General features: G+C 32.7%; 99 protein-coding genes, 2 pseudogenes, 1 riboswitch and 1 other annotated feature (2 of these 103 running past the window's edge). Of the genes and pseudogenes, 28 read left to right on the forward strand and 73 right to left on the reverse strand.

Annotation, left to right across the window (positions count from 1 at the left end):
* From dnaI to L987_RS08255, 11 genes are all read right to left on the reverse strand, one after another.
* Window positions 1–393, reverse strand: partial view of a primosomal protein DnaI gene (dnaI, locus tag L987_RS08205; protein WP_047504015.1) — the beginning only. Its footprint begins 531 nt before the window's first position; only the first 393 of its 924 coding nucleotides appear in the window; it begins with the start codon at window positions 391–393; its stop codon lies off the left edge, out of view.
* Window positions 390–1,763, reverse strand: coding sequence for a replication initiation and membrane attachment family protein (locus tag L987_RS08210; protein ID WP_047504018.1), 1,374 nt, complete (start codon window positions 1,761–1,763; stop codon window positions 390–392). The genes dnaI and L987_RS08210 overlap by 4 nt, the downstream gene beginning before the upstream one ends.
* Window positions 1,763–2,233: a transcriptional regulator NrdR gene (gene nrdR, locus L987_RS08215; protein ID WP_011302921.1), complete on the reverse strand. Its 471-nt coding sequence runs from the start codon at window positions 2,231–2,233 to the stop codon at window positions 1,763–1,765. The genes L987_RS08210 and nrdR overlap by 1 nt, the downstream gene beginning before the upstream one ends.
* Before the next feature lie 269 nt (window positions 2,234–2,502).
* The gene (gene gap, locus L987_RS08220; protein WP_047504022.1) at window positions 2,503–3,528 is read right to left on the reverse strand and encodes a type I glyceraldehyde-3-phosphate dehydrogenase; all 1,026 of its coding nucleotides are present in this window, start codon (window positions 3,526–3,528) and stop codon (window positions 2,503–2,505) included.
* A 272-nt stretch (window positions 3,529–3,800) separates the two neighbouring features.
* On the reverse strand, window positions 3,801–4,421 hold the full coding sequence (gene coaE, locus L987_RS08225; RefSeq protein WP_002483056.1) for a dephospho-CoA kinase: 621 nt from the start codon (window positions 4,419–4,421) through the stop codon (window positions 3,801–3,803).
* Between the two features lie 15 nt (window positions 4,422–4,436).
* Window positions 4,437–5,309 carry a bifunctional DNA-formamidopyrimidine glycosylase/DNA-(apurinic or apyrimidinic site) lyase gene (mutM, locus tag L987_RS08230; RefSeq protein WP_047504025.1) on the reverse strand — a complete coding sequence of 291 codons (873 nt, stop codon included), beginning with the start codon at window positions 5,307–5,309 and terminating at the stop codon, window positions 4,437–4,439.
* 15 nt (window positions 5,310–5,324) lie between these two features.
* Window positions 5,325–7,955 (reverse strand): DNA polymerase I, encoded by a 2,631-nt coding sequence (gene polA / locus L987_RS08235; RefSeq protein WP_047504029.1) that lies wholly within the window; start codon window positions 7,953–7,955, stop codon window positions 5,325–5,327.
* Between the two features lie 194 nt (window positions 7,956–8,149).
* Window positions 8,150–9,838 (reverse strand): two-component system histidine kinase PnpS, encoded by a 1,689-nt coding sequence (gene pnpS / locus L987_RS08240; protein ID WP_047504033.1) that lies wholly within the window; start codon window positions 9,836–9,838, stop codon window positions 8,150–8,152.
* Complete coding sequence (locus L987_RS08245; RefSeq protein ID WP_011302915.1) at window positions 9,838–10,548, reverse strand: response regulator transcription factor; 711 nt, start codon at window positions 10,546–10,548, stop codon at window positions 9,838–9,840. Before L987_RS08245 ends, pnpS begins: the two co-directional genes overlap by 1 nt.
* A 422-nt stretch (window positions 10,549–10,970) precedes the next feature.
* Window positions 10,971–12,236 carry an NADP-dependent isocitrate dehydrogenase gene (gene icd, locus L987_RS08250; RefSeq protein WP_011302914.1) on the reverse strand — a complete coding sequence of 422 codons (1,266 nt, stop codon included), beginning with the start codon at window positions 12,234–12,236 and terminating at the stop codon, window positions 10,971–10,973.
* 110 nt (window positions 12,237–12,346) lie between these two features.
* Entirely contained in the window at window positions 12,347–13,465 is a 1,119-nt protein-coding gene (locus tag L987_RS08255) for a citrate synthase (protein WP_011302913.1), read from the reverse strand.
* 354 nt (window positions 13,466–13,819) lie between these two features.
* Here L987_RS08255 and L987_RS08260 point away from each other — a divergent pair, with 354 nt between their 5' ends.
* The gene (locus L987_RS08260) at window positions 13,820–15,181 is read left to right on the forward strand and encodes an amino acid permease (RefSeq protein ID WP_011302912.1); all 1,362 of its coding nucleotides are present in this window, start codon (window positions 13,820–13,822) and stop codon (window positions 15,179–15,181) included.
* Window positions 15,182–15,484: 303 nt separating this feature from the next.
* On the opposite strand, the gene pyk is transcribed toward L987_RS08260, so the two are convergent.
* The 8 genes from pyk to L987_RS08300 form a co-directional block, all read right to left on the reverse strand.
* The gene (gene pyk, locus L987_RS08265; RefSeq protein WP_047504036.1) at window positions 15,485–17,245 is read right to left on the reverse strand and encodes a pyruvate kinase; all 1,761 of its coding nucleotides are present in this window, start codon (window positions 17,243–17,245) and stop codon (window positions 15,485–15,487) included.
* Between the two features lie 20 nt (window positions 17,246–17,265).
* Entirely contained in the window at window positions 17,266–18,234 is a 969-nt protein-coding gene (pfkA, locus tag L987_RS08270) for a 6-phosphofructokinase (protein ID WP_041784897.1), read from the reverse strand.
* A 326-nt stretch (window positions 18,235–18,560) separates the two neighbouring features.
* On the reverse strand, window positions 18,561–19,505 hold the full coding sequence (locus tag L987_RS08275) for an acetyl-CoA carboxylase carboxyltransferase subunit alpha (protein WP_011302909.1): 945 nt from the start codon (window positions 19,503–19,505) through the stop codon (window positions 18,561–18,563).
* A complete protein-coding gene (gene accD, locus L987_RS08280; protein WP_011302908.1) occupies window positions 19,498–20,364 on the reverse strand; it encodes an acetyl-CoA carboxylase, carboxyltransferase subunit beta in 867 nt (288 codons plus the stop codon). Before accD ends, L987_RS08275 begins: the two co-directional genes overlap by 8 nt.
* Window positions 20,365–20,436: 72 nt before the next feature.
* Complete coding sequence (locus L987_RS08285; protein WP_047504039.1) at window positions 20,437–21,669, reverse strand: NAD(P)-dependent malic enzyme; 1,233 nt, start codon at window positions 21,667–21,669, stop codon at window positions 20,437–20,439.
* Window positions 21,670–21,923: 254 nt separating this feature from the next.
* Complete coding sequence (locus L987_RS08290) at window positions 21,924–25,127, reverse strand: DNA polymerase III subunit alpha (RefSeq protein WP_047504042.1); 3,204 nt, start codon at window positions 25,125–25,127, stop codon at window positions 21,924–21,926.
* Between the two features lie 21 nt (window positions 25,128–25,148).
* Entirely contained in the window at window positions 25,149–26,084 is a 936-nt protein-coding gene (locus tag L987_RS08295; protein ID WP_011302905.1) for a DHH family phosphoesterase, read from the reverse strand.
* A 29-nt stretch (window positions 26,085–26,113) separates the two neighbouring features.
* Window positions 26,114–27,406, reverse strand: coding sequence for a DRTGG domain-containing protein (locus L987_RS08300; protein WP_002483041.1), 1,293 nt, complete (start codon window positions 27,404–27,406; stop codon window positions 26,114–26,116).
* Window positions 27,407–27,630: 224 nt separating this feature from the next.
* Between L987_RS08300 and L987_RS08305 the strand changes: the two genes are divergently transcribed.
* Window positions 27,631–28,044, forward strand: a complete 414-nt coding sequence (locus L987_RS08305; RefSeq protein ID WP_002483040.1) for a universal stress protein — start codon at window positions 27,631–27,633, stop codon at window positions 28,042–28,044.
* A 73-nt stretch (window positions 28,045–28,117) separates the two neighbouring features.
* Here L987_RS08305 and L987_RS08310 read toward each other — a convergent pair whose 3' ends face one another.
* Window positions 28,118–28,807, reverse strand: a complete 690-nt coding sequence (locus L987_RS08310) for a metal-dependent hydrolase (protein WP_047504044.1) — start codon at window positions 28,805–28,807, stop codon at window positions 28,118–28,120.
* A 208-nt stretch (window positions 28,808–29,015) separates the two neighbouring features.
* Here L987_RS08310 and L987_RS08315 point away from each other — a divergent pair, with 208 nt between their 5' ends.
* Entirely contained in the window at window positions 29,016–30,068 is a 1,053-nt protein-coding gene (locus L987_RS08315; protein ID WP_011302902.1) for a M24 family metallopeptidase, read from the forward strand.
* The gene (locus L987_RS08320) at window positions 30,065–30,694 is read left to right on the forward strand and encodes a copper homeostasis protein CutC (protein WP_047504049.1); all 630 of its coding nucleotides are present in this window, start codon (window positions 30,065–30,067) and stop codon (window positions 30,692–30,694) included. The genes L987_RS08315 and L987_RS08320 overlap by 4 nt, the downstream gene beginning before the upstream one ends.
* A 124-nt stretch (window positions 30,695–30,818) precedes the next feature.
* Here L987_RS08320 and ald read toward each other — a convergent pair whose 3' ends face one another.
* On the reverse strand, window positions 30,819–31,934 hold the full coding sequence (ald, locus tag L987_RS08325) for an alanine dehydrogenase (RefSeq protein WP_011302900.1): 1,116 nt from the start codon (window positions 31,932–31,934) through the stop codon (window positions 30,819–30,821).
* Between the two features lie 142 nt (window positions 31,935–32,076).
* Between ald and L987_RS08330 the strand changes: the two genes are divergently transcribed.
* Both L987_RS08330 and L987_RS08335 read left to right on the forward strand, forming a co-directional pair.
* Complete coding sequence (locus tag L987_RS08330; protein WP_047504052.1) at window positions 32,077–32,580, forward strand: universal stress protein; 504 nt, start codon at window positions 32,077–32,079, stop codon at window positions 32,578–32,580.
* 249 nt (window positions 32,581–32,829) lie between these two features.
* A pseudogene (locus L987_RS08335) lies at window positions 32,830–33,996 on the forward strand (esterase-like activity of phytase family protein).
* Window positions 33,997–34,049: 53 nt separating this feature from the next.
* On the opposite strand, the gene L987_RS08340 reads toward L987_RS08335, so the two are convergent.
* The 9 genes from L987_RS08340 to ezrA form a co-directional block, all read right to left on the reverse strand.
* On the reverse strand, window positions 34,050–35,249 hold the full coding sequence (locus L987_RS08340; protein WP_011302897.1) for an acetate kinase: 1,200 nt from the start codon (window positions 35,247–35,249) through the stop codon (window positions 34,050–34,052).
* A gap of 85 nt (window positions 35,250–35,334) precedes the next feature.
* Window positions 35,335–36,282 carry a class I SAM-dependent methyltransferase gene (locus L987_RS08345; RefSeq protein ID WP_011302896.1) on the reverse strand — a complete coding sequence of 316 codons (948 nt, stop codon included), beginning with the start codon at window positions 36,280–36,282 and terminating at the stop codon, window positions 35,335–35,337.
* 166 nt (window positions 36,283–36,448) lie between these two features.
* Window positions 36,449–36,943, reverse strand: coding sequence for a thiol peroxidase (tpx, locus tag L987_RS08350; protein ID WP_002483031.1), 495 nt, complete (start codon window positions 36,941–36,943; stop codon window positions 36,449–36,451).
* A 92-nt stretch (window positions 36,944–37,035) separates the two neighbouring features.
* Entirely contained in the window at window positions 37,036–37,572 is a 537-nt protein-coding gene (locus tag L987_RS08355; RefSeq protein ID WP_047504054.1) for an RDD family protein, read from the reverse strand.
* 8 nt (window positions 37,573–37,580) lie between these two features.
* Complete coding sequence (gene sppA / locus L987_RS08360; RefSeq protein ID WP_011302894.1) at window positions 37,581–38,573, reverse strand: signal peptide peptidase SppA; 993 nt, start codon at window positions 38,571–38,573, stop codon at window positions 37,581–37,583.
* A 284-nt stretch (window positions 38,574–38,857) separates the two neighbouring features.
* Window positions 38,858–39,631: a sulfite exporter TauE/SafE family protein gene (locus L987_RS08365; RefSeq protein ID WP_011302893.1), complete on the reverse strand. Its 774-nt coding sequence runs from the start codon at window positions 39,629–39,631 to the stop codon at window positions 38,858–38,860.
* 54 nt (window positions 39,632–39,685) lie between these two features.
* Complete coding sequence (thiI, locus tag L987_RS08370; RefSeq protein ID WP_047504056.1) at window positions 39,686–40,909, reverse strand: tRNA uracil 4-sulfurtransferase ThiI; 1,224 nt, start codon at window positions 40,907–40,909, stop codon at window positions 39,686–39,688.
* The gene (locus tag L987_RS08375) at window positions 40,906–42,042 is read right to left on the reverse strand and encodes a cysteine desulfurase family protein (RefSeq protein ID WP_047504059.1); all 1,137 of its coding nucleotides are present in this window, start codon (window positions 42,040–42,042) and stop codon (window positions 40,906–40,908) included. Before L987_RS08375 ends, thiI begins: the two co-directional genes overlap by 4 nt.
* 541 nt (window positions 42,043–42,583) lie before the next feature.
* Window positions 42,584–44,275 carry a septation ring formation regulator EzrA gene (gene ezrA, locus L987_RS08380; protein WP_011302890.1) on the reverse strand — a complete coding sequence of 564 codons (1,692 nt, stop codon included), beginning with the start codon at window positions 44,273–44,275 and terminating at the stop codon, window positions 42,584–42,586.
* Window positions 44,276–44,500: 225 nt separating this feature from the next.
* On the opposite strand from ezrA, the gene L987_RS08385 reads away from it, so the two are divergent.
* The 3 genes from L987_RS08385 to L987_RS08395 all read left to right on the forward strand — a co-directional run bounded on the left by L987_RS08385 (window position 44,501) and on the right by L987_RS08395 (window position 46,507).
* Window positions 44,501–44,965 (forward strand): GAF domain-containing protein, encoded by a 465-nt coding sequence (locus L987_RS08385; RefSeq protein WP_011302889.1) that lies wholly within the window; start codon window positions 44,501–44,503, stop codon window positions 44,963–44,965.
* A 255-nt stretch (window positions 44,966–45,220) separates the two neighbouring features.
* Window positions 45,221–45,823 carry a 30S ribosomal protein S4 gene (rpsD, locus tag L987_RS08390; RefSeq protein WP_002483023.1) on the forward strand — a complete coding sequence of 201 codons (603 nt, stop codon included), beginning with the start codon at window positions 45,221–45,223 and terminating at the stop codon, window positions 45,821–45,823.
* Window positions 45,824–45,979: 156 nt separating this feature from the next.
* The gene (locus L987_RS08395) at window positions 45,980–46,507 is read left to right on the forward strand and encodes a GNAT family N-acetyltransferase (RefSeq protein WP_047504063.1); all 528 of its coding nucleotides are present in this window, start codon (window positions 45,980–45,982) and stop codon (window positions 46,505–46,507) included.
* A 247-nt stretch (window positions 46,508–46,754) separates the two neighbouring features.
* Here the strand turns inward: L987_RS08395 and L987_RS08400 are convergent, their stop codons facing one another.
* Window positions 46,755–47,501 carry a glycerophosphodiester phosphodiesterase gene (locus tag L987_RS08400; protein ID WP_047504066.1) on the reverse strand — a complete coding sequence of 249 codons (747 nt, stop codon included), beginning with the start codon at window positions 47,499–47,501 and terminating at the stop codon, window positions 46,755–46,757.
* 77 nt (window positions 47,502–47,578) lie between these two features.
* Between L987_RS08400 and L987_RS08405 the strand changes: the two genes are divergently transcribed.
* The 3 genes from L987_RS08405 (at window position 47,579) to serA (ending at window position 50,953) form a co-directional block, all read left to right on the forward strand.
* A complete protein-coding gene (locus L987_RS08405) occupies window positions 47,579–48,019 on the forward strand; it encodes an SACOL1771 family peroxiredoxin (protein ID WP_047504070.1) in 441 nt (146 codons plus the stop codon).
* Between the two features lie 164 nt (window positions 48,020–48,183).
* Window positions 48,184–49,344 (forward strand): pyridoxal-phosphate-dependent aminotransferase family protein, encoded by a 1,161-nt coding sequence (locus tag L987_RS08410; RefSeq protein WP_047504071.1) that lies wholly within the window; start codon window positions 48,184–48,186, stop codon window positions 49,342–49,344.
* Window positions 49,337–50,953: a phosphoglycerate dehydrogenase gene (gene serA / locus L987_RS08415; protein ID WP_047504075.1), complete on the forward strand. Its 1,617-nt coding sequence runs from the start codon at window positions 49,337–49,339 to the stop codon at window positions 50,951–50,953. Before L987_RS08410 ends, serA begins: the two co-directional genes overlap by 8 nt.
* Before the next feature lie 84 nt (window positions 50,954–51,037).
* Here serA and L987_RS08420 read toward each other — a convergent pair whose 3' ends face one another.
* The 3 genes from L987_RS08420 to L987_RS08430 form a co-directional block, all read right to left on the reverse strand.
* Window positions 51,038–52,159, reverse strand: a complete 1,122-nt coding sequence (locus L987_RS08420) for an HAD family hydrolase (protein WP_011302883.1) — start codon at window positions 52,157–52,159, stop codon at window positions 51,038–51,040.
* Window positions 52,160–52,373: 214 nt separating this feature from the next.
* The gene (gene nagE / locus L987_RS08425; protein ID WP_047504080.1) at window positions 52,374–53,858 is read right to left on the reverse strand and encodes an N-acetylglucosamine-specific PTS transporter subunit IIBC; all 1,485 of its coding nucleotides are present in this window, start codon (window positions 53,856–53,858) and stop codon (window positions 52,374–52,376) included.
* A 175-nt stretch (window positions 53,859–54,033) separates the two neighbouring features.
* Entirely contained in the window at window positions 54,034–54,657 is a 624-nt protein-coding gene (locus tag L987_RS08430) for a lysophospholipid acyltransferase family protein (RefSeq protein WP_011302881.1), read from the reverse strand.
* Window positions 54,658–54,823: 166 nt separating this feature from the next.
* On the opposite strand from L987_RS08430, the gene L987_RS08435 reads away from it, so the two are divergent.
* Entirely contained in the window at window positions 54,824–56,098 is a 1,275-nt protein-coding gene (locus L987_RS08435; protein ID WP_011302880.1) for a S1C family serine protease, read from the forward strand.
* Window positions 56,099–56,389: 291 nt separating this feature from the next.
* Here L987_RS08435 and tyrS read toward each other — a convergent pair whose 3' ends face one another.
* Window positions 56,390–57,652: a tyrosine--tRNA ligase gene (tyrS, locus tag L987_RS08440; RefSeq protein ID WP_011302879.1), complete on the reverse strand. Its 1,263-nt coding sequence runs from the start codon at window positions 57,650–57,652 to the stop codon at window positions 56,390–56,392.
* A 405-nt stretch (window positions 57,653–58,057) separates the two neighbouring features.
* On the opposite strand from tyrS, the gene L987_RS08445 reads away from it, so the two are divergent.
* A complete protein-coding gene (locus tag L987_RS08445) occupies window positions 58,058–58,969 on the forward strand; it encodes a biosynthetic peptidoglycan transglycosylase (protein ID WP_047504083.1) in 912 nt (303 codons plus the stop codon).
* A gap of 237 nt (window positions 58,970–59,206) precedes the next feature.
* Here L987_RS08445 and L987_RS08450 read toward each other — a convergent pair whose 3' ends face one another.
* Window positions 59,207–60,874: a formate--tetrahydrofolate ligase gene (locus L987_RS08450; RefSeq protein WP_047504085.1), complete on the reverse strand. Its 1,668-nt coding sequence runs from the start codon at window positions 60,872–60,874 to the stop codon at window positions 59,207–59,209.
* 597 nt (window positions 60,875–61,471) lie between these two features.
* Window positions 61,472–63,181 carry an acetate--CoA ligase gene (gene acsA, locus L987_RS08455; protein ID WP_047504087.1) on the reverse strand — a complete coding sequence of 570 codons (1,710 nt, stop codon included), beginning with the start codon at window positions 63,179–63,181 and terminating at the stop codon, window positions 61,472–61,474.
* Between the two features lie 179 nt (window positions 63,182–63,360).
* On the opposite strand from acsA, the gene L987_RS08460 reads away from it, so the two are divergent.
* Together L987_RS08460 and L987_RS08465 are read left to right on the forward strand one after the other, a co-directional pair.
* Entirely contained in the window at window positions 63,361–63,993 is a 633-nt protein-coding gene (locus L987_RS08460) for a hypothetical protein (protein ID WP_002483009.1), read from the forward strand.
* 13 nt (window positions 63,994–64,006) lie between these two features.
* A complete protein-coding gene (locus L987_RS08465; RefSeq protein ID WP_011302874.1) occupies window positions 64,007–65,164 on the forward strand; it encodes an acetoin utilization protein AcuC in 1,158 nt (385 codons plus the stop codon).
* 296 nt (window positions 65,165–65,460) lie between these two features.
* Here L987_RS08465 and ccpA read toward each other — a convergent pair whose 3' ends face one another.
* The 10 genes from ccpA to L987_RS08515 form a co-directional block, all read right to left on the reverse strand.
* The gene (gene ccpA / locus L987_RS08470; protein WP_002483007.1) at window positions 65,461–66,450 is read right to left on the reverse strand and encodes a catabolite control protein A; all 990 of its coding nucleotides are present in this window, start codon (window positions 66,448–66,450) and stop codon (window positions 65,461–65,463) included.
* 310 nt (window positions 66,451–66,760) lie between these two features.
* The gene (locus L987_RS08475; protein WP_047504090.1) at window positions 66,761–67,852 is read right to left on the reverse strand and encodes a bifunctional 3-deoxy-7-phosphoheptulonate synthase/chorismate mutase; all 1,092 of its coding nucleotides are present in this window, start codon (window positions 67,850–67,852) and stop codon (window positions 66,761–66,763) included.
* Between the two features lie 388 nt (window positions 67,853–68,240).
* Window positions 68,241–69,584 carry a YtxH domain-containing protein gene (locus L987_RS08480; RefSeq protein ID WP_047504093.1) on the reverse strand — a complete coding sequence of 448 codons (1,344 nt, stop codon included), beginning with the start codon at window positions 69,582–69,584 and terminating at the stop codon, window positions 68,241–68,243.
* Between the two features lie 79 nt (window positions 69,585–69,663).
* Entirely contained in the window at window positions 69,664–70,158 is a 495-nt protein-coding gene (locus L987_RS08485; RefSeq protein WP_002483004.1) for a DUF948 domain-containing protein, read from the reverse strand.
* Window positions 70,159–70,228: 70 nt separating this feature from the next.
* Window positions 70,229–71,542, reverse strand: a complete 1,314-nt coding sequence (gene murC / locus L987_RS08490) for a UDP-N-acetylmuramate--L-alanine ligase (protein ID WP_011302870.1) — start codon at window positions 71,540–71,542, stop codon at window positions 70,229–70,231.
* A gap of 23 nt (window positions 71,543–71,565) precedes the next feature.
* Window positions 71,566–75,318, reverse strand: a complete 3,753-nt coding sequence (locus tag L987_RS08495; RefSeq protein WP_047504096.1) for a DNA translocase FtsK — start codon at window positions 75,316–75,318, stop codon at window positions 71,566–71,568.
* A 17-nt stretch (window positions 75,319–75,335) separates the two neighbouring features.
* Entirely contained in the window at window positions 75,336–75,935 is a 600-nt protein-coding gene (gene ytpR / locus L987_RS08500) for a YtpR family tRNA-binding protein (RefSeq protein WP_002483001.1), read from the reverse strand.
* A 14-nt stretch (window positions 75,936–75,949) separates the two neighbouring features.
* Complete coding sequence (locus L987_RS08505) at window positions 75,950–76,813, reverse strand: DUF1444 domain-containing protein (RefSeq protein ID WP_002483000.1); 864 nt, start codon at window positions 76,811–76,813, stop codon at window positions 75,950–75,952.
* Between the two features lie 130 nt (window positions 76,814–76,943).
* The gene (locus tag L987_RS08510; protein WP_002482999.1) at window positions 76,944–77,252 is read right to left on the reverse strand and encodes a thioredoxin family protein; all 309 of its coding nucleotides are present in this window, start codon (window positions 77,250–77,252) and stop codon (window positions 76,944–76,946) included.
* 17 nt (window positions 77,253–77,269) lie between these two features.
* Complete coding sequence (locus L987_RS08515; RefSeq protein ID WP_047504099.1) at window positions 77,270–78,346, reverse strand: M42 family metallopeptidase; 1,077 nt, start codon at window positions 78,344–78,346, stop codon at window positions 77,270–77,272.
* A gap of 82 nt (window positions 78,347–78,428) precedes the next feature.
* Between L987_RS08515 and L987_RS08520 the strand changes: the two genes are divergently transcribed.
* Window positions 78,429–78,746, forward strand: coding sequence for a hypothetical protein (locus L987_RS08520; protein WP_011302866.1), 318 nt, complete (start codon window positions 78,429–78,431; stop codon window positions 78,744–78,746).
* 88 nt (window positions 78,747–78,834) lie between these two features.
* On the opposite strand, the gene L987_RS08525 is transcribed toward L987_RS08520, so the two are convergent.
* The 8 genes from L987_RS08525 to L987_RS08560 form a co-directional block, all read right to left on the reverse strand.
* On the reverse strand, window positions 78,835–79,662 hold the full coding sequence (locus tag L987_RS08525; protein ID WP_002482996.1) for a YtnP family quorum-quenching lactonase: 828 nt from the start codon (window positions 79,660–79,662) through the stop codon (window positions 78,835–78,837).
* A gap of 199 nt (window positions 79,663–79,861) precedes the next feature.
* Window positions 79,862–80,497 carry a tRNA (guanosine(46)-N7)-methyltransferase TrmB gene (gene trmB, locus L987_RS08530; RefSeq protein ID WP_011302865.1) on the reverse strand — a complete coding sequence of 212 codons (636 nt, stop codon included), beginning with the start codon at window positions 80,495–80,497 and terminating at the stop codon, window positions 79,862–79,864.
* A 12-nt stretch (window positions 80,498–80,509) separates the two neighbouring features.
* Window positions 80,510–81,301: a phosphotransferase family protein gene (locus tag L987_RS08535; RefSeq protein ID WP_041784794.1), complete on the reverse strand. Its 792-nt coding sequence runs from the start codon at window positions 81,299–81,301 to the stop codon at window positions 80,510–80,512.
* A gap of 463 nt (window positions 81,302–81,764) precedes the next feature.
* A complete protein-coding gene (dat, locus tag L987_RS08540) occupies window positions 81,765–82,610 on the reverse strand; it encodes a D-amino-acid transaminase (RefSeq protein WP_047504102.1) in 846 nt (281 codons plus the stop codon).
* A 2-nt stretch (window positions 82,611–82,612) separates the two neighbouring features.
* On the reverse strand, window positions 82,613–84,022 hold the full coding sequence (gene pepV, locus L987_RS08545) for a dipeptidase PepV (protein ID WP_047504104.1): 1,410 nt from the start codon (window positions 84,020–84,022) through the stop codon (window positions 82,613–82,615).
* A gap of 219 nt (window positions 84,023–84,241) precedes the next feature.
* Entirely contained in the window at window positions 84,242–84,655 is a 414-nt protein-coding gene (locus L987_RS08550; RefSeq protein ID WP_011302861.1) for a YtxH domain-containing protein, read from the reverse strand.
* A gap of 18 nt (window positions 84,656–84,673) precedes the next feature.
* Window positions 84,674–85,372, reverse strand: a complete 699-nt coding sequence (locus tag L987_RS08555; protein ID WP_011302860.1) for a pseudouridine synthase — start codon at window positions 85,370–85,372, stop codon at window positions 84,674–84,676.
* Window positions 85,369–87,006 carry a putative polysaccharide biosynthesis protein gene (locus L987_RS08560; RefSeq protein WP_047504107.1) on the reverse strand — a complete coding sequence of 546 codons (1,638 nt, stop codon included), beginning with the start codon at window positions 87,004–87,006 and terminating at the stop codon, window positions 85,369–85,371. Before L987_RS08560 ends, L987_RS08555 begins: the two co-directional genes overlap by 4 nt.
* Before the next feature lie 121 nt (window positions 87,007–87,127).
* Here L987_RS08560 and L987_RS08565 point away from each other — a divergent pair, with 121 nt between their 5' ends.
* The gene (locus tag L987_RS08565) at window positions 87,128–88,396 is read left to right on the forward strand and encodes an NAD(P)/FAD-dependent oxidoreductase (RefSeq protein WP_011302858.1); all 1,269 of its coding nucleotides are present in this window, start codon (window positions 87,128–87,130) and stop codon (window positions 88,394–88,396) included.
* Between the two features lie 180 nt (window positions 88,397–88,576).
* Here the strand turns inward: L987_RS08565 and L987_RS08570 are convergent, their stop codons facing one another.
* From L987_RS08570 to L987_RS08580, 3 genes are all read right to left on the reverse strand, one after another.
* Window positions 88,577–88,888 (reverse strand): rhodanese-like domain-containing protein, encoded by a 312-nt coding sequence (locus L987_RS08570; protein ID WP_002482987.1) that lies wholly within the window; start codon window positions 88,886–88,888, stop codon window positions 88,577–88,579.
* 18 nt (window positions 88,889–88,906) lie between these two features.
* The gene (leuS, locus tag L987_RS08575) at window positions 88,907–91,321 is read right to left on the reverse strand and encodes a leucine--tRNA ligase (protein ID WP_011302857.1); all 2,415 of its coding nucleotides are present in this window, start codon (window positions 91,319–91,321) and stop codon (window positions 88,907–88,909) included.
* 50 nt (window positions 91,322–91,371) lie between these two features.
* Window positions 91,372–91,562, reverse strand: a binding site (T-box leader).
* A 287-nt stretch (window positions 91,563–91,849) separates the two neighbouring features.
* Window positions 91,850–93,019 carry an MDR family MFS transporter gene (locus L987_RS08580; protein ID WP_011302856.1) on the reverse strand — a complete coding sequence of 390 codons (1,170 nt, stop codon included), beginning with the start codon at window positions 93,017–93,019 and terminating at the stop codon, window positions 91,850–91,852.
* Between the two features lie 109 nt (window positions 93,020–93,128).
* On the opposite strand from L987_RS08580, the gene L987_RS08585 reads away from it, so the two are divergent.
* Entirely contained in the window at window positions 93,129–94,082 is a 954-nt protein-coding gene (locus tag L987_RS08585; protein ID WP_011302855.1) for a TIGR01212 family radical SAM protein, read from the forward strand.
* On the forward strand, window positions 94,079–94,639 hold the full coding sequence (locus L987_RS08590; RefSeq protein ID WP_047504111.1) for a tRNA (mnm(5)s(2)U34)-methyltransferase: 561 nt from the start codon (window positions 94,079–94,081) through the stop codon (window positions 94,637–94,639). Before L987_RS08585 ends, L987_RS08590 begins: the two co-directional genes overlap by 4 nt.
* Before the next feature lie 118 nt (window positions 94,640–94,757).
* Here L987_RS08590 and L987_RS08595 read toward each other — a convergent pair whose 3' ends face one another.
* The 3 genes from L987_RS08595 to L987_RS08605 all read right to left on the reverse strand — a co-directional run bounded on the left by L987_RS08595 (window position 94,758) and on the right by L987_RS08605 (window position 97,327).
* A complete protein-coding gene (locus tag L987_RS08595; protein WP_002482982.1) occupies window positions 94,758–95,159 on the reverse strand; it encodes a transcriptional regulator, SarA/Rot family in 402 nt (133 codons plus the stop codon).
* A gap of 151 nt (window positions 95,160–95,310) precedes the next feature.
* Window positions 95,311–96,267, reverse strand: coding sequence for an L-lactate dehydrogenase (locus L987_RS08600; RefSeq protein ID WP_047504113.1), 957 nt, complete (start codon window positions 96,265–96,267; stop codon window positions 95,311–95,313).
* A 235-nt stretch (window positions 96,268–96,502) separates the two neighbouring features.
* Entirely contained in the window at window positions 96,503–97,327 is an 825-nt protein-coding gene (locus L987_RS08605) for an alpha/beta fold hydrolase (protein ID WP_011302852.1), read from the reverse strand.
* A 265-nt stretch (window positions 97,328–97,592) separates the two neighbouring features.
* Here L987_RS08605 and L987_RS08610 point away from each other — a divergent pair, with 265 nt between their 5' ends.
* Window positions 97,593–98,594 carry a proline dehydrogenase family protein gene (locus L987_RS08610; RefSeq protein ID WP_047504116.1) on the forward strand — a complete coding sequence of 334 codons (1,002 nt, stop codon included), beginning with the start codon at window positions 97,593–97,595 and terminating at the stop codon, window positions 98,592–98,594.
* A 264-nt stretch (window positions 98,595–98,858) separates the two neighbouring features.
* Here L987_RS08610 and ribH read toward each other — a convergent pair whose 3' ends face one another.
* The 5 genes from ribH to L987_RS08635 all read right to left on the reverse strand — a co-directional run bounded on the left by ribH (window position 98,859) and on the right by L987_RS08635 (window position 104,214).
* Complete coding sequence (gene ribH, locus L987_RS08615) at window positions 98,859–99,317, reverse strand: 6,7-dimethyl-8-ribityllumazine synthase (RefSeq protein WP_002482978.1); 459 nt, start codon at window positions 99,315–99,317, stop codon at window positions 98,859–98,861.
* 13 nt (window positions 99,318–99,330) lie between these two features.
* Window positions 99,331–100,512 carry a 3,4-dihydroxy-2-butanone-4-phosphate synthase gene (gene ribB, locus L987_RS08620; protein WP_011302850.1) on the reverse strand — a complete coding sequence of 394 codons (1,182 nt, stop codon included), beginning with the start codon at window positions 100,510–100,512 and terminating at the stop codon, window positions 99,331–99,333.
* Window positions 100,513–100,523: 11 nt separating this feature from the next.
* Window positions 100,524–101,156 (reverse strand): riboflavin synthase, encoded by a 633-nt coding sequence (gene ribE, locus L987_RS08625; RefSeq protein ID WP_047504120.1) that lies wholly within the window; start codon window positions 101,154–101,156, stop codon window positions 100,524–100,526.
* Between the two features lie 6 nt (window positions 101,157–101,162).
* Window positions 101,163–102,206: a bifunctional diaminohydroxyphosphoribosylaminopyrimidine deaminase/5-amino-6-(5-phosphoribosylamino)uracil reductase RibD gene (gene ribD, locus L987_RS08630; protein ID WP_047504125.1), complete on the reverse strand. Its 1,044-nt coding sequence runs from the start codon at window positions 102,204–102,206 to the stop codon at window positions 101,163–101,165.
* A 160-nt stretch (window positions 102,207–102,366) separates the two neighbouring features.
* Window positions 102,367–102,500: riboswitch (FMN riboswitch) on the reverse strand.
* A 247-nt stretch (window positions 102,501–102,747) separates the two neighbouring features.
* Window positions 102,748–104,214: an FAD/NAD(P)-binding protein gene (locus L987_RS08635; RefSeq protein ID WP_011302847.1), complete on the reverse strand. Its 1,467-nt coding sequence runs from the start codon at window positions 104,212–104,214 to the stop codon at window positions 102,748–102,750.
* A 174-nt stretch (window positions 104,215–104,388) separates the two neighbouring features.
* On the opposite strand from L987_RS08635, the gene L987_RS08640 reads away from it, so the two are divergent.
* The gene (locus L987_RS08640) at window positions 104,389–105,315 is read left to right on the forward strand and encodes an osmoprotectant ABC transporter substrate-binding protein (RefSeq protein ID WP_047504127.1); all 927 of its coding nucleotides are present in this window, start codon (window positions 104,389–104,391) and stop codon (window positions 105,313–105,315) included.
* A gap of 142 nt (window positions 105,316–105,457) precedes the next feature.
* A pseudogene (locus L987_RS13520) lies at window positions 105,458–107,023 on the forward strand (IS3 family transposase).
* Window positions 107,024–107,101: 78 nt separating this feature from the next.
* On the opposite strand, the gene L987_RS08655 reads toward L987_RS13520, so the two are convergent.
* Entirely contained in the window at window positions 107,102–107,953 is an 852-nt protein-coding gene (locus L987_RS08655) for an N-acetylglucosaminidase (RefSeq protein ID WP_002482919.1), read from the reverse strand.
* A 167-nt stretch (window positions 107,954–108,120) separates the two neighbouring features.
* Entirely contained in the window at window positions 108,121–108,345 is a 225-nt protein-coding gene (locus L987_RS08660) for a hypothetical protein (protein ID WP_011302841.1), read from the reverse strand.
* 220 nt (window positions 108,346–108,565) lie between these two features.
* On the opposite strand from L987_RS08660, the gene L987_RS08665 reads away from it, so the two are divergent.
* The gene (locus tag L987_RS08665) at window positions 108,566–109,036 is read left to right on the forward strand and encodes a sigma-70 family RNA polymerase sigma factor (RefSeq protein ID WP_011302840.1); all 471 of its coding nucleotides are present in this window, start codon (window positions 108,566–108,568) and stop codon (window positions 109,034–109,036) included.
* Between the two features lie 13 nt (window positions 109,037–109,049).
* Window positions 109,050–109,475, forward strand: a complete 426-nt coding sequence (locus L987_RS08670) for a competence protein ComK (RefSeq protein ID WP_011302839.1) — start codon at window positions 109,050–109,052, stop codon at window positions 109,473–109,475.
* 7 nt (window positions 109,476–109,482) lie between these two features.
* On the opposite strand, the gene L987_RS08675 is transcribed toward L987_RS08670, so the two are convergent.
* From L987_RS08675 to L987_RS08685, 3 genes are all read right to left on the reverse strand, one after another.
* A complete protein-coding gene (locus tag L987_RS08675) occupies window positions 109,483–109,932 on the reverse strand; it encodes a hypothetical protein (protein ID WP_011302838.1) in 450 nt (149 codons plus the stop codon).
* A 99-nt stretch (window positions 109,933–110,031) separates the two neighbouring features.
* Entirely contained in the window at window positions 110,032–110,559 is a 528-nt protein-coding gene (locus tag L987_RS08680; RefSeq protein WP_011302837.1) for a pentapeptide repeat-containing protein, read from the reverse strand.
* Between the two features lie 489 nt (window positions 110,560–111,048).
* The gene (locus L987_RS08685) at window positions 111,049–111,762 is read right to left on the reverse strand and encodes a transaldolase (protein WP_011302836.1); all 714 of its coding nucleotides are present in this window, start codon (window positions 111,760–111,762) and stop codon (window positions 111,049–111,051) included.
* A gap of 284 nt (window positions 111,763–112,046) precedes the next feature.
* Here L987_RS08685 and L987_RS08690 point away from each other — a divergent pair, with 284 nt between their 5' ends.
* The 3 genes from L987_RS08690 (at window position 112,047) to L987_RS08700 (ending at window position 113,281) form a co-directional block, all read left to right on the forward strand.
* Window positions 112,047–112,352 carry a hypothetical protein gene (locus L987_RS08690; protein ID WP_011302835.1) on the forward strand — a complete coding sequence of 102 codons (306 nt, stop codon included), beginning with the start codon at window positions 112,047–112,049 and terminating at the stop codon, window positions 112,350–112,352.
* Between the two features lie 210 nt (window positions 112,353–112,562).
* Entirely contained in the window at window positions 112,563–112,928 is a 366-nt protein-coding gene (gene crcB, locus L987_RS08695; RefSeq protein WP_011302834.1) for a fluoride efflux transporter CrcB, read from the forward strand.
* The gene (locus L987_RS08700) at window positions 112,925–113,281 is read left to right on the forward strand and encodes a fluoride efflux transporter FluC (RefSeq protein ID WP_047504130.1); all 357 of its coding nucleotides are present in this window, start codon (window positions 112,925–112,927) and stop codon (window positions 113,279–113,281) included. The genes crcB and L987_RS08700 overlap by 4 nt, the downstream gene beginning before the upstream one ends.
* Window positions 113,282–113,551: 270 nt before the next feature.
* On the opposite strand, the gene L987_RS08705 is transcribed toward L987_RS08700, so the two are convergent.
* Window positions 113,552–114,388, reverse strand: coding sequence for an aldo/keto reductase (locus L987_RS08705; RefSeq protein WP_047504132.1), 837 nt, complete (start codon window positions 114,386–114,388; stop codon window positions 113,552–113,554).
* Between the two features lie 169 nt (window positions 114,389–114,557).
* Window positions 114,558–115,343: the 3' portion of a nuclease-related domain-containing protein gene (locus L987_RS08710; protein ID WP_011302831.1), read on the reverse strand. The gene runs 123 nt beyond the window's last position; only the last 786 of its 909 coding nucleotides appear in the window; its start codon lies off the right edge, out of view; it ends in the stop codon at window positions 114,558–114,560.

Here is a 115,343-nt window from a genome sequence, read left to right on the forward strand (position 1 = left end):
ATAAATATCTTCCAACTTAGCATCTAGTGTGTCGCGTTGCATGTGATGGGATGTAATCAAATGTGCATTAAACTTTTCTTCATCATGTTTGATTTTGCAAGGACAAGGTAAATAGCGAATCTTTATATGATTATTTTCAATGTACAATTCAGGTATGTGTCCTTTAACAAAATTGGGACAATCTTTATAAGCATGACCATCATAATGCTTTTCTTGGTCTTTATATTCTTGCAAAATATTTAAATCTTCATCAATCATTGCATTGGTCAATTCGGACTTATGTGTCTCTAAAAATTGTTTGACGTCTGGATCTTTGACGACATCTTTTTTGATTTTTTCGATGCGTTTTGATAAATCATTTGATTCACCCATAATATGGTTGAAAGATTTCATTTATTGTCCTCCTTCCATCTATTTTTTAATTGATTAAGAAATTGTTCTCTATCTTTTTTTAATTTCTCATCATCTTCATCTTTGGATGGTTCATTCGATTGCTTATTATCGCGTTCTTCTAACCATTTTGGTGTCATTTCTCTGGAAGCTAATTGTTTCTGTTTATAATTACGTTTATTAGATTGGTTTTCTTTCTTAGGCTGATTTACTTTCACGGCGTATTGATATGCTTGTTCTGCTGTTTTAATGCCTTTTTTCTTCCAATTAGATGCAATCTCAAATATATAGGATTTAGGCAGCTTCATATCTTCTTTTAACATTACAAACTGCAATAGAATATTAATAACGCCAAATGATAAATGTTCACGTTCAATCAGTTCTTCAATCATATATTTTTGTTGGGTAGTTGGTTCAGACTCTGACCATGATGCAAGCATATCAATAGGACTTGTTTCCTCCAATTGTTTAAGCCAACTATCATTTTCACTTTCAGTTTCCACTGGTTGATTCTCTAGTTTAGTTTCACTATCCGCTTCTGTTTTAACATTTAGTGTAGGCAATTGTTGTTCATGCTCCATTAAATAATACGTTCTTGCATGTTTACGCAATTCTTCAAATGACAATTCTTGTGCACTTGTGATGGATTTTAATATGATGCGTTTCATTGCTTCAGGTGTCAATCCATATAATGTAGCAATTTGTGTGATTAATATTTTAGCATCTTTATCAATTATTTTTGCACTTATAAAATGGCTTTGTAATAAATCGTAAAGTGTCTCAAAATCAAACTGAACTTGACTTAAGTTTAAACCAGTATATGCTGTTTCTTTTATTTCTATACCATCATTTTCCACCGTTTTATTTGGCACTTTAAATACATCAGTGAACGTACGAGTCACATCTTGATATTGACTATAATCAATACGCTGATCACTCTCGAAATGCCGTTTGAGTTGTTGATAACGTTGTTTACTTACCTCACTATATAAATAAACAGATAACATAGGGTCGTTAAAAAATTGTTTCGCAGAAGGTGGTTGAATCAAATCATAAATAAACGATGAATGTTGTGCACTGTGATTAACATATGATTTAACAAGGCCTGTACCTTCTAACAAATCCATTTCTTTTCTGAATTCCAACAAATTTATTTTTAATTCACTCATTATAATATAGTGAGTTAAAACAGTATCAGAACCAACTTCCGCAAATTGATTCAAGTAATGATATAAACCAATCGCATTCATACCAATCATGGGCGTAAACAATCTATTTAATATTTCTAAATGGTTATTATTTAAATTAAAATCACGAACAACATTGAAATTATCATGTGGTCTCAAACCATAATCGTAGGATTGTAACCCCATTAAGAATCACTCCGTTTATTTTCAGCTAAAATACCTTGCATAGATTGTAGTAACTGGTCTACATCCTTAAATTCCTTGTATACAGATGCAAATCTTACATACGATACTTGATCTACATGCATCAATAAATTCATAACATGTTCACCAATTTCTCTTGATGAAATTTCAGCACGACCCTCATCACGTAATTTCCATTCGACATTATTTGTAATGTCTTCTAATTGTTCATATCGTACTGGTCTTTTCTCACATGAACGAACTAAACCATTTAATATTTTTTCTCGTAAAAATTGCTCACGTGTACCGTCTTTTTTAACTACGATGAGTGGTCTTTTTTCTATATGTTCAAAAGTAGTGAACCTTGTTTCACACTCTTCACATTCTCTTCTACGTCGAATCGCATTAACTTCATCTGCATGTCTAGAGTCCACAACACGAGAATGAGTCGAATTACATTTCGGGCATTTCATCGAATTATCACCCTCTCTTTTTGATTACCTTACATTATACTATAAATATGCAAGTCACAAAAGATTCGCTATTACACTATATCTATATCGTATAGCATAATTCAAAAGAAACGCCGTATAATTAAGATTTATTAACTTTAAAGCTAATATTAACGAAGAAATAATAATAAAATTAAAAACGCCTCGTAATATAGTTTATAAATTAACAACTATGTTACGAAACGTTTTAGATAATTATTTTTAAAATTTGTAATCGCTATTTTTGAAAATTAATTTGCTACAGCTGCAACATCGTTTTTAAGTAATTGTCCAATTTGTGTGGCAACATCAACTACTCTATTAGAATAGCCCCATTCATTGTCATACCATGCAATCACTTTAACTTTATTATCTCCCATTACCATTGTACTTTGTGTATCGATAATGGCCGAATGTGGATTCGTGTTAAAGTCCATTGAAACGAGTGGTGCATCTTCGGTAGAAATGACACCTTGTAAATCATTCGCTTCAAAAGCTTCGTTCACTTGTGCTGCTGTTACATTTTCATTTAAATCAACCACTAAATCAACGAGTGATACATTTTTTGTAGGTACGCGTAAAGCCATTCCATGTAATTTCCCTTCTAATTCTGGCAATACTTCTTTCAATGCTTTAGCAGCACCAGTTGAAGTTGGAATAATACTTTCATTACATGAACGTGCACGTCTTAAATCTTTATGTGGATTATCAATATTATTTTGGTCATTGGTAATGGCATGTACAGTTGTCATCAAGCCATTTTGGATACCAAATTGATCATTTAATACCTTTGCAACCGGACCGATACAGTTTGTAGTACATGAAGCGTTGCTAAAAATATCATATTTCTCAATATCTAATTGGTCATTATTAACGCCTTTGACAATCATTTGTACATCTCCACCCTTAGATGGACCTGTTAACAATACTTTTTTAGCACCAGCTTTAATATGTGCTATCGCTTTATCTCCGTGGTTAAATTTACCTGTTGCTTCTATTGCAACATCTATATCTAATTGCTTCCATGGTAAATTTTCAGGATTTCTATCAGAAACTAATTGAATTTCGTGATCATCAACTTTAATTCCCGATTCTATTGGCTCTACTTTAAAATCATAAACGCCATGTGTTGTATCATAATTTATTAGATGTGCAATTGTTTCCGGTGGGTAACTCGCATTTATCGCCACTACATTTAAATCTTTATTTTTTAGTGCGATTCTCAACACCATTCTACCTATTCTACCCATTCCGTTAATTGCTATATTTGTCGTCATTCGAAGCACCCCTCGTCTTAGTGTTATACTTTATGGAAATAGTATAACATAAATATTTATTTAGGAAAGCGTTTTCTATAATAAATTTAAAAACTTTAGCATTAAGGCTTTTATGTTTTCTAATATTAATCAGTAAGATTTTCGTATATATCCTATTCTCACTTATGTATTTCCTTAAATATTAATAATAAAAACACTTAAGTTATTAGAACGTCTCTTATATAAAAACCACCCAATTATCAAAGATAATTGGGTGGTTGTAATCACTTTTATTAAAGTACATCTTCAGAATGACTCTCTATATAGCCTTCTTCTAATAATAAATTTTCTAAATTTTGTTTTAGTTCTAATTTTGTATCACGATTATCTATTTCATGGTCTGCCATTCTACGTTTTTTATCTATAGAAATTTGACTATAAACACGTGCTTTCGCTTCTTCCATTGAAATATTATTTCGTTCCATCAATCTATCGATTTGTATACTTTCTGAAGTATATACTAACCAGACTTCATCGACAGTATCTTGTAAATTATTCTCAAATAATAATGGAATATCCATAATGACATGATAACCTTCGCTTAAGTATTGTGCTTTTTCTTTTTCCATAATTTCTCGCACAATAGGATGTACGATTTCATTTAATTCTAATCTCTTTTCAGGTTGATTAAATACTACTTCGCCTACATAAGCTCTATTCATTTCACCATTTTCATCAATAGCTTGCTCACCAAAGGCTTCTTTCACACGTTCTAGGCCTTTTGTACCTTTTTCTACTGCTTGACGTGATGCAATATCTGCATCTACGATTTTAAAACCATGTGCACTTAATAGTTCTGATACCGTAGATTTACCTGATGCGATACCACCAGTTAGTCCTATAACTTTCGGCATATTCTCACTCTTCCTTTATTGTTGACAAGTTGGACAAAAATGACTATTTCTCGTTGCAATTACTTGTGTTGCAATGTCATCGCCACAAACTTTACAAACTTTTTGTTTATATACGTTTAGGTGTTGCTGCATTGTACCTGTACTACCATCAGCATGACGGTAATCTGAAATGCTTGTTCCACCATATTTTATACCCGCTTCCAGTACTTCTCGAACATAATAGAATAACATTTCTCGTTCCTGATGATTTAAATCTTTTGGTAATCTAGCTGGATGAATACCTGATCTAAATAATGCCTCGCAAGCATATATATTTCCACATCCTGATATGACACGGTGGTCTAGAATCATTTGTTTGATTGGTTTATTTTGATATAACTTTTTATCAAACCAAGCCAAATAATGTGCCATAGCTTCTTTTTCAAAAGGTTCTGGGGCAATTTCTAAAAATGATGGGTAAGCTTCAAATGAAGCAACGTTTCTAATTTCACCAAAGCGTCTAATATCTGAATACACAAGTAATTTGTCATTATCTAATTTAAATATGACATGCCAGTGTTTGCGATAATTTGGCACACTAATATCTTCAAGCTTATCTACGACAAAAAATCCACCAGCCATACCTAAATGACTTATTAGAATTCGCTTATCTCCATCTTTTTCTAAATAGAAGACAATATACTTACTTCTTCGCTCAATATCAACAATCGTATAAAGCCTAGTGAATCGTTTAAAAGTATCAAGCTCCATACCTTTAACAATGGTTTCTCTATGATTCGCTTTTCCTTCTTGTACTTTATCAGAAAAGAGAATAGATTCTATTTTTTGCCCTTTTACAAATGGCTTAATGCCTCTTGTTACATGTTCTACTTCAGGTAATTCAGGCACTTGTTCACCTACTTTCTATTTTGCGTCATACCATGTCTTACCATAACTTGTTTCAACTTTGAGTGGTACGTCTAATGCCAATGCATTATCCATTATTTCTTCTATAAATTCACTAAAAGCCTCTACTTCATCTTTAGGTAATTCAAAAATTAATTCATCGTGTACTTGTAATAATAATTGCGCATGAAAATCAGTATGTTTAACTTCATTTACAAAATTAACCATTGCCAATTTGATAATATCTGCGGCACTGCCTTGTATCGGTGTATTCATAGCCGTTCTTTCCGCAAAACCACGTAAATTAAAGTTTCTACTAGTGATGTCCGGAATATAACGACGGCGATGTAATAGTGTCTCAACATAACCTTGCGCTTTACAATCTTTAACAATATCTTCCATATATTGTTTCACACCAGGGAAACTATCGAGATAATCATCAATAAACTGCTTTGCTTGTTTACGTGTAATACCTAAACTTTGACTTAACCCATAGTCGCTTATGCCATATACGATACCGAAATTTACTGCTTTCGCTTGTCTACGCATTAGACTATCAACTTCATCTGGCTGTACATTAAATACTTTCATAGCAGTTGCTGTATGAATATCTTCATCATTGATGAATGCTTGTTTCATGCTCTCATCTTGAGTAATATGTGCAAGTACACGTAATTCAATTTGCGAATAGTCAGCTGAGAAGATGACATTGTTATCGTCACTAGATTTAAATGCCTTTCTAATTCTTCGACCTTCTTCTAAGCGAATTGGAATATTTTGCAAGTTAGGATCTACAGATGACAATCTACCCGTTTGTGCAAGTGTTTGATTAAAACGCGTATGAATGCGATTATCTTCACTAATCACTTTTTGCAGTCCTTCTACATAAGTAGATTGTAGTTTTGATAATGTTCTGTACTCTAAAATATAGTCGATAATAGGATGTTGTCCTTGTAGTTGCTCCAGTACATCTACGGCCGTAGAATAACCTGTTTTAGTTTTTTTAATAACAGGTAATTCTAATGTTTCAAATAGTACCACGCCTAATTGTTTTGGTGAGTTAATATTAAATGATTCGCCAGCCGCGTTATAAATATTATTAATTAGTACATCAAGTTTCGCTTGAATTTCTTTTTCCATTTCTTGCAAATCGGTTGCTACTGTGTAAATGCCAGTTTCTTCCATTTCACTTAAAATACGTGCTAACGGTAATTCTAAATCATCTAATAAGTTAGTTTGATTATATTCTTCTAACTGCGCTTCCATTTTTGGTTTAGTTTTGTTAATTGCTTCGATAATCGTTCCAACGTGATGATCTAAAATATCATCCTCAGGTACATGTCTTTTTTTACCTTTACCAAAAACTTCTATACTTTCTTTCACATAATGTTGATCAAAATACGAAACCACAGAATTCACATCATCAATTGTGCGAGATGGATCGATAATATAACTCGCGAGCATAACATCAAAAACGATATGTTTAATAGCTATGTCTAAGCGATGTGCAACAATATATGATTTTTTAGCATCATAGACGATTTTTTCTGTCTTATCATTTTCTAACCAAGCTATCAATTCCGGATAGTCATGAACCTTATCCGCATCAATGACAACATGATTTGATCCATCATATAAAGCAAATTTCAAAATATCATCTTTCAAATAATTCGATCCATCTAATTCAAAATGAATAGTGGCTTCTGATAATTCATTAAAATCTACATTACTAAAATCCGATGTAATTTCAAGTTCTAATTCTTCAGCAGAAGTATGCGTGCCCTCTACATCGACTTGATCTAAAAGCTGCTTAAATTCAAGTTTTTTAAAGATATCAATTTTTGCTGTTGAATCAGGACTTTCAGGTAACTTCGTATCTGCTAAAGTGACTTCTATAGGGCTATCGCAGTTGATTGTAGCAAGTTCTTTACTCATTAAAGCATCAGATTTACTATTTTCTAGTTTTTCTTTTAATTTTTTACCAGACACTTCTTCAATATGATTATAAACATTTTCAACAGTAGAAAATTGCTTCAATAACTTGATTGCTGTTTTTTCACCAACCCCAGCCACGCCAGGAATATTATCTGATGCATCGCCCATCAATCCTTTCATATCAATGATTTGATTTGGGACTAAGCCATCATATTTTTCAGCAATAAATTCAGGCGTATAATGATCAACATCTGTTACGCCTTTTTTTGTGTAATAGATTGTTACATCATCTGTAGCTAACTGCGTCAAATCTCGATCACCTGTAACAATTATTGTTTCAAATTTTTCTGCATTTGCCTGTTTACTTAATGTTCCTATAATATCGTCAGCTTCATAATTGTCTAATTCGTATCGTTTAATTTGATACGCATCTAACAATTGTCTGACATATGGAAATTGTTCACTTAGTTCCGGTGGTGTTTTTTGACGTCCACCTTTATATTCACTATATTGTTCATGTCTAAATGTTGTTTTTCCTGCATCAAATGCAACAAGAAAATGTGTAGGCTGTTCTTCTTTAATTATTTTCTCAAGTAACATCGCAAAGCCATAAACAGCATTGGTATGTATACCTGCCTTATTTTGTAAAAGTGGTAAAGCATAAAAAGCTCTAAAGCTCAGACTGTTACCATCAATTAAGATTAATTTATTCAATGTTTTAACCTCCAACACATATTTATATTTATTTTAGCATAAAAAACTCCCGTAACTGTATTGATACGTCATATTTGCGATATTCAAATAAATATTAACGAAATAAAAAAGCCGGTCAAATACCATTTAGGTTATCTGACCGTTATATACATATAAGCTACTTTGATTTTAAAATTATAACATGTGTCACAACGTTATTCGAAAAATGTGACTCTAAAAGTAGAGCCTTCATTAGGGCGACTAAAGACATTAATACGTCCATTATGTGCTTCCATAATGTGTTTGGTTATTGAAAGTCCTAAACCAGTACCGCCTGAATCTCTACTTCTCGCTTTATCTACGCGATAAAACCTTTCAAAAATATGCTGCTGATCCTCAGCACTAATACCAATACCAAAATCTTGGACTTCCATGATACGTTTGTTTGCATCTTTATATACACGTACAATCACTTCACTTGATGCTTTAGAGTAACTCACGGCGTTAGACAACAAATTCAAGGCCACTTGTGATACTTTATCTTTATTTGCATCAATGACTATGTCAGGTTTAATTTCATTAACAATTGTGATTTGCTTTTCTTCTGCAATATTTTGCATATTCTTGATTGTGCTTTCTGCGATTTCCGAAAGACTCACGTATTCTGTTACAATTTCTGTTTGTTGCTCAACATGTGAGAGATCTAATAAATCAAACACTAATGTTTCTATGCGATCTGATTCTTTAGAAATAATTTTTAAAAATTCATTTAACGTCTGTTCATCGTTTTTTGCACCATCTAATAATGTTTCTGCAAAACCTTTGATAGACGTAATTGGTGTTTTTAATTCATGTGACACATTAGCAACAAATTCTCTTCTCAAATTTTCTAGTTTTTTAAGATTCGTAATATCGTGTAACACAATCACCATACCATATAAATTTTTCTTTGTTTTAGAAAGAATCGGTACACAAGATGTGTCAAAATATTTTTGATGAACTTGATCAATTGTTAATTCAATTTGATCATATATTGGCTTTTCTACTTTAAATGCTTCGGTAATAAGTTTTTGTAGTGTCAAATCTACAAAGTCAACATAACTTTTATGCTCTACAGCTTTTTCAGGTGTAAAAACATTATAAAATGATTTATTAGCTACAACGATTTCACCATATTTATCAATCATCAATATGGAACTTGGTATATTTTCTACCGTAGTTTTTAATCGATTAGATTGAAGTTTTTGTTTGTGATTCAATCTTTGCAACCTGCGAGCAAGTTCATTCGTCGTTACAAATAACTCTCTGGTTTCTTTGACATTACTTTCAGGTACTCTCACATGGTAATATCCTTCTGCTAACAGGTTCGTTGCATAAGTCACTTCATTAATTGGTCTAATATAAGTCCGGTTAATACTTCTAACAACTAAAAATATGATGATAATCACAAATAAACCAATCAGTGCAATATATTTCCACATTTGAATCTGTAATTCTAATATCTCATTATTTATTCCACTAAGGTATACATCTTTATCATCAATAGTGGTTTTAAATGTATATCTGCGATCATCATTTTCTTTATCATAGATTAATCGAGAAGGATTTGCTTCATTTTTTATATCCTCATTTATTTGTGTTCCTTGATTTGTGGAAAACAAGACATCGTTACTTTCCTCTATTTTAACTGTAAGCTTTTCACTTTTAGCAATATCAGTCATCTCATTTTCTTTGTCATTCTTATATAGTTTGACTAGATGATCAGCTTGATGTTCCAAATCACCTTCTTGAGCTGAAGAAACTGTATTATATATTGCATGTGTAATAATTGCACCTAAAGCTAAAAAACTTATAATAACGATGATACATAATAAAAATAAAAGTCGTTGATGAAACTTTAACATTAGACTTTAGGTCTCTCCAATTTATAGCCTAACCCACGAACTGTCTTAATTAGTTTGGGTTGTTTTGGATTTTCTTCTAATTTATCTCTTAAATGACTTATATGTACATCCACAATTCTAGAATCACCAGCGAATTCATAATTCCAAACAGAGTTCAACATATGCTCACGTGTGATAACTCTGCCTTGACGCTCAATTAAATACAATAATAATTCAAATTCTTTTGGTGTTAATTCAAGCAATTCATCTTCTCTATATACTTCAAAATATTCAGGTCGAATTCTTATCGAACCAATGAGTATGTCATCTTCATCATTTTCAACTGGTACCGCCTCATTTACGATTGCAGACCTTCTTAATATTGCCTTTACTCTGGCAACAACTTCTCTTGGTGAAAATGGTTTAGTCATATAATCATCTGCGCCTAACTCTAGACCTAGAACACGATCAAACTCATCATCTTTGGCAGTTAGCATAAGTATAGGTACAAGATTTTTATCAGAACGTATTGATTTACAAACTTCAATTCCATCTTTTTTAGGAAGCATTACATCCAAGACAATCAATTCTGGGTTTGTAGCATTTACTTTTTCTAATGCCTCTTCACCATCATAGGCTACTTCTACTATGTATCCAGCTTGTTCTAAATTATATTTTAATAAGGTTACAATTGATTGCTCATCATCTACTACTAGTACTTTTTGTGACATAGTATACCTCCATATTTTTGTTTACAAATTAATTATAACTTAATTTTTAATAAAAATAACATAGTTTAAAATTTTTTAACATAAACTTTACAAAGCAAGTAATAACAATCTATGTAAATATTTTTTGAAACTTTTGTAATTTTGCTTTAAACAATGTATTGCGCTATTTATAACTGAAGTCATTATTGAAAACAATATATTGCGTTAATAGAATCTTAACACTATATACATAATATGAACACCTAAATAAGCGTTTTCATTTACTCTGTGTATTTTATTCCAACCCTATCTCACATAGACTCCCTTAGTTATCAAACAGTTTTAGTAGCCAATTGATATAAAAAGACGAAATTCCATAAGTGAGAATTTCGTCTTTTTTAATATATGCTAAATGTATGCTGACAGATTTAATTTTAACTGAATTATAGATTTTTAATTAATTCATCAGCAAAGTCAGATGTAGAAACTTCCTTCGCACCATCCATTAAACGAGCAAAGTCATAAGTAACTACTTTAGACGCGATTGTTTTTTCGATAGATGCAGTAATTTTATCTGCAGCTTCTTGCCATCCTAAATGTTCTAACATTAATACGGCACTTAAAATTTCTGATGATGGATTCACTTTATTTAAGTCAGCATATTTAGGCGCAGTACCATGTGTTGCTTCAAAAATAGCATGTCCAGTTTCATAATTTATATTTGCTCCTGGAGCTATACCGATACCACCAACTTGTGCTGCTAATGCATCTGATACATAGTCACCATTTAAATTCATAGTAGCAACAACATCGTGATCTGACGGACGTGTTAAGATTTGTTGTAGGAAGATATCAGCAATTGAATCCTTCACTATAATTTTACCATCTTTTTCAGCTTGTTCTTGAGCCGCATTCGCTTTGTCTTTACCTTCTTTTTCAACGATTTCATCATATTGTTGCCATGTAAATACTTTGTCACCAAATTCGTTATGCGCTACATCATAACCCCATTGTTTAAATGCGCCCTCAGTAAATTTCATGATATTACCTTTGTGGACTAATGTTAATGATTTACGGTTATTGTCTACCGCGTATTGAATCGCTGCACGAACTAAACGCTCTGTACCTTCTTTTGATACTGGTTTAACACCAATACCTGATGTTTCAGGGAATCTAATATTTTTAGCGCCCATTTCATCTTGTAAAAAGTCGATTAGTTTTTTAACTTCTGGTGTGCCTTCTTTAAATTCAATACCAGCATAAATGTCTTCAGTGTTTTCACGGAAGATAACCATGTCTGTATCTTCTGGACGTTTAACTGGTGATGGAACACCTTGGAACCAACGTACTGGACGTAAGCATGTGAATAAATCTAATTCTTGTCGTAACGCAACGTTAAGTGAACGAATACCGCCACCAATTGGTGTAGTTAAAGGCCCTTTGATAGCAATTAAATATTCTTCAATTGTATCAAGCGTTGCTTGTGGTAACCATTCACCTGTTTCATCATAGGCTTTTTGGCCTGCCAATACTTCTTTCCATTCAATTTTCTTTTCACCATTATAAGCTTGCTCTACTGCAGCATCGATTACTCTGCTTGCTGCTTTCCAAATATCTGGTCCAATACCATCACCAATAATAAATGGAATGATTGGATTATTTGGTACTGTTAAACCTTCATTTGTTTTTGCTACTTTTTCGCCTGCCATGTATAAAAACCTCCGTGTATTTGAATTATATTTTAATTGCGCTAACTAAAATAATACTTATTTATATAAAGCAACTCACTTATTTATGAGTAGTGATGCCTCTATCTGACTTATCTTTCTTCAATCGGTTCGTATGTTCTGTTTGTTTCACCAATATATTGTGCTCTTGGACGCATAATTCTATTATCTCTATATTGCTCTAAGATATGTGCAATCCAACCTGAAGTTCTGCTTACTGCAAAAATTGGTGTAAATAAATCATGTTTAATGTTCATACTGTGATAAACAGTCGCACTAAAGAAGTCGACATTTGCAATTAAACCTTTTTCGGCTTTCATTTTATCTGCGATTTTAACTGAGATATCAAACAATTGACTTTGCCCAGTTTCAGCAGTGATTTTTCTACTCATTTCTTTTAAGTATTTTGCTCTTGGATCGCCATCTTTATATACACGGTGTCCAAAGCCCATAATTTTTTCTTTATTTTTTATTTTGTTATCAATGTAATCATCAACTTCATCAATGGATTTCACTTCAGATAACATGCTCATTACACGTTCATTTGCCCCACCATGTAATGGACCTTTTAATGAGCCAACTGCTGCAACAATACCTGAATACATATCAGATAAAGATGAAACAGCACATCTTGCTGTAAACGTAGATGCGTTTAGTTCGTGATCCGCGTGTAATACAAGTGCTTTATTAAAAGCTTCAATTTCGATATCACTAGGTAATTCTCCTCTTAACATATATAAAAAGTTACCTGCATAGTTTAAATCTTTATTTGGTTTTACAGCTTCTTTGCCTTCTCTAACACGCGCATATGATGTAACAAGCGAAGCTATTTTAGCTTGAATACGAATAGCTCTTTCCATTGTTCTGCTTTCATCTTCGTCTTCAGCATGTTCATCAAAATGAGCGATATATGAAACAGACGTTCTTAATGCTGTCATTGGATGTACGTTACCTGTAGCGTATTCTTTAAAATGACTATACACTCTAGGATTTAATGTCATATATTCAAAGAGCTTTTCTTTAAGTTCTTTCAATTCTTCTTCATTAGGTAATCGATAATGCCAAAGTAAATAGATAACTTCTTCAAATTCAGCATTTTGTGCTAAGTCATCAATATCATACCCAGCATAAGTTAATTGGCTGTCGATGATGGAACTCACTTTCGTTTCAGCTGCAATTACCCCTTCTAAACCTTTTTGTAACTCTGCCATATATAATTCCCCTTTTCTATTTCGTTATGAAATGGCTTTCATAAACCATTATATCCAATTTTAGAACTTTTGTGAATATTTAGGTTTTAATTTCCTTACCAATTCAATAAGAAATATGTTTTTGTCTATATGCCCATAAACACGCATCTATCTATATACGTTGTTATAGATATATTTTAATATGTAAGCACGTACACTTCAATTTTTATACCTTTTCAATTGGTTATCATGATTAATAACAAATTATTAATGTACTATTATACTGTGTTCTGTATGATATCGTTTCAGAAAATAGTTGTTTTATTTTATATTGCATAGCATAATAATAAATAACTAAATAAAGGAGTCTTATATATGGCAAAACAACAGTTACAAAGAGAACTAAGTAATCGTCACATTCAGCTCATTGCAATCGGGGGTGCAATCGGAACTGGATTATTCTTAGGTGCTGGTCAAACAATTGCATTAACTGGCCCGTCTATTTTACTTACGTATATCATAATTGGTTTTATGTTATTTATGTTTATGCGTGGCTTGGGAGAAATATTAATTACTAATACTAATTTTAAATCCTTTGCAGATGTTACCAACCATTACATAGGTCCATTTGCTGGCTTTGTTACTGGCTGGACATACTGGTTATGTTGGATCATTACTGGTATGGCCGAAGTAACCGCAGTTGCAAAGTATGTTAGCTTTTGGTTTCCAAACATACCAAACTGGATGAGTGCCCTATTTTGCGTACTTGTCTTAATGTCACTTAATCTATTAAGTGCTAAATTATTTGGAGAATTAGAATTTTGGTTTTCTATAATAAAAATTGTTACAATCATTGCTTTAATCGTAGTGGGCGCTATTATGATTATCATGGCTTACAATACTCAGTTTGGACAAGCATCTTTAACTAACTTGTACAATAATGGTATTTTCCCTAAAGGTATCAGTGGTTTTGTTATGTCATTCCAAATGGCACTATTCTCATTTGTAGGAATTGAACTTATTGGTGTAACCGCGGGCGAAACTAAAGATCCCACTAAAACATTACCAAAAGCAGTTAACAGTGTACCGACACGTATATTAATATTTTATGTTGGTGCTTTAGCAGTCATCATGTCAATTATTCCATGGAATCAAATCAATTCAGACGAAAGTCCTTTTGTAAGGCTCTTCGCACTAATTGGCATACCATTCGCAGCCGGTATTATAAACTTTGTAGTATTAACAGCAGCCGCATCATCTTGTAATAGTGGTATTTTTTCAAACAGCCGAATGCTCTTTGGATTATCGTCACAAAAACAAGCGCCACCGTTTTTCAATAAAACAAATAAAAACGGTGTGCCACATATAGCGATATTCGTTTCATGTGGATTACTAATGATTGCTGCTTTATTGAACTATATTATACCGAACGCAACACTTGTATTCACATATATTACCACTGTTTCTACGGTACTATTCATTGTAGTTTGGGCGTTAATTACAGTGGCTTATATAAACTATCACCGTAAAAATCCAGAATTACACAAAAATGCGTCATTTAAATTACCAGGTGGTAAATACATGGGATATGCTATATTAGTATTCTTTATATTAGTGTTTAGCTTACTATTCGTAAATACGGATACAAGAATTGCAGTATTTCTTACACCGATTTGGTTTATTATTTTAGGTTTAATGTATATGCGCTATAAACAAGTATCAAAATCACAACAATAAAAACCGATTATGACTGAGCAAATTTAAACTTTATTAAAAATATTTTAAGAGAGTTGGACAGAAATCCAATTTTCTAATATAGCATTCGTAACCTGTCTTAGGTTAGAATGACTAAATGAATAAGAGTCTGGGACAAAAATAAATGTCTCAGACTCTTTATTTTTATTGCACATATTGATCTGTCGTTGATGTTTAAATGAGTAATAGATTCAAACTATATTCATAGTAGTTTGTTATCAAAAAGAAAGCCTCGACATGACGTCGAGGCTTTCTACATATTATATTATGAATTAAATTATATTTTTAAAGTACGTTTGCATAACCTTCAAAGATTTTTCCTTGGTTTGCATCTACTGTAATGAGTACATCACTTTGAATTTCAGATGTAGCGTTCTCAACGCCTACTACGGTAGGAATACCTTTTTCTAATCCTATAATTGCACTTGGAGATGTAATGCCATTTTCTTCAGTAATGAGTCCGATTGCATTTTCAATATATGGTACAAGCGTCTCATCTACAGAACTTGTTACAATTATAGATTCTGATAAGTCTTTGCCTTCTAGTTCACTAGCATCTTTAACTACTAGTGTTTTACCTACTACAGAACTTCTACCGATACCTTGTCCTTTAGCTAGTTCATCACCAACTAAATGTAATTTCATCATATTCGTTGTACCTTTTTCACCAGTTGGTACACCAGCAGTAATAATAATTAGGTCACCATTTTGAACTCTTTCAGTTTCAACGGCTGTTGCTACTGCATTATTTAATAATGCATCAGTTGTTTTACGTCCTTCTTTAACGACTGGGAAAATACCCCATACTAAAGCACATTGACGCGCAGTTTCTACATTAGGTGTAACTGCAATAATGTCAGATTGTGGACGATATTTAGAAATTGTACGGGCAGTTGAACCACTTTCAGTAGCAGCTACGATTGCTTTGACATTTAAGTTTAAAGCAGTATGAGCAACTGAAACACCAATAGCATTGACTAATGAAGTTTCAACTAATTTTGTACGGTCAGATAATAATTTTTTATAATCTTGTGCTGCTTCTGCTGATACAGCTATATTACGCATTGTTTTAACTGCTTCTTCAGGGTATTGACCTGCAGCTGTTTCACCAGAAAGCATAACCGCATCTGTACCATCATAAATTGCGTTCGCTACGTCACTTGCTTCTGCACGTGTCGCACGTGGATTACGTTGCATAGAGTCTAACATTTGTGTAGCAGTTATAACTGGTTTACCTAATTTATTACATTGTCTAATTAAATCTTTTTGCACCATTGGTACTGATTCAGGTGGAATTTCAACACCCATATCACCACGAGCAACCATTAAACCATCAGAAACTTCTAATATTTCTTTAATATTATCAATACCCTCTTGATTTTCAATCTTAGGTATAATGCTGATATTTTTATTTTGCTTCGCTTCTAATAATTTACGAATATCTAATACATCACTTGGACGACGTACAAAGCTCGCTGCAATGAAATCAACGCCTTCACTAATTCCAAAGTTAATGTCGTCAGCATCTTTATCTGTAATACCAGGTAAGCTTACTTTGACACCAGGTAAGTTTACGCCTTTTTTGTTTTTTAATTCTCCAGTATTAAGTACATCACATAATACTTCACCGTTTGCTTTATCGATTGATTTAACTTGTAATTCAATTAAACCATCATCTAATAAAATATATGAACCTTCTTCAACATCATTGATTAAGTTTTCATACGTTACTGAGAATTTTTCAGGAGTACCTTCAACTTCAGTCATGCTTACGGTAACTTCAGAACCTTTTTCAAGTTCAATAAGCCCATCTTTCATGTTGTGTGTACGTATTTCTGGTCCTTTTGTATCAAGTAAGATTGCAACTGTTTTGCCTAATCTTTTAGAAACTTTACGAATTGTGTCAATTCTAGCTTTATGTTCAGCATGGTCACCATGCGAGAAGTTTAAGCGCGCGACATTCATTCCAGCCTTAATTAGTTTTTCAAGCATTTCTTCAGATTCGGACGCAGGTCCAATAGTACAAACAATTTTAGTTTTTCTCATTATTATTTCCTCCCAGTATTTTAAATAGATAATTCATTCGTTAGCGCATAAGTTTCAAAATCAAACTCATGTTCATGTGATCTAAATATCTCGTCAAAAGGTGTATCAGTTAATTCATTATTACGAATTCCAACACCAATAGCAGATTTTCCATCTAACAGTAAATCAACTGCATGTCCGCCTAATCGTGATGCAAGCACTCTATCTGCACCACTTGGGCTACCACCACGTTGAATGTGGCCTAGCACTGACACACGTGCATCAACATTGATATATTTAGTCAATTCTTCTGCACATACTTCACCTGACATGCAACCTTCTGCGACCATCACGATTGAGTGTTTTTTGCCACGTTTGATTCCATTATCAATCTTTTCTGCTATATCTTTGATGTCTGTCTCAACCTCTGGAACAATAATAGTTTCAGCACCAACGGACAAACCAGCCCAAAGCGCTAAATCACCACAATCGCGTCCCATAACTTCAATGATGAAAGTTCTTGCATGACTAGATGCTGTATCACGAATTTTATCTACACATTCAATTATAGTATTTAATGCCGTATCAAATCCAATTGTAAAGTCCGAACCATTGATATCATTATCAATCGTACCTGGTATTCCAATCGTCTGTATTTCAGGACATTCTTCACTTATACGCTGTGCACCTCTGTAGCTACCATCTCCACCAATAACTACAAGCCCCTCAATGCCTCTCTTACGTAGATTTTCTATACCTTTTTTACGGACTTCTACTTCTTTAAATTCTGGACATCTTGCAGAATATAAAAATGTTCCACCTCGTTGAATTGTGTCACCTACTGAACCGAGTTCAAGTTTCTCGATATCATCGTTTAATAATCCTTGATAGCCTTGATAAACACCATAGACTTCAATATTATTGTAAATCGCTTTTCTAACCACAGCTCTTACCGCTGCATTCATGCCTGGAGAATCTCCACCACTTGTCAACACTGCAATTTTTTTCATGACGACATACCTTTCTAACATGTATTTCGTACTCTAAAAATACCATAAAATCTAAGCTGTTTCCATTAAAATAGGGCTTCGTGACAAATGTAAACGTTTTAAATATAAGTATTCGATAATTGTACATATAGTAAGCGTTTCCTTATAAGTTCCTAAAATTACTTGAATACTTATGTACTATTTACCTTAATTCGAATTATCGTAAACAAATCATAAATCTATAGCAATTGCCTCATTTTGTAAAAATAACAAAAAAGCTAAGACAATAGAAATTATTATCTTAGCTTTCAACATATTTAACACGAATATCAAAAACATCAGACACTTTATTCTGTATACGAACCTATTGTTCTAAATTTTTGATATCTATCTTCAACTAATTCTTCTTGCGTTAATTGGTTCAATTCTGATAAATGCGATTCAAATGTGCGTTTGATACTTTGTGCTTGTGTTTCGACATCATGATGTGCGCCACCTAAAGGTTCTTTGATAACTTCATCCGCTATATTTAATTCATATAAATCTTCGGCAGTAATCTTCATTGTTTCTGCCGCGATTTTAGCTAGATTACTATCTTTCCAAAGTAAAGCGGATGCACCTTCTGGAGAAATAACAGAATATGTACTGTTTTCTAACATTAGGATGCGATTGGTAATGCCTAAACCAAGTGCACCACCACTTCCTCCTTCGCCAATAACAATAGAGATGACTGGTACAGTTAGCGAAGCCATTTCAACTAAGTTTCTGGCTATTGATTCACTTTGACCTCGTTCTTCTGCCGCTTTACCCGGATATGCACCTTTTGTATCAATAAATGAAAAAATCGGTCTATTGAATTTTTCAGCTTGTTTCATTAATCTAAGTGCTTTTCTATAACCTTCTGGATGCGCCATTCCAAAATTGCGATATATATTATCTTTTGTATCTTTACCACGTTGTTGACCCACTACTGTAACGGCTTGTCCATTAAGATAGCCGATACCGCCAATCATAGCTGGATCATCTCTATAATTTCTATCCCCATGTAATTCGATGAATGAATCAAATATATGCGGGATATAGTCTAAAGATGTTGGTCTTTCTTGTAAACGCGCTAATTGCACACGATCCCATGGTTTCAGATTTGTATATACTTTTTCGGTTTCTCTTGCTAATGAAGCTTCCAACATGTCAATTTCTTCTTGTAAATCTACATCATTTTTTTCTTGAGATTCTTTCAAAGATTCAATTTTATTTTTTATTTCAAAAAGCGGCTTTTCAAAATCAAGCATTTGTTTTCACCTCTTGGTGCATTTTTAGAATATTAGATAATGTCGCTTTCATTTCTTTTCTATGTACGACTTTATCTAATTGTCCGTGTTCTAATAAAAACTCTGCAGTTTGGAAATCATCTGGTAATTTTTCATTTATAGTTTGTTCAATGACACGTCTACCTGCAAAACCAATTAATGCTTTTGGTTCACTTATGTTGATATCACCAACCGAAGCAAAACTAGCAGAAACGCCTCCAGTTGTAGGATTTGTTATATACGAGATATATAATAATCCAGCATCTGCATGTCTTTTTAAAGACACACTTGTTTTACCCATTTGCATTAAAGAGATAATACCTTCCTGCATTCTTGCACCACCACTTGCTGAAAACAATATGAATGGCAATCTATTTTCAGTACAGTGTTCAATGATTCTACAAATTTTTTCACCTAATACAGAGCCCATGCTTCCCATTCTAAATCGCGCATCCATAACTGCCACACCAAATGTCATACCATCTAATTGTGCTGTGCCAGTCACTACAGCTTCATTCAAACCAGTTTTTTGTTGGTCTTTTTGAATTTTTTCTTCATAGCTTGGGAAGTCCAATGGATTAGCAGAGGTCATTCCTTTATCAAATTCCGTAAATGTCCCTTCATCTGATATAGCTTCTATACGATTGTGTGCAGTTAACGCAATATGATGATCACAATTAAAGCAAACATTCAAATTTTCTGCTAGTTCTTTTGTATACATAATTTTTTTACACTTAGGACATTTAGTCATAATACCTGCTGGTACATCACTTTGTTTTGAATCAGATACTGTTACATACTTTTTCTTTTTACTGCTTCTATTGAAAAAATCTTTAAACATTGGTAAACCTCCACTTAACCATCGCTTAGTTACTCACTACCAATTCGGTTTTGTAATCAGCGTTAATGAATATTATTTATCTAAGTCTGTTAATTTCATTGTTTTATTATATATCTCTTCTGGATCTACATCTACTCTTGCCACACCAGATTCCATCGCTGCTTTAGCTACTTCTCGAGCAACAGATGGTGCAACACGTTTATCAAACGGATCTGGAATACAATAGTCCGGATTTAACTCTTCAGGTTTGATTAAATCAGCAATAGCCTCAACAGCTACTTGCTTCATTTCTTCATTGATATGTGTTGCTTCAACGTCTAATGCCCCTCTAAATATGCCTGGGAATGCTAAGACATTATTAATTTGGTTTGGAAAATCTGAACGTCCTGTACCGATGACTTTAGCACCTGCAGCTTTCGCTACATCCGGTTTTATTTCAGGATTTGGATTAGCCATTGCAAAAATAATTGGATCGTCAGCCATTGATTCAACCATTTCTTTAGACAATAAATCTGCCACAGAAACCCCAATAAATACATCGGCATCTTCAATCACATCATTCAAACTGCCATCTATTTTGTCTCTATTCGTCCATTTAGCTACATAAGCTTTCGTGTCATTCATACCAAACGAACGTCCCTCATAAATTGCGCCTTTTGAATCACACATAATCATATTTCTTACACCATAAGAATAAAGTAATTTAATAATCGCAATACCAGCGGCACCAGCGCCATTCAATACGACTTTAATGTCCGATAAGTCTTTATCTACGATTCTCAATGCATTGATCATACCTGCAACTGTTACAATGGCAGTACCATGTTGATCATCATGAAACACAGGAATTTTAGTTTCCTTTTTTAATCTTTCTTCAATTTCAAAGCAACGAGGTGCTGAAATATCTTCAAGATTAATACCACCATAATTGGGTTCAAGTAATTTTACAGTATTAATGATTTCTTCGGTATCCGTCGTATTCAGTGCAATTGGCACACCATCTATACCGGAAAAACTTTTAAACAACACTGCTTTACCTTCCATAACCGGTATACTTGCCTCAGCCCCTATGTTTCCAAGTCCTAATACCGCAGTACCATCAGTAACAACAGCGACGGTATTGCTTTTCATTGTATATTCAAATACTTTACGAGGGTCCTCATGTATTTCTTTACAAGGTTCAGCTACACCTGGCGAGTATGCCAAGCTCAATTCTTCTTTATTAGTCACCTTTACTTTAGGTGAAACCTCTAATTTCCCTTGATTTTTTCTATGCATTTCTAATGCTTCGTCTCTTAATGTCATGTAATCTACCCCTTACATCCAATTAGTTTAAAATAACATTCATATACATTTTTATTACAATCTAACCCAAATTACAAATGATATCGTTAACAAATTGTTATTTTCATTCGCACGTTAATGTTTGTAATAAAAACATATAGATATATAAACTATTATATATTTTTTCACTCTTAATTTTTATAAAAATTAAAACTGATGGCAAGTTTATGCTTTACCATCAGTTAACTATACCATAGTTTATAGTGCGGTTAAAGTTAAATAATTCTAATATCTCGGGGTGATAAACGTTGGATTAATTTACTTAATATTTCATTATCTCGTGTTATGAAACCAATTGTTTCTATATTGTTTTGGCTTTCATCAAAATAGTTAACCGGAATTTGATTTTGCCCTTTATCGTTGGTTAATAATTGATCCAATTTAGATTCACTATCCCATTTTCGAACAACAACTTGTTGCGCTTCGTCAAATTTAGTTTGCTCAAAATGATCCATGGTATCCACTTGATTTAATATCAGTTGTTGTTTATTATTTCTATTCTCAAACTTACCTCTTACGACTAACATTTTAGAAGTATTTAAATCGATTTCATATTTTTTAAAGGTATCCGGGAATACGACACCATCCAAATTATTGATACCATCATTTAAAGTTACAAATGCCATATTTTGCCCATTTTTCGTTCTAATACGCTTAAATTGATCTACTTGAACAAAAATGGGTTTATTATCTTGTGCGTTAGCAAGCTTATAAATACCCAAATATTGCTTTTGTTCAAATGCTTTTTCTACTGGATGTGTAGATACATAAAACCCTAAATATTCTTTCTCATATTCACTTAACACATGATCTGGTAGCTCTTCTTTTTCTTCATAAGAAGCTTTAGGTGTGAGTACATCAAAAATAAAACCATCTTGTTCAATATCAGAGATATCATCCAGCACTTGATCTATAGCATTTAACAGCGTCGCTCTATTCTTGCCAAAAGTATCAAATGCCCCCACTAAGATAAGAGATTCAAGTAATTTTCTAGTTTTAATTCGTTTAGGTATCCGTCGCGTGAAATCAAAAAAGTCTTTATAGAAACCATTTGCTTTTCTTTCTTCTACAATTAATTTAACACTTTGATAACCTACACCTTTAATTGCACCAATAGATAGGTAGATACCTTTTTTTGTGGCCTTGTAGAACCAATGACTGTAATTAATATTAGGTGGTAATATATTAATTTTTTGATGTTTAGCCTCATCAATCATTTGCGCTGTTTTCTTTTCGCTTCCAATAGCATTACTTAAAATATTGGCATAAAAATAATTAGCATAATGTACCTTTAAATAACTCATAATGTATGCAATTTTTGAATAACTCACGGCATGCGCACGAGCAAAACCATAATCCGCAAATTTTAAAATCAAATCAAAAATCTGTTTACTTAAATTCTCGTCATACCCATTTTTCAAAGCGCCATTCACGAAATGTTGCCTTTCACTTTCTAATACCGCTCTGTTCTTTTTACTCATTGCACGTCTTAAGATATCCGCTTCACCATAACTAAAATTGGCAAATTTACTCGCAATTTGCATTATTTGTTCCTGATAAATAATAACGCCATAGGTCGTTTTTAATATAGGTTCTAAATCTGGATGTAAATATTGCACCTTCTCTGGATGATGTCGTCTTGATATATAGGTCGGAATTTCTTCCATTGGCCCTGGTCTATAAAGTGATGTGACAGCGACTATATCTTCAAAGTGTTCAGGTTGTAATTTTTTTAATACATTTCTAATACCATCAGATTCTAATTGGAAGATACCTGTTGTATCCCCTTGTGACAACAAGTGAAATACGTTTTCGTCATCGAATGGAATTTGTTCTATATCCACATCTATATTCAAATCATGTTTCACTTGTTTTACTATTTGATGAATGATTGAGAGATTACGCAAACCTAAAAAGTCTATTTTTAATAAACCTATTCTTTCTGACTCAGTCATTGTCCATTGAGTCAATAGACCTGTATCACCGAGCGTTAATGGTGCATATTCATATAATGGATGATCATTAATAATAATACCTGCTGCATGAGTCGAAGTATGTCTAGGTAACCCTTCTAATTTCTTACAAATATCAAACCATCGTTCATGCCTATGATTACGATGAACAAACTGTTTAAATGGCTCCTGTGAATATGCGTCGTCTAATGTTATGCCAAGTTTATGTGGAATTAATTTAGAAATTTCATTTAGTGTGATTTCTTCGAACCCCATAATTCTCCCCACATCCCTAGCCACTGCCCTTGCAAGCAAATGACCAAAAGTCACAATACCAGCGACATGGGTTTCACCGTATTTCTCTTGAACATATTGGATGACTTTATCTCTATGTGTATCTTCAAAATCAATATCTATATCTGGCATTGTTACACGTTCAGGGTTTAAAAAACGTTCAAATAACAGATTATATTCAATAGGATCGATTGTTGTTATATTTAATAAATAACTTACAAGTGAACCTGCAGCTGATCCACGTCCTGGACCGACTAATACATCATTGTTCTTAGCGTACTGAATTAAATCACTTACGATTAAAAAGTAGTCTTCAAAACCCATTTTAGTGATAATTTGATATTCATGCTCTAAACGTGTTTGATAAAGTTCCTTTTTGTTTAGTGGTAAATTTAATTGCTGAAGATTATCTGCTAGTAATTGCCATAAAAAAGCATCCGATTGCTGTTGATTTGGTGTTTTATATTTTGGTAACAAAGATTGATGATAAATCATTTCCGCCTGACAAAGTGTTTCGAGTTGATTTGTTTGTTCCCAAACCGCATCATCGATTGACAAACCTTGTAATTCAACATTTGAATATAGATGTTCATTGTAATCCGTTTGTTCACTCACTAAATCTAATTTACTATTCTCCTTTATTGCGGCCATGGCAGAAAGCGTATCTGAATCTTGGGAATTTAAATAACGCGTGCTTTGTGCCCAAACTATTGGTAAGTCAAAAGTGACTTTACTCTTATGATTTACAAAGACGTGCGCATGTTCCGAAAAGTTTGAAATAATTGCTTCATGAGATTCAGTTACATTTTTAAAAATAATAACGAAATGACTTTCATATTTTTTTAACCATTCTATCGGTGTTTCTACTTTCTCTTTCATTTTAATTGCCGATGATAGTTTAAATAAATCTTTTAATCCTAAGTTATTTTGCGCCAATACGATTGTTTCAAGCTCTGACAAACCATCTGTAAGATTAATTGTCATACCAAAGATTGGATGAATATTTGCAGAAATACATGCGTCATAGAATTGCGGAAGTCCATACAAAACATTCGTATCAGTAATTGCGAGCGCTGTATAGCCTTCTTGTGCAGCCTTCGCAACAACATCCTTAATTCTAATACTTGAATTTAATAAATCATATGTCGTATGAATGTTTAAATGCGCAACCATTTGCAAATACCTCCCATCTTATTACAGTTTATTATTTAATGCTTCAGCGAGCGTTTCAAATTGAGCCCAATCTCTTACCGATACACCTGAAGCATTTGGATGACCGCCGCCACCAAAATCACTTGCAATGTCGTTGATAACAATACCTTTAGAACGAATGCGACATCTAATTTCTGTGCCCTCATCAACAGCAAACACCCAAATCTTCAACCCTTGTATATCAGCAATTGCATTTACAAATAATGAAGCTTGGTTCGCAGCAATGTCAAATTGTTCTAAAATTTCTTTAGTAATGGTAACTTTACAGAAACCTTTTTCATTTAAATCAAAATGTTGAAGCACATAACCTTGGAATGGTAACAATTTTGGATCCTTTTCACCCATTTTATTAAGTTCTTCATTATGATTAAAAGGAAATGTCAATAATTGACCCGCAACACCCATTGTATGTGATGTAGTGTTATTAAATAGGAATCTTCCTGTATCTCCCACAATGCCAAGATAAAGTACCCTCGCCACAGATGCATCAATGATGGGAATATCATTAAAATGACTGATGAAATCAAAAATAATTTCACTTGTTGAAGAAGCTTGATCGTTTACAAAATTAATATCGCCATATTGATCAACTGCTGGATGATGATCAATTTTAACCAATAATCGTCCTTGATTAAATCTTTCATCACTAATACGTGGTGAATTAGCTGTGTCACAAACGATAACTAACGCTTCATTGTAAGTATCATCCGAGATTTCATCAAAAGTACCAATAAAATCTAATGACGGTTCTGTTTCGCCAACTGCAAATATCTTTTTATCCGGGAATTTGAGTTTCAAATAGTTCTTTAACCCTAATTGTGAGCCATATGCATCAGGGTCTGGTCTTACATGTCGATGTATAATAATTGTTTCTGAGTCATTAATTTCTTTCATGATTTCATTAAATTCTGTTGTCATCTTTATCTTCCTTTTTCATTATATATTTATTAGTCTATCATTTGACAAATAATCATTGCTTTTGCTACGCGATGGCCGTCACTTGTCATTGTTACTTCTAGTTTTGAAAAATTGCGTCCTACATCTAACATATCATATTGTACATGTATTTCGGATTCTATTTGCACTGTTTTAATATACATAATATTTAAGATTTCTATCATAACTTCTAATTTCTTTAATTTTCTCATTTCATAACGTACTGTTTCTTCAATAATTGCTACAAATACTGATTTACTTAATGTTCCATATTGATTAGTTAATAATGGCGTGATTTGTACATGTATCCCATCATTTGAAATTGTAATATGTTTTGCAATTTGATCATTTATGGTTTCACCAACTTGTGGTTGTCTACTTAACAATTGCATCGCTGTTAACACATCTTTTCTAGTGATTACCCCTATGAGCTTTTTACTCGGAGTAGTCACCGGTAACAATTCAATGCCTTCCCAAATCATCATATGCGCACAGTTTGCCACAGTCGTTGACAATTGAACATTGATAGGTGATTTTGTCATAAATTGTGCAAGTGTGTCTTGGTTTTCCATTTTAATAATCTCTTTACTTGTTACAATACCTACTAATCTCCAATTTTCATCTATGACAGGAAATCTTGAATGGCCTGTCTCACGGGCTTTCGTTTTATAATCACTAAGACTCATATTATCAAATACAACCATGTCTTCAGTCACGGTTTTAACGATATCTTCTACAACCAAAATTTCTTTACGAATCATTTGGTTATACATCGCCCTGTTTATAATATTGGCAACTAAATATGTATCATAATTGGAAGATAGAATTGGTAATTCATGCTCATCAGCATATTGAATGATTTCTTCTGATGTATTAAACCCTCCAGTAATTAATACCGCACTTCCTCTTTTAAGCGCTGCTAGTTGGACATCCTTACGATTTCCCACTATTAATAATGTATGTGGACTAACATATTTTACGACATCTTCAATTTCCATTGCACCAATCGCAAATTTTGTAAGTGTTTTTATCAGACCATTTCTACCACCTAAGACTTGACCATCTATAATTTTCACAATTTCTGCAAAAGTTAGTTGTTCAATCTGTTCACGTGATTTCTTTTCTATTCGTACTGTGCCTACTCTATCTATTGTAGCTACCAATCCAATTTGCCCGGCATCCTTAATAGCCCTGTATGCCGTTCCTTCAGATACACTTAAATCTTTTGCAATCTTTCTAACAGATATCTTTTGTCCAACTGCTAGAGATTCTATATATGATAAAATTTGTTCATGCTTTGTCATTTCAATAACCTCGTTTTTTTTGACAGTTTCTATGACATTATAACTTTTTATAACTAAAATTGCGATGTAACAAAACAAATTATCTTACGATTCCTAAAATCACAGTTTTTGTTCCATTAAATAATATAAAATTTTCTTTTTAGTAAATTAATATGTTAAATAGACAAATTTAATTGGCTTTATGAATAAAATTTTATTAAAATGAAGATAAGGAGGGATGAACAATGTTCAAAAATATTTTACTTGGTGTTGATACAACACTTAAAAATGAGAAAGCACTTGAAGAGGTTTCTAAACTTTCAGGTGAAGGTACTACAGTTACAATATTAAATGCAATTAGCGAGCAAGATGCACAAGCATCCATCAAATCTGGTGTTCATTTAGATAAGCTCGTACAAAAACGTAGTGAAGGTTTAGAAAGTACACGCAATAGCTTAGACGAGTATGGTATTAAATACGATGAGATTATTGTGCGCGGGAATGCGAAAGAACAATTGGTTAAAGAGGCTAATAGTGGAAAATATGAAATTGTTGTCCTCAGTAACCGAAAGGCTGAAGATAAGAAAAAATTTGTCTTAGGTAGTGTCAGTCATAAAGTTGCTAAAAGAGCTCACATCCCAGTATTAATCGTAAAATAATAAAAACGCCTGAAGGACTTTAAAGTGCTTCAGGCGTTTTATTATATATTTAAATACACAGTTTATAAAGGGATTAGAATGAAACGTCTTCACCCGGTTCTAATATTTGTACTTCCCCTACAGATACTGCTTCTTTAAACTTATTTGGATCTTGTTCAATAAGTTCAAAAGTATCGTAGTGTATTGGAACTGAAATTTTCGGTTTAATAAACGAATTAATTGCATAGCTTGCATCGTCGATTCCCATAGTGAAATTGTCACCAATCGGAATAAAGCATACATCCACTGGATGACGATCTGCAATTAATTTCATATCGCTGAATAATCCTGTGTCACCAGTGTGATAAATCGTCTTACCTTCAATTTCTAAAATAAGACCCATTGGCATACCTAGGTATACTGGGACACCATTTTCATCAGTTAAACTTGAACTATGGAATGCTTGTACAAATTTCACATTACCAAAATCAAATTCTGCTTTCCCTCCAATATTCATTGGTCTAACATTTTCCACATTATGATAAGTAGTGAGATAATCACCTAATTCTGCTGAACCAATCACAGTAGCATGATTTCTATTAGCTAATTCTATTGTATCTCCAAAATGATCTCCGTGACCATGTGTTAATATAATATAATCAACTTTAAGTGTAGATGCATCTAAATCAGATTGTCCATTGCCTGTAATAAACGGATCTACAATAACCTTTTTACCATTTGCTTCAAAATAAATTGTTGATTGACCATGAAATGAAAGTTTCATTAATTAATTCCTCCCGTAAATATGTTTAGTCTTTATATACCACAAATCCCTCACGCTATAACACGGTAATTTAATTTACTGAGTGTTTTTCTTCTTAAATTTAAAAATTTTCCTATGATATTGTTTTATTATCATATTTAACTTTTGAATTCCTTCATCAAGTAACATAAAATTAAATATGATTAACTATTTAGGAGGATGAATTAAAATGAAATTAGAACAGATTACCGAAGAATTAAAATCCCAACAGGCAGATGCTGCTTGGATAACAACACCTTTAAATATTTTTTATTTCACTGGTTATTTAAGTGATCCTCATGAACGTTTACTTGCATTACTAATTAAATCAAATGGTGAACAAGTATTGTTTTGCCCGCAATTAGAAGTTGAAGAAGTTCGCGCCTCTCCATTTAATGGTGAAGTTATCGGTTATTTAGACACAGAAAATGCTTTAGATAAATACGATATTAAATTCAATAAATTACTTGTTGAATCAGCACATTTAACATTACAACGTCAACGTGAACTTATTGATGCTTTTGGTGTACAAAGCTTTGGGGATATTGATCAAACAATCAAAACATTACGTAATATTAAAAGTGACTCAGAAATCGAAAAAATTAAAAAAGCTTGTGAACTTGCCGATAAATGTATCGAAATTGGTGTGAGTTTCTTAAAAGAAGGTGTCACTGAACGTCAAGTTGTCAATCATATTGAATATGAAATTAAAGCATATGGTGTAAATGAAATGAGTTTCGACACTATGGTATTATTTGGAGACCATGCTGCTTCCCCTCATGGCACACCAGGAGACCGCCAATTGAAAAAAGACGAGTTTGTCTTATTTGATTTAGGGGTTATTTATGAAAATTACTGCAGTGATATGACTAGAACGGTTAAATTTGGTACACCTGATGCTAAAGCACAAGAAATTTACGATGTTGTATTAAAAGCAGAAAAAGAAGCTATAGCAGCTATTAAACCTGGTGTAACGATTAAAGATGTAGATGATATTGCACGTAACATCATTACTGAAGCGGGTTATGGCGAATACTTTCCTCATCGCCTAGGACATGGCTTAGGCTTAGAAGAACATGAATATCAAGACGTTTCAAGTACAAATACAAATGAATTTAAAGCAGGCATGGTTATAACTGTTGAACCCGGTATTTATGTACCAGGTGTAGCTGGTGTAAGAATTGAGGATGACATCTTAGTTACTGAAAATGGTAATGAAAGTTTAACTGGTTACGAAAAATGATAAAAGAGGCCGTAGTAGAAACAATTCAGCAAGTTGAGCAAGCTGTTGCCAATGGTGCTAATCGAATTGAACTTTGCGATAATTTAAGTGTGGGTGGTACTACACCTAGTTTCGGCATGGTAGAAATTGCAACAGAAATATGCAAAGCTAACCACGTTGAGATTGCTGTTATGATTCGTCCACGTGGTGGTCATTTTGTTTATAACTTGTATGATTTCGAAATCATGCAACGTGACATAAAATCATTGAAACAATTAAATGTAGATTATTTTGTCTTTGGTTGTTTAACTGAGGACTCAACTTTAAACGAATGGCAAATGAAGACCTTGAAAAATTTGTCCTCACCTACTCCAGTTGTATGTCATATGGCATTTGATGAAATTTACCTAGAAGGACAAATTAAGGCTTTACACCAATTAATTGATATAGGGTTTACACGTTTATTAACACATGGCGGACCGAGCGATACAAATCTGTTCGATAACTTAAATCAATTAGGTAAACTTGTAGTAAATTCAGGCGGTCACATCGAAATCGTGCCTGGCGGCGGTCTGAATAAAGACAATCTTCCTGAACTTCTTGAAGCCTTTCCGTTCCAAGAAGTCCACGGTACTAAAATCGTTTAAATACTTCCCATATTTTCTTAATGACATTATCATTTTGACATAGCAAAATAAAAAACTGGCAAGTCTTTTTGAGTTAAATACTCCAAGACTTGCCAGTTTTTTATTTAATAATTCATTACTTATATTATTTAAGTGCACTTTCGATATCTGTATAAGATAGGTTCAATGCTTCCGCTACGCCTTTGTTCGTCAACTCGCCATTAATTGTATTAAGTCCTAATGACAATGCATGGTTATCTTGTAAAGCCTTTAAATAGCCTTTACTTGCTAGTTGTTGGGCATATGGTAACGTTGCATTATTTAGAGCAATTGTAGATGTGCGTGGCACTGCACCAGGCATATTCGCAACAGCATAGTGTACGACGCCATGTTTTTTATATGTTGGGTCATCATGTGTGGAAATTCGATCCGTTGTTTCAAAAATACCACCTTGGTCAATTGCAATATCAACGATAACGGCTCCATCTCTCATTTCTTTGACCATATCTTCAGTTACAAGATTTGGTGCCTTAGCGCCTGGAATTAATACAGCACCAATAACTAAATCGCTATCTTTCACACATTGTTCTATATTTAAAGGGTTAGACATGATTGTGTGGACACGTCCATCAAACAAATCTTCTAATTCTTGTAAACGTTTAGGATTAACATCTAAAATTGTAACATCAGCACCTAAACCAAGTGCAATTTTAGCAGCATTTGTTCCAGCTTGACCACCGCCAATGATAGATACGCGACCTTTTGATACGCCAGGTACACCACCAAGTAAAATGCCCATGCCACCTTTATATTTTTGTAAAAATTCAGCACCAATTTGTGCAGACATACGACCTGCAACCTCACTCATTGGTGTTAATAATGGTAATGTACGATCAGGCAATTGGACCGTTTCGTAAGCAATACCAACTACTTTATTTTCTAGTAAAGCTCGAGTTAATTTTTCTTCATTCGCTAGATGTAAATAAGTAAATAGAATTAGACCTTCTTTGAAATATTGAAACTCTTCTTCTAATGGTTCTTTCACTTTCATAACCATATCTACGTTCCATACTTCAGCTTGTTCATTAACGATGCTTGCACCAGCTTCAGTATAGTCTACATCTTCAAAATACGAACCTAAGCCTGCAGATTTTTCAACAATGACAGTATGACCTTGTTCTACCAATGCATGTACACCACTTGGTGACAAACTCACTCTATTTTCATTGTTTTTAATCTCTTTCGGAATACCTATAATCATTTCATCCACCTCCAAATTTATAGTAACGCGTATTTTATGAAAGCGCAATCAAAGTTTAGAGTACTTTTACAACATTTAAATTATGTTAATATTCTGTAAACGGTGGTATAATATAAGTAAGAAAAATAAGGAGGTAATTACGATGCTAACTTATAAAAGTATTTTAATAGCCGTCGATGGATCACATGAAGCTGAATGGGCCTTTAACAAAGCAGTGGATGTGGCAAAACGTAATGATGCAAAATTAACAGTGGTGAATGTCATTGATTCAAGAACATATTCTTCATATGAAGTGTATGATGCTCAATTTACTGAGAAGTCAAAAAATTTCTCAGACGATTTATTAAAAGGTTATAAAGAAGTTGCTACAAATGCTGGTGTGAAAAACGTTGAAACACGTTTAGAATTTGGTTCACCAAAAGCTATTATACCTAAAAAGCTAGCAACAGATGTAGATGCTGACTTAATTATGTGCGGTACTTCAGGGTTAAATGCTGTCGAAAGATTTATCGTTGGTTCAGTATCTGAAGCAATTGTTCGCCATTCTCCATGTGATGTGTTAGTGGTTCGTACAGAAGAACTTCCTGAAGATTTCCAACCTCAAGTTGCCACTGATGAGTTTAGATCTCAATATCAAGCTCACTAAATAGTTTTTAATTTATAGGGCTGATTGAACAAGATAATTACGAAAAGAGCTTGAGACATTAATAGATGTCTCAGGCTTTTTTCAATTAAACAGTAGCTGTAAAGCCCCCCCTCTCCTCATTTTAAATTTCAAAAATCTTCATTACACTCACTACTTTACAATATAGTCATTGAAATTTTAATTTCATTTCACACCTATCCTTTATACTTAATTTAATACTTTTAAATTAAGGAGCATGTAAATATGAAAATGATTTATAAATCATTCGCAATAAGTTTATTAGCATTAACTACTTTGAGTCACACATATAATAGTCAAGTTAGTGCAAAGGCTAAAGTATCCGAACACGCAACACAATCCGTAGACGACCTTAGATTTATAGGTAGTCAAACTGTGCCATATAACACTCAATTCGATGATACAAAAGTTGGCGCTATTTCTGGAATTACCTATCAACCAACAACTCATCGTTGGTTATTAATAAGTGCTGATCGTTCAGAACAAAATCCTTCTAGATTCTACGAAGCAAAACTAAACTATAACCAAAATCATTTTAATAAAATTAAGCTACAATCTATGCACTTTCTAAAACAGCCGAATGGTTCAAACTATACTAACAAGAACCATTACAAAGACAATCCACAAGATATCGTTGCTGATCCATAATCTATTCGCTTCGACCCTTTATACAAACAAATCATGTATACAAGTGAAGGTGATCGTAGTTTAGGCCTAAATCCTTTTATCCATTTAGCTTCGTTACAGGGCGACTTTATTACAGAAATACCTATAAGCCACACACAAAAAATGGATCAACATGCAAAACATGGTTTCCGTAATAATCTCGCATTAGAAGGAAGTACATTTTCAGCAGATGGGCATTCTATTTGGACAGCAACAGAAGCGCCTTTAATACAAGATGGTAAATCCCCTACACCTACAACAGAGGGATTATCTCGCATCACACAATATGATAGACAAGGACGCTTATTAAACGAATATGCATATCGTTTAGATGCTATACCGAAATCACCTGGTAAGGGTAAGGAAGCTGAAAATGGCGTTTCTGAATTATTAGCAATTAACAATCATGAATTTTTAACTTTGGAACGCGCAAGTGTGCAATCTTCTGATAATTCATATCACAATTATGTACGCATTTATAAAATAAATACCGACCAAGCTACAGATATTAAAAATCAAGAGTCATTAAAGCAAACTAAGATTCACCCTGTAAAAAAAGAACTCATCGCTGATTTAAATAAAGAAGATATTGGTCACATAGATAATATCGAAGGTATTACATTTGGTAAACAATTACCAAATGGACACGACAGCATTGTTATAGTTGCTGACAATAATTTTAATAAGGCTCAAAAGCAACAATTTATGGCGTTTGAAGTTATTCCAAAATAACAAAAAAGGCATTTTCCGATTTTGGAAAATGCCTTTACTTATTTAAATATAATTTATTTAAGATCACCAAAATTGATAACGTCACGCGCAATCATAACTTCTTCATTTGTTGGAATAACGATAACTTTAACTGGTGAGTGTGGGTAGTTAATAAATGCTTCTTCACCATGAATGCTTTCATTTTTCTTAGCATCCCAATATACTCCCATAAATTCTAATCCTTCTAACACTTTAGCTCTTACAACATCAGAATTTTCACCAACGCCTGCTGTAAATACGATAACATCTACACCATGCATACGTGTCGCATAAGAACCGATATATTTGTGAATACGTGAAGCGAAGACATCGAGTGCTAATTGAGCTCTATCTTTGCCCTCTTCAGCTTCTCCTTGAATATCTCTTAAATCACTAGATGTACCAGAGATACCAAGTAATCCTGATTCCTTATTCAACGTATTTAAGACTTCTTCAGCATTCTTACCTGTTTTTTCCATGATAAACGGAATTAATGCAGGGTCAATGTTACCTGAACGTGTTCCCATTGTCACACCAGCTAAAGGTGTGAATCCCATGGATGTATCTACAGATTCTCCACCATCGATAGCAGCTATAGAGGCACCATTACCAATATGACAAGAAATAAGACGTAATTCTTCAATTGGTTTACCTAAAATATCTGCTGCACGTTGAGAGACATATTTATGGCTCGTACCGTGGAAACCATATTTACGAATACCATAATCTTTATAATATTGATAAGGTAAACTATACAAGAACGATTTTTCAGGCATTGTTTGATGGAATGATGTATCAAACACTGCGACATGTGGAATTTCCGGTAATAATTTACGGAAAGCGCGGATACCCATTAAGTTAGCTGGGTTGTGTAAAGGTGCTAATTCACTTAAACTTTCAATTTGCTTTTCTACTTCATCAGTTATATAAACTGACTCTGGGAATAATTCGCCACCATGTACAACTCGGTGTCCAGTACCATTAATGTCATAAATACTATCAATGACACCATGTTTTTTGAAACTATCTAACATGATATTAACTGCTTCTTCGTGATCAGCAATATCATTTGTTTCTTTAATTTTATCCCCATTTACTTCAATAGTGAATACTGAATCTTTTAATCCAATACGTTCAATAAGTCCCTTAGTTACAATTTTTTCTTCCGGCATTTCAATAAGTTGAAATTTCAAAGATGAACTACCAGCATTTATAGCCAAAATCAATTTTGACATAAGCACAATGCCTCCATTTTCAAATAAGTTTTATATCCATTACTATTTAATCATTAATACAGTATGAATTCAAGAATATTACAGTTTAATTTTCAGGATGATTTTCTTGCATCCATGCATTTAAATCTTGTAAAAATGCTTGGAACTGTTGTGGGCTCTTGAAATCTGGTATATTTGCTAATAAAACTTCGACTGGTTTCGTCACATTCGTTTCTTTTTTCTGTAATACAAGGATAGATTTACGTGCTTTTTCATTTTTAAATAAGGTTGATGGTAAATTTAAGAATGCTTGCATTTCTGTCTCTGTAGCAATGAAATTTTGCAACTGTTTCACATTTTCACCTTCAAAAATATTGCTTGGAACAACTAAAAATGCATAACCAGATGCTTTCATAGCTGTAATAGCTTGCTCTATCAATAAGAAATGAGAATAACTGTGCCCTTCATCGAAACCAAGTGCCATTTCTTTACTTCTATCATCAACAGGATAGTATCCAATTGGTAAATCCCCTATTACAACGTCTGCGTCTTCGAAAGGTAAAGGCATAATTGCATCTTGAGGATAAACATCAAACGGTATTTCTAAAAAGTTAGCCAAATGGACACTTACTCTAGAAAGTACTGGATCTACTTCTACTAAGTGATGCATTAAAGTGTGATCTGAAAGCACCTCGTGTACCGAAGCACTTAAATGTCCAGCACCACTAGCAATATCTGCAATGTGCATTGACTCGTTATTTTTTAAGAATCGTTCAGCTAAAAAGCCTAAAATTAGGCCAATAGAATCTGGTGTAATTTGATGATTTGCTTGTATATCTTCTTTTTGCATTAGACTTAGATATGCAAACTGGAATGCTTTCCTTCTATCTTGCAATGTAGCTTGTTCTAATAACTCTCTCTTATTTGTATAAATATGCTCCATAGCAAGACCTAAATTTTCGATAAAACTTTGTCCGTTTCCATCATTTAAATCCTTTACTTTTTCATCTAATGTTTTGAATAACTGCTCCATTACTGTTTCTTCTTGTGTCATTTAATAGTCCTTTCTAAAAAAACTGCCCATAATTTAATTGAAATCAAGCCAGTTTATACTAACTTATTTTACCAAATAATTATGGACAGTAATTTTTATAATGTCAATGATACTGTTTGCTTGAGCAACAATATATTTAACTTATTATATATATTGCAAAACGTAATTAAATATTGCGATATGCTTCTAATGCTGATTCAAAGTCTGGGAAATCTGTACCTTCAGAAACAATCTCTGAATATACGACTTTATTATTTTTATCTAATACAAAAACGGAACGTGCAAGTAAACGTAATTCTTCCATTACGACACCATAGTTTTTACCAAAAGATAAGTCTTTATGGTCACTTAATGTAATCACGTTATCTAATCCGTTCGATGCACACCATCTTTTTTGTGCGAATGGTAAATCAACTGAAACAGTTAATACAACGCCATCTTCTTGTGAAGCTTCTTCGTTAAATTTACGCGTTTGTTGATCGCAAACACCTGTATCTATAGATGGTACAACACTAATTAATTTCTTTTGACCATCATAAGTTGATAAGTTTACTTCATTTAAATCATTATCTAGCAAAGTGAATTCTGGAGCTGTTTCACCTGTTTTCACTTGCGAACCTAATAAAGTAATTGGTTCTTGTTTGAATGTAATTTGCGCCATTAGAACGCCTCCTAAATTATAAATGTGTACTTCAATTATTATAACGCTTTAGAATTATGAATGATACTATTCTACCTGTAATAAGTGTTAACCTACTTTAAATAAAACAATTTTTCAAATTTATTTTTTATGACCACCGTATCTGCGAAATAATCATGTATACCTCTATGCTTTTTAGTAAAAATTGTCACTAAATAAGGCAAGTTTGCAAATACACCGCTAATAATACGTCCAATCCATTCTCTAAACAGTACATCTGTCCACGTTAGCTGTTGTCTGTCCATGCGCTCTACTCTGATATTGCAAATCATTTTACCAAGTGTTTGTTTAAAATATTTTGTCATTAATACAAAATACAAATAAAATACTAATGCATCCAACAGATGACCCACACTAAAATAATCAATCCATAGTTTTGCTGAATCTAAATTTGTGAAATGATAAATCGGTTTTAAGATCAAACTATGTACTCCGAAAATGATTAACAAATCTATTATGAAAGCACAAAACCTAATACCAAAACCAGCATATAAAGCTTTTAACATTTGTTCATGATACAGTGCATCTGTATCTATTTTTTGTGCACTATCTTTTGTATATTCTGAAACACTGTCTTGTATGTTTTCCATAATTTCACCTAACCCTCGTAAAGATACATAGGTTCAGTTTTAGTATCATTTGTAATGATTGATTTCACATCTTTGATTTCATTTGTAAACTGAGAAATGCTTGATTTCACATTATACATTGATGAGAACCAACCACCGTCTGTGCTATATTCAAACACTTCTGCGTCCTTAGCATTAATATCTTTTTTCAATGCTTTGACAGTTTGATCTTCGTAACCAATTTCGTCAATCAGACCATTACTTTTCGCTTGTTGCGCGCTATAAATTCGACCATCTGCCAGCTTTCTAACTTTACTTTCTGGCATATCTCGACCGTCTTTTACAATATTAACAAATCTATTGAAGCTATCATCTAAAACAGATTGTAAGATATCTCTTTCTTCGCTTGTCATTTCTCTTGAACTGCTTAAAATATCTTTATGTTCACCTGATTTGATTACGTTTTGTTTGATACCTAAATTCTTTTGTAATCCGGAGTAATCGATACTAGACATAATCACTCCGATTGAACCAGTCATTGTTTGTGGACCTGCATAAATCTTATCTGCAGGTGCTGAAATATAATATCCACCTGACGCAGCCATGCTATCCATATGTACATAAATCTTTTTATGTTTTTGTTTAATTTCTTTTATCTTTTCATAAATTTCATCACTTGGATATGTACCGCCACCGGGTGTATTGACCGTTAACAGCACACCTTTTATAGAATCATCTTTTTTCACATTATCCAACTGTTTTAAAAATGCTTCATGGTTATATCCTTCACCACCGAACAGGCCACCACCAGTACCTTCAGTAATTTCACCATTTAATGTTAGATGAGCGATACGTTTGCTGGAATTACCTTCTTTTTCTACTTTCTCTGTAAAAGGATTCGTATCAGATGTAGTTGATTCACTAAATAAAGATGAAACAACAGCTGAAATAGAACTCATTATTATACCACCTAGAACGATCACAACTGCAAGTATTAAGGCGATAATACGCTTTTTCGACATTCATCGTCACTCCCATATATTTTCTATTGATTCCTTCTTCATTTAAACACAATTAAATCCTAAATGTATACCTTAAATAAGATTAATAAAGAGAGCATAGTAAGAAATCAATCCATTTTGATTTCTTACTATGCTCTCAACAATTCATCATTTACTTTAGACCATACTGTTACTTATTGATAAACACTTTCTGTTAAAATCCAATCACGTGTTTGACTCAAAACTACTACAAAAATGAGACTTATGTATTTATAACAGATTTTATATACTGTACTAATTGATAGCTATATGATTTGTATTAAATAATCATAAGCATTTTTCAAGATTAATATTGCAGTCACGACTATAAATAATACTTTGACGTAGCCCACACCTTTTTTTATAGCAAACATAGCACCTACATAAGAACCACATATCATACTTACAGCCATAATCAAGCCATAAAAATAATCCACTTGGCCTAAGCATATAAATAAGAGGAGTGCACCTAAATTGGAGGCAAAGTTTAACACTTTCGCATTACCTGCCGCGCCTAAAAAATCAAAACCAAACATTAGTAAAATAAAGAGCATAAAAGAACCCGTTCCGCCACCTAAAAAGCCATCATAAAAGCCTATTAAACACATGAGTAAAGCAAATAGTATTGCTTTCCCAAAAGTTAATTTGGTAAAGGTACGGACGTTACCCCAATCTTTTTTCATAATCGTGTAAATCATCACAATGGTTAGTATAACAATAACAACTGGTTTTAAGAGCTCTGAAGGTAAGAATGTGGCGATACTGGCGCCACCAATAGCGAATACAAATACAAATGGAAATAATTTACCAACAATTTTCAAATCTACATTGCCAGAACGCAAAAAGCGAAATGCACTTGTCAAAGAACCGAATGCACTTGCTAATTTATTTGTTCCTAATGCTGTGGATGGTGGCATACCAACTGCAAGCAATGCAGGTATTGATATTAAACCACCACCGCCTACAACTGCATCAATAAATGCAGCCAAAAATCCAAGAAGAATAATGATGATTACAATTGAAACATCCCACTCTAACATTTAACCAACCCCTTTATTTATTAAAAAATATATATTCCATGATACTTTAATATATTAAAATAAATCGTCAGCTAGTGCTTGTGTTGCTGTATCTTTTTCACTTTGGTAATCACTAGTAATAAGCAATGTTTCAATACCATCTACAGCTTGTTGTACTAATGGTTCAAAATCATAACCAATTTCATATTTTTCTACTTTTTCAATATCTGGTTCAGTTATAGGATTTTTTGGCGTGAAGATTGTGCAACAATCTTCATAAGGTTGAATAGACACATCAAACGTTCTAATTTCTTTCGCTTTTTTTACAATATCTTCTTTATCTAACGTTAATAACGGGCGAAGTACTGGTGTAGAAGTGACATGGTTAATAGCATACATACTTTTTAGCGTTTGACTTGCCACTTGACCTAAATTTTCACCATTTACTATCGCATGGGCATCAATATCATGAACAACTTTATCCGCAACGCGCATCATCATGCGTCTTGTTGAAGTCATTGTATAGCGTTCATGTACAACTTTATTAACTTGTTTTTGTAAATCTGTAAAAGGAACAATATGCAATTTTATGGGTCCTACATGTCCAGATAAAATGCGTGTTAATTCAATAACCTTTTCTTTCGCTTTTTCACTTGTAAATGGCGGACTATGAAAATGAATCGCTTCTACTGTAACACCTCTGCGCATAACTTCTATACCTGCAACAGGTGAATCAATACCGCCGGATAGCATAAGCAATGTCTTACCACCCGTACCTACTGGTAATCCACCTGAACCTTCAATCACTTGATCGTACATATAGATTGCATCTAAACGTACTTCTACTTTAATGTTGTGATCTGGGTTATGCACATCGACTGATAAATGGTTCGTAGCATCTAAAACAGCGCCACCGACCGTGCGTTGCAATGCATACGTATCATATGGAAAGTTTTTATCTGAACGTTTTACATCAATTTTAAATGTATCACCATCTGCATATTCCTTAGCAAAGCGCACCGCTAATTCATTAACCGCTTCTACTGTCTTTTCAATTTTTAATACGGGACTGATAGAATAAATACCGAAGACTTTTTTTAGTCGATTACACATTTCTTCAATATCTGCGCCTTCGTCTAATTCAATATACATTCTGTCTCTATTTGCCTTTACTGTATAACCTTGTAACGGCATTAATGCAAGCTTTACATTAGAACGTAATTTGTTCACAAATATTTTACGGTTGGCGCCTTTTAAAGTAAGCTCACCGTACCTCACTAATATGTGATCATAAATCATACTAACAACTCCTTCACTTCTTCATATACTAATTTGAATTTTTCCTTGAATGTTTCAATATCTACTTCAGTAGTATAGCTATCCATAGAAATACGGATACTACCTTCAATTTGCTTCGTTGGAATACCCATTGCTAACAAAACTTCATTAAGACTTGCTTTTTTCGAAGAACAAGCACTCGTCGTTGATAACATGATGTCATTTTTAGAGAATGCATTCACCAATACTTCACCTTTAACACCTGCCAACCCAACATTTAAAATATGAGCAGCAGCACCCTTAGGTGAATTAACCTCAACACCACGAAATGCAACCAAATATTGGCGTAATTCATTATTAAATTCGCTTAACCGACTATTTAAATCCTGTGTATGATTAACTGCTGATTTCATCGCTTTAACGATAGCAATATCCATCGGTAAGTTAACCGTCCCACTTCTCACACCAAATTCTTGTCCACCACCATGAACAATTGGTTCTAACTGATGTATATTTCGAACAAATAAAATGCCTTGGCCTTTCAAACCATTAAATTTATGTCCGCTTAGACTAAGTGTATCTACACCTTCAAATATGAGTGGTGTTTTCCCAATAGCTTGTACTGCATCAACATGTAAATGTGCTTTAGGATATTGATGAACAATCTCTGCTATATCGGCAATCGGTTGTATTTGACCCATTATATTGTTGACATGCATACATGTAACAAGTCCTACATTATCTGACATTAATGTTTGAAGGTGATTCAAATCTATTCGACCTTCATCTGTTACATCGACATACTTCACAATAAATCCTTCGTCCTCTAGTGAACGAACCACTTCTAAAACGGAGGGATGTTCTAATAATGAAGTGATAATTTCATTGGCGAAATTCTTTTTCTTATAAGCAATACCTTTAAGTGCTATATTATTTGATTCAGTAGCACCACTTGTATAAATAATATCAAATGTATTATCTAAATTAAATAAGTCTTTAATTTGTCGTTTTGATTGTTGTAATAATTGTTCTGCTTGTAAACCTGCTTGATGTGGACTATTAGGATTAAAATATAGTGATTGATTCACTTTAATAAAAGTATCTAACACATCTTGATTAGGCTTCGTTGTTGCAGCGTTATCAAGGTATATCAATGTTTTCACTCCAATTTTTTCTTGTAGTTTATTTGAACTCCGAAAAGCGTCGGCTTTTAAAATTTTATATCTTAATCGGAATATGCTACATATAAACATTTCATTTAACAGAATATATGCATGCGCTCCACCTATTCATTTTAATGATTTAACATTAATACATTTTATAACTAAATTAGATTGAATATACGCACTTAAATACATTTTCATATGTTTTAACTATCCGATTAAAACTTACACTGTTAGCATTATACTCGCTTTTACTAAAAAGAAAAGAGACTGAGACATAAATCATATAATTGTTAAATAATTTACGATACTAGCTTGTTCATCATGGGATTAAATAAAAATCAATTCACATTCAATGCACACTTCACGTATTCAAATCGATGAACATGCATTACAAATAAAACGCTATGTATCGACTGTCCGTTTTTTTAAATTAACAATCCTCATTCGAATCAACGATCGCAAAAAAGACTCGAGACAATCAGTGTCTCGAGTCTTTTCTAATCTATAGTTATGCGTAATGTGTTTAATATTAACCAATAACTTTTGATTCTATTTGTTTTGTAATACCAGGCTCAACGCGTTCCAATGCTTGTTCAGAAATTTCAATTGAACGTTTATACCTATTATTCTTAAATAAGCGTTCTGCTTCATTAAGACTTTTATCAATATTTGAACTATCTTTACGATAACGATTGCCATATTCAATTAGTTTTTCTGCATAAACTGCATTAACAAGTACATCTGTAGCTTCATCATCAAATTTATTCATTTGTAGGACGACTTTAGATACTTTATCTTTTAACTGTTTGACATGAATTGGACGTACACTAAATTTCTTGTTAACTTCTCTTACTTCATAATCAATTTCATTTTTCATAATGATAAAACGTTCCGGTACACTTGGTAAATTAGAAGCAAGTAATTTTCTATATACTTCTTCTTTTTTACTTTGTACTCGTAAAATATTTTCTTCAGCTTCTGCCTCATCTTCACGCAATTGAATTAAATGATTTTGTAATTTTTCTTGTTTTTCATTAATAACAGCTACATGTTCTTCGATATATTTCAAGTTGTCTTGCACTTCACTATAACGCACTGCAGATTTCGCCATTTCACGTAAAATTTCATCATATACTGAAATCATATTTTGAATTTCATTTTCAAACTGTCTTACATTTTGTACGTCACTTTCATTTATATAATAATTTTCGCGCACATATTCAATTTCAGTTTGTAATGTATAGTTCATTTCTTTTGCTCTAAATAAATTATCTGTAATAACTTCTTTTGTTTCTTCAACATCATTTTTAGCTTTAACTTCAAGCTCGATTAGTTCGTACATTTCATCTAATCGGTCATTAATGCTGTTTAATTTTTCATTTGCTTCATCAAGTTCTAATCTGCTTATCATTGGCTCTACAAAGCTTAACTCCGTTTTTAATGTTTGAAGCGTGCTATCAATTTTGACATGATCTAAGTCGTAGCCTTCTACTTTCAAGTCTCTACAACCATATTTAATGTCTTGGAATTGGCCGGGCAATTCTTTTTGTGCTTCTTTTATTAAATCTGGAATTTCATCCATATCTGTTTTTAAATAATTCATGTCATCATTTAAAGTTTTGATATGGTCATGTGCTTGATTGAAATTACCTTCTGATTTAAGCGTTTCATAAGTTTCCATTTCTGGAACAAAAGATTCGATTTCTTGTTCAAGCGGTGAAGCTGCTTCGCCGAATTGATGTCTGTTTGCTAACACATCACGCTTCATTTCGCGGTAATCCGTTTTACATTCATTATATAAATGGTCACTTTGTTTATGTAGTCCTATAATCTCTTCTACTTGTGTAGTGAGCTCATTATAGTTCGCTTCATATTGATCCATCATTTCATGCGCTTCATCCACTTCAGTTTGAGCTTGTGAAAACTTAAATTTATCAAGCAAGCCCTCTGCATCATGAATCTTTTCTTCTACCGGTAATAAATACTGATTTTTACTATCTAACGATGATTGTTTCAATCTATCATACGTTGATTTTGTCTCACCTGTTAAGTTAAATTCTGTTAATTGAGATAAACTTTCATCGTATGGTAATTGTTCAACTTTATGCTTTCGTTCTTCAGCCTTTTCTATCATTTGGCTTTTATTTGAACGCATATAGAACAATACACCAACAATAATGAGTATAATGAATATAATTGCTAAAACGATATACAACACCATATGTTTTCTCCTCCTATTTTATCACTGTTTATTATAACGTAAGTTACCTATGCATTAAAAGAGAAAATGGATTAATTCATGTGAATATTTTTTATTTTATTTAAAATGATCTCTAATAATAATATGTATTAGGTTATTTATTATCTAACCCTTTTCAAATCAATTGATTGATTACTATTAAAACAGTCTTTATACTAAATGAAAAGTAAAAAGTGAGGGTATCTAATGACGGAAGTTAAAGAAACAAACTATAATTTATTGGAAAAACAAGTGAGTAGTTTAATAGAAGATGAGTCGAATTTAATTGCTATACTGAGTAATGTATCCGCGCTACTAAATGATTCGATTGATCAAATTAACTGGGTTGGATTTTATCTTATTGAAAACGAAGCATTAATTTTAGGACCATTCCAAGGTCATCCTGCATGTGTTCATATCGCAATCGGCAAAGGTGTATGCGGTACTGCTGTTTCTGAAGAACAAACACAACTTGTAGATGATGTGAATGCATTTCCAGGTCACATTGCTTGTGATGCGAATAGCAAATCTGAAATTGTTGTTCCACTTCGTAAAAATAACCAAATTATTGGTGTATTAGATATCGATGCGCCTATTACAAGTAGATTTACTGATGTAGACAAAAATGGCCTAGAACAAATTGTTGCTCGTATTGAAAAGCAAATATCATAATTCCATCGCAACTTGAATATGGACAAAGTCGAAAAGACTATTGACAGCAACCGATAACATGTTACAATGTACTTTGTGTGAATAAACGAAATTAGCAGTTGCGTATTAGTTGGCTCTATGTTGTTCCCAACGCGGACGTGCCGTGTAACCGTTGCTATGAGGCGAGGACACATAAAACAATATATCCAAGTAAGCATGCAACACTCTTTTTTGTTTTTTCATAACAAACAAAAGAGAAAAAGGAGGAGTCTTATTATGGCTCGATTTAGAGGTTCAAACTGGAAAAAATCACGTCGTTTAGGTATCTCATTAAGTGGTACTGGTAAGGAATTAGAAAAACGTCCTTATGCACCAGGTCAACACGGTCCTAACCAACGTAAAAAATTATCAGAATATGCATTACAATTACGTGAAAAACAAAAATTACGTTACTTATATGGAATGACTGAAAGACAATTCCGTAACACATTTGAAATCGCTGGTAACCAACATGGTGTCCACGGTGAAAACTTCATGCAATTATTAGCTGCTCGTTTAGATGCAGTTGTATATTCATTAGGTTTAGCACGTACACGTCGTCAAGCTCGTCAAATCGTTAACCACGGTCACATCGAAGTAGATGGCAAACGTGTTGATATTCCATCATACACTTTAAAACCTGGTCAAGAAATCTCAGTTCGTGAAAAATCTTTAAAATTAGATATCATTGCTGAATCAGTTGAAATTAACAATTTCGTACCAGACTACTTAGAGTTTGATGCAGATAACTTAAAAGGTAAATATATCCGCGTTCCAGAACGTAGTGAATTACCTGCTGAAATCAATGAACAACTTATCGTTGAGTACTACTCAAGATAAACATTGTCTTTTCAACCAAGAAGTCCTTTACGGATTTCTTGGTTTTTTTTATTTTGGTTTTTAATACAAACTGACATACACCCCTATTATATGTAACGTCTTAATTTACAAACCTTCTGACATTTCGTATGCTATAAGTATAGAGGAGTGTTAATCTTGATTATTAGAGCATTAGAAGAAACAGATTTAGATTTCGTTCATCACTTAAATAATGAATATTCTATTATGTCATATTGGTTTGAAGAACCCTATCAATCATTAAGTGAGCTTCAATCTTTATATAAAAAACATATCTTAGATGAATCAGAACGCCGATTCATTATCGAACACGACCATATACGAATTGGTGTTGTAGAATTAGTAGAAATTAATTTTATACATAGTAACTGTGAGATTCAAATCATTGTTGATCCAAAATTCAGTGGTAAAGGCTTTGCTAAGAATGCCTTTAAAATGGCCATTGATTATGCATTTCTTGTACTAAATTTACATAAAATATATTTGTTTGTAGATGTAAACAATGAAAAAGCTGTCCATATTTATAAAAGTCAAAACTTCACTATCGAAGGTACCTTACAAGAACACTTTTATACTAGAGGCGAATACAGTGATTGTTTTGTAATGGGATTACTAAAAAAGAACTGGATAAATCACCATGATAATGATTTATCACACATTCGTTAGTTAGCTACGAGTTAAAATATACATTAAAAGTAATGATTTTTAATATAACAACTGTATAGTTGTTATATCCCACGTATCCACAAAATTAAAAGAAAGTGAGCTTTTCTTTTGCTCATTCATATATCTTACTATTCCTTTTCAAAGGCATAAAAGCGCCGAGACATACATTGCTGTCTCGGCCACTTTTATGTCTAATTTAATACTAATATAAATAACTTTATACAAACTGTTTCATTTCAGTTTTAAATTAATTTATAAGTGTTTCTGGATTATCTGATATTAACCCATGAACTCCTAACGTTATGAGTCTGTTGGCCGTTTCAGAGTCATTTACTGTATACGGCATCACCATTAATCCGTTCTTATTTGCTCTTTTTAAAAATGTTTCATTCACTAATGAAAACTGTGGATTGATATACTGTGCGTATTTACTGATTTGTTTAAATTTAGGTAACCTGTACCAATATTTTTTCTTACTAATTAAAACACCTAACTTATACCCCTTCTTTAAGTTATGTATTTTTTGAATCACTTGTTGATCAAATGATTGAATAATCACCTTTTCTTTAGGCATTTCATATGCCTCCAATTTATTGAGAAGTTCTATTTCTATATTTGGATATAATTTAGGGTATTTGAGTTCTATCAATAATTTTTGAGGGGCTTCTTTAACCATTGCTAAGACATCATCTAACTTCATGATTATTTGCCCTTTAAATGCCTCGTCTTTATATATGCCAAAGTCAAATTGTCGCAAAGCTTCTAATGTATACGCCTTTACTTTTCCTTTGCCATTAGATGTACGGTCTATCGTCTTATCATGAATGACTACAAGATGATTATCTATTGTTCTATGTATATCTATTTCCAACATATCTATATTGCTAGTTAAGGCAACTTCCAACGCGATGCGTGTATTTTCTGGATACTTAGTAGCCAATCCGCGATGTGCAACTAATACAAATTGTTGGCGATTAAATTTGTTATCTTGCAAACCTTCCCCCCTACTTTCTTTATCTCTCAATTTCAACTAAACTTAAGTTATCACATTTAATCAGGAGGTCAATCGATATGGTCCAACATGAATTTAAAGTACAAACAAATTGGAATGGTGGTCGTGACACAGTCGGCAACTTACAAGGCGATATTTTAGAAGAGCAAATTTCTATTCCATCGGGTTTAGGGGGTAATGGTACAGGAACTAATCCAGATGAATTGCTTGTTTCTGCTGCTTCTTCTTGCTATATCATTTCATTAGCAGCTGCTTTGGAACGTTCTGGTTTCACAGATATTAAAATCGCTCAATCATCGATTGGTACAGCTATTTTTGAAAATGCAAAGTTTCGCATGGATAATATCGTACACTATCCAGAAATTTATGTATCTCAAGAACAAAAAGATAATTTAACTAAGAAACTCCCTAAATTGTTAAAGGTTGCAGACAACAATTGCATGATTTCTAATTCCTTGAGAGGAAACGTTGAAGTAAAAATAGTACCAAAAATAAAATAATTTCAAAAAAATTTATATGTGGCGGAATATGATTAAATTAACAATGAATACCCTTACATTATTTTTAGATTGATTCTATTTCGCCCTTTTTTCTAACTAAAAGCTTTTTTATTTTCTGAAAATTTGATAAACTTGTATAATCTTAAGCATTGGGGGAATTAGTCATGAAATATTATCATCCATTGTTACTTACACCAGGACCTACACCAGTACCAGAACAAATATTAAACGCAACACAATTACCTATGGTTGGACACCGATCAAGTGATTTTGAATCAATAGCGGAGGAAGCATTTCGCGCACTAAAACCTATCTTTGGTGCTAAAAACGATGTCATCATCTTAACTTCAAGCGGTACAAGTTCTCTTGAAGCAAGTATGCTAAACCTAGCTAACCCAGAAGATGATATTGTGATTATTGTTTCCGGTGCATTCGGTAATCGCTTTAAACAAATTGCTGAATCCTATTATGAAAATGTACATATTTTTGAAGTCGAATGGGGTAAAGCTGTCAATGTACCCGATTTTATAGATTTCTTAAAATCTTTGAATAGACAAGTCACAGCTGTCTACAGTCAATATTGTGAAACATCAACCGCCGTCTTACATCCTGTGAATGAATTAGGTCATGCTTTAAAAAATTATGATCCATCCATTTTTTACGTAGTCGACGGTGTAAGCTGTATTGGTGCTGTTGATGTGGATTTAGAACGAGATCAAATTGATGTACTTATTTCAGGAAGTCAAAAAGCAATTATGTTACCACCAGGATTGGCATTTGTCGCATATAATGATCGTGCGAAAGCTAGATTTGCCGAGGTCACTACACCACGTTTCTATTTAGATTTAAATAAATATCTAAAATCACAAGCTGAACATTCAACACCCTTTACGCCGAATGTTTCACTGTTTAGAGGGGTCAATGCTTATGCACAATTAGTAAATGAAGAAGGATTTGAACAAGTTATACGTCGTCATTACGCTATTCGCGATGCGTTAAGACAAGCGTTAACCGCTTTGGATTTAAATCTTCTTGTAGACGAAGCTTATGCTTCTCCTACCGTTACTGCCTTTATACCGAATTCAAAAGAAGAATTAAATTATATTAAAACAGAACTAAAAAAACGCTTCGCCATCACCATTGCAGGCGGTCAAGGCCATTTAAAAGGAGAAATTTTACGCATTGGTCATATGGGGCAAATCTCACCTTTCGATATATTACAAGTCGTATCAGCTTTAGAAATTCTCTTAACAGAATATAGAAATCAATCTTATATTGGCACAGCCATTACTCAGTATACGGAGGTTATCAAAGCATATGTATAAAATTTTAGTATCAGATCCAATCTCACCAGAAGGTTTAAAAAGCTTAATCGATCACAATGATTTTGAAGTTGTCATCGATACAGAGTTAGATGAAGCAGAACTTATTAATCAAATTGCAGATTATCAAGCACTTATCGTTCGTAGTCAAACGCAAGTAACTGAGGCAATCATTGAAGCTGCCCCAAATTTAAAAGTGATTGCGAGAGCCGGTGTTGGTGTAGATAACATCGATGTCGATGCAGCGACAAAACATGGTGTGATTGTTATTAACGCACCTGATGGTAATACAATTTCTGCAACAGAACATTCAATGGCAATGATTTTATCCATGGCTCGTAATATTCCTCAGGCACATCAATCGTTGAAAGACGGCAAGTGGGATCGTAAGACATATCGCGGAACTGAACTTTACAATAAAACGCTTGGCGTCATTGGTGCCGGTAGAATTGGTTTGGGTGTCGCTAAACGTGCACAAAGCTTTGGGATGCACATTTTAGCATTTGATCCTTATCTTTCTGAAGATAAAGCGAAAGAATTGAATGTCACTCGAGCTACTGTTGAAGAAATTGCAGAGCAATCAGATTTCGTTACAGTTCACACGCCACTTACACCAAAAACAAAAGGCATTGTAGGTAAAGCATTTTTCGAGAAAGCTAAACCAAATTTGCAAATTATAAATGTAGCACGTGGTGGTATTATTGATGAAGCCGCTTTGGTTGATGCGCTTAATCAAAATCAAATACAAAGTGCGGCAATAGACGTATTTGAAAGTGAGCCAGCAACGGAATCCCCTCTTGTAAATCATGAAAAAATTATTGTAACGCCACACCTTGGAGCTTCAACTGTGGAGGCACAAGAAAAAGTTGCAGTATCAGTAGCAAACGAAATTGTTGATATATTTGAAAATGGTAATGTATTCAATGCGATTAATGCACCGAAAATGACTTATAGTGAAATTAATGATGAATTAAAACCATATATTGAATTAAGTCAACTTACTGGTGAAGTTGGTATACAATTGCTTGAAAAAGCACCCCGTGAATTGCATATTAAATATGAAGGCGACATTGCTCTGGATGACACAAGTTTACTTACGCGTACGCTCGTATCAGGTGTATTAAAACAAGATCTAGCAGAGCGTGTAAACTTAATTAATGCACTCGTACTTCTTAATGAACAAGGTGTGTCTTATAATATTGAAAAAAATGCAAAACATCGTGGGTTTAGTAACTATATTGAATTAACCCTTATAAACAAAGATACACAAATTAAAATAGGTGCTACAGTATTAAATGGATACGGCCCTAGAATAGTAAGAATCAATGACTATCCCGTTGACTTTAAACCAGAGCGCCATCAGCTTGTCATCAATCATAATGATAGACCAGGTATTGTAGGTCGTACTGGTCAAATTCTAGGGGAATATGGCATTAATATTGCTTCTATGCACCTTGGTCGTATTAATCAAGGTGGTAACGCATTAATGATTTTATCTATTGATCATCCAGTTACTGATGATGTTATAGATGGCTTATATGAAATTGAAGGTTTCAATTTAATTAGAAGCGTTGAACTTGAAATAGAACCAGATGCAAATTATATTATTTAAATAAATAATAAAAGCAGCTTAATCCTTATAAAGCGAAGGGTTAAGCTGCTTTTTTATCTAATATACGATTGTAACAGGTTATTTTTACAATAAAATATTTCTAATCTCACCTACATGATCGACAATATAATCAGCACCATAATCTACTAATTCATCACGTGCATGTATACCTTTCAAACCTGTTAACGGTCCGATAAATGTTGCTCCTATCTTTTTCGCACTCAATAAATCTGCTAAAGAATCGCCAACAACAAAGACTTCATCTTTGTCTACACGATTTTCTTGATTAGTAGCATAGTGTCTATATTTATCTTGATGGTTCCCTTCCAATGTCGCTAAATAGCTAAATGGATTAGGCTTACCTAAAGGCTTTAATTCTGGATATAAATCTTCTGCAATTAAAACTTCACTGGCAGTTACAATATGTACTTCATCAAAGTAAGACTTAATACCTATTGTTTCAAAAGGCACAATTGTTTCAGTTCTCGGTCTGCCAGTTGCTATGGCAATATGATAATTTGCCGACTTTAAATCTGCTAATAATTGCTTAATCTCTGATACAGGTCGTAACACGACTTCATTATATATATAGCCATGTTTAAAGTCAGACCGATTTTCTTTCTTTTCTATCTCGTTGAAAAGTTGATGTCCTAAATACCATTCTTGATAAACTTCTTGTGCAAGCATCCAGAACGGACTTTTCAGTTCAAATACGGCTGTTTTTGTCGTATTTAATTGTTCACTCGCATAATGTATTAAATCTTGATAAATATTTTCCTTACCTGCTGTTACACCATCTAGGAATGATAGTGGCAATGTAAAATCTAAAGAAACACTTTCAATTTTTTCACCTATCCACTGAAACGTCTCTTGTCCAAATTGATTAGAATCGAGCACGCGATTGACATCTTCAGAAGGCAATGTCTTACAAATTTCAATAAAATGGATTGCCAAAACGACAAACAACATATCCCAATTGGAATTTAAGCCTAACGATTTTAATTTAGTTAATATTTCATCATGATAAAAAACAATAGCTCTTATTTCAGAGATTTTTGCATCACTTAAATTTTCAAACTGTACAGTTGTATCTAAACCTATGTATGACTCACTCATCAGGATTTCATAAACAGTTAGTGCAGATACATCAAAACACCTTTCTTCACTTAAAAAAACACCATCAACATCAAATAATACCGACTTCATTATACCAACTCTCCTTTAATCAGAAAATTCTGATACTAGTATATCTTACTATCTTACTATGAAAAGAGCAATGTATTTTCAAGATAAATCATGTGAAAATAAAAGCGGTCAAAGATAAAATTTTTAAATTATTTAAATTTTTCCTTTTCCAATAATGAAGCGATTAAAAAGTCTGAGACAATGATGGATGTCTCAGACTTATCAAGCATTATATTTAATTTTCCATTTGTACTTCTATTTCATCAGCGATTTGCTGTACCTGCGTACCAATAATGACCTGTGTATTATGTTTACCACTTTGTGTAACACCTACAGCACCTGCGCCTTTAATTTTAGCTTCATCAATTACGCTATTATCATGCAATTCCATTCGTAAACGTGTTGCACAGTTTGTTAATGACATAATATTTTCCTTGCCGCCAAGACCTTCTAAAATTTGTTTAGCTGGTTGCGAATATTTATTTGTCGATTTAGTTTGTGTTTCATTTTCATCAACATCACCTGTTGTAGCTTCATCTGATGTTGGATCAGGAAGTAAATTATCGCCACGTCCTGGTGTGTTTAATTTCAGTACTTTTATAGCAAGTCTAAATACAACATAATAAATAACAAAGAATACTAAGCCTTGTACAAGTAGCATATAAGGTTGATTAGATACTGGATTGATTAATGACAAGACATAGTCAATTAATCCTGCACTAAATGAAAATCCAGCTGTCCAGTGAAATAGTGCTGCTATAAACATAGATAAACCCGTTAATAATGCATGGATAACAAAAAGTATTGGTGCAACAAACATAAATGAAAATTCAATAGGTTCGGTAACACCTACAAAAAATGCTGAAATTGCGCCACCAAACATTAAACCATATACACGTTTTTTCTGTTTTGATTCTGCAGTATGATACATAGCTAAAGCTGCTGCTGGAATACCAAACATCATAACTGGGAAAAACCCAGCCATGTATCGTCCTGTAACACCATGAACTGCACCATCGCCAGTTTGGAATTTTGCAATATCATTTATACCTGCTAAATCAAACCAAAATACTGAGTTTAAAGCGTGATGTAAACCTGTCGGAATTAACAAACGGTTGAAGAAACCATACAAGAATGCACCTACAGGGCCTAAGTCTAAAATCCATGTCCCAAATATAACGATTGCTGAAAAAATGAACGGCCAAACAAATAACATGATTACAGCCAAAATAATACTAAAAAAAGCTGTTAAAATCGGTACTAATCGCTTACCACTAAAGAAGGATAAAGCTATTGGTAATTCTGTTTTACTGAATTTATTGTAGGTATATGCTGCAATTAAACCAATAATTAAGCCGATAAAAACATTTGAATTATTCATTTGTTCAAATGCTGCATCCACACCCGTCTCTTTAACACCCAGTAACGGCGCCAATTTTTCTGGACTCAATACTACTGTCGTTAAAAAGAAACCTACAGCTGCCGCAAGTGCTACAGCCCCATCATTTTTCTTAGCCATACCTAATGCTACCCCAATAGCAAAGAGGATACCAAGTTGCTCAAGTATCGTAGAACCTGCAGAAGAAAAGAATGCAGCTACTGTCGGTAATATCCCCAATGCCAATAATGCGTTACCGATACCTATTATGATTGCTGCTGCTGGTAAAACTGCAACCGGTAGCATAAGAGATCTACCTAGTCTTTGAAAGAAACTAAACATAACAATTCCCCATTTCAAATAGTTAATTACATATAAAAACACCACATGCACAGTATAGTCCACGTGGTGTATGTAAACGATTTACTCGCTGTCATTGTACAATTACATAATAACACATAATTTAAAAATTACGTATAAAAATATAATAGTCTTACTATTTCAAAAAAATTGAATATTAATTATTATTTTTTACATAATCATTTAATTCCGATTGTAATTGTATTGTTTTTCTTTCTAATTCTTTTGTTAAATATTCTAGTTTTTCATTACGTTTCATTGTTTTTGGTAAATTTTTAGTTTCAATCGGTTCACCAAATTTAATAATGGCTTTCCCAGTAACTAAACCTTTGATTTTTTTAGGACCCACATATGCTGCTGGTAATATTGGGGCTTGCGCCATTAAAGCAATCGTTACTGCACCCCTTTTCATTGGTGCACCTTCATCATATTTCATACGATGCCCTGTTGGAAAAATACCAACTGTTTTATTTTCTTTTAATAACTTAATGGGTTTTTTTAGTGTACTCGGTCCCGGATTTTCTCTATCGACTGGAAACGCATTAAGAGAAGATAAAAACTTGCCAAACCATTTGTTATTAAACAATTCTTTCTTCGCCATATAATGAATTTGATTTGGATAAATTGCAGTTCCTAACATAATCACTTCATTATAGCTTTCATGAGTACATGTCACAACATATCTATGAAGTTGCGGAATATTTTCTTTTCCTTGAACTTCTAATGATTTACTTATTTTCAGTATGATCAATTCCAATAGACCACTTATAAATTTATACATCTTCGCACCTACTTCGTTTTGCTAATATTTACTTATTGATTTTATCACTTAGTCTTATTATGAACAAGGAGATTTATATTTCAGTCTAAAGTCGTATAGTGATATACTAGAAAAAGTTGTATAAAACTTTCATAATAGGATATAGAGTAATTATCGGAGGTAGCATATGTCAGAATTTAACAATGAAAATAATACAAATCAGCAACCAACACAAACGACTCAGCCATCAAAAAAGAGATTCAAACCTAAATTCCCGTGGTTTAAAACCATAATTGTTGCCTTAGTTGCAGGCATTATCGGTGCCTTAATTGTTCTAGGAGTGGGAAGACTTATGGAAAGCACGGTACTTGATAATGGTGGTTCCGATGTGAACGAAGCTTCTAATCATAATAGCGGTGGAAATACCTTAGATGGTAAAAGCGATAAATATGATTCAGTTAATCAAATGATTAATGACGTTTCCCCTGCTATTGTTGGTGTAATCAATATGCAGAAAGCACAAAATTTAAATGACCTTTTAAAAGGTAAATCAAATAAATCACAAGAAGCTGGCGTTGGCTCAGGTGTCATTTATCAAAAAAATAATGGTTCTGCTTATATTGTAACCAATAACCATGTCATTGATGGTGCGAGTGAGATTAAAGTACAATTGCATAATTCTAAACAAGTCGATGCTAAATTAATCGGTAAAGATGCGTTAACAGATATGGCCGTACTCAAAATAAATGATAGCAAAGGTACCAAAGCCATTGACTTTGCTAATTCTTCAAAAGTAAAAACCGGAGATAGTGTTTTTGCGATGGGTAACCCTTTAGGCTTAGAGTTTGCTAATTCTGTAACATCAGGCATTATCTCTGCGAGTGAACGTACGATTGACACACAAACATCCGCTGGATCTAATAAAGTAAATGTACTTCAAACTGATGCGGCAATTAACCCTGGTAATTCAGGTGGTGCATTGGTAGATATCAACGGTAACCTTGTTGGTATTAATTCGATGAAGATTGCAAGTGAACAAGTTGAAGGTATCGGCTTTGCAATACCTAGTAACGAAGTAAAAGTAACTATTAAAGAACTTGTAGAAAATGGTAAAATAGAACGTCCTTCTATCGGCATTGGTTTACTTAACGTAAGTGAAATTCCAGAACAGTATAAAGACCAACTGAAAACGTCACGTAAAGATGGCGTATATATCGCTAAAGTTGAAGGAAACAATGGTCTTAAAGAAGGAGACATCATTACACAAATTGATGACAAAAAAGTGAAAGAAGATACAGATGTTCGCTCCTATCTTTATGCAAATAAAAAACCCGGTGATACAGTGAATTTAACTGTAGAACGTAATGGTAAAGAACAAAATATAAAAGTAACATTAAAAGAACAAAAATCATCGAATAACAATGATAGTTCTGAAAGTGAAAGTTCGTCACCTTTTAATTAAATATAAGGTAAGCTATTTAAGTTAATATTTCATATTGGTTTTAAGTCTGGGACATCCATGAATGTCTCAGACTTTTCTTTATATATATTGGATACTAAATCTTAAAAATCTATCGTACTATCAAACTATTTTTAGCACTGCTTTTTAAAACTACTTTCACATTCATATGAATTAGTAGTTCTTTAAAACAGTGAGACTTTACTTTTTCCATTCATTCATCTACTACTCAATAGAAAAGATCGCCATCCCTTGAAACATTCATTCAAAGGATGGCGATCATGTTTAAATATGTTATTTGTAATTAACCATAAAGTATTTTTTCTTACCACGGCGAATAATCGTGAATTCATTTTCGATTTTATCTTCACTTGTAAGTTCATAATTTACATCTTGCTGTCTGATACCATTAATATAGATAGCACCATTGTTTACATCTTCTCGTGCTTGGCGTTTAGAAGATGAAATACCAGTCTCAACAATGACTTCAACAATATTTCTAGTTTCACTACTTAATTCTACTTGAGGTACATCTTTAAAGCCTTCTTTTAATTCTGAGGCAGATAGTGATTGTAAATCACCAGCAAATAGCGCTTGTGAAATACGAATAGCGTCATCTAATGCATCTTGACCATGTATAAAACGCGTAACATTTTCTGCTAAAGCCTTTTGCGCTTCACGTAAATGTGGTGCTTCATTTAATGATTTTTCTAAAGCTTCAATTTCTTCTTGTTCTAAGAAAGTGAAGTATTTCAAGAATTTAATAACATCATCATCTGTCGTGTTAATCCAGAATTGGTAAAATTCATAAGGACTGGTTTTTGCTGCATCTAACCAAACAGCGCCCCCTTCAGTTTTACCAAACTTTTTGCCGTCTGATTTTACTACTAAAGGAATAGTAAGCCCATAAGCCTCTGTTTGACCGTACATGCGACGCATTAACTCTATACCACTTGTAATGTTACCCCATTGGTCTGAGCCACCTACTTGTACCTTACAATTGTACGTTCTATTAAGATGACCAAAATCAATCGCTTGTAAAATTGTATATGTGAATTCAGTATAAGAAATACCGTGCTCTAATCGTGTTTGAATAGAATCTTTACCTAACATGTAATTCACACCTACATGTTTACCATAATCACGTAAAAAGTCGATTAAAGAAATTTGTCCTAACCAATCTTTATTATTAACAAGTTTTGCACCTTTTTCAGTATCAAATTCAAATATTTTATGCATTTGTTTATTGATACCTTGTACGTTTGTTTCGACCTGTGCTTCAGTTTGTAAAGTACGTTCTTCAGATTTACCAGAAGGATCGCCAATCATACCTGTCCCACCACCAATTAATACAAGTGGGCGATGTCCATGCTCTTGAAAGCGGCGTAGTGTTAAAAATGGTAATAAATGACCGATATGCAAACTATCTGCTGTTGGATCTGCACCACAATATAATGTCACTTGCTCTTTGTTCAAGATGTTTTCTATTCCAGACTCATCTGTTTGTTGATAGATTAAACCTCTCCATTTTAAATCTTCTAATAGTGCGTTTGTCATTGTATCAACCTCCTGTATTAATTAAGATATCGCTTTGAATAAAAGTTCGAGTTAAGTAGTATGTGTTAAATTGCAACATATATAGATTTCTAAAAAAATAGAAAAACGCCCTTACAAATTAATGTAAGGGCGCATGCGCACGGTACCACCATACTTTAAGTCAAATAACTTTATTAATGATACGTTCATTAACTAAAACGTTTGGATTCATTAAAAACTTAAGGTGTATTCACAAATTATGTAACATTAGTTCACAGCAACCACTAACTCTCTTTAGTTTACACAAAACGCTACTTCTCCTCTATCCAAAAACGATATCGAATTGATACTTATTATAATTAACTATAATTTAAAAGTCAATAACATAAATTGTGTTATAATGTTGCTTAAATAAGGAGGCAACATATGACGCACCAAAAAGTTGAAAATAATTTACAACATCAACCGCAAATATCAAAGTATGAAAAATTTGAAATCATTTACAAAAAACTCAAACATATTTTTATTGGTTTTTTTACGATTCTTACATGTACCTTAATCATACTATTAGTCATTACTGTATTTTATTTTCAAAGCATCACTAAAGAATCAGAACACATATCTGATAATACACTAAGATTGAAATTGCTTAATATTCCCGGTACTCAGGATATTAACTATAGTAATCAACATATCCTTTCCGAATATAACCAATCATTAAACCCATTAATAGTGGGTCCTAAAAATGTTAATAAAAATATAATTAAAGCATTAACAGCTTCCGAAGATAGCTTATTTTATAGACATAATGGTATTTTACCTAAAGCATTACTGCGAGCAGTTGGACAGGATTTATTTAATACCGATGCAGCAACGGGCGGCAGTACAATTACTCAACAATTAGTAAAGAATCAAGTCTTAACCAACGAAAAAACTTATGATCGAAAAGCAAATGAGCTTGTGTTGTCTATGCGCGCTGAAACCTTACTAACAAAAGATGAAATTATATATACATATTTAAACATTGTACCTTTTGGTCGTGATTATAATGGAGCTAATATATCTGGTATTTCATCAGCTTCCTATAGTTTGTTTGGAAAGCCACCTTCAGAAGTTAATATTGCTGAATCTGCATACCTCATTGGTTTATTACAAAGTCCTTATTATTACACACCTTATCAAGAAGATGGTGTCCTCAAACCAGATGATCAAATTCAAATAGGCATCAATAGACAACATTATGTATTAAAACGTATGTTAGTTGAAAAGAAAATAACACAGCATGAATTTAATCAATCAGAAAAATTTGATATCAAAAAGCATTTAATGACAAAATAAATACATAAAAATCGCTATAAAATAATCTGTATCAGTTAATTATTTCATAGCGATTTTTTATAGTTTTAGATTAGAGTCATATCTATGCCTACGAAATTTTAAAGTAGTATGTGACTTTTAACATCGTAAGCGTATAGACAATAAATTAAGAAAGCAACCTAATGCGCGAGCACATTAGATTGCCATTATAGTTAATAAAAATGTCTGTTAACAACATTTCATTGTGCCGTTAAACTATTAGAATAAACCTACTGCATGTCCATCATCTGTAACATCCATATTTAATGCTTCTGGTTTTTTAGGTAAACCTGGCATTGTCATAATTGCACCTGTTAAAGCAACAATAAATCCTGCACCTGTTTTTGCTTCTAATTCACGAATAGTAATTTCAAAACCTTCTGGTGCACCTAACTCTGTAGCATCATCCGTAAATGAATATTGTGTCTTAGCCATACAAATAGGATAGTTATCCCAACCATTTTCTTTAAATTGTTTTAATTGTTTCTGAGCTTTACTACTAAATGCAACTTTGGCACCACCATAAATTTCTTTTACAATGGTTTCAATTTTATCTTCTAACGGTTGTTCTAATTCATATAAATGTTTGAAATCTTGTGGTTGATCGATGACTTCTAAGACTTCGTTAGCTAAATCGATACCACCTTTACCGCCTTTTTCCCAAACTTCTGTTAGAGCTAAACGCACGCCATTTTCTTTGGCCCACTGTTCAACAAATTCAGTTTCTGCTTCTGTATCATGTACAAACGCATTTAATGCAACTACCGGTTCTAAGCCATATTTTTTAACGTTTTTCACATGGCGTTCTAAGTTTACGATACCTTGTTTTAATGCGTCTACGTTCTCTTCTTTTAAGTTATCTTTAGCTATACCACCATGCATTTTAATAGCACGAATTGTTGCAACGACAACTACGGCAGATGGTTCAAAACCTGCTTCACGCGCTTTGATATCAATGAATTTTTCTGCACCTAAGTCAGATCCAAAGCCAGCCTCTGTAACTACAATATCTGCTAAATCTCTAGCTGTCTCTGTAGCTAAGATTGAATTACAACCATGTGCAATGTTGGCAAATGGGCCTCCATGTACTAATGCAGGTGTTCCCTCAATTGTTTGTACCAAGTTCGGTTTAATCGCATCTTTTAAAATCATCGCTAACGCACCTTCAACTTTTAGGTCAGCAACGGTTACTGGCTTACGACTACGTGTATAACCGATTGTAATATTACTTATTTTAGATTTTAAGTCGTTTATATCGTTAGCTAGGCATAAAATGGCCATTATTTCTGAAGCGACCGTGATATTGAAACCATCTTCACGTGGTACACCTTGTGTAGGACCACCTAGTCCAACAATCACATTACGTAACGCACGGTCATTCATATCTAATACACGTTTCCACTCGATACGTCTTTGATCAATCTCCAATTCATTTCCCTGATGAATATGATTATCGATAAATGCAGATAATGCGTTATTCGCTGTAGTAATCGCATGGAAGTCACCATTAAAGTGTAAATTAATGTCTTCCATAGGTAATACTTGTGCATAACCACCACCAGTGGCACCACCTTTGATACCGAATGTTGGCCCTAATGCTGGTTCACGAAGTGCGACCATTACTTTTTTCTTAAGTTGATTGAATGCATCTGCTAAACCAACCGTAACAGTTGATTTACCTTCACCAGCAGGCGTAGGACTCATAGCAGTAACTAACACTACTTTACCTTTGCCATTATTCTGTTGTACCTGATTAATATCAATCTTCGCTTTATAATGTCCATAAGGTTCTAGTGCATCTGAAGGAATTCCCGCCTTCTCAGCAATTTCTCCTATCGGTTTTAATGTTGATTGATTTGCAATATCTAAATCAGATAAATGTGCCAAATTCATTCGCCCCTTCTTAAAATAAATTTTTAAATCAATAATCTTTATATGCTAGTGATATATACTACTGATAAAAAATAATTCCTTACATAGTTAATTTTAACCAACTTAAATAGCATTGTCGATAAATAGAGATAGCGCTTTCAAATTTATATGTGTAAAATTGTAAATTTAAACTAAAAACATATACTTATATTGCACTATTACACCATATGTCGCTATGAGTTTTAATTCATTAATCATGGTAACTTACTTTACTTAGATATCGTAGTTTATCATAATGCTTAATACATCTGCTTTCTATAAATTTTTTTCAGTACTTCCATTTATGTAAATGAAGAAACTAAAAATTTTAAATTGCAGTGCTAATTACTTTAAATCACTATCTTGAATCAATTAACGACTTATTGTTAATAGGCTAAATATTGCTAAGTTGGTATTATTTTAAATTAATAAAAGCTATACCCTTTAAATGTTTAAGGATATAGCTTTTGTTTCATTTTAATCATTTATACAATTGTATTTGATAGCTACGATAATAAATTAAATATGATTTCACTTTAGCATGTAAATTCAACTCGTCTTTTATCGTTTATACTAGTCTTCCATAGTACTTAAATCGCCTTCTGGCAGATCTAATTCCCATGCTTTTAATACGCGACGCATGATTTTACCTGAACGTGTTTTTGGTAATTTTTCTTTAAATTCGATTTCTCTTGGTGCAGCATGTGCCGCTAAGCCTTCTTTTACAAACTTACGAATTTCTTCTTTAAGTTCATCTGATTCTTGATAATCAGGTCGTAATGCCACAAATGCTTTGATAATTTCACCACGAACTGGATCTGGCTTACCAATTACACCCGCTTCAGCTACTGCTTCATGTTCAACCAATTTAGACTCAACTTCAAATGGGCCAACACGTTCACCAGCTGTCATAATCACATCATCAACACGGCCTTGGAACCAATAATAGCCATCTTCATCTTTATATGCAGAGTCGCCTGATACATACCAATCTCCAATGAAATAAGAATCATATTTCTCTGGATTTTTCCAAATGGACACCATCATAGATGGCCAACCTTTTTTAATCGCTAGATTACCCATACGATTCGCTGGTAATTCATTACCTTGATCATCAATGATTGCTGCTTCTACCCCTGGTAAAGGTTTACCCATTGAGCCTAATTTTACATCCATAGAAGGATAATTGACGATCATATGACCACCAGTTTCTGTCATCCACCACGTATCGAGTACACGTTTGCCAAAGACATCTTTTGCCCATTTAATGACCTCTGGATTTAAAGGTTCGCCAACAGATAAAATACTCTTGATTGAAGAAAGATCATATTTTTCAACTACATCATCCCCTGCACTCATTAACATTCTAAGTGCTGTAGGTGCTGTATACCAAATGGTAACTTTAAATTCTTCAATCATACTGTACCAAGCCTCTGGTGAAAATCTTCCACCAGCAATACAGTTTGTTACACCACTTAACCAAGGACTAAAGATACCATATGATGTTCCTGTGACCCAACCAGGATCTGCAGTACACCAATAAACATCATCCTCTTTAAAATCTAATACATACTTACCTGATATATAATGTAAGAGCATTGCTCTTTGTGCATGTAAAACACCTTTAGGTTGTCCGGTAGAACCAGAAGTATAGTGAAGTATCAAACCGTCATCCATTGTTAACCATTCTGTATCAAATGACTCACTTGCTTGTTGGAATTCACTATTAAAATCGACATAGTTTTCATCAACGGCTTCGTCTACGACAACAATTGTTTCTAAATGAGGTAGATTTTCTTTAGGAATTCTAGGAAGTAACGCATTCGTTGTAATAATTACTTTTGCTTCACTATTTTGTAAACGATCGCCAACCGCTTTTTCCATAAATGCTTCAAATAGAGGTCCAACAATTGCACCTATTTTCAAAGTTCCAAACAACGCAAAATAGAGTTCTGGTGTTCTCGGCATAAATACAAAAACACGATCTCCTTTTTCAACATTTGCTTTTTCTTTTAAAACATTCGCAGCTTTATTTGAATTGATTTTCATTTCTTCAAAAGTATAACTTTCTTTACGTTTATCATCTTTATAATGTAAGGCAATTTTATCCCCTTTGCCTTCGTCCACATGACGATCTATACATTCATGTGCCATATTAACATTGCCAGATTCGTACCATGAAAATGATTTTTCTACATCTTTCCAGTTAAAATGATTGTATTCTTTTTCATAGTCTTGAAGGTTAAAATCTCCACTTTCACCTTTATAAACTTCTACTTTCATTTTAAATCCCCCTCTGAATGAAATCGCTTGCTTAAAAATTATTATAACGAATGTTATCGGAATTTTCAAAATAATAAGTGTAAGCGTATTTATTTATATGTTATTTTTTCTCTTTTTAACTTATAATGTAGATAACAAACTTGTTGACTATATTATATGCGGTAGTTTGGAGTGAAAAAATGAAACATATCAAAACATATCAATCTCAAACCTATCACTTAAATGAAGGTGATTTTATAATAGAAGGTCCTGTACCACTTTCTTCACTCGATACGATGACGTTTGATGATGGTTTATATGCATTTCGACCACCTAAAGATCAATTTGAGGCAATAAAAGAAATCAGTGAACTAGAAGAAGGTCGTATCTATGTCTTACATGAAGCACAACATATCATCGGTTATGTGACTTATCACTATCCAGATCCACTCGAACGTTGGTCTAGTGGCAATCTAGATTATTTAATCGAACTTGGTGCTATTGAAATCAGTTTGCCTTATCGACATTTACATTTAGGAAGTGAACTTATCAAATTAAGCTTAAAAGCAGATGAATATGAAGATTATATCGTATTAACTACAGAATATTACTGGCACTGGGATTTAAAAAATTCTGGTCTCGACGTATATGAATATAAAAAACTAATGCAAAAACTAATGGGTTATGGGGGCCTTGAAATTTTTGCTACTGATGACCCTGAAATTACAAGTCATCCTGCAAATTGTTTAATGGCAAGAATTGGTTCACGTATTTCAATCAATCAATTACAAGAATTTGATAATATCAGATTTATGAATCGCTTTTTCTTTTAAAGGGGAGAAATTTATGAGTAATATGCAACAAACTACGGGCTATGTATACGCAAATGAATTACTTCAATATCGTTTTAGCAATGATCATCCTTTTAATCAAATGAGATTAAAACTAACTACAGAATTATTGTTAGATCTAGGCAGTTTAAAGCCTGAACACATCATAACACCGAGAATCGCAACAGATGAGGAATTATCACTAATACATTCTTATGACTACATACAAGCCATTAGACGTGCGTCCCATGGTATTTTAAATTTACAAGAAGCTAAAAAATATGGCTTAGATGGTGATGATACATTGCAATTTAGACGGATGCACCAACATAGCGCTAGAATTGTTGGTGGTGCGTTAAATTTAGCTGATGCTATCATGGATAAAAGCGTTAAAAATGGTTGTCATCTCGGAGGTGGCTTACATCATAGTCTACCAGGTCGTGCAAATGGATTTTGTATATATAACGATGTGGCTATCACTATTGCTTACTTGATTAAACACTATAATCAACGTGTATTATGTATAGACACAGATGCACATCATGGTGATGGTACACAGTGGAGTTTTTACACTGAAGACCAAGCTTTAATTTATTCGATCCATGAAACAGGCAAATTTCTATTTCCTGGATCTGGACATTACACAGAACGTGGTAATGAGCAAGGTTTCGGCTATACAGTTAATATTCCTTTAGAACCATACACAGAAGATAGCTCTTATTTAGAGGTATTTAAGCAAACGATTGAACCTATTATTGCTTCTTTCAAACCAGATATCATTGTTAGTGTTCATGGTGTGGATGTGCATTATTTGGACCCACTAACACATATGAGTTGTACATTAAACACACTTTACCAAATTCCTTATATCATTAAATCTTTGGCTGATACATATACAAATGGCAAAGTCATGATGTTTGGTGGTGGCGGTTATAACATTTGGAAAGTAGTGCCAAGAGCTTGGTCACACGTATTCCTAGCGCTTATAGAAGCACCACCACCACAAGGTCAATTACCCTCACAATGGCTTGAAAAATGGCAACCTTATGCTACCTGTACTTTACCAAAGCACTGGCAGGATGATAAAGAAAATTACATCGATATACCTAGAGAGGAAGAAATTACAGCTACCAATTTAAAACATGCACAACAGGTAATTAGTTGGTTTAAATAGTAAGATTTATAGTTAAAATAATAATTTGAACAACTTGGTCATTTTGAAGAAATCCGCCTAAAACATTGTATGTTAAAAATTTTAGAAGCATTTACTGTTAAGCTTAGATTCATCACCCTACTATGGGTGAAAAATACATGTTCACACCGTATCCCAGATATACATGACCTTTCAAAATATAATAAATACAAAAAAGCTCATCTTCAATATGTACTAGCTCAGAGTATAAATTAAAGCCTACACAATAATTTGTGTAGGCTTTAATTTATATATTTGCTTTAAAACGCATTGACGATTTATTTCGTCGTCCCTCTATATTCAATTCTATGTGGAAGAATAACATTCGGTTCATCAATTTCTTCTTCATTCATATATTTAGTTAATAATCTCATACCTACTGCCCCAATGTCATATAAAGGTTGAATAACACTTGAAAGTTGTGGTCTTACCATCTCAACTAATCTTGTGTTGTTAAAACTAATGATTTGTACATCCTCTGGAACGTTCACACCTTCATCTTGTGCTGCATGTACAAGACCAATAGCTTGTTCATCACTGATTGACAAAATCGCATCTGGTTTTCCAGATTTTAATGATTCAAATGCGCGTAGCCCATCTTTGTAAGTTTCATTGCCATTAAAAATAAGTTCATTTTTTAATTCAAGATGATTTGAATCTAAAACCTCTTTTAGCCCAGTCAATACATCTTCTTGTGCTTTTTTGGAATAATCGCCACCGACAAACGCAAATGTTTTAGCACCTTTTTCAATCAATTCAGTAGTAATTTCTTTTGCTGCTGTTTTGAAATCAATATTAACTGATGAAATACCTTCATCTTTACCATTTGTTCCTGAAACTACAACTGGAACAGATGATTTATTAATAAGTTCTTTAATTTCTTCTGAAATAGTACCACCTAAGAAGATAATACCATCTACTTGTTTACTAAGTAGATTATTGAAAATTTCTTTTTCTTTATTTGGATCGTTATCTGAATTAGAAATAATAGAATGATATTTATACATTGTTGCAATATCTTCTAATCCACGAGCCAATTGTGAATAATAAACATTTGAAATATCTGGTATGATTACGCCAACTGTTGTTGTACGTTTACTTGCTAATCCTCTTGCCACTGCATTCGGACGATAATTTAATTTTTTGATAACATCGTTAACCTTATCACGTGTTTCCGGCTTAACATTCTGATTTCCATTGACAACACGTGAAACAGTTGCCATAGAAACGCGAGCTTCACGAGCTACATCATATATTGTTACAGTCATATTTTCCTCCTTGAAAACGATTTCTTTATCATTGTAACTTGTTTTCATAATATTTTCAAAGTTTACCATATTTTTGCTCATTGTAAAATCATTTTGTTTTTAAAATTCATAAATAATTCAATTCATATGATATGAACGTCTATTTATCTTTAATCGATTTTTATAACTTAATGAATGATACGTCATTTCATACGCTTTTTATTAAAAATAAACCAATTATTAATAAATGTTTTTAAAATAAAAAACCTTATAATCCATACTAACTAAATAGTTAGGATTATAAGGCATTCATTTTAATTAACGTAATACTTTATTTAAGTTGTTTATTATTATACATACCAGCTAATGGTTTAAGTTCTTTATAGAACGCATCAAATTCATTGAAATCCATTTGTTGTCCACTATCACTTAATGCTACAGATGGATCAGGGTGAACCTCAGCCATAATACCATCTGCACCAACAGCTAATCCTGCTTTTGCAGTAGGTAGCATAATATCTTTACGACCAGTGCTATGTGTAACATCTACCATAACTGGTAAGTGTGTGCCTTGTTTTAAAATTGGCACTGCAGAAATATCTAACGTGTTTCTAGTTGCTTTTTCATAAGTACGGATACCACGTTCACATAAAATGATATTTTCATTACCTTGTGATGCGATATATTCAGCTGCAAAAATAAATTCTTCAATCGTTGCTGATAAACCACGTTTTAATAATACAGGTTTATTTGAACGACCAGCTTCTTTTAATAATTCAAAGTTTTGCATATTACGTGCACCAATTTGGAATACATCTAAATATTGATCAGCAACTTCAAAGTCTGCTGGGTTTACAATTTCACTTACAACGTTTAAACCATATTTATTTTTCGTATTTTTAAGTATTTTAAGCCCTTCGACACCTAAGCCTTGGAAATCATACGGTGATGTACGAGGTTTAAATGCGCCACCTCTAATGAATTTCTCACCTCTCGCTTGTAAATTAGCTGCGACTGCATCGACTTGTTCCTGTGATTCAACTGAACATGGACCAAATACAAATGATTTGTTGCCATCTCCAATGATGCCTCCGTTGTCAAATTGAACGATTGTATCTTCTGGTTTTAATTTTCTCGATACATATAAATGTTTTTCATTTTCAGATTTTTGTAAATCAGTAGAGGCTTTAAAAATTTCTTTGAATAGTTGTTTAATCACATTGTCATTAAATGGACCTTCATTTTGATCTAATAACTGATTAATCATTTCTTTTTCGCGTTGTGGGTCGTAAACAAGTGTACCTTGTTTGCGTTTTTCTTCACCAATCTTTTGTGCTATCTTACCTCTTTTAGATAAAAGACCTAAGATTTTTTCATTAATTTCAACTATCTCATCTCTGTATTCTTGTAATTTGTCTGTCATTTTATTCACCTCTATGAAAAATTTTAAAACCAATATTTTATTCTGCTTTAAAGCGATAAAATATATGTTAAAGGTTATTCTAACAATAACTCCTTATAAGTTCAAGTAAGGATTATTAAAAATTCACTTAAAAAGTGAATAACATTAATGATAACTAAATTTTCAGTCATTTTCTAGTTATATTTTACACTATTACTTCTTTTTTATAAATTTTATAGATAAATTTACAAATTCCTTGTTCATGATATGCTTCAAATTCATAAGACATGTCATATTTAATCAACGATACGCTTTACATGATGTTCTATTAAGCAAATAGATATGTATCAAATAATACTACATAAAAAAAGAATCGAACAAAGCGTCCGATTCTTTTTATTAAATATTTTTAATCATTAAATGTTCTTTTATCAATCTTACTTTTTGCTTTTTCTGTTTTTTTCGTTTGTGGTCTGTTTTTTGAATATGTTGCTTCAGATTCAGTAGTACTTTCATTTGTCAAAGTACTTGCATCTTTTGTAGATGATAGGTTATCTCCAGATTCTGAATCATCATGATTAATGATACCATCATTTTTTGAATCTGAATTTGTAGCAGTTGTTGCTGATTGCGTTTGACCAGAAGCATTTTCATGAACGATGATACCATCTTTAAATGCAACTTGTTTGTGTGTTTGTTTTACTCTTTGGTCTGCGGCTTCTGGTTTAACTTTTGTATCATTTTTTTTATTATCGCCTTGTTCTACTTTATCTGTAGTAGATTCAACAGCACTTTCAACCTTTGGCGTAACCAAATTAGGTACAACTTTATGTTTTGTCTGTGCTGGAGCTTCTGGCTTAAGTAAATTAGCTGTGTTTTCTGCAACAGAAGTATTGTCATCTAATGCTTTATTTTTATTTTTAGCCGCTAATGCTAAACTTGACGCAGTTACCACACCTGCGATTGCCCCTTGCTTACTATCATCTGTTTCATCGCTTTGAGTAACCAAATTCGGCGTTTTATTATTCGTGTTAGTGTTAGCAGGCGCTTCTTCTTCTTTTAAAAGATTAGCTGTGTTTTCTGCAACTTGATTATCTTCATTTAACGCTTCATTTTTATCATGTGCTGCTTTAGCTAATCCACTCGCTGCAACTGCACCACCAGCTGCTGTACCTGCAGTAACTGCATTGCTATTTGAGTTTTCACCATCTATATTCGCATCACTTGTTTCTGTTTCTTCTTTAATTGCATTTTGTTGTGCATTAATTTCACTTTCACTTGGTTCTGCATTTGGATCTATATGTGCTAAACTGTCATCTGATTGATTTGCATCTTCACTAGTTGTCACTTCCCGTTGTTCTTGGGCATCCGGTGACATATTAGCTAAATTATTATCAGAAGTTTCTTGTTGAATCGCTACGCGTTGCGCAGATAATTCTGCATCGGTTACTTCTGTATTTTTATTTTGCGCGTCATCAATAGTTGATTTAATTTCATTTACTTTATCGTCAGCTTCTTGACGTTCTAATTCGGACTGCTCAATAATGCTAGATTTAAATTGATTGTCTTGTTTTGGAATAGATTTATTCGTTGCTCTCGACTTACTAATGGATACTAAACCAACAGCGGAACCTATAACAGCACCTACAATAAATCCATATACAAATTCATTTCTGGCACCTTTTGTAAAATATTCTGGCACTTCGTAACTTTCTAAATTTCTTTCATAATTATCACGGTTATAATACTTCATTGTCCAATGCCCCCTATAACAAATGCACTTAAATAAGTTTCAAACCTCATTTAAGTGCATTTGTTTTTTAATATATGAATTATTTGTTATCTACACGTGTAGTATAGCTATGATTCGTGTCATTTGCTACACTGCTCGTTTTGTAATTTGCACTATCTCTACGATTTCTTCTATTTTGCCATTTATCAGCAACTTCCATTGCTACATTTGACCATTGTACTACTTGAGAAATTTTATCTTCATTTTGAGAAATATTGTGCGTAATTGAGTTTGTCACTCTATCAACAGAACCATTTAAAGTTTGTACAGAATCACCGATACCTTTAACAGCATCAACTACTGAATTTAAACGATCTGATTTGTCTTGAATATCTTCAGTTAAGCGGTTCGCTTTATGAAGTAAATCTGTAGATTCACGCGTAATACCTTGAACCTGTCCTTCGACACCATCAAGTGTTTTTGCTACGTGATCTAAATTTTTCTTAACTGAAAGTAATACCACAACGATACCAATTACTAATATTAGAAATGCAACCGCTGCAATAATTCCAGCTATAGGTAAAATCCATTCCATTTAAAACGCCTCCTATTAATCATATGTTGTTATTTAATATAAATACCCCCATCATTTTAACATAAACATATTAAAATGGAGAAGTAACACCTATTTTTTCCATGTATGCACGTTGAATTTTTTGAATATCTCCTGCACCCATAAATAAAATAACAGCATCACTATATTGTTCAAGCGCATTTACACTTTCCTCATCAATCAATGTTGCACCATCAATTCTTTGAACTAAATCTTGAATCGTTAAGTTACCGCTATTTTCTCTTATCGAACCAAAAATTTCACATAAAAATGTTTTATCGGCTAAACTTAAACATTCTGCAAATTCGCCCAAGAATGCTTGTGTTCTACTAAATGTATGAGGTTGAAACACTGCGATAACATCTTTGTTAGGATATTTTTTTCTCGCTGTCTCAATTGTAGCACTAATTTCTCTAGGATGGTGTGCATAATCATCAACTAATACTTGATTTCCTACTTTTGTTTCATTGAATCTACGTTTCACGCCACCAAAAGTCTCTAATGCTTCTTTAATATTATCGATATTTAAACTTTCTAAGTAACTAATCGTAATAACCGATAAGGCATTTAATATATTATGATCGCCAAATTGTGGTGAAAGGAAAGTATCAAAATATTCACCTTTAAAATATACATCAAATTTTGTACCTTTTTCACTTATCTCTAAATTATCTGCATAAACGTCATCTTTATTTGAAAATCCATAATAATAAACAGGTACGTCTGCTTCAATTTTACGCAAGTGTGTATCATCACCCCAAGCAATAATCGCTTTTTTAACGTTATGCGCCATTTCTTGGAAAGCATTAAATACATCATCAACGTCTTTGAAATAATCTGGATGATCAAAATCTATATTGGTCATAATGGCATAGTCTGGATGATAGCTTAAAAAGTGTCTACGATATTCACATGCTTCAAACGCAAAGTAATCACTTGCTGGTATGCCAAGTCCAGTTCCATCGCCAATTAAGAAAGATGTTTTCTTATCACCATTCATTACGTGTGATAATAAACCAGTTGTCGAAGTTTTACCATGTGCACCAGTTACGGCGACTGACGTATATTGGTTAATAATATGACCTAAGAAGTCATGGTAGCGAATAACTTCAAGTTTTAATTCATGTGCTTTCACAACTTCTTCATGCGTATCCGGGAATGCGTTTCCTTGTACGACTACCATATCTGATTGAATATTATTCGCATCAAATGGCAGTATTTTAATACCATTGTTTTTTAATGCCACTTCTGTAAAAACATAATTTTTAATATCTGAACCTTGTACTTCGTTTCCAAGATCATGCATTATTTGTGCTAATGAACTCATACCGGCACCTTTTATACCGACAAAATGATAATGTGTCATTGTAACACTCCTTTATCTCTATATTAATTCTCATTCAAATCTGATTCTGTAATGTATACATCTCTTGGTTTAGATCCATTTGCGCCCGACACATAGCCAAGTTGTTCTAGTTGATCAATAATTCTTGCAGCACGATTATATCCGATTTGGAAATGACGCTGTACTAATGAAGTTGAAATATGTCCTTCATTTAGCATAAATCGACACACATCATCGAATAAATCATCTTGTGGTTGACTTTCTGTTTTTTTCAATAATTCTTTTTCTTCAAATAAGTATTCCGGATCTCGTTGTTGTTTTATGAAATCTACAACATCATCAATTTCTTCATCAGAGACAAATGTACCTTGAACACGGATAGGTTTATTCATACCGCTTCCTAGGTAAAGCATGTCACCATAACCTAATAAACGTTCTGCACCACCACTATCTAAGATAGTGCGAGAGTCTACGCTAGATGATACCATAAATGCAATTCTAGTAGGTATATTTGCTTTGATTAATCCAGTGATGACATTAACAGAAGGTCTTTGCGTTGCAACTAGCATATGAATACCACATGCACGTGCTTTTTGTGCAATGCGCGCAATAGATTGTTCCACCTCTTGTGGTGCCATCATCATTAAATCTGCTAATTCATCTATTACTATAACAATTTTTGGCATTCTATCCTCATAAGTTGCTTTCTTATTAAATGCCGTAATATTTCTAACATGATATTTAGCAAAAACTTTATAACGTCTTTCCATTTCTTCAACAGCCCATTTTAAACTTTGCGTTGCTGCTTTTACATCTGTTATCACAGGTGCAACTAAATGTGGTAAGTCATTATAAGGTGCTAATTCAACCATTTTCGGATCAATAAGTAACAATCTTAATTCCTCAGGATGATTTTTATATAATAACGACATTAATATACTATTAATACATACGGATTTACCTGAGCCTGTTGCACCAGCTATTAAAGCATGCGGTGTTTTAGAAATATCCATTAATAAAGGTTCATTATTAATTCTAAGTCCCATAGCTACAGTTAATTTGGATTCTGCATTTTTAAACGCTGGTTTTTCTAAAATTGAACGTAAATTTACAGTTGTTGCATTTTGATTTGGTACCTCTATACCAACTAGACTCGTACCTGGAATGGGTGCTTCAATACGAATATCCTTAGCTGCAAGCGCCATTTTTATATCGTCTTGTAAAGCTGTTATTCTAGATACTTTCACACCTTTTTCGACTGATAATTCAAATCGTGTCACACTAGGGCCTTCTGTAACATTTTGAACTTCTGCAGGCACATTGAAATAATAAAAAGCTTCATTCAATTCCTGTTTTTTATCTTCAATCCAAGCATTGTCAATTTCATGTTGTTTTGGCGCTTCTAATAACTCAATACTTGGAAGTTTAATATTGGGTCCTCTTCTAATAGTAGCCTTATTATCATCCTCAGTTGGTGTTTTTACTCCACCTAATTGGTTACCAGAAGTTTCAGGTTTGAGAACTGGTTCTTGTACATTTTGCTTATGATTTTCATTTTGTTCAGAAGGCACATTTGTCATATCTGACTCAGCACTTTCAACTGACTCTTGTTGTACATTAGACTGAGTTAAGTCATTTCGATTATAATCATCACTATAAGAAGAAGCATCCGTTTCCGGTTTAAAGTCACTCTGTTCATCAATCAAGTCATGTGATAAATTCGTTTCGCTTTGGTTGTCATCAGTTACAGTCAATGACTCTGAAGCAGGTTCATTTGCTAATTGATCATTATTCGACTGTGATTGTTTGTCGCTAATATCGGATGACGTATTATGTTTAAAATTATCTACATTATTTAATTGTATGTTTGACTTATTTTTTTCTTTTTGTGCATCTAACATACGCTTTTTATCTGATGGTGTCATCACGACATTGAAAGGTTTACTACCTTTCTTGATAGATGTAGCCTTTTTATACGTTTTAGTTTCGTCGGGTTGCTTAATATGATTTCCATTATTATTATCAGTACTATCAGATTGCTCCAATTCAGACCTTTCATCTAATATTTCATTTTGGACGTTAAGCGATTCATTTTCATTCATACTTTCATCAGATTCTAGCTGTGATGCCTCTGATGGTGCTGCATCATTTGAAGTTACATGATTATCGATAATATCGGACTCTGAATTTTCAAAACCATGGTCTGGTTGTGATAATGACTCTGACAATTGCTCATTTTCACTTTGTGAATCTAATGAATCAAAAGCTAATGATTCTTTGGATTTAGGGTCTGTTTCAGATAATTCTCTATACTGCGCATCATCCACGTCATTCTCATCTAAATAACGCTCAAACGATTTCTCTAATATGTATGTGCGCTCATTTTCTGACATATCACTTTGACTAGACTCTATTGCAGTGTTGTTCTCATCGTTTTGATTTTCGAAATCACTGTTAGGTGTGACCTGTTCAACTTGATTTTGATCTGCTTCAATTGCGGAACTGTCATTTTTAGTATTTACATTAACCTGTTCATTATTAATCGTATGAACATCGCGTACATGATCTAAATCAACTTCTTCATAATTAAATGGTGTATTTGAATCTTCTTCAATATCTTCACTATTCGTCGATTCTGTTTGTTGCTGATTTTCTGCACTTTGACGTGATGTTGACGTTTTCGATTTGGACATATTCATTGCGTTACCATCTTCATCTAACGAGCTTTCACCTATGTAATTCCGCGCTTGTTTTGCATACATTTCGTCAATTGCTTTTTGTATACTATCTTCTTGTTTGTCTTGATTATCATGACGTTTTTGTTGAAGTGCCTTTTTAAATTGACGCTTCTGTAATACTTTACGTTCTCTCTCTCGTCTAATTTCTTCAACAATCTGAGAAGCATAGATGTTTTCTATTTTAATCGTATTATCTTTTTTATTTTGACTTGTTACTGGTTGATTCAGCTCAACTTCTTCACCATTTTCCTCAACATGTTGTGCGTCACGGCGCTCTTTGTTATCAGATAAATCATATGCAGTATCATTTGAATTTTCATGATACATATGTGCTTCATTTTGAATATCTGTTGAATTACTATCTGAATCTTTTACTGTTTGGTGTTTCTGTTGAGATGATTCATCATTATAATTACGATGATTCGTCTCATTTTCCGCTTGCGTACCTTCTTCTGAATCATCTTGACGTTTAATGACACCATTTTCTAAAGGACGGGGTTTTTTAGTACCAAAAATCGCTGAAGGCACTTCACTCGCTTTAAAATCGCTATGATGAAAATTTGACGTCGTTGGTTTGTGTTTTGATGAAGCATTTGCTCGTAAAACATCCGTTTGAATCCTCATTCTTTTGCCTTTATGTGTTCTAGTCTCATTTTCAGTTTGGTAATGATCTTGTTGTTGCGATTGTTGCCCAACTGAATCACTCGAGTTTATATTTTGAGTTGGTGTTTTATCATACATATGTCTACGTCTTCTTTGTTGATGATGTGCATTCCCATGACTCACATCATTATGTGCATCATGGGAAGTTTTATGAGATGTAGACGCAATATCAGAATTCAACTCATCATCTGTCTTCAAACTGTCATTTGCCTCTTCTAAAACACGCATAGGAAACCTGAATTTCCCTTTGGGTCTTTCATAAACATCATTATTTTGAGGAAGTAATGAATCATGTTCTTCTTTTTGTGTAGCTTTTTGACGTCGTTGGCTTCTTTTATTAAGATAATTATCTGTTGATTCATTATCTTCTCCAAATAACTTGTCGAACCAGCTCATACTACATTACCTCCTTTTTATACTTCAAAAAATGATTGCCCTACCGTGTAATCATCACTTAGAACCATAATACCTTTTTCTTGTGGTGCATTTGGTAATCCTAACTCTTTCATCGAACAAATCATACCACTTGATGCAACGCCTCTAAGTTCTGCATCTTTAATAACCATACCACTTGGCATAACTGCACCAACTTTTGCTACCACCACTTTTTGTCCAGCTTCAACATTCGGTGCCCCGCAAACAATTTGTAGTTTTTCAGTTGCAACATCAACACTTAGAACACTTAATTTATCTGCATCTGGATGCTTGTCTTTTGTTTCAACATAGCCCACTACAAATTTAGGAGTAAAGTCTGCGTCTAATTTATAAGTAAATCCAGCAGCTTCAATTGCTTTTTGAAACGCTTGAACTAATGTTTCAGTCAACTTAATATGTCCATTACCTGTTAGTGTTGCTTTGTTTGATGCATTAAAGATATTGTAACCTACGACTTCTCCGTCATTCTGTATTTCAACTACATCCCCTTGAGTGACGTAGTTATATTCACCTTCTGTAGGATTAATTTGTAAAAATGCAACATCGCCAACAGCTTCTTTATTATAAAATAAATTCATAACTTCATTACTCCTTATTTCTTATCTTTATTTTCATATTGTTTTCGTGTAGCTTCCAATCTTTGAATCACATTAGGATCTCTTTTTTGTTTATTATTTTTACCTAAAATAAAGATTGGTTCAAAATGCCCTTTATCATAACCTAAAGATAATGATGTAATTGGCACTAATCCTTTAGTGAAAAACTCCATAGTTAAATGCGCCATCACATCGTAACCCGTCTTATTGCGGATGTCTGCAATGATAAGCACATCTTGATGAGGTACCGCTACTAACATTTCACCTTCACATTGTGCTTGTATTTCATTTAAAAATGACGTATTTAAAATTCTACTTGCATCATAACCATCATTTGAATTCACAAAGTAAAAAATATTACCTTTAACTTCGTCAGTTGTATACTTATTTTCTAATTTGCGCACATTAAATAGCGCCATTTCTTTTAATTGTTGCTTTGTTAGCTTTAATTCTTCTAACATCGCTTCATCAATTAGACGATATGACTTACCTAAATCAACTGCATAATAAATGTTTGTTTCTGCTGTATGTGCATCGATTACAAATGAATTACCATTTTTGTCTTTTTTATCAAAGCTAGGAGATCTTAAAACCGGCATAATTTGGATATTATCCGTATTTTCCAATGCCTCCCCTTTCATTTGCTCGACTGCTTCTTCAACATAATACACAATTTCATCGACTATTTTTTCTTTTTGAGATTTATATTTAGCTACTATTGGATTAATTTTAACGGTAACGCCTTTACCATTATCTATTCTTGAGATACGTAGTGTTTCATCTTCTCGATTAAAACTAAATTTCACATCAAGATGATTCAATCTATCTTTTAATTTATCTCTCATTTGAAAGACATTCATTATTAACACTCCTATTTACGTGCCTTACTATAGTTTACAATAAATATACCCTTAGGAACAGAAAAAATGTGCGCTCTAAGGGTATATATTTTTATAATTTAACTTTAATTTAACCCTAAATTAATGCCACCTACAAAGACGCTAAAAATTGGTCTATTTGTTCTATGGATTTTCGTTCTTTTCCAATATAACTGCCAATTTGATTCCCGTCACGGAATACTAGAAAACTAGGTATACCCATAATGTCATAATTAATGCATATATCAATAAATTTGTCTCTATCAACTGAAATAAATTTATAATTAGTATATTTTGCTTCTAATTGAGGTAAATCTGGTTCTATAACTTTACAATCTGGGCACCAATCTGCTGTAAATAAAAACACTGTTTGTTCATTTTTCAGATTTTCAAATTGCTGCTCACTTTCTAATTGTTGCATAATACCACTCCAAATTATTATTTATATTGTAATATTTCTATTTGGTCTTCATTTAAATGTCTAACTGATTGTTCTAACAGGCTTCTGGCAGCTTCATAATCTCTAATATCAAACACTGCATTTGTACTATGAATATATCGTGCGCACACACCTATCACAGCGGTTGGGATACCTAATTTTGCCTTGTGTATTTCTCCACCATCCGTACCACCTGGAGAAATATAGTATTGATGTTTAATATCATATTGCTTCGCTAAATCAAGCAAATAATCTCTAAAGGTTGGTCGAAGTAACATTGTACCATCTTTAATTCTGATTAATGTACCTCCAGCTAATTCCCCTGATAAATTTTGCTTACCTTTCATATCATTCGCAGGCGAACAATCTACAACAAATGCTACATCAGGATCGATTAACTCTGCCGCTGCACTTGCTCCTCTTAATCCTACTTCTTCTTGCACATTTGCACCGACATATAAATCAAAGTCCAATTCAGTATTTTTTAATAATTCCAGTAGCTCAATACCAATTAAACAACCATAACGGTTATCCCAGGCTTTACTGGCAAATCGATGCTCTGATAACTGTGTAAAAGGCGTATCAGGTGCAATCGTATCACCAATAGCAATACCACGTGCCGATATATCTTCAGCATTTTCTGCACCAATATCCAATAATAAATCTTCTATTTTAGGTGCTCCTTCATTTCCAGTTCTAAAATGTTTCGGAATATTAGCTACAATACCTGTAATCTCATCATTATTTCGCGTTCTAACTTTTAGCCTTTGGCCTTGCCATATATCGTTTGCAACGCCACCTAAATTAGTAAATTGTAGCATACCATTTGACGTGATATTTGTGACCATGAAACCAATTTCATCCATATGTGCAGCAACCATGATTCGTTTTGGATTACTTGATTTCGAACGTTTAACACCGTAAAATCCGCCCATACGATTATAAACAAATTCATCCACAAATGGTTCCATTTCTGCTTTCAAATATGATTTTACATTTTCTTCAAAACCTGCTACACCATGTAATTCTGTTAATGTTTTCATTCTATTCAATGTTTTACTTTTATCTATGTTCAACGTCTCTCACTCCTTAATATTTATTATATCATCTTCATTATGGTAAACTATAAATATGACTTTATTGGGGGTAGATTATGTTATGTTAAATAAAAAAAATTGGTTCATCCTCTTATTATTTTTCCTAACTACAATTGCAGGATCAATTTATTTTTATAAACGTCGAAAACATATCCAATATCGAGATCCTGAAAAAATCACTAAAGAAGTAAAAACTTATTTTATGAATGTTATAGGATCATATATATTAAAAGTGCCGATGACGTATACAAAATCCGATTCAAAAATCATTGCTTTTCAAGGTGGCATTACGACACGAAACCATAACACACTTACATATTATGACTTTTATGCTGATGCCAAAACAGGTGAAATATTAGATATCATTGAATGCAAATGATAGAAGGTTAAAGCCATAGCGACACGATGACAAACATATTCTAACTCAGAATATCTTCTTATTCATGTGCCGCTTAGCTTTAACCTTTTTAATTCCTAGAAATAAATGTATCAAATTCAGTTATATTTTGCTTATCAAATTTCACCGCAAAATAATTCACATCATGATAATATAAAAACCAATAATTTTGATGAATATAATACGGTACTAAACGTTCTTTTTCTCTAATTGATTGCATAGGGTAATCATCATAAGCTGTAACCCATAATGGATTTCTATGTGCAGTTGTTGGAAAAATATCACCCATATGCACCGCTTTTTCATTCTGACTTTCAATTGTAATGATTGCATGACCAAAACTATGACCGCCCGTATGAATCATTTTAATACCTGGCACTATTTCGATTTCATTTTCAAACAATAGTAATCGTTTTTTAAAATCTCCATTATTCTTTGGCCAATATGTTGATTTACTGCGTATATTAGGGCTTTGAAATTCATGCCATTCATCTTGTTGAATCACATGGATTGCTTTATTAAAAATTGAATTACCCTCATTATCTGTTAATCCAGCAGCATGATCGAAATGTAAATGTGTCATTAATACATAATCAATATCTGCAGTCGTTAAATCTAAAGCCTTTAAGTCTTCACTAATTTGGCTTTCATAATGAGCTCCAAAATTTCTACGTTCTTTATCTGTTAATTTTCCTGAACCTATACCTGTATCAATGATAATATTATAATCGTTTGATTGTATTAATATTGGATGCGTTGGTAATGGAATTTGATTCTTATCATTCACTTCATATTTTTTAGTCCATAACGCCTTAGGCACCACGCCAAACATTGCGCCACCATCAATGTGAGTGATACCACCATTTAAATAATGTATACGAAAATCCCCTAATTTCATCTACTTATCCTCCTCGTAAAATATAAACACAATAACTACTTAATATTAATAGTAATACAAACAATGTTCTAGGTAAAATATTGGACATAAGTACATTTAAATTAGCACAATTCTATTTACATTAAATTATAAAAATCTTAATTTGGACATAAAAAAATTGATAGAACCTATGTCCTATCAATTGAGTGCGTAATTATATTTAATGAAACTTAGCTTCCATACGATAAATTCTTGAACCTTTATCAGAAAATTTTCTTTCGTATTCAGTCTCAATATTCTCTTCATCATCTTCTTCATGCAAATTCAGGTTGATTTTTGTAAAATACATACCAAATTGAGACATACTTTCTAAACTATATGCAAACAGACCACGATTGTCTGTTTTAAAATGGATTTCACCATCATCTTTTAAAACTTGTTTATACAATGCTAGGTATGTTTGATATGTCAAACGACGTTTAGTATGTCTTTTTTTAGGCCATGGATCTGAGAAATTAAGGTATAATCTTGATACTTCTCCATCTTTGAAATAATCGTTAAGTTCAATTGCATCATTACAAATTAACTTGATATTTGTTAAGCCTTGTTCAATAACTTTATCTAAGACTTTTATCATAACACTTTTCTCTCTTTCCATAGAGATAAAGTTTATTTCGGGATGTTTTGCTGCAAGCGTAGTTATGAATTGACCCCTACCTGATCCTACTTCAATATAAATCGGTTGATCATTATCAAACCATTCACTGATTCGCCCTGCATGACTACCATCGATATCAACTATATTCGGTTCTTTTTTTAAGTAGTCCTCTGCCCAAGGCTTATAGCGCATTCTCATTTTGATAACTCCTTATATAAAAGCATTATTATTCATCACTTGATTTAAAAAAGTTAGCCACATATTCATATCTTTGTAACGTTTTTGTTCTTCATACCATTGAACCATACCGATAGATTGTACAACGGTATACCACTTCATACGTTTTTGTAAATCCATTGAATCTTTTGTACCATACACGTTTAACCACTCTGGCCATTTATTTTCTGGAACGTAATTGTACAGCAGCATACCTAAATCAATTGCGGGATCAGCAATCATTGCACCTTCCCAATCAACGAGATATAGCTCATCATGATCTGATAACAACCAATTATTATGGTTAACATCACCATGAACAACTGTAAAGAAACGAGGATCTAAGTTAGGTATGTGATCTTCCAAATACGTTAAAGCTTTTCTAACCACGTGATGTGTCAGTACATCTCTTGATAACGAAGCATTTATTTTATTTAATAAAATATCTGGCGTGATAGGTTCCATTTCCATACGTTTTAGCATGTTTAATAATGTCTTTGAACTATGAATTTTTTTCAATAAATTCGCTACACGTTGTTCATGCATTTCATTGAAAGTAAGTTCTCTACCATTTTTCCAATGTTGTGCTGTTACAACTTCGCCAGTTTCAATGCGTTTCGTCCATACAAGTTTAGGCACAATACCTTCAGCTGATAATGCAGCTATAAATGGATTTGAATTTCTTTTTAAGAATAATTTTTGTCCATCCTGTTCGGCCATGTATGCCTCACCCGATGCACCGCCTGCTGAGTCAAGCGTCCATCCCAATTGATAAAACTGCTCCAACACGTTCACCTCACTTTCAATTAGAAAATGGCTCCTGAAAAACATTTTTCGAGAGCCATATATAATCATTTTCTATAGCAAATTTTTTAAACTTCAACCATAATTTATGCTGTCTCAAGTGTTATGACTAGCATAATGTCCCATGTGGCTCAAGTTAATTTTTAAAATTATAAATAACTGATTTTCAAATTATAGTAACTTTTATAGCATACCATAAAAGAAACCCAAACAGAGCATATTTTTTAATATTTCTCTATCTTTTTTCAAGAAATTTTTCTCGTTCAATTTCAAGACTCATAAAAGATTTTATAATGTTTGGGTATGAATTTCAACCAATAATGAGAAACAAAAAGTCACTTTTTACTTTCTTATTTCTATTAGTTTCTTTCAAACGGCTCAGTTAGCATTATAACATAATTTAATATGAATTTTTGTTATATTTTCTATCTATTTATTGAAAATATTAACTATGTGTATCAATGTATCTGTTAAATCTTTCTTGCAATGATTTTGTTATCGAACCAACTTGACCATCACCGACATTTTCACCGTTTAATTTAACAACTGGCATAACCTCAATTGAAGTACTTGATACAATGATTTCATCCGCACTTTTCAAAAAGTCTAATGTAAACGTTTCTTCATTAAAAGGTATCCCTTTATCTTCAGCAACAGATTTAATTACCATACGCGTAATACCATTTAAAATATAATTATTTACAGGATGTGTATAGATTTCACCATCTTTGATTGCATACACATTACTAGAAGAACCTTCTGTGACAATATCACCACGATGTTGTATTGCTTCTTGAGCATTATATTTAACTGCATATTCTTTAGCTAATACATTACCCAACAAGTTTAAACTCTTAATATCGCATCTTAACCAACGAATATCTTCAGTAGTGATCGCATTAATACCTTCTTCTAATGATTTGTAAGGACGATCATATGATTTAGTGAAAGCCATAATATTGGTTTCAACAGAAGGTGTTGGAAAGGCATGATCACGCGGTGCGGCACCACGTGTAACTTGAATGTAGACACCACCATTAATCACACCATTTGTTGATAATAACTCCTGTATTAATTCCGTAAGTTCCTCAACGTTATATTTTAATTCAAGACCAATTTCTTTTGCACTACGTAAAAGTCTTTCAAAATGTTCCTTAGCAGTAAATACACTATTATCATATACTCTAATATATTCATAAATACCGTCGCCAAATACATAACCTCTATCATTATAAGGCACATTTGCATCTTGTTCATCAACGAGTTTTTCATTTATTAATACTTTTGTCATATTTATTCCTCCACACACAATTTATATAATGATTCTAAATAGATACTTGTCGCATTGAATAATTGTTTTTTAGTTATATATTCATTTTTTTGATGCATTAAATCTTCAGAATCACTAAACATCGCACCAAATGCAACACCTTTATCTAAATTTCGTGCATAAGTACCGCCACCAATCGTATACGGTTCTGTATCATCACCAGTTTGGTTACGGTAGGCTTGTACTAAGCTTTGTACGAATGGGTCGTCTTTTTCTACATAATGTGGTGTTTGATTTTTACCTAACTCAATTGAAAATCCTAGTGATTGAATTTCTCCCTTGAATCTTGTTAACGATTCTTCAAATTCAAAACCTTCTGGATATCTTAAATTAATGCCGAATTTGCCACCATCTTGATTATCATAAGTGATAATTCCAACATTAGTAGTCACGTCGCCCATAACATCTGTGTGGAATTTCATTCCCATTTTTTCTCCAAAATGTGACTCAAACAAGTATCGTTCGCTAAACGCTACGAAATTTGCAGCAGTTTTATCTAAATTTAATGTTGCAAGGAAGTTAAGTAAATATAATCCTGCATTGACGCCTATAGATGGATCCATCCCATGAACCGCTTTACCTTGTACTTTAAGCACCAAGACACCGCTATCTACAACACTTTCACCTTCAACGTCATGCTCGTTTAAGTATTGTTCAAAATTTTGGATAACATCTGTCATATTTTCTTTAACAGCTACATTGGCAATCGCTTCATCAGGCACCATGTTATATCTTTGTCCTGATACAAATGAACGCAATTCATATTCAGGCTCATCTTGATCATCTGCTTTTTCATTTTGAATTACATCAAACGTGCTTATTCCTTTTTCACCATGAATAGCAGGAAATTCAGCATCTGGAGCGAACCCTAATTCAGGCATTTCTTCTGTTTGGAAATAACGCTCAGTACATTTCCAATCAGACTCTTCATCTGTACCAATAATAATATGTATACGTTTCTTCCAGTTTACATTCATTTCATTTAAAATTTTAACTGCATAATAAGCAGCAATGGTCGGCCCTTTATCATCTAACGTACCACGAGCAATAATTTTATCATCAGTTACTACTGGATTGAACGGATCTGAATCCCATCCATCGCCTGCAGGTACAACATCCACATGGCATAAAATACCAAATACATCATCGCCTTTACCCGCTTCAATACGTCCCGCGATATGATCAACATCATGTGTGCCAAAGCCGTCACGTTCTGCGATTTTATACATGTAATCTAAAGCTTGTCTAGGTCCAGGTCCTACTGGATTTTCAGCAGAAGCTTTATCGTCTTCTCTTACACTTTCAATTGAAAGTAAACCTTTCAAATCTTCTAGTATGAAATCCTCATATTCTTTTACTTTGTCTCTCCACATATACAATCAACTTCCTTCTTATAACTTATATACTTAATATTTTACATGAAGTCGTAGAGAAACTACAGTGAGATGTAATCATAAAACAAAAAAATTAACTGTTATGCTTTATAATAAAACAGTTAAACCGCTTACTTTTACTATATATATAAACTGTATTAATATAAAAAACCTAGTTCCAATTGCGAACTAGGTTTGATATAAAATCATGACAACGTATTACTTACCGTCATGTTTATTGCTATTATTTTTTAACTCTTCTTCAGTTACAACTCGTAAATTGTTTGAAGGATCGGCTGCACCTTCATCTGTAAATCTTGCTTCTTCAACGTGCTCTTCTTCTTGTTCAGACACATTAGAGAAACGATCTTTTTGTTCATTAATGAAACCTTTAGGATCTTGTTTTACTTTTGAAGCATAACCTTTAGGATCCTGTTTTACTTCATTATATGTTTCGCCAGCTTTTGAACTGATTTGACTAGCGATATCTTTTGCATTTTGTTTGTATGATTCTGGATTAGATTTGTATTTACTGTACTCATCTTTTAATTTATCTCTATTTTCTTTTTGGGAAAGCACTACTGCTGCAGCTGCTCCCCCTATGCCTACGATTGCTTTAAATAATTTTGACATAATATTTACACCTCTTCTTTATTTTAATCCTAATAGTTTAAAATCTTGCTGAGTTAAATGACGATATTCTCCTGATGCTAATGTTGAATCAAGTTGTAAGTCGCCAATACGAATACGTTTCAAAGCTAAGACTTCATTATCTATAGCATGAAACATTCGCTTCACTTGATGGTAACGTCCTTCATATATTGTGACAAACGATTTGTTTAATTCATCACCTTGGACTAATTTTGCAGGTTTCGCCAATCCCTCATTTAATTCAATACCCACTTTAAATGCATTTATATCATTTTTTGTAATGTTTTTTTGAGAAATCACTTCATAAGTTTTAGCGACATGTTTACCAGGACTCATTAATTCGTGATTAAATTGTCCATCATTGGTAATCAATAAAAGTCCTTCTGTATCTTTATCTAATCGGCCGACTGGAAACAAATCTAAGTATCTATAGTCCTCTATTAAATCGAGCACTGTCTTGTGCTGTTCATCTGTTGTAGCTGATATATAGTCCTTAGGTTTATTAAGCATGAGATAGACTTTGTTAACAAAGTCTATCTTTTGGTCATTGACTTTCACTATTTCTAGTTCTGGATTAATTTGCTTCTTAGGTGACGTTTCTACCTTATCATCAATTGTGACTTGCTTCTTTTTTAAGCGTTGTTTTACTTCTGTTCGAGTGCCAACACCCATATTTGATAAAAATTTATCTAATCTCATTTAATAATACCTAATTTGCGTCTGATTTTATTTGGAATTTCACCTAAGAATTGATCAGCAAGTCTTGTTTTCATTGTCATGCTACCATAAATCAGCATACCTAACACAACACTTATAACAAGAATAATTAGAGAACCTATTTTATGTTCTGGAGAAATAAACATTTGTAATATGAAGAATGTCAATTCAACCCCAATCATCATGATAAATCCATACATAAATATTTTTCCAAAGTGTAACCAAGTCTCAGAAAAGTTAAATTTCGCATACTTTTTAAGAATATAAAAATTACATAACACTGCAAATAATAACGCGATTGCCGTACTTAAAATTGCGCCTGCCGTATGGAAAGTAACTATAAGCGGCGTGTTTAAAATAATTTTTATTACTACTGCTGCTAAAATGACAAATACTGTTAATTTTTGTTTATCTATACCTTGTAACATTGACGCTGTCACACTTAATAACGCGATTAATATTGCAACGGGTGCATAATAAAATAATAAATGGCTACCGTCAATATTATAACTATAGAAAACTGTATACAGAGGTAAGGCCAATGCCATAATACCTAAACTGGCTGGCACTGTTATGTACATTAATACACCTAAAGATGTGCGTATTTGTCTGTGCATTTCATGTAACTGGCCTGATGCATAAGTCTTTGTAATGAATGGAATCAAACTCACAGCAAAACCCGCTGATAAAGATGTCGGAATCATCACAATTTTGTTAGTTGTCATATTCAGAATTGAGAAAAAGTAATCATGCAAATTGCTTGGTACACCTGCTAAATTCAACGCACTGTTATGTGTAAACTGATCGACTAAATTAAACAGCGGGAAGTTCAAACTTACAATAACGAAAGGAATACTATATGAAATAATCTCTTTATACATCTTGCCATATGAGACATCCATACCTGTATGATCCGTTGCAACCATGCGTTCTATGTTGCTCTTTCTTTTTCTCCAGTAATACCATAAGACGATGATTGCTGCGATTGCACCGATTGCCGCTGCAAACGTCGCAACACCATTCGCTACAAGTACACTACCATTAAACACATTAAGCACTAAATAGCTTCCTATTAAAATGAATAAAATACGTGCAATTTGTTCTATAACTTCTGATACCGCAGTTGGCCCCATAGATTTATAACCTTGGAATACACCACGCCACGTCGCTAATAATGGAATAAAAATGACCACGATACTAATAATTCTTATAATCCAAGTAATATCATCAACAGTCCAGCCACCATCTACATGACCTTTATTGGCTAATGTAATACCAGCTATGCTTGGAGCTAATAAATATAATACTAAAAATCCAATAAATCCTGTTATGGTCATAACAATAAAACTAGATTTATATAGTTTTTCACTAATTTTATATGCGCCTAACGCATTGTATTTCGAAACATATTTTGATGCTGCCAATGGCACACCTGCTGTTGCGATGGCAATGGCAATATTATATGGGGTATACGCGTAGTTGAAAGGCGCCAGATTTTCTTCTCCACCAATTATGGCGTAGAATGGAATAATGTAAATTACACCTAATACTTTAGTAATTAAAATACTTAGCGTAATTAAAAAGGTCCCTCTCACTAACTCTTTACTTTCACTCATTCAGATCGTCCTATCTCAAATTAAATTTTACACTCGTAATCTTAATAATAACGTGATAACTACTTTTTTTCAAAACTATATTACTATAAAATAACACTATACGCTTATGGGAGGCAATAAAATGTATCAAACAATTATAATCGGTGGCGGTCCTAGCGGGCTAATGGCAGCTGCTGCGGCAAGTCTCAATAATCATAATATTTTATTAATTGAAAAGAAAAAAGGACTCGGTCGTAAATTGAAAATTTCTGGAGGCGGACGTTGCAACGTAACAAATCGCTTACCTTATGATGAAATCATCAAAAATATACCCGGTAATGGGAAATTTTTATATAGCCCTTTTTCTGTTTTTGATAATGAATCTATCATCCATTTTTTCGAATCTAGAGGCGTTCTTTTAAAGGAAGAAGACCACGGTCGTATGTTCCCCGTCTCTAATAAAGCACAAGATGTTGTTGACGCACTCATCAATACTTTGCAACAGAATAACGTAGAAATAAAAGAAGAATCCACTGTATCATCAATTGAATACACGGACCAACATACTTTCACCGTAACATTAAATGATCAGCAACAATTTTCAAGCAATAGTTTAATTATTGCCACGGGTGGCACAAGCGTCCCTCAAACTGGTTCAACAGGTGATGGTTATAAATTTGCCGAACACTTGGGACATTCCATTACTGAATTATTTCCAACTGAAGTACCCATCACTTCTTCTGAAACATTTATCAAAAACAAACGTCTCAAAGGTTTGAGTTTAAAAAATGTTGCGCTATCCGTTTTAAAAAAGAATGGTAAAACACGAATCACACATCAAATGGATATGTTATTCACTCACTTTGGAATTAGTGGACCCGCTGCACTAAGGTGTAGTCAATTTGTATATAAAGAACAAAAGAATCAAAAAAAACAAGATATTCAAATGCAACTGGATGCCTTTCCTGAACTTACCAAAAATGAACTCGAACAAAAGATTAGACGTTTGTTAGAAGAAACACCTGATAAATTTGTTAAAAATAGTTTGCATGGCTTAATTGAAGAGCGCTATTTGTTATTTTTAATTGAGCAAGCCCATATCTCAGATGATTTAACAGCGCACCATATTGCCAACGCACAAATTAATCAACTTGTAGAATTATTAAAAGGATTTACCTTTACGGTTAACGGCACACTTTCTATTGAAAAAGCCTTCGTTACAGGAGGTGGTGTTTCATTAAAAGAAATACAACCCAAAACAATGATGTCTAAGTTTGTACCTGGTTTGTTTTTATGTGGTGAAGTACTGGATATCCACGGTTATACAGGTGGATATAATATCACAAGCGCCCTTGTCACAGGTCATGTAGCTGGCACTAATGCAAGCCTTTTCCAAATTGATGATATATAGTAAAAGATAACATTGAAATCCAATAGTTTCATTAACATTTGATAAAGTAACAGTGCATCATTCACTGTAAAGCCATTACTATATGGACAAATAAACCATTATAAATAAACTGTTGATTACCTTAAGAAAGCCGAGACATATGCTTATGTCTCGGCTTTTAATTAACTACTTATTTTATAATTAAATACTTTTAATATCTAAACCTTCATCACCAAATTCATCCATACCACCTTCAACATTCACTGCATTCACGCCATTTTGTTCAAGGTATTGAACGACTTGCGCACTTCTGCCACCGGCTTTACAGATAATATAATACGTTTCATTATCATTAAAATAGTTTAGATTATCTGGAATACTATTCATTGGAATGGTTTCAGCACCTGGAATGATACCCATCGCTGTTTCTTGATCAGTTCTAACGTCCACAATGTTAACTGGGTTAGCATCCAAAATTTTCTCTTTTAGTTCAGTTACTGTGATAGATTCCATAATTAATTCCTCCTGTGTTTATTTAGCGACGATATTAACAAGTTTTTTAGGAACTGCAATAACTTTTTTAATATCTTTACCTTCTATTTCAGATTTAACATGTTCATTATCTAGTGCGATTTGCTCCATTTCTTCTTTCGCAATATCTTTCGATACATTAATTTTAGCACGCACTTTACCATTTACTTGTACGACAATCTCAATTTCGTCATCAACAAGTAACGCTTCATCGTAGGATGGCCATGGTTGATAAGTGATTGTTTCATCATGGCCTAAACGTGACCACAATTCTTCAGATATATGAGGTGCAATCGGCGCCAGCATTTTAATAAAGCCTTCGATATATGGTTTATAAATTTCTTCCGCTTTATAACAATCATTAATAAATACCATAAGTTGACTAATCGCTGTGTTAAAGTTAAGCGAATTGTAATCTTCTGTAACTTTTTTCACTGTTTGGTGATAACTCTTATCTAAAGCCTTACTATGATTGTTTACCACTTTATTAGAAATTGAACCATCTTCTGTAATTAATAAACGCCAAATCCTATCTAAGAAACGTCTCGAACCATCTAAACCATTTTCGCTCCAAGCGATAGCGGCATCAAGCGGTCCCATAAACATCTCATATAAACGTAACGTATCCGCACCATGAGATTTTACAATATCATCTGGATTAATTACATTACCTTTAGATTTACTCATTTTTTCGTTACCTTCACCCAAAATCATACCTTGGTTGAATAACTTTTGGAATGGTTCTTTTGTTGGTACCACACCTAAATCAAATAATACTTTGTGCCAAAATCGTGCATACAATAAATGTAATACAGCATGTTCTACGCCACCAATATACAAATCTACAGGCAACCAATGTTTTAATTTTTCAGGATCTGCTAACATTTGCTCATTGTCTGGATCAATATATCTTAGATAATACCAACAGCTACCTGCCCATTGTGGCATCGTATTTGTTTCACGGCGGCCTTTCATACCTGTGGCTTCATCGACAACGTTTACAAATTCATCAATATTCGCTAACGGTGATTCACCTGTCCCTGACGGTTTTATTTCATCAGTTTCTGGTAAAAGTAATGGTAGTTCATCTTCAGGTACTGTCGTCATTGAGCCATCTTCCCAGTGAATAACTGGAATAGGTTCGCCCCAATATCTTTGTCTACTGAACAACCAATCTCTAAGTTTGTAGTTTACTTTACGCGTACCGGCATTTTTATTTTCTAACAATTCAATCGCTTTTTCTATAGCTGCTTCATTGTATAATCCGTTTAGTTCACCAGAATTAATATGCGGTCCGTCGCCAGTGTAGGCTTCCTTGCTCATATCTCCGCCTTCGATGACTTCTATAATTGGTAAGTCAAATGTTTTAGCGAATTCATAATCACGCTGATCACCACTAGGTACAGCCATGACCGCACCAGTACCGTAAGTGGATAGTACGTAATCTGCAATCCATATTGGTACTTGTTGCCCTGATAATGGATTAACAGCATATGCACCAGTGAATACACCAGACTTTTCTTTTGATAAGCCAGTACGTTCTAAATCAGATTTCTTAGCCGCTTCTTTTTGATAAGCTTCTACATCATCTTTATTATCTTCCGTAGTAATCAAATCTACAAGCTCGTGTTCTGGGCTAAGCACTAAAAATGACGCACCGTATATTGTATCAGGTCTAGTAGTAAATACTTCAATTTGCTCATTATAATCTTTCACATCAAATGCCACTGATGCACCTTCAGAACGGCCAATCCAGTTACGTTGCATATCTTTCAATGACTCTGGCCAGTCTAATTCATCTAAATCTTCTAACAATCTGTCTGCATATTCGGTAATTTTAAGAACCCATTGCTTCATTGGACGTCTATATACAGGATGGCCGCCACGTTCTGATACGCCATCAATAACTTCTTCATTCGATAATACCGTACCTAATGCTGGACACCAATTCACAGCCACTTCATCTACATAAGCTAAACCTTTATTATATAATTGTATGAAAATCCATTGTGTCCATTTGTAGTATTCAGGATCTGTCGTATTCACTTCTCTATCCCAGTCATAACTGAAACCAAGTTCTTTTATCTGACGCTTAAAGGTCTGAATATTTTCTTTAGTGAACTCTCGTGGATCATTACCTGTATCTAATGCATATTGTTCAGCTGGTAAGCCAAATGCATCCCAACCCATTGGGTGTAATACGTTATAACCTAACATACGTTTATAACGAGAGATGATATCTGTAGCAGTATACCCTTCTGGGTGACCAACATGCAGGCCTGCTCCTGATGGATAAGGGAACATATCTAAAGCATAAAATTTCTTTTGCCCTAAATTGTCGCTCGTTTTAAAAGTTTTATTTGCTTCCCAATAGTCCTGCCATTTCTTTTCAATTTCATTATGACTGTAATTCACTACTTTTCCTCCTATTCAATAAAAAAACACCCCAAACTATTATTTAATTACAAAGGGACGACTTTCGCCGCGGTACCACCCAAATTCACATTAAATGTGCACTCATTTTAACTAATAGTAAGAGATGTCATAAATTATCTTTAAGTCCTGGTAAGTTCACTTTAACTTAACACTAGGTTCCACCAACCCTAGTTCTCTGTAGATAAGTTTTAAAGTTACTACTCCTATACATTACTAATAATATTTGAAATAACTATTTATTTCAAGAGTAAAACCTGATTTAACAGGAAACATACTTATTTACTACATATGATAAGCATGTATAACTAAAAAATAAATTATTATATAAAGTAGTGAGACAGAGACCAACGTTTTTCACAGTGATTTCATAGACCCACGCCCGCAAGGATAATTAATGTTCATGCTTATACAAAAGGCACACTTCTGTACAAAGCGCTGACGATACATTGACTGCCAATTGAAAACGAGCCTAAGATATTTATTTATATCCCAGACTCATCATATATCTTACGTATCTTTTGGTAATTTTTTATCGTATATTAACAGGAATACCAGTGCAATAAGTAATAATACAATCATACTTAAAAACATAGCTTGCATATTAAACGAATCTACAACAACACCGCCAATTAATGGTCCAAAAGCTTTTCCCACAGTTGCAGCAGAATTAACATAACCTTGGAATGAACCTTCTTTCCCTTTAGGCGCTAATTGATTCGCTATTGTTGGTACGGCTGGCCAAACAAACATTTCTCCTAAAGTAAGTATAATCATACCTACCATGAAAATTGAAAATTGTTCAGCAAAACTTGTCACAAAGAAAGAGAGAATAAAGATGACAATACCAACAAGCATTTGATATTTTAGGTTTCCTTTTAACAATCTAATGACAGGTAAGATTAAAGGTTGCGCAACTAAAATCATAATGCCGTTAACTGTCCATAACAGACTGTACTGACTCATTGAAATATTGATTTCTTGAGTAAACGAAGCTATCGTACTTTCCCATTGAATATAAGCAATCCAACAAATACTGAACATAACGCATAATAGCGTTAGCGCTATAAACTGTGGTCTATATGCTTTAGATAAAAGACTCATTGCATCCGTTGATTTCACTTTAACATCTAAATTAATTTTGAATTGTGTCACGGCTACAATTGCAAATGCGACATACATTAATAAGTTCGCTATAAAAATATAATTAAAACTTAATTCTGCTACAAATCCACCTGATGCAGCACCAATGGCTACACCTAAATTTTGAGCCAAATAAATTGCATTAAAAGTTTGACGACCACCTTGTGGCCACACGGCGCCAGCCAATGCATAAATTGCTGGAACAATCATACCGCCACCAAATCCTAGTGCTACTAGCCATACAGCATACCATGGCCAACCATGGAAAAAATTAAGCAGTGTTGTACTCATCAAACAAATTACTGTTCCTATAATAATAGTACGATAACCACCTAATTTATCAAAAAGCATGCCCCCTAATAAGTTACCTATGACCATGCCAAATGAATTGATCATTAGTACTAATCCGGCGATAGTTAGACTTTTATCTAATTCTTCATTCATATAAATTGTATTTAATGGCCATAAGAAACTTGAGCCTGTGATATTTAATGCCATACCAATTACTAGCCACCACACTGATTTAGGCATATTCATAACATTAAGCTCCTTTCTACATCAAAATTTCTTATTTTACTTTAAACACTATATCATTAAAATATGTTAAAATCTTTAACTAGAATGAATTTAGAAAGGAAAATGTTATATGGGACAATTCTTCCCTTACGCATTCGAGAATAAAAGATATCATACATGGAATTATCATTTAAAAAATAAATTTGGACAAAAAATATTTAAAGTTGCAATTGATGGAGGATTTGATTGTCCAAATAGAGATGGTACCGTTGCACATGGTGGCTGTACATTTTGTTCAGCAGCTGGTAGCGGTGACTTTGCAGGTAATCGTGTAGATCCAATCGATGTACAATTTAAAGAAATAAAAGATAGAATGCATGAAAAATGGCACGATGGCCAATACATCGCCTACTTCCAAGCTTTTACAAATACACATGCACCCGTAGAGGTATTGCGTGAAAAATATGAAACTGCATTGAAAGAGCCTGGTGTAGTTGGTTTATCCATAGGTACACGTCCAGACTGTTTACCTGATGATGTAGTCGAGTATTTAGCAGAATTGAATGAACGTACTTACTTATGGGTTGAACTAGGTCTTCAAACAATACACCAAGAAACATCTGATTTAATCAATCGCGCACATGATATGAAAACTTATTATGAAGGTATTGCCAAACTACGCAAACATAATATAAACATTTGTACTCATATTATAAATGGTTTACCTGGTGAAGATTATAATATGATGATGGAAACTGCACGAGAAGTCGCTCAAATGGATGTACAAGGTATAAAAATACATTTACTTCACCTATTAAAAGGAACGCCAATGGTTAAGCAATATGATAAAGGCATGCTAGAATTTATGTCACAAGATGAATACACTAAATTAGTGTGTGATCAGTTAGAAATCATACCAAAAGAAATGATCGTTCATAGAATTACCGGTGATGGTCCAATCGATTTAATGGTAGGTCCTATGTGGAGTGTTAACAAATGGGAAGTTCTCAATGAAATTGATAATGAACTTGCTCACCGAGATTCATACCAAGGGAAATATTTTGAAAGCACAGTTAAGTCATGAAACTTGAACGCATTCTCCCTTTTGCTAGAACATTAATTCAACAACACGTATCAGATGACAGTATCGTGATCGATGCTACATGCGGTAACGGTAATGATACACATTTTCTTGCCCAACAAGTTCCAAACGGTAATGTCTATGCTTTTGATATACAAGATGAAGCTATTAAGCAGACACAACTTAAGATTCATGATTTTAACAATGTCACTATCGTTCAAGATAGCCATGCAAATGTCCAATCATATATTCCAAATTATCAACAAGGTAAAATTGACGCAGCGATTTTTAACTTAGGTTATTTACCAAAAGGAGATAAATCCATTGTTACACAAGCCGAAAGTACAATTGCTGCCATAAATGCAATATTTAATATTTTATCCATAGAAGGCATCATTATTCTTGTTATTTATCATGGCCATGATGAAGGCAAATTGGAGCGAGATGCTATTCTAGATTATTTGGAACAATTCGATCAAAATAAAGCACATATTCTAAAATATCAATTTATCAATCAACAAAATAATCCACCATTTATTTGTGCGATAGAAAAAAGATAAATTCTATCATTTAGTTTTCCTAAAGCACACGCTTTAAAAATAAAAAAGCTGCCAATAAAAGTATTTAAACTTTGTTGGCAGCTTTTTTGTGTAAATTACACTGTAAAATTCATAATTCCTATAGATTTAAGATAGATTTAAGACTGTTTTGAATAGTAGATGAGTTAGAATCAATTTCTTCTTTAAAAAAGTTTAAAAGACTTTCCCTTTGATCTTTTAAATCTTCATTAAAATGGATAATAACTGTACGTTCGTCGTTTTGTGGTCTTTCTTTAATAATCCACGCTTTTTCAACTAAATCATTGTACGTACGTGTACGTTTGTATGATTTAATATGAACAAAATCATCCATTTCTTTTAAAGTCATTGACCCTTCTTTCCAAAGTGTCAAAAGGATTAAAATTTCTTCTTTTGACATTTTATATTGCTTTTGAACTTTGTCAAAAATATCCTCGATATCTTTCAACACAGATTCTAATTGCAAAACGCCATCCACTTTTTCAGTAAATGTCTTCCCCATAGTGTAATCCCCCAATCATAGTATAAAGTTTAAACATGTAAAATTAATTTCAAAAAAATCATCAATCACTGTAAAATAAATTCTATACTGAATAAATATTAGAATTTTTAATAAAATTAATCTTATATACAGTTTAAATTTAAACTATGAATTATGCAATTAAATGAGATATTTTATTTTGCATTTCTTTCAAAATACCAACAGAACGGGTAAATAAAGTTTTTTCTTCATCGTTTAACGGTATTTCAAAAACTTCTACCGCACCTTGTCTGTTAATTTTTGTAGGGACACCTATATAGACATCTTCTTGACCATATTCACCTTCTAAACGACTGGATACGGTAAGCACTACATTTTGATTATTTAAAATCGCTTTAGTTATATGCACTAATCCCATAGCAATGCCATAATATGTTGCACCTTTAGCTTGAATAATGTCATAGGCTGCATCTCGTGTATTAACAAATATTTCTTCTATTCTATGTTGTTTTTCAGGATCATCTATTAACAATTGGTATAATGGCTGTCCTGCAATATTTGCTTGTGACCAAACAGCTAGTTCAGAGTCTCCATGTTCCCCAATGATTTGTCCATGAACACTTCTATCAGAAACGCCAAATTCTTCAGCTAATTCATATTTGAATCGTGCCGTATCTAAAATCGTACCTGATCCAATTACTTTTTCTTTAGGTAATCCAGAAACTTGTTGCGTTACATAGGTAAGTACATCAACAGGGTTAGTGGCTACTAAGAAAATCCCATTAAATCCAGATGCCATAACTTCAGAAACAATCGATTTAAATATTTTTGTATTCTTTTCAATTAAATCTAATCTCGTTTCTCCTCGTTTTTGAGCTGCTCCAGCAGTAATCACCACTAAATCAGCATTGTGACATGCTTTATATGAACCAGCTTTAATTTTAACAGGTGAACCTCCATACGGTGCCGCATGGTTTAAGTCCATTACATCACCTTTCACTTTGTCTTCATCTAAATCTATAATAACGAGTTCATCTGCCACACCTTGAGCTACTAATGCAAATGCATAACTTGATCCAACTGCACCATCACCAATTAAAACAACTTTATTACTTTTTATATATTCCATCACAGAACGCTCCTCACATGAAAATTAATAATTTATATTGTGATTTATTTCACAATATAAATATATCATTTCCTCCGAGCGTTTGCAATAGTTATTTGTGATTTATTTCACAAAAATATTAATTATAAGTTACAATAAAAATCAAATATAAAAAACGGTGAAATCATATCTTTTTAAAATTAGGATACAAATCCACCGCTTTTGCCACATACTGTATTATCATTGTATTCAGGTACTATGAAACTTCATTTTCATCATGTACTATAAATCCATTGTTACTTGCACTATTATTTAAAAACGCTAAAATATATCGCATGACTTCATCACGTTCAGGCTCGTTATGAATTTCATGATATAATCCTTCCCACGCTTTAAAATAAAGTTCTTCTGTCATTATTTTATCTTTTATTAAATCCATTGCGCTTATATCTGCAACTCTATCTTCTGTACCGTACATTAATAATAACGGCAATGATTTTACATCTTTTAAATGGTTGACTGTCTCTTTCATAATTTCAATAATCTGTTTATACCAGTAGTAAGTTACTTTATTTAACATCAATTGATCTTTATTCGTCTCTTCTATAACTTCTTCGTTTCTTGTTAAATCTTCAACTGTAATACCAACTTTAAATCGAGTATCTTTCGCAATTTTACCTATATTAGAAATAATTTTATCTTTTCTAGATTTATTACTTTTCTTAAATTCTAAAAGTGGTGAAAGCAACATCAGGCCTTCAATCGGCACTTCTGTTTTTTCTAATAAATTTAAGACAATCAAACCACCAAGACCTATACCTAGGACATAAGTTGGAATTTTATATTCATTTGCGATTCTAATCCATTCAAGTATATGCTCATGATATGCATCAAAATTATCAATTTGACCTTTATTTGAACGTGATGTTTGCCCTTGTCCTGGCAAATCGCCCATAATAACATGATATCCATTTCGGCGAAGCATCGTAATCACATATGCATATCTTCCAGTATGTTCAAGCATGTTATGTGCAATTACTACGACACCTTTTGCTTCATTTTCGGTTTCCCATTTCCACATAATCCATACTTCCCCTTCTACATTTAAATTCATTACGCTTATTGTATCAAAATACGCTATGCTTTTTCCATTTTAAACATATTAAATAAACATAAAACTAAATTTATTTCCCACAATAAATTTCTTATTTCGTTCAATACATATCTCATGAGTGTATATTGAAATTTAAAGTGTAACATATTTTATTGTAAACGATTTCATTACTATTAGATTCATGCTACACTATTATTGAAACATAGCTATAAGCGGAATGGGAGGAATTAATATGCCAATTGTGAAAGATTTCTTTATCGGATTATCAAATAATTCGTTTTTAAATAAGACTGCCAAGGAAGTAGGACCCATGTTTGGGGCGAATAAAGTCGTTGCGGGTAATACGATTAAATCCTTGATAGACACAATTGAACGTTTAAACAACAAGGGAATTACAGTGACTGTTGATTGTCTTGGAGAGTTTGTCGTAACTGAAGGTGAAGCTATCCAAGCTAAAGATCAAATTTTGGAAGTCATGTATGCCATTTATAATCATAGTTTAGCTGGACATATGTCTGTGAAATTAAGCCAACTAGGTTCAGAGTTTGATATAGATCTTGCTTACCGTAATTTACGAGAAATATTATTGAAAGCAAATGAATTTGATAATATGCATATTAATATCGATACTGAAAAGTATGATAGCTTGTTTGATATCACTCAAGTATTAGATCGATTAAAAGGTGAATTTAAAAATGTTGGTACAGTCATTCAAGCATATTTATATAAAGCCGATGCGCTCATAGATAAATATCCTGAACTAAGATTACGCATGGTTAAAGGTGCATATAAAGAAAATGAAGTTATCGCTTTTCAAACAAAAGAAGAAATCGACGAAAACTACATACGTTTAATTAAAAAAAGATTGTTAAGTGCTAAAAACGTTACTTCTATCGCTACACACGATGATAAAATCATTACACAAATCAAACAATTTATTAAAGATAATAAAATTGATAAAGATCGTTATGAATTTCAAATGTTATACGGCTTTCGATCTGATTTAGCAGAACAAATTGCCGGCGAAGGCAACAATTTCTGCATTTATGTGCCATATGGAGATGATTGGTTCAGTTACTTTATGAGAAGATTAGCTGAAAGACCACAAAATTTGAATTTAATGTTTAAAGAATTGTTAAAACCAGATATATTGAAAAAAGTAGGCACTATTGCTGGCATATTTGCTGGCGTTGTAGCTACAGGTTCAATACTATATAGAGTACTTAAAAAATAATCAATTCAATGTTCAATATATAAATAATTATTTTAAAACAATTCACTTTTTAAACACTACATCTAAGTAATCATACGAGCACAAATTTTAAGTTCAATGATGTTTAAAAATATTTACATATCCGAATTCTAATTTAGATAGTCATTGAATTTATTATAAAAACAAAGAACGCCAAAGCTGTCATGTCTTTGGCGTTCTACTAATTTAATATAATTGAAAAACGATACGATATTAAAAATTGATAAGCATTAGACAAGTTTAACTTTATATTTCTCTTAATAAATTAGCCATTTCTATCGCACTTACTGCTGCTTCTGCACCTTTATTACCTGCTTTCGTACCTGCACGTTCTACTGCTTGTTCAATATTTTCTGTAGTTAAAATACCAAATATGACTGGCGTATCAGTAACATCATTCGCTTTTGAAACACCCTTGGCTACTTCGTTACAAACGTAATCGTAATGAGACGTTGATCCTCTAATAACACAACCTAGAGTGATAACTGCATCATAATCATTTTTCTTAGCTAATTTTTTAGCTACTAAAGGAATTTCAAATGCTCCTGGTACGTATGCTACATCGATATTAGCTTCCGGTACTTCATGTCTAATTAATGTATCTTTTGCACCATCTAATAATCGATTAGTAATAAAATCATTAAATCTACTTACAACAATCGCTACTTTTAAATCTGAACCTACTAATTTACCTTCAAAATTCATTGTTCATTACCTCCTATATTAAGTGACCCATTTTTTCTTTTTTTGTATCCATATAATCCTGATTGTATGCATTGGTTGGTACGATGAGTTCAATTCTCTTCGCAATATGAATGCCATATGATTCTAAACTTTCAAATTTTTTCGGATTATTACTTAATAAATTTACACTGTCCACACCAAAATATTTTAATATTTGGGCAGCATTTTGATAATCTCTTAAATCTTCTTCAAATCCTAATGCAATATTTGCAGAAACTGTATCATAACCCTGTTCGATTAATTCGTAAGCTTTCAACTTATTAATTAAGCCTATGCCTCTACCCTCTTGAGGAAGATACAGTATCATGCCACCATGCTCTGCTATATATTTCATCGATGCTGCTAATTGTTCACCACAATCACATCGTTGACTATGAAAAATGTCGCCAGTTAAACATGCTGAATGGATTCGAACATTTTCAGTTTTATTAATGTCGCCATTAGCGATAACAACAATATCTTCTTCGCTATTATCTGTAGTAAAGCCATACATATCAAAGTTACCGTATTCTGTTGGCATCTTAACTTTTGCTTTTGCATCTAGTTTAGAAATTGAAGATTTTCGATACTTTTCTAAGTCTTCAATAGAAATCATAACTAAACCATGCGTTTCTTTAAATGCCTCTAATGACGCTCCTTTTGCCATTGTCCCATCTTCATCCATAATTTCACAAATTAATGCTGCTGGTTTAGCGCCAGTTAATTTAGCTAAATCCACAGACGCTTCAGTATGACCACGTCTTGATAGCACACCATTATCTTGTGCAATTAAAGGGAATAAATGACCCGGTTTATTAAAATCAGATCCAGTAGCTTGCTCATCGATCAATGCTCTCGCTGTCATTGTTCTTTCGTCTGCACTAATGCCAGTTGTTGTTTGTATGTGATCAACACTTACCGTAAACTGTGTGCCATAAACATCAGAATTATGCGTGACCATAGGATTTAGATCCAACTTTTCAGCAATTGCATTACTGATTGGTGCACAAATTAATCCTTTACCATAGGTCGCCATAAAATTAACAGTGTTGTCATTCATCCATTCCGTAACAGCTACTAAGTCACCTTCATTTTCTCTATTTTCATCATCTACGACTATGATACTTTCACCTTTTTTTAGTGCTTGCAACGCTGTATCGATACTATCTAATTGCATATGAGCCCTCCTTAAAATCCAAATGCTTTAAGTTTATCTGAAGTTAATTTAGCATTATCATTTTCAATAATTTTTTCAACGTATTTAAATAACATATCCGTTTCTAAATGAACTGGATCACCAACACGCTTTTGATTTAATATCGTTGATTTTCTTGTCTCAGGAATGAGATGTATATCGAAATCTGATTGCTTTAATTGAAATATCGTTAAACTCACACCATCAACTGTAATTGAACCTTGACTAACCATTTGTTTTATCAATGACGTTGACGGTTGTATTGTTACAATTTTAGAATTATCCGATGACTGAATGCGTTTAATTATCGCTACTTCATCTACATGACCAAGTACAAAATGTCCACCAAATCGACCTTGACCACTCATTGCTCTTTCTAAATTCACTTCAGAAGATTGACTTAATTGATTTAAATACGTTTTATTTTCTGTACCTTTTATAACTTGTACTGAAAAAGTGTGATTATCAAATTCTATTACTGTTAAACATGCTCCGTTAACACTGATTGAATCACCAATATGCATGTCAGTTAAAATCGTTTGACATTCAATTTTCAAGTTAACTACAGACTGTTGTGTTGATATTTTTTTAATTGTACCTATTTCTTCAACAATTCCAGTAAACATGTTTAATCACTTCTTTCGTAATTCTAATTTAAGATTTTGCTCAAGCATTTGTGAATCAACAATTTCAAACTGTGGGACTTCTGACAAATCGATGATTTTATCCGTATGGAAAAATTGATATTTGCCTGAACCACCAATTATTTTCGGGGCATAATATATAATTAGTTTATTTGTATAATTGGATTGAAGAAATTCAGAAGTAACTGTGGGACCTGCTTCTACTAACAATCTGCCTATACCTTTTTCATATAAATTTTTCATAATATTTTCTACTGAACAATTTGTAAGTTGAATAATTTCAACATGTTCAATGTCCGTTACTAAAGCTTCATTTTGTGTATAAATCCAAATCGGCGTATTCGTATTTTTAAAAATGTCTAAATTAAAATCTATGTTACCGTTTTGGGCTAGTATCACTTTAATTGGGTTTTTACCCTCTTCAATTCGAGTCGTATATTGTGGATTATCTGCATTTAACGTGCCACTACCAGTTAGTACCGCATCGTGATGATGTCTTAATTTAAAAACATCTTTTTTCACGAGTTTATTGGTAATCCATTTACTTTCACCAGTATCTGTCGCTTGTTTGCCATCTAAACTACAAGAAACCTTTACTGTTACCATTGGTACAGATTGTCGTTTTGTAATAAAGAAATCTTTATATAAGTTTTCAGCATCAGGTTGATGTCGAAATTCAACATCTATCCCTGCTTCTTGTAAAATACCGTCACAATTGGAAGGTAATGTAGTATCTTTAACTGCATAAACAACACGATTAATGCCTGCCTCAATAATTTTATTGACGCAAGGTGGTGTAGAACCAAAGTGTGTACAGGGTTCTAATGAAATATAAATGGTTCCACCTTTCGCATTGTCTTTTGCCATATCTAGCGCCTGCACTTCTGCATGTTTGTCACCTTTTTTTAAGTGTGCACCTATACCTACGATACGTCCTCGATTCACTACTACTGCACCAACTGGAGGGTTTAAACCTGTTTGTCCCTCAACCATTTGTGCAAGTTGTATAGCATAGTTTAAATATTGACTCATCTCATCACCTCTAAATAATAAAAAAAACACCTGAAATGAACATTTCAGGTGTGGGATCTATTGATATAACATTATTAGCAAAAATTAGACACACTTATACATAAATTTTAAATTTATGGTATGCCAAATAAACACTTAAAAAGTGTTGTTTTGTTATACTTCATTCTTTCTCCCATCCAGACTTTACTGTCGGCTCTAGAATCTCACTAGATCAGCCACATTTATACACATAAATGCAGGTCGCAGGCTTAATTTACTGCCGGTTGGGAATTTCACCCTGCCCCGAAAGAATATCTATGAAATTGTTAATTGATGATTGAGTCATGTAACTGAAACTTAGTTACAAAATCATCGTACTACATTTTTTGAGAAATGACAATTCTTATTGCCTAAGTCGGCTTTATTTTTCTGATAATTAATACAATTACATGGAGAAATGAGTCAAAAAACGAACTATTTAAAGCGTCTAATCCCATTTATTAAATAATACGTTAAACGCTCACAGATGTTTAAAGCAACAAACCATTAGTGATACTTTAAATCATTTATTTGATTCAAATAAATGATTTATTACACTTACCGCTTGCCTTACAATCATCATGACGCCATTTCTCGATTGATTAATACCATTTGTTAACTGACCTAATGCATACATATTTTTAAGCGTGCCATACCTTGGACTTATAATTTGATTTGTTTCAGCTACAATTTGTATACCACCAAGTGGATGCGCTTGTACTACTTGTCTATTTTCTAAATTCAACACAAGTTGATCATCACTATCAAGATCTGAAAGTTGTGTTTTCGAACCTGTCGCATTAATGACTACATCACTATTTTCTACCGAACCGTCTTGAAATTCTAATTGAAATCTATGTTGACTATGTTTAACAGATTCTAAGCCCTTCTCAATTTTAATTAAGCCATTATTAATGTGTTCAATGAGTAATTGTGCAGTCTGTGGAGGCATTGGATTAGAATTTTCTTTTAAAATACCATGATAATTTGATAAAAAATGTTTTTGGTCAGTACGACTCAAACTATTCCATATCCAATTTAAATTTTCTTTGGCAAGCTCAAGTATACTTTGGAATTTACCTAACTCCTCTGCATGTTCTAAATCGTAAGTTAAATCTATAATCGGATCATTTGTTCTTCGATGCACAAGTGTTTCTACCGGAATTTCATAATGTGCACAGTCTTTCATAAATAACCGCATTGCCTCATCTAATGGCACATTTCCAAAATGTTTCTCTTTAATTTCATTAAAATTTTCAGGAGTTAAATATTTAAATTCAATATCAGGCATCTCACCTCTAACACTCGGTAAGTGACCCTTACGACTTGTAACCATAATTGGTAAATTAGGATGATGCGCTGTTACATAGCGAATCACATCAAGACTTGCTAGTCCAGTACCAATAATAGAAATTCTATCTGTATCTTTAACATTATCTAACGTATTATATGTAGGATACGGTGTTTGTATATATCCTTTCGTGCCTTTCAATTTGTATGGATCATGATAAGACAACGTGCCTATAGCTAAGAATACTACATCATACTGCTTTCGATTTTCTATATTATTTGCAGTACAAACATTATATTGTATATCTGTTTGACCTATATCTGAGTCAATAAAGACTTCAGAAACTTCTTCACAAATTTGGTGAATATTATCATACTGATTGATAAATTGTTGCAAATAATCTTTCATATAATGTCCAAAAATAAACCTCGGCAAATACTTCGGATTTGAAAACTTAAATGTTGATTGATTTTCATACCATTCATAAAATTCCCGTTCATTTTCTAAATTCAATGACATCTCTTCTGCAGGTAAATTAATTAATAATTGGTCACTATCGTTTTGAAACGGCACACCTTGCCCCATGTTTTTAGGGTTATCATATACATCGATAGCTAATTCAGAAAAACGTTCCTGTTTGACTAATTCCTTTAGCAAACTCACACCTGCCGTACCCATTCCTATGATTGCAATCCTCATAGTTCACATCCTAACTAAACTTATTTAAGCTTTATTATACCAATGATTTATCTTACTTTACACATTAATGGTTTACAGTTGTTTCATCCGTTAAGTTATAATGTTTTATTAAATATGTTATTCTAAATATATTGAGAAATTTATTTTTTTGTATTTTAAATAAGGAGTATAATAATGAAATTTTTAAAACGATTTGTCATTTTGGTTTTATTTAGCACAATTTTTTTAGCAAGTTGTGAATTACCTGGCCTTGGTGGTGGACAATCAAAAAGCACTGTAAGAATATCTGCATTAGCCACAAGTGAATCCCAGATTATGGCCTATATGTTAAAAGAGTTAATTGAGCACGATACTGATGGGAAAGTAAAAGGTTCAATCATTAATAATTTAGGTTCCGCAACCATTCAACATAATGCATTAATGAATGGTGATGCTGATGTATCAAGCACACGATATACTGGTACTGATTTAGTAGGTGCACTTGAACAGAAACCAATCACCGATTCTACCAAAGCTATGCATGTTACAAAAAAATTATTTAATCAAAAATTTGATCAAACGTTTTTTAATTCATACGGTTTTGAAAACACGTTTGCCTTTATGGTCACAAAAGAAACAGCCAAAAAATACAACTTACATACTGTTTCAGATTTAGAAAAAGTAAAAGACAAAGTAAATGTTGGCACAGATACCACGTGGATTAAACGCGGTGGCGACGGTTATGCCCCATTCCAAGAACATTACGGTTTTGCTTTCAATTCTATAAAACCTATGCAAATCGGACTTGTTTATGATGCGTTAAAAAACCAAAAACTAGATGTTGCACTTGGCTATACTACAGATGGTAGAATTGCAGCATACGATTTAGTGGTTCTCAAAGACGATAAAAACTTCTTTCCGCCTTATGATGCCAGTGCAGTAGCGCCAAATAAACTTTTAGCTCAACAACCAGAACTAAAAAAAGCAATAAAAAAATTAGAAGGTCAAATCAGTACAGAACAAATGCAAAAATTAAATTATGAAGCTGATGGTCAAGGTAAAGAACCTGCCATTGTTGCGAAAGAATTTTTAAAACAACATCATTATTTTGATAAAAAATAGTATTGATTTCTACCTCTATATGCTTTGTTATTGTTTTTGCTTATTGGACAAAAAAATAAAGCACAGTAAAACACAAACGCATCTAAAAAGAGCCTAAGACATCTATTTATGATATGCTCCCTTCAAAGTAGACATTTAAAAAATGAAAACTTTGAAGGGAGTTTTTCTATGTCTAAAAAAATCGTTGATCTAGATTTATTAGAATTGATTTTTGCTAAATATGAAAATGGTATGAGTTTCGAAAATATTGTAGATGTAGTTGATATTGATATCTCTCCAGGCCATCTCCGATACACGTACAACAAATATTTAACCAACGGTATACAATCTTTTATACGCAATTCACAAAATAATAAGTATACACTTCAATTTAAAAAGAATGTGGTTCAAGAGTATTTGAATGGTGGCATATCATATAAAAATTTAGCCATTAAATATAATATTTCTGCTCATGAAACTGTACGTAGATGGGTAAATCGTTATACTGGAAGAAAAGAGAATATCAATTCTTCTCCTAAAAATGAGGTGTATACGATGAAGGGTAAAAAAACAACATTCCAAGAACGTCTTAAAATTGTAGAATACTATTTAGATAATGAAATTAATTATAAAGACTGTGCTGAAAAATACGGTATCAGTTATGGTCAATTGTACCAATGGGTACAAAATATAAAGTACATGGCCGCGATGGCCTTCAAGATGGTCGAGGCAAAGGCAAACCTAAATCTATATTAACACCAGAAGAACAGAAAGAAGCTGAAATTCAAGCTCTAAAAGATCGGAATAAAATACTAGAAATGGAAAATAAAGTACTAAAAAAATATCAAGAAATAGAAAGAGAGATGATAAACCAAAAAACAAGCAAATCGTCGCATACGAAACGATTGAAACGCTAAAAAATGAATTTCCTATTAAGCATTTATGCCAAATTTTAAAGATTTCCCGTGCAAGTTTTTATAAATGGTTACATCGTAATCCCACACAAAAAGAAATTGAAAACCAAGTATTGTTAGAAGAAATAAAACATATTTATAAAAAATATAAAGGTATTTATGGATATAGGAGGATTTATATTTATATTCGCCTATATTTACAGAAAGAAGTAAACCATAAACGTGTTTATCGGTTGATGAATCAACTGAATTTAAAAGCAGTTATTCGCCGAAAACGTAAGCGCTATAAACCTAGCAACCCACAAACCATAGCCGAAAACGAATTAAATCGTAAATTTCAAGAAAGTAAGGCTAATAAAAAATGGCTAACAGATGTAACTGAATTACAACTTAAAATTGGAAATAAAATATATCTTAGTGCGATATATGATTTGGGATCAGGTAAAATTGTAAGTCATGTATTAGGAAGCTCAAATAACAATCAACTCGTATTTGAAACATTTGATAAGGCAGTTAATACTGTAACTGATACCGAAGGTATTATATTTCATAGCGATCGTGGTTTTCAGTATACATCCAGATTATTTAAAAATAAGTTAAATCAACATAATATGATACAAAGTATGTCTCGAGTTGGAAGCTGCATTGATAATGGACCTATGGAAGGTGTTTGGGGAATTATTAAATCTGAAATTTATAGGGGTTATAAAAACTTTAAATTTGAAACTATAGAACAAGCGTTTCAAGTTATCAATGAGTATATAACATTCTTTAATAATGAAAGAATTACATTAAAAATGGCTAATCTCGTATAAACCGAGATTAACCGATAATTTAATTATTTATTTGTCTACTTGACGGGGTGCAATTCATTATGTCTTAGGCTCTTTTAATTATTGTTTATGTTTATTATCATCTTTATAAACAAAATATTTATAATACTTACCTTCTGTTTTCATATCTTCATAAAAGTGTGCCATTAATGAAGCGTTACTTTCTGCCCATTTTATGTCAGTAGCATATTGATGTTCACCTGGATTTTTCGGATTCCATCTCATACTATATAGTGTATTTTGATCTTTATTTGATAAAAAATGTCCATGAATAAAGTTAGCACCGCCACTAATTGCTTTTTGTGGTGTATCCCATCCATGTTTCTTGGCATATTCAGACCCTGTTTTAATAGGATCTTCATCTAAAGCACCTACACCGAAGAAATTATAGTATTTTTTACCATCAATCTCTACGCCACTTGAAAGTTCACTTTTAGCAGAACCTGTTTCAAGCAATGCGTGTGAAATTAAGTAGACCTCATTTACATGTTTGTCTTTAGCAGCCTTTATAAATTCATCAGAATGCTTAAGTAATGTTGGGTTATCAATTAACATACGTTTGATTCTGTTATGGTCAATACCTTGATATTTATCTAATTCTAAAAATTGGTATTTTTGCGTATCACTCTCAATAAACTTACTACTATCCATCGCAGCTTTTATTTCAGTTGATGATGCGTCTCTCCATGTTTTGTTATCTTTACTTGAAACTTGTTGGCTTGTGTAGTTATCTATTTGCTTTTTAGATGCTTTATCTAAAGTTACTTTTAAATTATCAACTTTTTCTTGTTCATCTACTTCTTTAAAAAAGATTTGATCTGAAATCATTGAAAATACAATAATTGCAGCTACACCTAAGATTACCAATAAACCTATAATTGATAAAATTGAGCCTTTTTTATGCTTCGTCATGTTCCACACCTCTTAGGTAATAATTAGAAATGAGAAGTCTCTATCATTTATGTATCAATGCGCTTGAGACTATCTGATAATAAATTCTAACACTAAATAGTTAAACGCACAATTTTATCTAAGTGTTGTTACATATTCATAAAAAAAGTAATGAAATTTTAATTTCATTACTCTTGACTTTTACGATATTCCATTAAGATAAAGCTCGATGCTTGTGATCTATTTTTATAATAATAACGATTCAAATCAATCGTACCTTCAATTTCTCCATCACGATACATCATTTCATTTGTTAAGTTATTTATCATTACAAAATCTGATTTATCTTTAATCATATCTAAATCATTATGTTTAGCAAAAAAATGCTCTAAATTTAAATGTGCGTAATCCATACAAACCTCCTGATAATTGTCCGAAGATAATAATACATCTTTTAGTGTTATATCTCTAAGTTGAATACGCGTTCATGTTATAAAAACTAAAATTTATTACTCTTATGTTATCTATTTAACACCTATTATGTATATTTAGCAAATGAAATTTATTATTTGTCTTTATAAAATGAATTTATCCGGAATTACAAGTTGTATATACAGCAATAGGAGGCACCAAATGCACTTTAGTAAAATTTATAATAAATCAAAACACATCATATATGTTCTTCTAAAAAAATACAATATTAAGTACAATAATGATGAATTTGTACAATTACTCACGATTAAATTATGGGAACTATCCAGAAAGTATAATGCCCAAAAATCTTCTTCATTTCAATCTTATTTATATACACGGTTAAATTTCTATTTAATTGATTTATTTCGTAAGCAACACAACACTTATGAAATATGCGAACCATTTGATAAAGTAAGTTTTCATCAAATTCCTAGCATCTACCTTGATAGTAAAATAGAGGCTCATCATTTCTTAACAACGCTTACAACACAAGAACAACAGTGGTTACAATTAAAATTATATGGTTATAAACAAAAAGAGATTGCACAACACCTAAAGTGTTCAATATCAACTATAAAAAATATACAGCAACGTGTTCAAGTAAAATATTCTAAATACTATAAATTTTAATGAGGTGAATTTAATGAATAACCTTGCTAAACTATTATATTTCAAAACCGTTATCGGTCCCGAATTACTTACCATTTGTCAATATACAACACATCAATTTACGTATCCTTCTTCCATTAATCAAACATTAAAATATATCCTTGAAACCAACAATCTTTCTTTACCCATACAAATTAAGCAAGCTAAGGACATACTTAAAATACGAAAACTCATCCCCATCTATATTAATAACCATACGATCGTCTTCCCAATTAAAGCAAAGCGCTCCCCAATACAATATTTTATCAATGCATTAGCAATTAATGGCTTAAAATCACAAGGTGCACAAACAGTTATTTATTTTGATAATGCAACTTTTATCATAGTTGATGTAGCATATATCGTTGTACATAAAAAATGGCAAGAAAGTTTAACACTTTCTCACCTAATAGATAGTTAGTATTTTATTACAATGCTTTGTTATGCTTATATTCTAATAATTTTTTCGTAAAGTAACCAGTGACCAACCTAATTAAATACAAACTAACAATAACAAGTAATAATGCTCCAATAAATGTTAATATGACTGTCAGTGTCGATAACTGTACTTCTGGTTTTATAAAATATTGTACAGCAGTTAAACTTGTAATAAAACCAAACAAGAAAATACCTAATAACATAATATATGTAAATAAAATACCTAATAATAAAGCAAATAACTGCGTAGACGATACTACTTTTTCTTTAAAAACATATTCTTTTAAAAATTGATTAGAAAATGCAATAGGTCGATTTAAATGTTCATTATCATGCTTTTCAACTACGCTTTCCAAAACAGAATCCAATTTACTTTTTTCTTTTTTATTTAAAAACCATAACTGCTTTTTAACTTTTTGCTTAAAAATATTTGCTTTCATTTAATATGTACTCCTTTAGCAATTTCGCCATACATCTCTTTCAAATAGTAATGGAATTATCTCAATGAATCAATTATAATTGAACACCTTTTTTACAAATTATGCATCAACGACACCTAGTCCCATTAATGTAGCGAATTGAATTGCTTGTTCTTTAGATACCTTACACCTAACTAAATCTTCTTTATTGACGACAATTGTTTCAAATTGTGATGTGCTTAAATCACAACCTTTTAATGGCGTTTGATGTATTGTTACGTGGTTCATGTTTGTTTCATCGAATGTAATTTGTTTTAATGTTGATTCATAAAAAGCACCATGTTCAAGTTGACACGTATCAAATAGTAACTTATCCATTTTAGAGTCTATAAAACTAACAAAATTAGCTTTAACTTCACAAAATGAAGTATGACCCAATCTCATTTGTTTTAAATAAGTCCCTGTCATACGACAATTTTTAAATATCACTCTATGTAAACTACCATGTTCCATTTTAACATTAGAAAAATCACAATTTTCAAAAATCACGTCTGTAAAATCTACACGTCCTAAATCAGAATTAGTAAAGTTGCAATTTGTGATGCGTGAACCATATATCAATAACCTATCTAAAGTTTGATCAACCAAATTTGAATGATTAATAGCTGCTTACTCTAAAATATCGTCTTCATCATCAAAAACATCAGTAAGTATTTTATAATCTAAACTAACATTTATTTTGGGCTGTTGGAGTTTCATTATTGTATCTCCTGTTCAATCAATCTATTTCACTATATATTAGCAAATACGTAGGTGCTCTGTACATGACTTAATATATAATTTAACATTTATGTATAAGTATAATGGGCTTGCTAATGACTTAACTATTTTTTAACAAAAAAATTGAGTCTGAAACATCTATTGATGTCTCAGACTCTTTTTCAATTGAATAGTAGACGTAAGGTACCATTTTCAATATAAAACTACATTCATATTTTACATGAACTTGTCGTCACTATGAATAAGTTTTAGCTCAGGTAAACCTCTATCATCCCATCCATAAAAAAGTGGGCGTACGTAATCTTTATTGTAAAATTCGTTTGTTATCCCACTCATAATTAAATTTATTCTAAAGTTTTATAGAATAGATAAACCAGAACTTTGGATGTCTTTAGCAAATCCTTGTACAGTGTCTACTGATAATTCACCAATATCACGACCAAGATTATTATTTACTTTTTTAACAACATCTGCTGGACATGTGATAATATCTGCACCGACTTCGTCTGCTTGAATGACATTAATCACTTCACGACAGCTTGCCCATAGTAATTTAACGCCTTCTTTACTATGCGTTACTTCTGCTGCTTCTTTCATCAATGGAATAGGATCTACACCTGTGTCAGCAATACGACCAGCGAAAACTGATACATAAGTTGGTACGCCTTCTGTTACAGCATCAGTAATTTCTTTAACTTGGTCTAAAGTATAAACAGCAGTTACATTTAAACGAACGTTTTCTGCTGATAATTTTTTAATTAGAGAAATTGTTGATTCACCTTTAGTGTTTACAACTGGAATTTTAACGAATACATTGTCACCATATTGTTTTAAAATTTCAGCCTCTTTTGCCATAGTTTCTAAATCATCTGCGAATACTTCAAATGAAATAGAAGCATCAGGAATTTCACGTACAGCTTCTTCAGCAAAAGCTTTATAGTCTGTTACACCCGCTTTTGCCATTAAACTAGGGTTAGTTGTGAAACCATCAACCTGTTTGTTTTTATAAGCTGCTTTCATTTCTTCAATATCTGCACCATCTGCAAACACTTCAACATTTAAATTTGCCATTACTAATTCCTCCTGACTTAAATAAATAATTCAATTAAGAATTATTTTCTAACGGTTATTAACCATACAGTTTATTTATACCATCAATATTAGAAAAATTCTAATTTTTTGCTTAAAATCTTATCATTCAATACATCTTCATAATCAATTCACATCAGTCAACGATTTAATTTGACGCACTTTTTAAAACTCAAATATCAGAAAATAATATAAAATAGTAAATTTCATTAAATATTCTTATATTTATGGTATCATTGTAAAATGAATTGCACTAGGAGGTAAATATGGCACGTTCAAAACTTTATTTTTATTTATCTAGTTTATTAGTAATTATAAGTCTTTATTTTAATACTAGAAATCCTCTACTAAGCACACATTTTAGTTCAATGATTAAATTAATATTTGTGTGTAGTATCATTAACGCTATTATTTTAATTATTTCAATTATATTTGCAGATAAAGCTATCAAACATTTACATAATGATTCAGATTGGATTAGAATAGCCAGCAAAATCTTGCCATACATTATTTTGGTGGTATTAATCATTCATATCATTGCTTCCCTATCAACGTTTGGTATTATTTTCTAGTTTATAGTAAGGATGAGATGTAGAATGTATTTTAAATTTTACTCAAAAATTTCATCTACCAACTTTAGTAATAGTGAAATATAAAACCATATTATATGTTTTAACACGTAAACATTAATTTTTATCAACTTCTACCAATATGATTGACGAAACTGGGGCATTTTTTAATTATGTTCCAGTTTTTAAATTTAAGGAAGGACATACATTAATATGCAATATTTATTTATTTTTCTAGGTGGTGCTGTCGGTGCATTACTAAGATATTTACTTTCATTTATAAATACATCTTTTGAAATGCCTATTGGCACATTTATTGCAAATTTATGCGGTGCATTTTTGATGGGGTTTCTTGGCACTCTAGCTATCCAATACTTTAATAATAGCCCAATGCTCAAAAAAGGTATCACAACAGGCTTTATAGGATCACTGACTACCTTCTCGACGTTTCAATTTGAACTTGTACAATTTTTTGAAAGCGGCTCTTTTATTTTACTCATTGTATATGCATTAACGAGTTACATCTTTGGTATCTTACTATGCTTCTTGGGTGTTAGATTGGGGGCTAAAATTTCATGATTCAATGTATATTAGTTATGCTAGGCGGCGGCATTGGTGCGGTAATTAGAGGATTCGTCACAGATGTATTTAATCAGAAATTTAATACTTCCCTTCCTATACCTACACTTTTAGTAAATGTAGTAGGCAGTTTTTGTATCGGACTACTTATGGGTATGTGTTTAAATATAAATTGGATTAATCCTTTTATTATCGTAGGCATACTGGGTGGATTAACTACATTTTCAACTTTGTCTTCCGAACTCGTTAAATTATTGACAACACCGAAACAAATCAATTTATTTATACTTTATTCTATTTTACAATATGGCGTTTCATTCGTAGCCTGCTTGTTGGGTTACTATCTTTTTTAAATCTTCTTAGCAACATACTAGATAATCTTCCATCCATAAATAAAACAGTCTGAGACCTTTAATGATGTCTCAGACTGTTTTTGATTATGATGTAAGTATAAAGCAACACACTTTATACTTAAACATCGATTCATGTATTCCAATTAAAGTAGCAGGACTTATACCTAAACTTCAGTCAAAGTAGCCCTCTATACTACAATCCATGTTTAGTGGAGCTAAGTCATCTTTATTAAAAAATCGGTTTCCACCTTATTTTTTTATTTCATCGACTTAGTGACCATTGTACCCTATTGGATCTGGTCCAATCCTTTTATCTTCATTCAGGCTATCTAATTTTTCAATTTGAGTTGTTGTTAAATTAAAATCAAAGACATTCAAATTTTCTTCAATTCTAGACGGTGTAACTGATTTTGGTATCACTACTACACCGTGTTCAATATTCCATCTTATAATGACTTGTGCTGGTGATTTTCCAACTTCTTCTGCTACTGATTTAACGGTTGCATCCTCTAAGATTTGTGCATTCATTAATGGTGACCACGATTCCATATGAATATTTTGTACTTCTAAATATCTTCTTAGTGATTCTTGTAACAAGTATGGGTGAAATTCAACTTGATTAATGACTGGTTTTATAGAAACCTGTGCCAATAATGCTTCTAAATGTTCAACATTAAAGTTACTCACACCAATATTTTTCACTTTATTATCTTTATATAAATCTTCCATCCCTTGCCAAGTGTCAATCATTAAAGCTTCATCAGTACCTGGCCAATGCATTAAATACAAATCAAGATAATCTAAGTTAAGTTTTTTTAGACTCGTTTCATATGCAGTTTCAACATTTTTGCGACCATAATCATCTAACCACAATTTTGATGTAATAAACAAATCACTTCTTTTCAGTCCTGTAGAAGCAAGACCTTCCGCAATACCTTCGCCAACTTTGTGTTCATTTTCATAAATCATGGCTGTATCGATATGTGTATAACCACTCTCAATCGCATGTTTAACCGACGCTTTACACTCATCGTTATTTTCAACACGGAACGTTCCTAAACCTACTATAGGCATTTCATTGCCATTATAAAAACTAATATTTTCCAAGTTAAAGTCCCCTTTTAGTTAAGTTAATGTTTATATTAATGAATATTACCAAAAATATAAATAATAATGCTTATAAATTTAAAAAGTCGAAATATTATTATATATGACAAAAAGCTACAGACAAAAGTGAACTGACTTTGTCTGTAGCTTTTTTATATCTCATAATATTCTAATTAAATGATTCGATTTCATCCATTACACGTTGTAAGTCTTCAACATTGTATTGAATGCGACCATGAAAGACAAATTTATTAAAGAATTCGTCTAATTGTTCTGGTCCTACTAAAACTTTTGAATTTGAACTTTGTGCATAATTTGTAATCGTAACATCGCCATCATTTTTAGGGTTGAAGTATAAGATAGTTGTTGGTGTAAATTTTAAATTTAATTCTGTTTGGATATCACCAGCAAGTCTTTCAATTTCATCTAAATGCGTCGTGTAATTAACAAATGATAAAGCATCTTTATCTTCATTTTGATCTAAGACAAGTGTTTGTGGAACTTGACCATCAAGATCTAATGTATTAAATACTTGTTCCATCATCGGCTGTTCTTTAAATTGTGCAGCACTTACGCCATTATACACATGACCTTTAAGCAATTGTGAATCAATGATATATAAACCTGTACGTGTTAGGACTAAGTGACTGATACGTTGCACATCACCAAACTCATTCCTTGGTAAAAAAATATTTGCCATAATATGCATATCTTCTGGACGAATTCTTTTCTCATTTACAAGTCGTTCGCGAATACCTATTAATCTCATATCAGTTACATATTCACTTTGATTTTTAGAGAATAATTTTAATGCATCAATTTCTCTATCTTTAGAATTAACCACAGCCGTATATTCTTCTTTTTGTTTTGTTACCGTTTTTTTATTTTCAATTCTTTCTTTTTCTAGCTCTTCTTCATGCTCATCGCTCAGTTGTTGCTCTCTTGATTTATATTG

Source organism: Staphylococcus sp. ZWU0021 (genome assembly GCF_000798895.1).
Classification (GTDB): domain Bacteria; phylum Bacillota; class Bacilli; order Staphylococcales; family Staphylococcaceae; genus Staphylococcus; species Staphylococcus saprophyticus.

Excerpts from the sequence above, each read along its gene's own strand:
- L987_RS08210 (WP_047504018.1), bottom strand. The coding sequence starts at position 1,763 with ATGGGGTTACAATCCTACGATTATGGTTTGAGACCACATGATAATTTC.
- nrdR (WP_011302921.1), bottom strand. The coding sequence starts at position 2,233 with ATGAAATGCCCGAAATGTAATTCGACTCATTCTCGTGTTGTGGACTCT.
- gap (WP_047504022.1), bottom strand. The coding sequence starts at position 3,528 with ATGACGACAAATATAGCAATTAACGGAATGGGTAGAATAGGTAGAATG.
- coaE (WP_002483056.1), bottom strand. The coding sequence starts at position 4,421 with ATGCCGAAAGTTATAGGACTAACTGGTGGTATCGCATCAGGTAAATCT.
- pnpS (WP_047504033.1), bottom strand. The coding sequence starts at position 9,838 with ATGTTAAAGTTTCATCAACGACTTTTATTTTTATTATGTATCATCGTT.
- L987_RS08245 (WP_011302915.1), bottom strand. The coding sequence starts at position 10,548 with ATGTCACAAAAAGTACTAGTAGTAGATGATGAGCAATCAATTGTAACC.
- icd (WP_011302914.1), bottom strand. The coding sequence starts at position 12,236 with ATGGCAGGCGAAAAAGTAGCAAAAACAAATGAAGGTTTAACAGTACCA.
- L987_RS08255 (WP_011302913.1), bottom strand. The coding sequence starts at position 13,465 with ATGGCAGAGTTACAAAAAGGTTTAGAAGGGGTAATTGCAGCTGAAACG.
- L987_RS08260 (WP_011302912.1), top strand. The coding sequence starts at position 13,820 with ATGGCAAAACAACAGTTACAAAGAGAACTAAGTAATCGTCACATTCAG.
- pyk (WP_047504036.1), bottom strand. The coding sequence starts at position 17,245 with ATGAGAAAAACTAAAATTGTTTGTACTATTGGACCTGCGTCCGAATCT.
- pfkA (WP_041784897.1), bottom strand. The coding sequence starts at position 18,234 with ATGAAAAAAATTGCAGTGTTGACAAGTGGTGGAGATTCTCCAGGCATG.
- L987_RS08275 (WP_011302909.1), bottom strand. The coding sequence starts at position 19,505 with ATGCTTGATTTTGAAAAGCCGCTTTTTGAAATAAAAAATAAAATTGAA.
- accD (WP_011302908.1), bottom strand. The coding sequence starts at position 20,364 with ATGTTTAAAGATTTTTTCAATAGAAGCAGTAAAAAGAAAAAGTATGTA.
- L987_RS08285 (WP_047504039.1), bottom strand. The coding sequence starts at position 21,669 with ATGACATTAAGAGACGAAGCATTAGAAATGCATAGAAAAAATCAAGGG.
- L987_RS08290 (WP_047504042.1), bottom strand. The coding sequence starts at position 25,127 with ATGGTTGCGCATTTAAACATTCATACGACATATGATTTATTAAATTCA.
- L987_RS08295 (WP_011302905.1), bottom strand. The coding sequence starts at position 26,084 with ATGACAACAGAATTTAATGAAATCATGAAAGAAATTAATGACTCAGAA.
- L987_RS08300 (WP_002483041.1), bottom strand. The coding sequence starts at position 27,406 with ATGACAAAGCATGAACAAATTTTATCATATATAGAATCTCTAGCAGTT.
- L987_RS08305 (WP_002483040.1), top strand. The coding sequence starts at position 27,631 with ATGTTCAAAAATATTTTACTTGGTGTTGATACAACACTTAAAAATGAG.
- L987_RS08310 (WP_047504044.1), bottom strand. The coding sequence starts at position 28,807 with ATGAAACTTTCATTTCATGGTCAATCAACAATTTATTTTGAAGCAAAT.
- L987_RS08315 (WP_011302902.1), top strand. The coding sequence starts at position 29,016 with ATGAAATTAGAACAGATTACCGAAGAATTAAAATCCCAACAGGCAGAT.
- L987_RS08320 (WP_047504049.1), top strand. The coding sequence starts at position 30,065 with ATGATAAAAGAGGCCGTAGTAGAAACAATTCAGCAAGTTGAGCAAGCT.
- ald (WP_011302900.1), bottom strand. The coding sequence starts at position 31,934 with ATGATTATAGGTATTCCGAAAGAGATTAAAAACAATGAAAATAGAGTG.
- L987_RS08330 (WP_047504052.1), top strand. The coding sequence starts at position 32,077 with ATGCTAACTTATAAAAGTATTTTAATAGCCGTCGATGGATCACATGAA.
- L987_RS08340 (WP_011302897.1), bottom strand. The coding sequence starts at position 35,249 with ATGTCAAAATTGATTTTGGCTATAAATGCTGGTAGTTCATCTTTGAAA.
- L987_RS08345 (WP_011302896.1), bottom strand. The coding sequence starts at position 36,282 with ATGACACAAGAAGAAACAGTAATGGAGCAGTTATTCAAAACATTAGAT.
- tpx (WP_002483031.1), bottom strand. The coding sequence starts at position 36,943 with ATGGCGCAAATTACATTCAAACAAGAACCAATTACTTTATTAGGTTCG.
- L987_RS08355 (WP_047504054.1), bottom strand. The coding sequence starts at position 37,572 with ATGGAAAACATACAAGACAGTGTTTCAGAATATACAAAAGATAGTGCA.
- sppA (WP_011302894.1), bottom strand. The coding sequence starts at position 38,573 with ATGTCGAAAAAGCGTATTATCGCCTTAATACTTGCAGTTGTGATCGTT.
- L987_RS08365 (WP_011302893.1), bottom strand. The coding sequence starts at position 39,631 with ATGTTAGAGTGGGATGTTTCAATTGTAATCATCATTATTCTTCTTGGA.
- thiI (WP_047504056.1), bottom strand. The coding sequence starts at position 40,909 with ATGATTTATGATCACATATTAGTGAGGTACGGTGAGCTTACTTTAAAA.
- ezrA (WP_011302890.1), bottom strand. The coding sequence starts at position 44,275 with ATGGTGTTGTATATCGTTTTAGCAATTATATTCATTATACTCATTATT.
- L987_RS08385 (WP_011302889.1), top strand. The coding sequence starts at position 44,501 with ATGACGGAAGTTAAAGAAACAAACTATAATTTATTGGAAAAACAAGTG.
- rpsD (WP_002483023.1), top strand. The coding sequence starts at position 45,221 with ATGGCTCGATTTAGAGGTTCAAACTGGAAAAAATCACGTCGTTTAGGT.
- L987_RS08405 (WP_047504070.1), top strand. The coding sequence starts at position 47,579 with ATGGTCCAACATGAATTTAAAGTACAAACAAATTGGAATGGTGGTCGT.
- L987_RS08410 (WP_047504071.1), top strand. The coding sequence starts at position 48,184 with ATGAAATATTATCATCCATTGTTACTTACACCAGGACCTACACCAGTA.
- serA (WP_047504075.1), top strand. The coding sequence starts at position 49,337 with ATGTATAAAATTTTAGTATCAGATCCAATCTCACCAGAAGGTTTAAAA.
- L987_RS08420 (WP_011302883.1), bottom strand. The coding sequence starts at position 52,159 with ATGAAGTCGGTATTATTTGATGTTGATGGTGTTTTTTTAAGTGAAGAA.
- nagE (WP_047504080.1), bottom strand. The coding sequence starts at position 53,858 with ATGTTTAGTTTCTTTCAAAGACTAGGTAGATCTCTTATGCTACCGGTT.
- L987_RS08430 (WP_011302881.1), bottom strand. The coding sequence starts at position 54,657 with ATGTATAAATTTATAAGTGGTCTATTGGAATTGATCATACTGAAAATA.
- L987_RS08435 (WP_011302880.1), top strand. The coding sequence starts at position 54,824 with ATGTCAGAATTTAACAATGAAAATAATACAAATCAGCAACCAACACAA.
- tyrS (WP_011302879.1), bottom strand. The coding sequence starts at position 57,652 with ATGACAAACGCACTATTAGAAGATTTAAAATGGAGAGGTTTAATCTAT.
- L987_RS08445 (WP_047504083.1), top strand. The coding sequence starts at position 58,058 with ATGACGCACCAAAAAGTTGAAAATAATTTACAACATCAACCGCAAATA.
- acsA (WP_047504087.1), bottom strand. The coding sequence starts at position 63,181 with ATGAAAGTAGAAGTTTATAAAGGTGAAAGTGGAGATTTTAACCTTCAA.
- L987_RS08460 (WP_002483009.1), top strand. The coding sequence starts at position 63,361 with ATGAAACATATCAAAACATATCAATCTCAAACCTATCACTTAAATGAA.
- L987_RS08465 (WP_011302874.1), top strand. The coding sequence starts at position 64,007 with ATGAGTAATATGCAACAAACTACGGGCTATGTATACGCAAATGAATTA.
- ccpA (WP_002483007.1), bottom strand. The coding sequence starts at position 66,450 with ATGACTGTAACAATATATGATGTAGCTCGTGAAGCTCGCGTTTCTATG.
- L987_RS08475 (WP_047504090.1), bottom strand. The coding sequence starts at position 67,852 with ATGACAGACAAATTACAAGAATACAGAGATGAGATAGTTGAAATTAAT.
- L987_RS08480 (WP_047504093.1), bottom strand. The coding sequence starts at position 69,584 with ATGAAGTATTATAACCGTGATAATTATGAAAGAAATTTAGAAAGTTAC.
- L987_RS08485 (WP_002483004.1), bottom strand. The coding sequence starts at position 70,158 with ATGGAATGGATTTTACCTATAGCTGGAATTATTGCAGCGGTTGCATTT.
- murC (WP_011302870.1), bottom strand. The coding sequence starts at position 71,542 with ATGACACATTATCATTTTGTCGGTATAAAAGGTGCCGGTATGAGTTCA.
- L987_RS08495 (WP_047504096.1), bottom strand. The coding sequence starts at position 75,318 with ATGAGCTGGTTCGACAAGTTATTTGGAGAAGATAATGAATCAACAGAT.
- ytpR (WP_002483001.1), bottom strand. The coding sequence starts at position 75,935 with ATGAATTTATTTTATAATAAAGAAGCTGTTGGCGATGTTGCATTTTTA.
- L987_RS08505 (WP_002483000.1), bottom strand. The coding sequence starts at position 76,813 with ATGAATGTCTTTCAAATGAGAGATAAATTAAAAGATAGATTGAATCAT.
- L987_RS08510 (WP_002482999.1), bottom strand. The coding sequence starts at position 77,252 with ATGCAACAATTAGAAAGTGAGCAGCAATTTGAAAATCTGAAAAATGAA.
- L987_RS08520 (WP_011302866.1), top strand. The coding sequence starts at position 78,429 with ATGTTAAATAAAAAAAATTGGTTCATCCTCTTATTATTTTTCCTAACT.
- L987_RS08525 (WP_002482996.1), bottom strand. The coding sequence starts at position 79,662 with ATGAAATTAGGGGATTTTCGTATACATTATTTAAATGGTGGTATCACT.
- trmB (WP_011302865.1), bottom strand. The coding sequence starts at position 80,497 with ATGAGAATGCGCTATAAGCCTTGGGCAGAGGACTACTTAAAAAAAGAA.
- dat (WP_047504102.1), bottom strand. The coding sequence starts at position 82,610 with ATGACAAAAGTATTAATAAATGAAAAACTCGTTGATGAACAAGATGCA.
- pepV (WP_047504104.1), bottom strand. The coding sequence starts at position 84,022 with ATGTGGAGAGACAAAGTAAAAGAATATGAGGATTTCATACTAGAAGAT.
- L987_RS08550 (WP_011302861.1), bottom strand. The coding sequence starts at position 84,655 with ATGTCAAAATTATTTAAAGCAATCGTAGGCATAGGGGGAGCAGCTGCA.
- L987_RS08555 (WP_011302860.1), bottom strand. The coding sequence starts at position 85,372 with ATGAGATTAGATAAATTTTTATCAAATATGGGTGTTGGCACTCGAACA.
- L987_RS08560 (WP_047504107.1), bottom strand. The coding sequence starts at position 87,006 with ATGAGTGAAAGTAAAGAGTTAGTGAGAGGGACCTTTTTAATTACGCTA.
- L987_RS08565 (WP_011302858.1), top strand. The coding sequence starts at position 87,128 with ATGTATCAAACAATTATAATCGGTGGCGGTCCTAGCGGGCTAATGGCA.
- L987_RS08570 (WP_002482987.1), bottom strand. The coding sequence starts at position 88,888 with ATGGAATCTATCACAGTAACTGAACTAAAAGAGAAAATTTTGGATGCT.
- L987_RS08580 (WP_011302856.1), bottom strand. The coding sequence starts at position 93,019 with ATGAATATGCCTAAATCAGTGTGGTGGCTAGTAATTGGTATGGCATTA.
- L987_RS08585 (WP_011302855.1), top strand. The coding sequence starts at position 93,129 with ATGGGACAATTCTTCCCTTACGCATTCGAGAATAAAAGATATCATACA.
- L987_RS08590 (WP_047504111.1), top strand. The coding sequence starts at position 94,079 with ATGAAACTTGAACGCATTCTCCCTTTTGCTAGAACATTAATTCAACAA.
- L987_RS08595 (WP_002482982.1), bottom strand. The coding sequence starts at position 95,159 with ATGGGGAAGACATTTACTGAAAAAGTGGATGGCGTTTTGCAATTAGAA.
- L987_RS08600 (WP_047504113.1), bottom strand. The coding sequence starts at position 96,267 with ATGGAATATATAAAAAGTAATAAAGTTGTTTTAATTGGTGATGGTGCA.
- L987_RS08605 (WP_011302852.1), bottom strand. The coding sequence starts at position 97,327 with ATGTGGAAATGGGAAACCGAAAATGAAGCAAAAGGTGTCGTAGTAATT.
- L987_RS08610 (WP_047504116.1), top strand. The coding sequence starts at position 97,593 with ATGCCAATTGTGAAAGATTTCTTTATCGGATTATCAAATAATTCGTTT.
- ribH (WP_002482978.1), bottom strand. The coding sequence starts at position 99,317 with ATGAATTTTGAAGGTAAATTAGTAGGTTCAGATTTAAAAGTAGCGATT.
- ribB (WP_011302850.1), bottom strand. The coding sequence starts at position 100,512 with ATGCAATTAGATAGTATCGATACAGCGTTGCAAGCACTAAAAAAAGGT.
- ribE (WP_047504120.1), bottom strand. The coding sequence starts at position 101,156 with ATGTTTACTGGAATTGTTGAAGAAATAGGTACAATTAAAAAAATATCA.
- ribD (WP_047504125.1), bottom strand. The coding sequence starts at position 102,206 with ATGAGTCAATATTTAAACTATGCTATACAACTTGCACAAATGGTTGAG.
- L987_RS08635 (WP_011302847.1), bottom strand. The coding sequence starts at position 104,214 with ATGAGGATTGCAATCATAGGAATGGGTACGGCAGGTGTGAGTTTGCTA.
- L987_RS08640 (WP_047504127.1), top strand. The coding sequence starts at position 104,389 with ATGAAATTTTTAAAACGATTTGTCATTTTGGTTTTATTTAGCACAATT.
- L987_RS08655 (WP_002482919.1), bottom strand. The coding sequence starts at position 107,953 with ATGACGAAGCATAAAAAAGGCTCAATTTTATCAATTATAGGTTTATTG.
- L987_RS08660 (WP_011302841.1), bottom strand. The coding sequence starts at position 108,345 with ATGGATTACGCACATTTAAATTTAGAGCATTTTTTTGCTAAACATAAT.
- L987_RS08665 (WP_011302840.1), top strand. The coding sequence starts at position 108,566 with ATGCACTTTAGTAAAATTTATAATAAATCAAAACACATCATATATGTT.
- L987_RS08670 (WP_011302839.1), top strand. The coding sequence starts at position 109,050 with ATGAATAACCTTGCTAAACTATTATATTTCAAAACCGTTATCGGTCCC.
- L987_RS08675 (WP_011302838.1), bottom strand. The coding sequence starts at position 109,932 with ATGAAAGCAAATATTTTTAAGCAAAAAGTTAAAAAGCAGTTATGGTTT.
- L987_RS08685 (WP_011302836.1), bottom strand. The coding sequence starts at position 111,762 with ATGGCAAATTTAAATGTTGAAGTGTTTGCAGATGGTGCAGATATTGAA.
- L987_RS08690 (WP_011302835.1), top strand. The coding sequence starts at position 112,047 with ATGGCACGTTCAAAACTTTATTTTTATTTATCTAGTTTATTAGTAATT.
- crcB (WP_011302834.1), top strand. The coding sequence starts at position 112,563 with ATGCAATATTTATTTATTTTTCTAGGTGGTGCTGTCGGTGCATTACTA.
- L987_RS08700 (WP_047504130.1), top strand. The coding sequence starts at position 112,925 with ATGATTCAATGTATATTAGTTATGCTAGGCGGCGGCATTGGTGCGGTA.